Origin of the sequence: Streptomyces sp. NPDC052773 (assembly GCF_044547145.1) — a bacterium.
Classification (GTDB): Bacteria; Actinomycetota; Actinomycetes; order Streptomycetales; family Streptomycetaceae; genus Streptomyces.
Genome location: NZ_JBITZX010000009.1, coordinates 115344 through 230686 on the forward strand (window position 1 = coordinate 115344; position 115343 = coordinate 230686).

Genomic DNA, 115343 nt, shown 5'->3' on the forward strand with positions numbered 1-115343 from the left:
AAGCTCTGATCTTCCGCACGGATGATCAACCGGCCCCGGTGCCGCCCGTTCGAGTGAGAAACGGGCGCCCGGGGCCGCGTGCTGTCCGGCCTCCCGCGGCGAGCTGCCTAGCGTGCCAGTGACCGATCGGCCCCGCCTTCGTTCACCCGCACGGGGGAACAGGCACGGGAACCACAGATCTGAACCGAGGTGTACGCCCATGGAGGCCCCGCCGGACAACGACGTGCTCTGGGCACGGTCACTGCACTTCACGCACAAGGACGGCTCACCCGCGCTGAGCGGCGTCTCGCTCGGCGTGCGCGAGGGCGAGATCCTGGCCGTCACCGGCCCGCGCGGCAGCGGCAAGTCCACCCTGCTCGGTTGTCTGGCCGGCCTGGTGCCCGCCCAGCGCGGCGAGGTCTGGTTCAACAGCGTCCCCGTGCACACCATGGGCCCCATCGCCCGCGAACGGCTGCGCCGCGACCGGTTCGGCTGGATCGACCCGGCGCCCGCCCTCGTGCCGGAGCTGAACGTCTGGGAGAACGCCGCCCTGCCGCTGATGCTGCGCGGCACCACCCGGCGCCGCGCCAAGGTCGCCGCGCAGGAGTGGCTGGAACGCCTCGACGTCGGCGACAAGGCCCGCAAACGCCCCGCCGACCTCGTCCAGTCCGAGCGGCAGCGCGTCTGCATCGCCCGCGCGCTCGCCCCCGCCCCGACGGTCCTCTTCGCCGACGAGCCGACCGCGCCGCTGCACCGCGCGGACCGCGGCCACGTCCTGCGCACCCTGACCACGGCCGCCCGCTCGCACGGCATCACGGTGGTCCTCGCCACCCACGACCCGGACACCGCGGCCCTCGCGGACCGCACGGTCTCCCTCCTGGACGGACGCCGCGTGAACACCGTCCACCTCCCCCCGGCCCCCGAGACGGAAGGCCGGGCCGCGTGCTCGCTCTCCGCCTGACCCGCAGCGCCCATCCGGCCGTCCAGCTGCGCCGCCTGCTGGTCGCGGCGGCCTCGGCCGGAACGGGCTTCCTCCTGCTGTCCGCCCTCGGGTACGCGCTGGGCCACCCGGGCGACCCGGCCGGGTCCCTCCTGCTCCGCCTGGCCTGGTGCGCGGTGCCGCTGGCCACGACGGTCCAGCTCGCCGTCGCCGTCGCCCGCACCGACCCGGCCACCACCCCGCGCCCCGGCCTGTCCGCGGTCGGCCTGGGCCCGGCCCGCCTCATGGCCGTCTCGGCGACCACCACGGCGCTGGCCACCACCCTGGGCTCCCTCCTCGCCCTGTTCTTCTTCCTCCACCTGCGCGGTGACCTGACCGGCATGCCCTTCGACGGCGCCGCCGCGGACTTCCTCGCCGCCGGCCGGCCCCTCCCGCTGCCGGGGGCCCTGACCCTGCTGGCCTCGGTCCCGGCCATCGCGTCCCTCTGCGTGGCCCTGGTCCTGCGCCCCCGCGACCCCGCGCCCGCTCAACAGGGCCGCCGCCGCTTCGGCCGCTTCGGGGCCTTCGGGGAAGGGCCCAAGGAGCGGGACACCTTCGGGGCGTACGGCCGCTTCGGCGCGCAACGCCGACGGGGCACCGGCCGCGCCCCGGGCGCCGCCCAGGCCCGCCCCGCGGACAGCCGCCCCCGCCCCACCGCCACGGCACCCGTCGCCCAGTGGGACGGCACCGCGCGAACGCCGGAAGGGGCCGTGCGAACGCCGGACAGCTCCGCTCGAACGCCCGACGGTGCCGTGCGGACACCGGCCGGCACCACTACGGCCGACCCGCGAAGCCCCGCGCCCCACACACCGGTCGCCTCCGCCGACCTCCACACCGCCGCCCCGGCGACCCTCCCATGGGGTGTCGCCATCCTCGCCGCGGGCCTCGCCGTCGAGGCCTACGCCGCCGGAGCCACCACCGCCGCCGACCTCGCCGTGCCCAGCGGCCTCACCATCGGCCCCCTGGGCGTCCTCGCGGGCTGGGCCCTGACCGCCGTGGGTCTCGCGTTGGCCGGGCCGGGCCTCACCCACCTGTGCGGCCGTCTCCTCCAGTGCGCCCGGCCCGGCGCCCTGCGCCTCCTCGCGGGCCGCGCCCTGATGGCGGAGGCCGCGCGCATCGGACGCCCGCTCGGTGTCGTCTGCGCGGTCGTCTCCGCGGCGTACGCCCTGGCCACCCTCGGGGACCCGGTGACCCTCGGCCCCCTCACCACCCTCGGCGCGCTCCTGGTGGCGGGCTGCACCACGGCGACGCTCCTCATGGCGGCCGTCGAGGCGCGGCAGTCCCGCGCCGACACCACCGCCGCGCTCGTCAGGCTCGGCGCGCCCAGTACGGTCCTGCGCGGCGCCGCGGCCCTGCGCGCGGGCGCGCTGCTGGCGATGTTCGGGCCGCTGACCCTGATCGTCGCGGCGCTGGCGGCCCAGCCGCTGGCGGGCTGAGGGCCGTACGAAAGGCCGTACAAAAAACTGTGCGAAAAAATCTCCGGGCACCGATGAGTTCGCGGCGGCGCCCCGGTCTATCCCACCGAGAACGACGAAAACCGAGGGAGAGACCCGATGTACCAGCAGATGATTTTCGTGAACCTGCCCGTCGCCGACCTGGACGCCTCGAAGAAGTTCTTCACCGAGCTGGGCTACTCGATCAACCCCCAGTTCAGCGACGAGACCGCGGCCAGCGTCGTCATCAGCGACACGATCGTCACCATGCTGCTCACCAAGGAGAAGTACGCCCAGTTCACCAAGAAGGAGATCGCCGACGCCACCCGCACCAGCGAGGTGCTGATCGCGCTGAGCGCGGAGAGCCGGGAGAAGGTCGACGAGCTGGTGGACAAGGCGATCGCGGTGGGCGGCACGGCCTCCGGCGAGACGCAGGACCTCGGCTTCATGTACGGCCGCTCCTTCGACGACCTCGACGGCCACACCTGGGAGGTCGTCTGGATGGACCCGGCGGCCATCGAGGGCTGACCGTCCCGTACGACGAGGCTGCCTAGCATGGGCGGGTGCATCCGGCACCCGCCCAGCCAGAGAGCCACCACACCTCCCACGACCGGGAGATCGAGTCCCTCGCCGAGTTCGACGAGGTCGTCTCCCGGCAGCGCACGCTCGCTCACTTCCGCGTCCAGTCCGTCGATCTGACGGACCGTACGGACGCCCTCCTCGCCGCGGATGTCACCGGCGCCGTCTTCCTCGGCTGCCCCATGACCCGCGAGGCCGCCGCCCGCGTCGGCGCCGCCGGAGCCCTGGTCTTCCCGCCGATACCGGGCCTCCCCTTCGATCCGTACCGCGGATTCGTCTACACCCCCGACGAGTTGTTCGACGGACTCGACGAGGGGTACGAGGCCACCCCCGACGCCCGCTCCTACGCCTGGTTCCGACAGACCAGGTCCGACGGCGACGTCTTCGCCTCCATGCTGCGCGCGGTCCACGACGACTCGGTCTCCGACGCGCTCGACGAACTCCTCGTGGGCGCGCGGGTGGTGGGCGTCATGGGCGGACACGCGATGGCGCGCGGAACGGAGGCGTACGCCGGTGCCGCGCGTCTCGGTCGCGCGCTGGCGCGCGCGGGGTTCACCGTCGCGACCGGAGGCGGGCCCGGCGCAATGGAGGCCGCCAACCTGGGCGCGTACGCGGCACCGTTCGAGGACACCATGCTCACCGACGCCCTCCGCGTCCTCGCCAAGGTGCCGTCGTTCGTCCCGTCGGTCACCGAGTGGGCGCGGGCCGCCTTCGAGGTGCGCGGGCGGTGGCCCGGTGGCGGGCCCTCGGTCGCCGTGCCGACCTGGTTCTACGGCCACGAGCCGCCGAACGCCTTCGCCGCGCACATCGCCAAGTACTTCTCCAACGCCACCCTCCCCCACTCTCGGCTTCGCTCGAGCGGGGCACCCCCATGGCCGGCCTGCTGGCCCGCTGCACCGCCGGGGTGGTCTTCCTGCCGGGCGCCGCCGGCACCGTACAGGAGATCTTCGACAACGCGACGCCGAACTACTACGAGTCGCGCGGCGAGCCGACCCCGATGGTGCTGGTGGACCGGGCGCACTGGACGGAGCACCTGCCGGCCTGGCCGCTGCTGCGGGCGCTCGCGCGGGAGCGGCCGATGGCGGCGCGGGTGGCGCTGGTCGACCGGATCGAGGAGGCTCCGGTGGCGTTGAAACGTCTCGGCGGTTAATAAGCGGGCAAAGCCAACCCCCGTGGCGGGCATGTGCATTGACACTCCTTATGGAGCGCTTATAAACCTGTGAGCCTCCTGGGGGTTCCGGGACGGACGCCGTGAGCCGGTGTCACCCCGTCGCCCCTGTCAACCCCCCGCATGTGCGTATCCCGTAAAGGACAAACGTGTCCATAACTCGCCGTAACGTTGCACGTTCCGTGCGCATGATCGGTGTCGCCTCCGCTTCGGCCGCCCTGGCGCTCGGCGTCGCGGGCACCGCCCTCGCCTGTGACATCAGTGAGTTCTCCGCCGCCGCCGAGTGCGACGGCGCGAAGGGCGTCATCAGGGTCACCGACAAGGACCCCACGGGTGTCCCGGCGACCGTCTCGGTCTACCTGGAGAACAACGGCGCCGACGAGCGTCTGGTCGGCACCCAGGAGGTCCGGGGCTCCCACGAAGGCGTCACGATCACCTTCGAGGAGGACTGGAAGCCGAACGCCACGTACCGGATCCACGTCAAGGCCGGGAACCAGGTCGACGAGGACATCAAGCCGAACCTGACCACCCCGTCCACCCCGTGCAAGCCGGGCGACACCCCGACTCCCACCCCGACGCCGACCCCGACCCCGTCGGAGACCCCCTCCGACACCCCGTCGGACACCCCGTCGGCCTCCGAGACCCCGTCGGCCCCGGAGGACTCCGCCACGCCCACCCCGTCCGCCTCCGAGGGCGGCAGCAGCGCGCCCGCGGACACCGCGAGCAACGCCCCGTCCCCCGCGGCCGGTGAGTCCAACCTCGCCGAGACCGGCGCCAACTCGAACACCGGCCTGATCGTCGGCATCGCGGCCGCCCTGGTCGTCATCGGCGGCGGCGCGGTCTTCTTCGGCCTCCGCCGCCGCGGCGCGAACAGCAACGACTGACCCACCGCCCTACGATGGCCCGCCCCGGGAGGACTGACGGGGCGGGCCATCCGCGTATCCGGGCCGACCGAGCCGGGCCGGGCCGAGGGCGGGCCAGGATGACGGTCAGCCGAACGTCGCTCGTTCCAGCCAGAAGTCCAGCACCTCCCGCTCCCCCAGCACCTCCAGGCCGGGCGCGTCCAGGGGGAGGCGGCGGTAGAAGGCGAGCATCACCGAGGTGAGCGGGCCGCGCAGGGCGACGGTCGCCTTCTCGTGGCCGCGGTGCCAGGCGACCCCGTCCTCGGTCAGCTCGATCACCCACTCTGCGTTCAGCCCGGGCTCGGTGTCGGTGGCATGGAGGTGGAGGCTGCGGCCCGTGCCGCGCAGCTCGCTCGCCGGGCCGTCCGGCAGGGCCCGCTGCACGAACCGCACGATCTCCAGCCACTCGTCCACGGCGTCCGCCGCGACCTCGGGCGCCACCTCGTAGGGCAGCCCGGCGGCGAGCGTGGCGTCGGCGCGGTGCACGGTGACCTCGTGGGTCATCCGGCGCGCCCAGAACCCGGCGGTGTTGATCCCGGACCAGGCCCACACCGCGGCGTCCGGACCGGCCTCCCGCAGTGCCGCGACGACCGCCTCGGCGCCCTCCGCCAGCCAGGTGTCGAGCGCCGCCGCGTCCCCCGTCGCCTCGGGTCCGGCGCCGCCCGGCACCTCGCTCAGCGGGATCTCCTTCTCCGCCCTGGTGCGCACCAGCAGCTCCACCCAGCGCAGGGCCCCGCCGGTGTGCCGCACCAGCTCTTCCAGCGACCAGTCGGGGCAGGTCGGGACGGTCGCGGAGAGATCGGCGCCGGACGTCACCACCGCCCTCAACCGGTGTACCTGATCGGCTATTTCGTCGCAGTAGCGGTCATGTGCGAGTCGGCTCATGGCTCGCACCCTATGATCCGCTCGCTCAGTCGAGCACCACGATTTCGGCCGCGTCGAACTCCACGCCGACCACGTCCCCGACCTCCGGCGCGGAGCGCAGCGCGCACGCCGCCTCCAGACGCGGGGCGCCCTCCGGCTGGAGGTGCACGGCGACATGGGTGCCCTTGAAGGTGCGGGCGGCGACCGTGCAGCGCAGCCCGGCGTCGGGGGCGACCAGGCGCACCCCGGCGGGCCGTACCAGCAGGGTGCGCGCCCCCTGGGCGGCGCCCTCGGGGACCGGCAGCTTGCCCCAGGGCGTGGCGGCGGCCTGTCCGGTGACGGTGGCGTCGACCACGTTGTCGAAGCCGAGGAAGCGGGCCACGAACGCGTCCGCCGGCCGCTGCCACACCGCGAGCGGTGTCCCGGACTGGGCGATCCGCCCGTCCCGCATCACCACGACCCGGTCGGCGAGCGCGAACGCCTCCCCCTGGTCGTGGGTCACCGCGAGCACGGTGGTGCCCAACCGGCCGAACAGCTCCCGGAGTTCGACGACCAGCCGCTCCCGCAGCGACCGGTCGAGCTGGCCCAGCGGCTCGTCCAGCATCAGCAGCCGCGGCGAGGGCGCGAGCGCGCGGGCCAGCGCGACCCGCTGCTGCTCGCCGCCGGAGAGCGCGGCCACGGCCCGGCGGGCGGCCCCCGGCAGTCCGACCAGGTCCAGCAGCTCCCGTACCCGCTCGTCCTGCCGGCGCCGGGAGACGCCGTGCATGCGCAGTCCGAAGGCCACGTTGCCGCCCACGTCCCGCTGCGGGAACAGCTGGTGGTCCTGGAACATCAGTCCGAGTTCCCGCCGGTGCGCGGGCACCCCCGTCTGGTCGCGCCCGTCCAGCACGACCCGCCCCGCGTCGAGGCCCTGCAGCCCGGCCACCGCCCGCAGCAGCGTGGACTTGCCGCTGCCGCTGGGCCCGAGCACACACACCACCTCGTGCTCGGCGACGGCGAGATCGACCGCGTCGAGCACGGCCCGCCCGCCGAACCGCACCGTCGCGCCCTCGACCCGCAGCAGCATCACAACTCCCCCGTCCGGTCGGTCCGCAGCAGCATCAGAACTCCCCCGTCCGGTCGGTCCGCAGCCGCTCCAGCACCAGCAGCGCCACCGCGCACACCACCATCAGAATCGTCGACAGGGCCATCGCCTGCCCGTAGTTGAGGTCGCCGGGCCGCCCGAGCAGCCGGGCCACGGCGACCGGCAGGGTGGGGTTGTCGGGCCGCGCGATGAACACGGTCGCCCCGAACTCCCCGAGGGACACGGCGAACGCGAACCCGGCCGCGACCAGCAGCGCCCGCCGCACCATCGGCAGATCGACCTCCCGCCACACCCGCCACGGCGACGCCCCGAGCACCGCCGCCGCCTCCCGCAGCCGCACGTCCACGGCCCGCAGCACCGGCAGCATCGTCCGCACCACGAAGGGCACCCCGACCAGCGCCTGCGCGAGCGGCACCAGGATCCACGAGGCCCGCAGGTCCAGCGGCGGCTCGTCGAGCGCGATCAGGAAGCCGAAGCCGACGGTCACCGCGGACACGCCCAGCGGCAGCATCAGCAGCGCGTCGAATCCGCGCACGAACCGCCCGGCGTCCCGCCGGGTGAGCGCCGCCGCCGCGAGCCCGCCGATCACGACGGCGATGGCGGTCGCGGCGAGGGCGTACCGAAGGGAGTTGCCGATGGCCTCGATCGGCGGGACGAGGAAGGTGCCGCCGTCCGCCCGGGTCAGCGCCTCGTAGTACCGCAGCCCGGGCGCGTCGAGGGAGCGCTGCACCAGCACCGCCAGCGGCAGCACCAGCAGCAGGGCGATCGTGACGAGGACCCCGGCCACCAGCGCCCACTGCCCGGCCCCGCGCGGCCGGCGCGCGGTCACCGCCGCGTCGACCAGCCGCAGCGCGGTCTCCCGGCGCCGTACCGTCCAGGCGTGCACGGCGAGGATCGCGCCGACCGCCGCGAACTGGACGAGGGTGAGCACCGCGGCCGTGGACAGGTCGAAGATCTCGGACGTCTGCCGGTAGATCTCCACTTCGAGGGTGGAGAACTCGGGCCCGCCGAGGATCTGCACCACGCCGAAGGAGGTGAAGGTGAACAGGAACACCATCAGCGCGGCGGCGGCCACGGCGGGCGCGAGCGCCGGGAGCGTGACCGTCCGCCAGGCGGTGAACGGGGACGCGCCGAGCATCCGCGCGGCCTCCTCCTGCCGCGGGTCGAGCTGCGCCCACAGCCCGCCGACCGTGCGGACGACGACCGCGTAGTTGAAGAAGACGTGCGCGAGCAGGATCGCCCACACGGTGGTGTCCAGCCGTACGCCCCATAGCTCGTCCAGCAGTCCGCCGCGCCCGAGCAGCGCCAGGAACGCCGTACCGGCCACGACCGTGGGCAGCACGAACGGCACGGTCACCACCGCGCGCAGCAACTGCTTGCCGGGGAAGTCGAGGCGGGCGAAGACATACGCGGCGGGCAGCGCGAGCAGCAGGGTGAGCGCGGTGGAGGCGAGCGCCTGCCAGGTGGTGAACCACAGGACGTGCCGGACGGCGGGGTCGGCGGGCACCTCCGCGAGCCGCCCGAGCTGCCAGGACCCGTCGACGACGAGGCCGCGGGCGACGATCGCGGCGACGGGCCAGGCGAAGAATGCGGCGAAGAACGCGACGGGCAGGGCCATGAGCCCGAGCCGCGCCGCCGCGCTCTTCGCGCCGCCCTCGCGGGGGGTTACTTCAGTACGAGCGAGGTCCACGACTTGACCCAGTCGTCACGGTTGTCGGCGATCTTCGCCGGGTCCATGGTCTCGGGGTCCTCGGCCTGCGGGCCGTACTTCACGAACTCCTCGGGCACCTGGGCGCCCTCCCGCACCGGGTAGACGAACATGTTCAGCGGCATGTCGTCCTGGAACTCCTTGCCGATCAGGAAGTCCAGGAGCGCCTTGCCGCCCTCGGGGTTCCCGGCGTTGCTCAGCAGCCCCGCGTACTCGACCTGCCGGAAGCAGGTGCCCTCGGCGACCCCGGTCGGGGCGGTCTTCGGCTTCGGGTCGGCGTAGATGACCTCGGCGGGCGGCGAGGAGGCGTACGACACGACGAGCGGCCGGTCGGCCTTGGCCTTCTTCCCGCCGGCGGAGCCGGAGAACTCCTCGTTGTACGCCTGCTCCCAGCCGTCGACGACCTTCACGCCGTTGGCCTTCAGCTTCTTCCAGTAGTCCTGCCAGCCTCCCCCACTCTCGGCTTCGCTCGAGCGGGAGGTGCCCCCATCGCCGTACTTCGCGGCGGTGCCGAGCAGGAAGCCGAGGCCCGGCGAGGAGGTGGCGGGGTTCTCGGTGACCAGCAGGTTCTTGTACTGCGGCTTGACCAGGTCGTCGAAGGAGTCCGGCGGGGTCAGCTTCTTCTCGGCGAAGTACGCCTTGTCGTAGTTGACGCAGATGTCGCCGGTGTCGACGGGCGTGACCCGGTGCTTCGCCTCGTCGGCGCGGTACTCGGGCAGGATCCGGTCGGAGCCCTTCGGCTCGTACGGCTGGAAGAGGCCGTTGTCGAGGGCGCGGGAGAGCAGGGTGTTGTCGACGCCGAAGAAGACGTCGCCCTGCGGGTTGTCCTTGGTCAGGATCGCCTTGTTGACGGCCTGCCCGGCGTCGCCGTCCTCCAGCACCTTGACCTTGTAGCCGGACTTCTTCTCGAAGGCGGCGAGGACGTCCTTCGAGACGGCCCACGAGTTGTGGCTGACCAGCGTGACGGTCTTGGATCCGGAACCGCCGCCGGACGCCTGGTCGCCGTCGGACGACCCGCACGCGGACAGCGTGACCAGGCCGAGCCCGACGGCCATGATCGTGGCCTTCTTGGTGATGCTCACTGGATTCCTCCTGGAGTGACCAGGAAGAGACGCGGCCCTGCCCGGGACCTCCGGGGAAAATCCGGGGGCTCCCGGGCAGGGCGCAACAGCTCGAGTGATGACCGATCTCCCTACCCAGAATGACCTGGGCCAGGTTCGGAGGGTCTGCGGCCGGGTGCCGCACTCTCAGCGCTGTGGCGCTCCCCTGTCGGAATATGCAGATGTACTTACGCCCGTCAGACTACCGTTCGGTGGCGGCGAGCTGACCACACGCCCCGTCGATCTCCTGACCACGGGTGTCCCGGATCGTCACCGGCACACCATGCGCGGCGATGGCCTCCACGAACGCCTTCTCGTCCTCGGGCCGAGAGGCGGTCCACTTCGACCCGGGCGTCGGGTTCAGCGGGATGAGGTTGACGTGCACGGGCCTGCCCTTGAGCAGCCGGCCCAGCCGGTCGCCCCGCCAGGCCTGGTCGTTGATGTCCCGGATCAGCGCGTACTCGATGGACAGCCGGCGCCCCGACTTCTCCGCGTACTCGAACCCGGCGTCCAGCACCTCGCGCACCTTCCACCGGGTGTTCACCGGGACCAGGGTGTCGCGCAGCTCGTCGTCGGGCGCGTGCAGCGAGATCGCGAGGCGGCACTTGAAGCCCTCGTCGGCGAACCGGTGGATGGCGGGGACGAGGCCCACCGTCGACACGGTGATGCCGCGCTGCGACAGCCCCAGCCCGTCGGGGGCGGGGTCGGTGAGGGCGCGGATGGCGCCGACGACCCGCTTGTAGTTGGCGAGCGGCTCGCCCATCCCCATGAAGACGATGTTCGACAGCCGCGCGGGCCCGCCGGGCACCTCGCCGTCGCGCAGCGCGCGCATGCCGTCCACGATCTGGTGCACGATCTCGGCGGTCGACAGGTTCCGGTCGAGCCCCGCCTGCCCGGTGGCGCAGAAGGGGCAGTTCATCCCGCACCCGGCCTGCGAGCTGATGCACATGGTCACCCGGTCCGGGTAACGCATCAGCACCGACTCCACCAGCGTGCCGTCGAACAGCCGCCACAGTGTCTTGCGCGTCGCGCCCTCGTCCGTCGACAGATGCCGTACGACGGTCATCAGCTCCGGGAACAGCGACTCGCGCAGCTTCTCGCGCGAACCGGCCGGGATGTCGGTCCACTGCTCCGGGTCGTGCGCGTACCGCGCGAAGTAGTGCTGCGAGAGCTGCTTGGCACGGAACGGCTTCTCACCGATCTCCGCGACGGCGGCCTTGCGCTCCGCGGGCGAGAGATCGGCAAGATGCCGCGGCGGCGTCTTGGCTCCGCGCGGGGCGACGAAAGTGAGTTCTCCGGGCTTGGGCATGGTGGTACCAGTGTCGCAGATCCACATGGGTGACCCGGGCCGCCCGTCTCGGCCGCCACCTTTCACCGAGCGGACCCAGGGGTGTGGGAAAGCCCCCGCCCGAGGGCGGGGGCTTCGCGCTGCCGGAGGGTGGTCGGTCAGCCGCTGCCAACGAAGACCACGAGGAGCAGCCACACCACCGGGGCGGTGGGCAGCAGGGAGTCGAGGCGGTCCATGATGCCGCCGTGTCCGGGCAGCAGCGTGCCCATGTCCTTGATGCCCAGGTCCCGCTTGATCATGGACTCGCCGAGGTCGCCCAGGGTAGCGCTCGCCGCGACCGCGAGGCCGAGCAGCAGGCCCTGCCACCAACTGCCGCCGTCCACCAGGAACTGCATGCACAGCGCGCCCACGGCCATCGCGAACGTGACCGCGCCGAGCAGGCCCTCGCGGGTCTTGCCGGGGCTGATCCGCGGGGCCAGCTTGTGCTTGCCGAACCGCCAGCCGACGGCGTACGCCCCGGTGTCGCTGACCACGGTCAGCAGCAGGAACGTCAGCACCCGCCAGGGCCCGTCCTCGGCCGTGAGCATCATCGCGACGAACGTGGCCAGGAACGGGACGTAGAACGCGGCGAAGACGCCGGCCGTGACGTCCTTGAGGTAGCCCTCCGGTGGTTCCGTCATCCGCCAGACCAGCACCGCGAGCGCGGTGAGCGCCATCGCCACCCAGGCGCCCTCGGCGCCGCGGACGTATCCGGCGACGACCATGGCCGCGCCGCCGATGGCGAGCGGCACCAGCGGCACGCGGATGCCCTTGCGCTCGTCCAGCCGCTTGGTCAGCTCCCACAGCCCGACCACCACGGCGACCGCAATCACCCCGACGAACACGGCCTTGTAGACGAACAGCGACGCGACGATCACCGCGCCCAGTCCGACGCCGACCCCTATCGCGGCACCGAGGTCCCGGCCCGCGCTCTTCTTCTGCGGGGCGGGGGCCGGCTGCGGGGCGTCGTGCATGGGCTCCGGATTCCGCGGCGCTCCGGTGGAGGTCGCCGACGTGCTCTCGTCTCGGAACAGAGGGCCGCTCAGCCGAGCGGCCCTCCGGTCGTCATCCTGGTTTCCGCCGTGTGCGGATACGTCGGGCACGATGGGCATGGGCCGAGTCTGCTGCGCGTCACGCGCATCGTACGCGGGAGCTGCCGGGGCGGCTCCCTGGACGGGTCCCCGGACATGCCCCTGGGCAGGCCCTTGGTCGGGCGGGCCCCAGTACCCGGTCTGCGGCGCCCCCCAGGAAGAGTCGTTCATCAGACCTCGAGCAGTTCGGCTTCCTTGTGCTTCAGGAGCTCGTCCACCTGGGCGACGTACTTCGCGGTGGTGTCGTCGAGCTCCTTCTCCGCGCGGCGGCCCTCGTCCTCGCCGATCTCGCCGTCCTTGATCAGCTTGTCGATGGCGTCCTTGGCCTTGCGGCGCACGGAGCGGATCGAGATCTTCGCGTCCTCGCCCTTGCCCTTGGCGACCTTGATGTACTCGCGGCGGCGCTCCTCGGTCAGCTCCGGGAACACCACTCGGATGATGTTGCCGTCGTTGCTCGGGTTGACGCCCAGGTCGGAGTCGCGGATCGCCTGCTCGATGTTGCGCAGCGCGCTCTTGTCGAACGGGGTCACGACGGCCATGCGCGGCTCCGGAACGGAGAACGAGGCCAGCTGGTTGATCGGCGTCGGTGCGCCGTAGTAGTCGGCCACGATCTTGTTGAACATCGCCGGGTGCGCACGGCCGGTGCGGATCGCGGCGAAGTCCTCCTTGGCGACCACGACGGCCTTCTCCATCTTCTCCTCGGCCTCGAGGAGGGTCTCTTCGATCACCACTTGCTCCTGCGTGTCTTGAGTAGGCCCGGCTGCGATTGACGTGTTGTGGTCGGCGGCCGGCTGCGTCGCGTCTTCTTCCTGCACGGTTCCCGACCGGCAGGACATTGTCCATCCCCCGGCCGGGGTCCGTGGCTCAACCGGTCAGTTCCGGCTGCCCTGGTCACCCACCAGCGTGCCGATCTTCTCACCCTTGACGGCCCGGGCGATATTGCCCTCGGCCAGAAGCTCGAAGACGAGGATCGGCAGCTTGTTGTCACGGCACAGCGTGATGGCCGTGGCGTCGGCGACCTTCAGATCGCGCGTGATGACCTCGCCGTAGCCGAGCGCGTCGAACTTCACGGCGTCCGGGTTGGTCTTCGGGTCGGAGTCGTAGACCCCGTCGACTCCGTTCTTGCCCATGAGCAGCGCCTCGGCGTCGATCTCCAGGGCGCGCTGGGCGGCGGTGGTGTCGGTGGAGAAGTACGGCATGCCCATACCGGCGCCGAAGATGACCACGCGCCCCTTCTCCAGGTGGCGCACGGCGCGCAGCGGGATGTACGGCTCGGCGACCTGGCCCATGGTGATGGCGGTCTGGACCCGGCTGTCGATGCCCTCCTTCTCCAGGAAGTCCTGGAGGGCGAGGCAGTTCATCACGGTACCGAGCATGCCCATGTAGTCCGAGCGGGCGCGGTCCATGCCGCGCTGCTGGAGTTCGGCGCCGCGGAAGAAGTTGCCGCCGCCGATGACGACCGCGATCTGCGCGCCGTCGCGCACGACGGCCGCGATCTCGCGGGCGATCTTGTGCACCACGTCGGGGTCGACGCCCAGGCCCCCGCCACCGGAGAAGGCCTCTCCGGACAGCTTCAGCAGAAACCGGCCGCGTACTTTGCCGTCGTCGCTCTTCTGGGCCTTGGTGGTCATGGGGGATCCCGCCTCTTTCACGTGTTGCACATACGAAGAAGGCCACTGCCGGTGGGGTGTCATTCGCAACCCATGCGCGGCAATGGCCTCCTCGTCAGATCTGCTGTCGCCCGCCACGCGCGTGTGCGTGGCGGCGTACGCAAACGACCGCACCCGACCCTATCGGGACCGAGTACCCGTCGCGGTACGGACTCAGATGCCGACCTTGATGCGCGTGAAGCGCTTCAGGGTGACACCGGCCTCGTCCAGAACCTTCTGGACGGACTTCTTGTTGTCGAGCGCGTAGGGCTGGCCGAGCAGCGTGGCGTCCTTGAAGAAGCCGTTCAGACGACCCTCGACGATCTTGGCGATCGCGGCCTCGGGCTTGCCCTCGGCGCGGGTGGTCTCCTCGGCGATACGGCGCTCGGACTCGACGACCTCGGCCGGGATCTCGTCCTTGGAGAGGTACTTCGGCGCGAAGGCGGCGATGTGCTGGGCGACGCCCTTGGCGACCTCGGCGTTCGGCTTGTCGAGCTCGACGAGGACACCGATCTGCGGGGGCAGGTCGGGCATCGTGCGGTGCATGTAGGCGAGCACGAAGCCGTCGGAGTACTGCGCGAAGCGGTCCAGGACGATCTTCTCGCCCAGGTTGGCGTTGGCCTCGTCCACGAACGCCTGGACGGTCTTGCCGGGCTCGATCTCGGAGGCGAGCAGGGCGTCCAGGTCGGCCGGGGAGGTCGCGGCGACGTGCTCGGCGATCTTGTTGGCGACGGCCTGGAACTTCTCGCCCTTGGCGACGAAGTCCGTCTCGCACTTCAGCTCGACGAGGACGCCGGAGGAGTTGTCGTCGGCGATGATCGAGACCACGGCGCCGTTCTCGGCGGAGCGGCCCTCGCGCTTGGCGACGCCCTTCTGGCCCTTGATGCGCAGCGCCTCGACGGCCTTCTCGACGTTGCCCTCGGCCTCGTCCAGCGCCTTCTTGCAGTCCATCATGCCGGCGCCGGTGAGCTCACGGAGCTTCTTGACGTCGGCGGCGGTGTAGTTCGCCATGATTCTGTGAATCTCTCTCGAAGTCTGGAAGATCGGAGGTCTGCACGGTCCGCGACGCGGGGTGCGGATCGGGGACGCCGCGCTGACCTACGGGTGAACGGCGGGAGCGGTCTTGATGCCACCGCTCCCGCCGTCAACGGCTGACGCCGGCGGTCAGGCCTGCTCGCCCTCGGCGGCCGGAGCCTCGGTGGCCTCCGCGGCCGGAGCCTCGGCGGCCGGAGCCTCGGCGGCGGGCGCCTCGGCGGCGGCCGGGGCCTCCTCGGCCTTCTTCTCGCCCTCGAGCAGGTCGCGCTCCCACTCGGCCAGCGGCTCGCCGGCGGCCTTGTCGCCCTTGCCGGCCTCGGCCACGCCGGAGCGGGCCATCAGGCCCTCGGCGACGGCGTCGGCGATGACGCGGGTGAGCAGGGTGACGGAGCGGATCGCGTCGTCGTTGCCCGGGATCTTGTAGTCGACCTCGTCGGGGTCGCAGTTGGTGTCGAGGATCGCGACGACCGGAATGTTCAGCTTCCGGGCCTCACCAACGGCGATGTGCTCCTTCTTGGTGTCCACAATCCAGACGGCGCTCGGCACCTTCTGCATCTCGCGGATACCGCCGAGGGTCTTCTCCAGCTTGGCCTTCTCGCGGGAGAGGACCAGCAGCTCCTTCTTGGTCAGACCGGAGGACGCGACGTCCTCGAAGTCGATCTGCTCCAGCTCCTTCAGGCGCTGCAGACGCTTGTAGACGGTCGAGAAGTTGGTGAGCATGCCGCCCAGCCAGCGCTGGTTGACGTAGGGCATGCCGACGCGGGTGGCCTGCTCGGCGATGGCCTCCTGCGCCTGCTTCTTCGTGCCGACGAACATGACCGTGCCGCCGTGGGCGACGGTCTCCTTGACGAACTCGTAGGCGCGGTCGATGTACGACAGCGACTGGAGCAGGTCGATGATGTAGATGCCGTTGCGCTCCGTGAAGATGAAGCGCTTCATCTTCGGGTTCCAACGACGGGTCTGGTGACCGAAGTGGACGCCGCTCTCCAGCAGCTCCCGCATCGTGACGACGGCCATGGCCGTGTTCTCCTTGGTTCTCGGTTGTGCCGCGGATGCCGGACGGCTCCCGCGCCTGACGCCCGCAGCGCGCCGTTGCCGCAAGGACCGAGGGGCGCTGACTCCGAGATTCCGGACGGTGCCGGCTCCCGGTGTCGGGGCGTGCGAAGTCGACCCGGTGACCCGGATCGCCATCAGAAGTGTACGGGACCGGCGGAGCGCCGGGTGACGCCGCTGTCCACAACCGGGGAGTAGTCCACAGGCTCCGGCGGTGACCGGCGCGGTCGCGGCACGGTGAGGCCATGCGAGCGAAGCGATGCGTGTACGCGCTGCCGGTAGTGCTGCTGCTGTCCCTGCTGGGCCCGGCGGGCGGGGCCCCTGCGGGCGCCGGGCCACCGCCGACGGACACGGCCCCCGCGAAGACCGGGCCATCCCCGGCGGACGCGGCCCGCACGGAGGCCGGGGTCTCCCCGGCAGCCATGGCCCTGGCGAAGACCGGGCCATGGCTGCCGGACACGGCCCTCACGGAGGCCGAGCCACCGCCGGCGGAAACAGCCCCCACGAAGGCCGAGCCACCATCGGCGAACGCGGCACCCGCGAAGGGCGAGCCAGCCCCGGGCGACGCGGCCCCTTCGGAGGCCGAGCCTCTCCCGGAGGCCGAGCCACTCCCGGAGGCCGCGGCACCCCCGAACACCGAGCCAGCCCCGGGGGACGCGGCACCCGCGGAGGCCGGGCCTCCCCCAGCGGGCGCGGCACCCGCGAAGACCGAGGCACCCACAGCGGGTGCGGCACCCGCGAAGGCCGGGCCACCCCCGGCGGGCGCGGCACCCGCGGAGGCCGGGCCTCCCCCGGCAGACGCAGCTCCTGGGGAGGCCGGGCCACCCCCGGGCCCCTCCCCCGTGGGCCGCACCTGGCCCCTGCCGGGCGGACGCCCGACCGTCCTGCGCGCCTGGGATCCGCCGCCGACGCCGTACGCCCGCGGTCACCGCGGCGTCGACCTGGCGGCCCCACCGCACAGCCCCGTCCTGGCCGTGGCCTCCGGCCGCGTGTCCTTCGCGGGCCGCGTGGCGGGCCGGGGCGTGGTCTCCGTGGACCTGACGGGCACGGGCGACCCACGCCTGCGGACCACCTACGAGCCGGTCCGCGCCTCGGTCCGCAAGGGCGACGAGGTCACCGCGGGACAGCCCCTGGGCACCCTGGAGCCGACCCCCTCCCACTGCCCGGCCACCTGCCTGCACTGGGGCCTACGCCGCGGAAAGACCTACCTGGACCCCCTGTCCCTGCTGCCGCCCTGGCTGCTCCGCTCCGGCCCGCCGGTGCTGCTCCCGGTACTGGGCGTCCCACTCCCAGCGAGGCCATAACCGCGGCCGGGACAACCCGCGGGCATGCGTGCCGCCTGGGGCGCTGGGGGTTCCCCCTGCTCGAGCGAAGCCGAGAGCTTGGGGGAGGGTGGGCGCGGGCGGCACCCCGCTCCGCCGGGCAGCGGTCCCTCCGCCGAGGCACAACGCCGGGCAGGAGGGCCGCCACACCCGCCGAAACTCCCGCACCCCCGTCAGCGAAAAGCGCGGGCACCGCGCGAGCAGGTCCCCGCTCAGCCCATGACCCCCCGCAGAGCCATCCGCACGGCCGCGTCCGCGACGACCGCCGGCTCCTCGAAGCCCAGCTCGATCCGCCGCACGGCCGAGTCGACGACCCCCTGGAGCATCATCGCGGTGAGCCGGGGCTCGGCGTGGCCCATCTCCCCCAGCACGTCCACGATCATCCCGACCAGCGCCCCGTGCGCCGCCCGGATCTTCTCCCGGGCCCCCGCGTCCAGCTCGCTCGCCGAGATGGCGACGACGGCGCGGTGCCGCTGGTCCCCGACCAGCTCGAGCTGCCGCCGCACGTACGCCTCGACCTTGGCCTGCGGATCCTGAGCCGCGGCCATCGCCGCCTCGACCTCCGCCGCCCACACGGGGAAGTCGGCCTCGCACAGCTCCTCGACCACAGCGGCCCGCGACCGGAAATACTCGTACACGGACGACCGCGCCAGCCCCGTCCGCTCGGCGAGGGCCGGGAAGGTCAGCGCCTCCGTCCCGCCCTCGGACAACAGGGACCGAGCCGCGTCCAGCAGGGCGGCTCGCTGCATCGACCGGTGCTCGGCCACGGAGGCCGCTCGAATCCTTGGCACGTCCATCACTTTACGGACCGGCCACTCCCGGCGGGAGGGACCCGGCACACCGCCGTCTCAGCGCCCGAAGGCCGCCAGCTTCGCCCGCAGCTGGAGCACGGACTTGGTGTGGATCTGGCTGACCCGGCTCTCGGTCACCCCGAGCACGTTCCCGATCTCGGCCAGGGTCAGGCCCTCGTAGTAGTAGAGCGTGACGACGGTCTTCTCGCGCTCCGGCAGCGTGTTGATCGCGCGCGCGAGGAACCGCCGCAGTTCCCGGTCCTCGGCCACCTCGACGGGATTGTCCGCGGCGGTGTCCTCCAGCGTGTCCATGACGCTGAGCCCGTCCCCGCCCTCGCTGCCGACGTGCAGCAGCTCCTCCAGGGCCACCACGTTCGCCAGCGACAACTGGCTGAACACGGCGTGCAGTTCGTCCACGGCGATGCCCAGCTCGGCGGCCACCTCACCCTCGCTGGGCGTGCGCCGCAGCCGCGCCTCCAACGTGGCGTAGGCCCGCTCCACGTTGCGCGCCTTCTGCCGCACCGAGCGCGGGATCCAGTCCAGCGCCCGCAGCTCGTCGATCATCGCACCGCGGATCCGGGTGATCGCGTACGTCTCGAACTTGATCTCCCGGTCGATGTCGAACTTCTCGATCGCGTCGATCAGCCCGAAGACCCCGGAGGACACGAAGTCGGCCTGCTCCACGTTGGGCGGCAGCCCCACGCTGACCCGTCCCGCCACGTACTTGACCAGCGGCGAGTAGTGCAGAATCAGCTGCTCGCGCAGCCGGTCGTCACCCGTCGCCTTGTACGACCGCCAGAGCTCGTCGAGCGTCGAGGGAGCCGGCGGCCGCACGCTGCCACCGTCACGGGCGGCTGGGGAGATCGCCGCCCGGTCGGACCCGGAGGTGTGCTGGGGCATTCGTCGCCTTGTGCCGTTCTGCCGTGAAGGGTGGTACCTGGGGGAGCTGTCGCTCTGGGGTGGAGTTGCCGGACTGTGTCGGGATCCTCGTGAGCGTAGCGTGACTGACGTGTCGCGGTGCGCGAACTTCGGAGCACAAAGGGGGCGCAGATACGTTCCGCTGCGCGCCCTACCGGGTCACACCCGTCGCTCTGAGTGATCGCAATAATCCACCAACTCGGTGATTTCCCAAGGCTGTAGGGCTTCCCCCGGACGGCCGAACACGCAGCGTCAACCCGGGTCGTGAGCGCGCCGAACGGAGATCATCGCCTGGCGTGTCAACTTCCAGCCGTCGCCGTGTCGTTCGACGTAACCAAGTGCTCGAAGCTCGTACAGCCTCGCGATCGCGTCGTCCTCCGTCGTCTGCGCGCCCCGCGCGATCCGGTCCGGCGAGGCCGCGCCCCGCCCGGGCAGCGCGGCCAGCACCCGCCGGGCGCCCGGCGCCAGCAGATCCCTCGGCAGCACCGGGCCGCGGCGCTCCGGAGCCAGCTCGCCCATGTCGCCGACCAGCTCCACGACCTCCGCCGCGTCGGTGACCAGCACCGCTTCCCCGCGCAGCAGCTCGTGCACCCCCGCCGACCGGCCGCTGGTCGCCGGACCGGGCACGCCCATGGTGTGCCGGCCCAGCCGCTGGGCGGCCCGCGCGGTGGCGAGCGAGCCGCTGCGGTGGGCGGCCTCGACGACCACCGTGCCGCGGGTGAGGGCGGCGATGACCCGGTTGCGTAGCACGAATCTGCTCGGGGTCGGATGGTCCCCGGGCGGCAACTCGCCCACCACGAGCCCCTGTTCGGCGATCCTGCCGATCAGACCGGCGTGTCCCGGCGGATAGGGCCGGTCGACCCCGCAGGCGAGGACCGCGATGGTGGCGCCGCCCGCGCCGAGGGCGCCCCGGTGGGCGGCGCCGTCGATGCCGTAGGCGCCGCCGGAGACCACCACCCAGCCACGCTCCGCGAGCCCGGCGGCGAGCCCGACGGCCATGTGGGCGCCGTACTCGGTGCAGGCCCGGGCGCCCACGACGGCCACGGACCGCAGCGCCCACATCCGCAGACTGGCCCGTCCGCGCACCCACAGACCCAGCGGCCGGGCGTCCCCGAGGTCGTCGAGCTGCCGGGGCCACTCCCCGTCGCCCGGTCCGAGGAACCGGACCCCGGCGGCCCGCGCGAGGTCGAGGTCCCGCTCGGGTTCGGCCCGCCGCGCCCGCGCCCGCAGGCCGTCCCAGCGCCGCCCGCTCACCCCCGGCAGCGGCCCGTCGGCGCCCTTCAGCCGCCGTGCGACCTCCGCCGCGCCGAGCTCCCGCACCCAGCGCCCGGTGGTCTCGTCGCCGGGCTCGATGACGCGGGTGAGGAAGACCCGGGCGAGGAGGTCGGGGTCGTCGCCGCTCATGTCAGCGCCCCGATGGCCATCGGCACCCCGCGCGGGACGCCCGTGCGCAGTTGGAGGGCGAGGGCCACGTCGGTGGCGTCGGGCCGGTCGTGGCCGACCAGGTCCGCGACGGTCCAGGCGACCCGCAGCACCCGGTCGAGGCCGCGGGCCGTCAGCACCCCGCGTTCCAGGTTCCGCTCGGCCTCGTCCAGGGCCCCGCTTACCGCGTGCCAGCGGCTGCGCAGCTCCCGCCCGGGCACCTCGCTGTTGGTCCGCCAGGGGGTGCCGGCCAGACGGGCCGCCGCCCGTTCCCGCGCTGCGCGCACCCGGTCGGCGACCGTCGCGGTGGACTCGCCCCGGGCGGCGAGGCCGGTCAGCTCGGCCCGCGAGACCCGGTCCACCTCCACCCGCAGGTCGACCCTGTCGAGCAGCGGCCCGGAGAGCCGGGCCTGGTAGCGGCGGATCGCCGACGGCGGACACTCGCACAGATCGCCCGTCGCCGAGAAACGCCCGCACGGGCACGGATTGGCCGCGAGCACCATGAGGAACTTCGCCGGGAAGCGCACCACGCCCGCGCTGCGCGCGATCACCACGTGCCCGGACTCCAGGGGCTGTCGCAGCGCGTCGAGGGCCTGGCCGCTGAACTCGGGCGCCTCGTCCAGAAAGAGCACCCCCCGGTGGGAGAGCGAGACCGCGCCGGGTCGCGCGATGTTGGGGCCGCCGCCGACCAGCGCCTGCATGGTGGCCGAGTGGTGCGGGGCGCAGTAGGGCGGGATGTCGACCAGGGGATTGTTCGGCGGCAGCAGGCCCGCGACCGAGTGCACGGCCGTCACTTCCAGCGACTCCTCGCGGGTGAGCGGGGGCAGGATGCCCGGCAGCCGCTCCGCGAGCATGGTCTTCCCGGCGCCGGGCGGTCCCTCCAGGAACAGGTGGTGTCCGCCCGCGGCGGCGACCTCCACCGCCGTGCGGGCCGAGATCTGGCCGACGACGTCGACGAGGTCGTAGCCGTGGTCCTGCTGGGCGGCGCCCAGGCTGTGCATGCCGGTCGCGGCGCCGGTGCCGGGGACGCGCAGTCCGGCGAGCAGCGGGTCCGGGCGGCCCAGGTCGTCCTTCTCCTCCTCCGGCACCGGCTCGTCCGCCAGGACGGCGATCAGCTGGCGCAGACTGCGCACGCCGAGCACCGACACACCGGGGACCAGGGCGGCCTCGGCGGCCGCGCACTCCGGGACGACCACCTGTTCGTATCCGGCGTCGGCCGCGGCGAGGACGGCGGGCAGGATGCCGCGCACGGGGCGCACCCGGCCGTCCAGTCCGAGCTCGCCGATCATCACGATGTCCGCGAGGACCCGCGGGTCGATCCGCTCGCCGGCGCCGAGCACCGCGCAGGCGACGGCGAGATCGAACCCCGAACCCGCCTTGGGCACGGAGGCCGGGCTCAGCCCGACCGTGAGCTTCTTCTGGGGCCATTCGGCCCCGGAGTTCACCACCGCCGCCCGGACCCGGTCCCGGCTCTCGGTCAGGCTCTTGTCCGGCAGCCCCACCAGGGTGAACGCCGCGACGCCCGGTTCCAGGTCGGCCTGGACCTCGACGACGACGCCCTCGACTCCGACGAGGGCCACGGAACAGGTGCGTGCGAAGCCCATTCAGGCCACCCCCCGCACATGCTCGACGACGGGCGCGCCCCGGTCGGGCAGGACGACGCCGACCAGGTCGATGCGGACTCCGCCGGGCGGTGCTCCGCCGTGTTCCTGCATCCAGCGTTCGGCGAGCCGCCGCAGCCGGCCCGCCTTGGCCGGGGTGATCGCGGCCATCGGGTGCTGGAACCGGCCCGCCCTGCGGGTCTTGACCTCGCAGACGACCAGGACGTCGCCGTCCCGCGCCACGATGTCGATCTCACCGGTCCGGCCCGCGCGCCAGTTGCGTCCCAGGACCGTCATCCCGGCCTCGGCCAGCCGCCGCGCGGCCAGCTCCTCGCCGTACCTGCCGAGTGCGCTGTGTGCCAGCTGTGTGTTCATGTCGGCACCACCTCCGGCGCCAACCGTCACGCATCCGCCGGCCCGGAGTGGATCTTGGTGCACAACTCAGCGGTTGTGGAGAAACCCCTCACCCACACAGGTGATGTTCATGCCCGCTCACCCGCACGCACCCGCACAGGCACATGCTCACTCACCCGCCGGGCAGCTCCAGATCACTCTTGTTCAGCTCCTCGATGTTCACGTCCTTGAACGTCAACACCCGGACCTGCTTCACGAACCGAGCCGGCCGGTACATGTCCCAGACCCAGGCGTCCGCCATGGACACCTCGAAGAACACCTCACCCTGGACTGAGTGCACCTGCATCTCGTAGTCGTTGGTCAGGTAGAAGCGCCGCTCGGTCTCGATCACGTACTTGAACAGACCGACGACATCGCGGTACTCCCGATAGAGCTTGAGCTCCATCTCGGTCTCGTACTTCTCGAGGTCCTCGGCGCTCATGGCATGTTCCCCTTCAGCCGTGCGATCCCACCATTGTGCGCCAGTCCCGCGAGCCCCTAGACGATTTCGGTGTCGAGGATCTCCGGACGGGCGGGGGGACCTTCGTCGAGCAGCCGGCGCAGCAGCCCGGCGAGTCTGGTCGGATACACCGTCTCATGTGCCCGGCTCAGTTCCCGACACGTCCACCAGCGAGCTCCGACGACACTGCGCCGTTCCAGCTCGGTCAGCCCCACGGCCTCGGTCACCGTCTGGGTCGTACGGGCCAGGTAGTACCACTCGTCCTGATTCCAGCGGCGCCCGGCGAACGGGAAGGAGCACATCCGCCGCCACAGGACCGGGCCCAGCTCCACATCCGTGATGCCCGTCTCCTCCGCGAGTTCCCGCAGCGCGGCCTCCTCACGGGTCTCGTCGCCCTCGACCCCGCCGCCCGGGGTGAACCACCAGTCGTCGGCCGGGTCGCCCGGCTCGTGGCCGTGCAGCAGCAGGATGCGGTCCCGCGGGTCCAGCAGGACCACGCGCGCCACCTTGCGCACCTCGCCCTCCAGGCCCGGGTGCGCCTGCGCGTCCCTCGCCTCAGCGGGCACCGGCGGTCTCCGTCCCGGCCCGGGCGCGGGCCGCGCGCTGGGCGAGCGGCCCGTACGCGGCGCCGCCGAGCACCAGGACGGCGCCCGCCACGACCAGCGCCACGATCGTCCGCAGAGGCCCCGGCTCGGACGGTGAGCCGCCGAGCACCTCGAAGCCGGCCGGGCGCGGCAGCATGCCGTCCATGGGCCATACGACGGCGTCGACCCGCGCGGAGACCGCGTCGCGGGCCACGGAGCCGCTCGCGGCGTCCGTGAGGTGGGCAGTGGAGTCCAGGGAGCCGTGCCGCTCGTCACCGAGCAGGAACAGCCGTCCCTCGGGCACGGTGACCGTGGGGAAATCGGCGGATCCGGCCTGCCCGTCGGACAGGTACGGCTCGTCGATCCGCTTGCCGTTGACCGTCAGCTTGCCGTCCTGGCAGCAGGCGACGGTGTCCCCGCCGACGGCCACGACACGCTTGATCATCGGCGCGTTTCCCCAGGTGGCGTCCTTGAAGACGACCACGTCGCCACGGCGTACGTCCGCGCCGTCGACCCGCTGGGCGAGCACCCGGTCGCCCGCGCCGATCGTCGGGGCCATCGAGGTGGTCGGCACGGTGTACGGCCGGTAGACCACCGCTCCCCAGCCGAAGGCGGCCAGGAACAGCACGAGGCCCAGCGCGACAGCCAGCCCGGACAGTCGCTGTCCGGTCCGGCCGCCCGCCGGGCCGTTGCCTGTGCTCCCGCCACGCGGGGCCGTACGTGTCGTGCTCTCGCCAGCCATGGGCCGCACCCTACCCGGCGGTACCGGACCCGGTCAGCCCTCACGCCACCGGGACCGCCGGCCGGGCCACGGCCGATACCGGGACCGCCGGGGCCGCAGCGAAGAGCGGGACCACCGGGACTGCCGGGACCGCCTCAGCGGTGGGCGCCCCCGAGGGAGAACCGCTTCCGCCGCCACAGCGCCACCGGCACCACGCCGGCCAGCGCGAGCACGTGCGGCGCGGCCGGGAGGGCCGCCGCGGCCGACGCCTTGTCGTTCAGACCGGGCTGGTCGAAGGTGTCCGGAACCGGCAGGGTGCCCCAGCGGGTGATCGGCCAGGCCTTCACGATGGCCCGCCCCACGACCTCGTCCACCGGGACCATGCCCTGGTACTTGTCCGCCTTGTTGTAGCGGGAGTCGCGCGAGTTCTGCCGGTTGTCGCCCATGACCCAGATGTAGCCGTCGGGGACCGTCACCTTGAACTGGCCGCCCGTGCTGTCGACGGTGCACGGCGTGCTGCCGGGGTAGATGTACGGCTCGTTCAGCGCCTTGCCGTTGACCTTCACGGGGCCGCTGCCCTTGCACTCGACCGTGTCGCCGCCCACGCCGATGACCCGCTTGATCAGGTCCTTCTCCTCGGAGGACGGCATCAGGCCGATCCAGGAGAGGAAGGTCTGCAGGGCGTTGGGCTCCGGCGGGATCTCGCCCGCGAGCCAGTTGCCGGGGTCGTGGAAGACGACCACCTCGCCGCGCTCCGGCTCGGAGCCGAACCACGGGGTCAGCTTGTCGACCAGCACCCGGTCGCCCCGCTGCAGGGTGTCCTGCATGGAGTCGGAGGGGATCGAGAACGCCTGCACCAGGAACGTCTTGATCAGCAGGGCGAGCACGAGGGCGATGCCGATCAGGATCGGCAGCTCCTTCCAGAAGGAGCGCTGTTTCCTCGCGGGCGGGGAACCGGAGCCCTCCGCGCCCTGCTCGCCCGTCCGCTGCTGTTCGTCGCTCACCCTGCCGTCCTCGGCCGTCGTCGTGTCACTCCCGGAGGTCACGGCGCTGTCCGCGGCCGGGCCGGCCGGTTCCACGGGGTGTCCGCGGTGCTCCTCGCCGTCGTGTCCGGACCGTGCGCCAACCGCCACATCCCCCACGCCAACTCCTTACTCTGTGCCGCTGCCTGCCCCATGTACGGCGCAGGCCCACCACTCCCATAACGAGCGGGAGTTCCGCAGGGCTCGGGAGCTGGGTCATTGCGTTCGGATCCGACGCGCCCGGAGCCAGAGGTCTGGGGTCCGGCACGCTCGGAGCATCGGGGGCAACCCTATGCGACACGTGGGCGGCTGTGGTCGACCCGGACGCCGGGTCGGCCACGGATGCGAAGGTTTCCGGTTCGTCGAGTGTGGTCCAGTGGTTGAACGGCCAGGCGATGACGATGGCCCGCCCCACCACCTGGTCCTCGGCGACCGTGCCGCCGTAGTCCGTGTCCTGGTGGGAGCGGGAGTCCGCGGAGTCCGCGCGGTGGTCGCCCATCACCCACAGGCGGCCCTCGGGCACGGTGACGTCGAACTCGGTGGTGGAGGGGGCGTTGCCGGGATACAGGTAGTCCCCCTCGTTCAGGGGAACGCCGTTGACGGTGACCCGACCTTGCGCGTCACAGCACTTGACGCGGTCGCCGCCGACTCCGATGACCCGCTTGATCAGGTCCTTCTCGTTGTCGGAGGGCAGCAGGCCGATGAAGGTGAGCCCTTCCTTGACCTGTTTGACGACGACGGGGTCCTCCTTCTTCTGGGTGGGCTGCTCGTCGTTGAGCCAGCCCCCCGGGTCCTTGAACACGACGACGTCCCCGCGCTCCGGCTTGGCGCCGAACCACGGGGTGAGCTTGTCGACCAGCACCCGGTCGCCGATCTGGATCGTCTGCTCCATGGAGCCCGACGGGATGACGAACGCCTGGACCAGGAAGGTCTTCAGGACCAGCGCTATGAGGACGGCGACCCCGATGAGGAGCGGTATCTCCTTGATGGCCGACCGGCGCCGCCGCCGCTTGACCTTGCGTTGCAGCTTGCGCCGCTCCGCGCGGGTACGTCCGCCACCGGTCGGCGCGGAGGCGCGCCGCGTGCCGGTGGGCAGGAGGTCTTCGGCGGGGCTGCTGGGCGCACCGCGTGGTTTGCCGCGGTTACCCATGGCCACCGCCCGCGCCCGCCGAGCCGCCGAGCGCGCCCACGGGTGCGCCCGCCGCAGGACCGGACGCCTCCGCGCCGTCCGATGCGCCGGGCACCCGCTCGTACGCCTCGGGCCGCTCCAGCCGCCTGAAGTGGCCCGCCGGCCAGACGATCCAGTCCGCGCGGCCGATCACGTCCTCGACGGGGATCATGCCGCCGCCGGGTGAGCCCAGGTGGTCGCGGGAGTCGCTGGAGGCACTGCGGTGGTCGCCGAGGACGAAGAGCCTGCCGTCGGGCACGACGAGGTCGAAGGGCACGGAGGACGCGCGGTCGCCGGCATGCAGGAACGCCGTCTCGTCGACGGACCGGCCGTTCACCCGGAGCCTCCCCTCCTTGTCACAGCAGACCACGTGGTCTCCCCCCACGCCCACGACGCGTTTGATGTAGTCGGCGTCCCCGAAGTACCCGGTGCCGTCGAACACGACGACGTCGCCCCGCCGCGGCTCGGCTCCGAAACGGTACGCCACCTTGTTTACGAGAACGCGGTCGCCGATCCTCAATCCCGGCTCCATGGATCCGCTGGGGATCTGGAACGGCTGCGCCACGAACGTGTTGAGGAGCAGCAGGAAGAGCAGGCAGACCAGAGCGGTGAGGGTGATCCGCCCGCCCGGGAGCCAGTCGGCGATCCGCGACACCAACGCGAAACGCGACCGGCCCTCCGCGCCCCGCTGAGCGGGTTCGGAGGAGCGGTCGCGCTCCGTCGGCTGTGCTTCGGTGTCCATCGGGGCCAGATGCTATCCGGCGCCGCTGTGCACCCTGGGATCGTGATCCCGGGAAGCGCTCAGCTCTCGCGCTTCTCCTTGATCTTCGCCGCCTTGCCGCGCAGCTCGCGCAGGTAGTACAGCTTGGCGCGGCGGACGTCACCCTTGGTGACCAGCTCGATCTTCTCCACGATCGGGGTGTGCACCGGGAAGGTGCGCTCGACGCCGACGGAGAAGGAGACCTTGCGGACCGTGAAGGTCTCGCGCACGCCGGAGCCCTGGCGACGGATCACCACGCCCTTGAACTGCTGCACACGAGAGCGGTTGCCCTCGATGACGCGGACGTGGACGTTCACGGTGTCACCCGGGCGGAAGGCCGGGATGTCGCTGCGCAGCGACGCGGCGTCGACGGAGTCGAGCAGGTGAGACATTTCGTCTGCTTTCTTCGCTGATGCCACAGGTCATCAACGGGAACTAGGGGTTCTGGATGAGCGCTGTGCGGGTCGGGGCGGGCGTCGTGTCCCCCTGTGGCAGGGGCGCACGCCGGACGGCGCACAACAGCGGTCTATTCTTCCACGCCGTCGGTCCTGCGCCAAAATCGGCCGTACGGCTCGCCCTCGGGGTCGGGCGACCAGCCCAGGATGGAGAGCATCTCGCGGTCCTTCTTGTCGAAGGCCTTGGGGTCGCAGCGCTCGATCAGGTCGGGCCGGTTGAGCGTCGTACGCCGCAGTGCCTCGTCGCGGCGCCAGCGGGCGATCTTGCCGTGGTGCCCGCTGAGCAGCACCTCCGGGATCTCCCGGCCACGCCAGTGCGGCGGCTTGGTGTAGACGGGGCCCTCCAGGAGGTTGGCCATGGCGCCGGGCGCGAAGGAGTCGTCGCGGTGGGACTCGGCGTTGCCGAGGACGCCGGGCAGCAGCCGGGCCACGGCCTCCGTGATGACGAGTACGGCCGCTTCGCCGCCGGCGAGGACGTAGTCGCCGATGGAGACCTCGTAGACCGGTATCCGGGTGGCGTACTCGTCCATGACCCGCCGGTCGATGCCCTCGTAGCGGGCAGGGGTGAAGATCAGCCAGGGCCGTTCGGACAGCTCCACGGCCAGCTCCTGCGTGAAGGGCCGGCCGCTGGGGGTGGGCACGATGATCGCGGGGCCGTGGGCGCCGGTCTCGTAGCCGTCGGCGAGGACGGTGTCCAGGGCGTCGCCCCACGGCTCGGTCTTCATGACCATGCCCGGGCCGCCGCCGTACGGTGTGTCGTCCACGGTGTTGTGCCGGTCGTACGTCCAGGTCCGCAGGTCGTGGACGTGTACGTTCAGCTGCCCGCGCGCGCGGGCCTTGCCGACGAGGGAGACGTTCAGCGGTTCCAGGTACTCGGGGAAGATCGTGACGACGTCGAGCCGCATCACGCCTCGCCCCCGCCGGACTGACGGGACTCACCGGACTCGCTCGGCTCGCCGGACTCACTCAGCTCAGGGGACTCGTCCCGGCCGGAGGCGATCACCGCGCGGTCGTCGATCAGCCCGGGCGGCGGGTCGATGACGGCCCGCTGCCGCTCCAGGTCGATGTCGGTGACGATCTCCTCGACGAACGGGATCATCACCTCGGTGCCGTCGGGCCGCTCGACGATGAACAGGTCCTGGGTGGGCAGGTGCGAGATCTCGGTGATCCGGCCGACCTCCACCCCGTCCTCGGTGACCACGTCGAGGTCGATCAGCTGGTGGTCGTAGTACTCGTCCTCGCCCTCGGGCAGTTCTTCGGGGTCGACGTCGGCGATCAGGAGCGTGTTGCGCAGCGCCTCGGCGGCGTTGCGGTCGGTGACGCCCTCGAAACGCAGGAGGAGACGGCCGCTGTGGACGCGGCCGGTCGCGATGGTCAGGGGCCCCGCGGAGGCGGGGTCGGTGGCGAGTACGACGCCGGGGGCGAGCCGCAGTTCCGGCTCGTCGGTGCGGACCTCGACGGTGACCTCGCCCTTGATGCCGTGGGCGCGGCCGATCCGTGCGACTACCAGCTGCACTGTGCTTGCTCTCCTGTCGGAAACGCGAGCCGCGGTGGCGGCTCATACGACTGCGGGCCGGGGACGGCCCAGTGGCCCTCCCCGGCCCGAGCCGGTGCTGTGCTGCGTCAGCGGACGTTGTCCACGTCGACGAGGTCGACCCGGACGCCACGGCCGCCGATGGCGCCCACGACGGTGCGCAGGGCGCGTGCGGTGCGGCCGTTGCGGCCGATCACCTTGCCGAGGTCGTCCGGGTGGACCCGGACCTCGAGCACCCGCCCGCGGCGCAGGTTGCGCGAGGCGACCTGCACATCGTCAGGGTTGTCGACGATGCCCTTCACGAGGTGCTCGAGAGCCTCCTCGAGCATGCTCAGGCCTCGGTCGACTCGGAGGACTCGGCCGCGGCCTCGTCCTTCTTCTCAGCCTTCTTCTTCTGGGTGATGGCCTCACCCTTGCCCTCGTCGTCGCCGGCCAGGGCCTCGAACGACGGGCGCTCCTTCTTCGGCTCGGCGACGAGCAGCGGAGCCGGGGCGGGCTCGCCCTTGAACTTCTGCCAGTCACCGGTCTTCTTCAGGATGGCGAGGACCGGCTCGGTCGGCTGGGCGCCGACGGAGAGCCAGTACGCCACGCGCTCGGCGTCGACCTCGATCACCGACGGGTTGTACGTCGGGTGGTACTTGCCGATCTCCTCGATCGCACGGCCGTCACGACGCGTACGCGAGTCGGCGACGACGATGCGGTAGTGAGGCGAACGGATCTTGCCGAGACGCTTGAGCTTGATCTTGACTGCCACGGGAGTGGGTTCTCCTGGATTTGACGTGGTTGGGCACGGCGAGAATGCCGCGTGGGGTTGCGGTACCCGAGTGCCCGATGGACGCGTCAGCCGGAGGAGAGAGGGGTCCTATGCGGCTGTCGAGTACAGCTAGCCATTGTGCCATACCCCCAGGGACCCTTCCGACCGAGGGTCGTGCGGGCACGACGGCGCCGCACCCGGCGCAGAGGTGAACGACGTCGGGTGCGGGCCGGGGCGGCACGGTGCCACCGGCACGCGGCGGCCGGCGGCACCCGCGCGGCACGAGTCTCCCGCCTCCGGCACCCACGAGATGCCGGAGCGCTCAGCTCGCCGCGCCCGCGCCCACCACCTCGGGGATCCGGAACGGCTTGCCGCAGCCGCCGCACACGATCGGGGCCTGCGCCAGGACCGAGGGGACGACGCGGACGTTGCGCCCGCAGTCGCAGACGGCCTTGACGCGCACCCCGCCGCCGGACGAGCCGTGCCGGGCGGCCGGGCCGCGGAACGTGCGGGTGGTGTCGGCGGAGGTCGCCGCCGAGTGGGCCTTCAGGGCCCGCTGCAGGCGCTCGATGGTCGGGCGGTAACGCCGCTTCGCCTCGGGGTTGAGCGTGACCAGCGAGAAGCCGCTGCTCGGGTGCGGCTCCTCGGGGTGGTCCAGGCCCAGCTCCTCGGCGATCGCGAGGAATCTGCGGTTGTGGTAGCGGCCGGCGCGGGAGGTGTCTCGGATTCCGCGCGCGGCGGCGATGCCGTGGACTGCCTCGTGGAGCAGTCGTTCGAAGGAGAGTTCGTGTCCGCAGGCGGACGACGACTCCCCGATCAGGGACTCGGGCGCGGCAAGATCCGGCAGCTCGGGGTGGTACCGCTGAATGTCGGCCCACGCCTGCGCCAGCTCTGCGGCGAGAACAGGTGGTGTCGTGCTCACGTAATGACAACGAGCCGGGGTCCCGCTGTGTTCCTATTCCGGGGCATCCCAAATAATTTGCACGTACCCGTCAGTTGCCGCTGATGCGTCCTGACGAGGGCGGGTGCGCTGATCTGCGGAGAAGGCGCACAGCTCGACACAAGGTGGTACGTAGCCTGACGTACGCCCCGGCGCGTACGCCCCGTTGCGCGCGCCGGGGCGTGTGGGGTCCTCCGGTGCGCAAGAGGCGTTTTCGGCCGACTCCGCCCCACTCGGGACAGCGACGCCGGCTCCCGTGACGTTACCGGGTGCGGTTCCGCCGCCCGGCACCGGCCCGTCCCACGCCTGTGAACGCCGTACGGCCCAGGTTGCCGGAACGTGAAATCTCGCCGCCGCGCGCGCGTGGAACCAAGCCGCGGCCCCGTACCACTGGACGCCGTCGCGAGCCCGGAGTTTCCTGGCATACGGGGGGCGGGCGCACGTCACGGGGGCTTCAGGAGAACGGGGACAGAGGCAACTCTCGGCGGAATGGGGCGCTTACATATGACACCTACGCTCGTGCGTCAGCACCCGCACACGGGGGGCGCACCCCGCGTGGACCTGAGTGCACGCGCGCGTGACTGGTCCGAGATCCAGGAGCGGATGCTCGTACCGCTCTACGAGGCCGTCTACGAGCGACTGGACGTGGGGCCCGGCACGCGGCTGCTCGGCCTCGGCTGCGGCAGCGGACTCGCCCTGCTGATGGCCGCCTCCAGAGGCGCCGCGGTCACCGGTGTCGAGCCCGCCTCACCGGAACGGCTCGCCCTCGCGCGGGAACGGCTCCGCGCGCAGCCGCCGGGCACGCACGCGAGGGCCACCGCTCCCGCCGCGCCGGCCGTGGGCGCCTCGCTCGACGGAGCGGACCGGCCCGCGGACCCGGCGGGCGCGTCGGGACCGCCGTACGACCTGGTGACCGCCTTCGAGCCCATCGGGTGCCGCGCGGGCGACTCGGACGGACTGGCCGGGCTCCTCGGCGCGGCGACCCCGCGCGCGGCGCGCGGGGCGGCGGTGGTGCTGGCCGGCTGGGGGCCGCCCGAGCGGTGCGCCACGACCGCCGTGCTGCGGGTGGCCGACAAGCTCGCCGACCCGTCACGCGGCGCGGGCCGCTGGCGCCCGGCCCTGCGCGACGACCTGGAGGAGGTCGCCGAACGCGCCGGCCTGCGCCCCGACGGCTCGGGGCGGGTGGCCTGCCCCTTCGGGTACGCCGACGTGGACAGCGCGGTGCGCGGGCTGCTCTCCACCGGGCTGTTCGACGCGGCGATCACCGCCACCGACCAGGCCCAGGTCGACAAGGAGCTGAAGGAGGCCCTGCATCCGTACCGCCGCCAGGACCGCACGGTGTGGATGCCGAACGTCTTCCGCTACCTGATCGCGCGGGTCCCCTAGGGGGTCAGTCCTCGGCGTCCTTGGTCAGCCGGGTGATGCCCGCGATGCGGTAGGCGTCCGCCTCCTCCAGGGTCTCCCGTTCCAGCAGGGCCGCCGCGAGCGCGTCCAGCCGGGGGCGGTGGTCGCGCAGCTTGCGGCAGGCCTCCTCGTAGCAGTCGTCCACTATGCGGTGCATCTCGCCGTCGATCACGTCCAGGGTCCGGGGCGCGGCGGCGAGGCCGTACGTCTGCCGGTCGTCGTCGGGCAGCGCGGACAGGCGGCCGACCCGCTCGCTCATGCCCCAGCGGGCCACCATGCCGCGCGCGATCCTGGTGACCTGCTCCAGGTCGCTCTCCGAGCCGGTGGTGATGACGCCGTAGACGACGTGCTCGGCGGCCATCCCGCCGAGCGCGCCGATGATCCGGCCGCGCAGGTACTCCTCGGTGTACGCGTACTTGTCGGCGTCCGGCGTCGACAGCGTCACGCCGAGCGCGCGTCCGCGCGGCACGATGGTGATCTTGCGGACCGGGTCGGCGCCCGGCTGGAGCATGCCCAGCAGCGCGTGCCCGCTCTCGTGGTACGCGGTGCGCCGCCGCTCCTCCAGGGGCATGACCAGGGCCCGCTCGGCGCCGAGCTGGACCTTCTCCAGGGCGTCCGAGAGGTCGGACCGCGTCACCCGGTCCTGCCGCCGCTTCACCGCGAGCAGGGCCGCCTCGTTGGCGAGGTTGGCCAGCTCGGCGCCGGTCATGCCGGGGGTGGTCCGGGCGACCTGGGCGAGGTCCACGTCGTCGGCCAGCGGGATCTCCCGGGTGTGGATCCGCAGGATCGCCTCCCGGCCGCCCCGGTCCGGCGGCGAGACGTTGACGACCCGGTCGAACCGGCCGGGCCGGGTCAGCGCGGGATCGAGGATGTCCGCGCGGTTGGTCGCCGCGATCACGATCACACCCTCCGAGCCGGAGAAGCCGTCCATCTCGGTGAGGATCTGGTTCAGCGTCTGCTCGCGCTCGTCGTGCCCGCCCATCGCCGCGCCGCCGCCCCGCGCGCGGCCGATGGTGTCGATCTCGTCGATGAAGATGATCGACGGCGCCACCTTCCGCGCCTCGGCGAACAGCTCCCGCACCCGGGAGGCGCCCACGCCCACGATCATCTCGATGAACTCGGAGGCCGACGCAGAGAAGAACGGCACCCCCGCCTCCCCGGCCACCGCCCGCGCGAGCAGGGTCTTGCCGGTGCCGGGCGGACCCGCGAGCAGCACACCGCGCGGCATCTTGGCGCCCATCCGCCGATAGGCGTCGGGGTTCCTCAGGAAGTCCACGACGTCGTTCAGCTCGCCCTCGACCTCGTCGATCCCCGCCACGTCCGCGAACGTCGTCCGCTTCTCCCCGGGCACCAGCTCCACCGGTTTCGGCGGCTCCTTGCGCCCGAACATGGCACCGGCGCCGCCCATGCCCGCCCGCATCCGCCGCGCGATGACGATCCACAGCACGACCAGTAGCAGCATCGGCGCCAGCGAGATCAGCAGGTTGGCGAGCAGGCTGCGCTGCTGGACCACCGGTTCCGCCGTGACAGTGACGTTGTTGCGGGTCAGGTCCTCCCACAGCCGGTCGTCGGCGAAGGCGGGCCGCTGGGTCTTGAACTTGGTGTAGGTGCCGCCGCCCCCGGGCCGGTCCCGGGCCTGCTTCAGCTCCCCCTGGATCGCGTCGCCCTTGGAGTAGATCTTGCTGACGTTGCCGTCGTCGACCTGCCTGCTGAACTCGGTGTAGGAGATCGTCGGCTCGTCGCCGTCGCCGAAGAAGGACAGCGCCAGGTTGGCGATCACGAACACGATCACCGCGGCGGCGACCAGGTTCCACCAGCCGCCGCGCCACCGCCGCCCGCCGGACGGTGGCTTCGCCGGCTCCTCGGGCGTGCCCTCGGTACGCCAGGGCTGGTCGGGAGACTTGCGCGGCGGCGCGGGGTTGGTCATATCGGGACGTTACGACAGGAAAGCCGCACGGGCATGCGTACGTACGACGCCGGGGGCGCCCCTCCGACGAGAGGCGCCCCCGGGCGACGTACGGCCGACGCGAGTGGCCGGCGTGGGTGGCGGGTGACCGACGCGGGTCAGCCCATGAACTTCTTGAACTCGTCCGGCAGCTCGAAGTCCTGCCCGGCCTGCTGGCCCGGCAGCCCGAACGCGCCGCCGTTCTGCGCGGCGGCCGCGCGGCGGGCGGCCTCCTCCTGCTCCTGCTGCTTGCGCTTCATCGGGTTGCCGGAGCGCTGCTTGCCCTTGGCCTTCTTCGGCTGCTTCTTGGAGCGGCCGGGGCCGCCGCCCATGCCCGGGATCCCCGGCATGCCCGGCATACCGCCGCCCTGGGCCATGCGGGACATCATCTTGCGGGCCTCGAAGAACCGCTCGACCAGGTTCTTCACCGCGCTGACCTCGACACCGGAACCCTTGGCGATACGGGCGCGGCGCGAGCCGTTGATGATCGTCGGGTCCTGGCGCTCGGCCGGGGTCATCGACTTGATGATGGCGGCGGTGCGGTCGACGTCCCGCTCGTCCAGGTTGTTGATCTGGTCCTTGATCTGGCCCATGCCCGGCAGCATGCCGAGCAGCTTGGAGATGGAGCCCATCTTGCGGACCTGCTCCATCTGGGACAGGAAGTCGTCGAGGGTGAACTCCTGGCCCTTCTTGGACGCCAGCTTGGAGGCCATCTTGGCGGCCTCTTCCTGGCTGAAGGTCTTCTCCGCCTGCTCGATCAGGGTGAGCAGGTCACCCATGTCGAGGATGCGGGAGGCCATCCGGTCCGGGTGGAACGCGTCGAAGTCCTCGAGCTTCTCGCCGTTCGACGCGAACATGATCGGCTTGCCGGTGATCTGCCGGATCGACAGCGCGGCACCACCGCGCGCGTCGCCGTCGAGCTTGGACAGCACCACGCCGTCGAAGCCGACGCCGTCGCGGAAGGCCTCGGCGGTGTTGACGGCGTCCTGACCGATCATCGCGTCGACGACGAAAAGGATCTCGTCGGGCGAGACGGCGTCCCGGATGTCGGCCGCCTGCTGCATCATCTCCTGGTCGATGCCGAGGCGGCCGGCGGTGTCGACGATGACGATGTCGTGGACCTTCGACTTCGCGAAGTCGATCGAGTCCTTGGCGACCTTGACCGGGTCACCGACGCCGTTGCCCGGCTCGGGCGCGTAGACGGCGACCCCGGCGCGCTCGGCGACGACGCTGAGCTGGTTCACGGCGTTGGGGCGCTGGAGGTCGGCGGCGACCAGCAGCGGGGAGTGGCCCTGCTCCTTGAGCCACTTGCCGAGCTTGCCCGCGAGGGTGGTCTTACCGGCACCCTGGAGACCGGCCAGCATGATCACGGTCGGGGGCTGCTTGGCGAAGCGCAGCCGGCGGGTCTCGCCACCGAGGATGGTGACCAGCTCGTCGTTGACGATCTTCAGGACCTGCTGGGCGGGGTTCAGCGCCTTGGAGACCTCGGCGCCGAGCGCGCGCTCCTTGAGGTTCTTGATGAACGTCCGGACGACCGGCAGGGCCACGTCCGCTTCGAGGAGCGCGATGCGGATCTCGCGCGCGGTGGCGTCGATGTCCGCCTCGCTCAGACGCCCCTTGCCGCGCAGATTCTTGAAGGTCGCTGAAAGGCGATCGGAGAGAGTATCGAACACGGCGGCGTCGGTCCTCGGGGTCGGGGGCAGTCTGAGCGTCTTCAAGGGTATCCCGGCCAGGCAGGTGGCCGGGATCCCCGGCCGCGGGTGGCTGGTGTCCCCGGCCGTGCGTGGCCGGGTCCCCGGCCGTGCGTGGCTGGTGTCCCCGGCTGCGGGTGGCCCGGGGCCCCCGGCTGCGGGCGGCCAGGGGCCCCGGTTCAGCCGCGCAGTGTCTCCTCCAGCCCGCGCGCCACGGACGCCGCCTCCTCGCCGGGCAGCGGTGCGCCCCCGGGACCCGTGACGTAGAAGGCGTCCACCGCGTTCGCGCCCAGGGTGCTGACGTGCGCACTGCGCACCCGTACGTTCGCGTCCTCCAGGGCGCGGCCGATCCGGAACAGCAGGCCGGGTGCGTCCTGGGCGCGTACCTCGATCACCGTGGCCAGCCGGGACGCGGCCGGGTGGACGGACACCCTCGGCGGCGGCGCCACCAGACCCCGGCGGCGCGGGTACGCGGCGTCCCGCTCGGCGAGGCGGCCCGCGATGTCCAGGGATCCGTCCAGGGCCCGGACCAGGTCGGCGCGCAGGCGGGTGGCCTGCGGCAGGGAGCCGTACTCGGCGGCGACCCGCCAGTTCAGCAGCAGGGCGGAGCCCTCGACGCCGTCCGGCAGCTCCAGCGCGCGCAGTTCCGCGGTGCGGACGGTCAGGCGGTGCATCGCGAGGACGCCGGCCACCGCGGGCAGCACGCCCGGCTGGTCCGGTACGGCGATGAGGAGCTCCACGCCGAGCGGTTCCGGATCGCCGGACGGCTCCTCCTCCGCCTGCGGCCGGGTCTGGGCGCGCAGCGCCAGTACGGGGCTGCCCGTGGCGACGGCCTCGAGGGCGAGCCGTTCCTGCTCGGCGGTGGGCGCGGCGGCCTCCGGCTCGTCCGGCTCGGCTCCGGCGAGCACGGCGGCGACCCGTTTCACCAGGTCGGCGACGAGGGAGCCGCGCCAGGACGACCAGGCGGCCGGGCCGGTGGCCAGGGCGTCGGCCTCGGTCAGGGCGTGCAGCAGCTCCAGCGTGCCGGGTGAGCCGACCGCCGCGGCGACCGCCCGGACGGTGGCCGGGTCGTCGAGGTCGCGGCGGGTCGCGGTCTCGACGAGGAGGAGGTGGTGGCGTACGAGGGTGCCGAGCACGGCCACGTCGTCGCGGTCGAAGCCGATCCGCGCGGCCACGTCCCTGGCGATGATCTCGCCGGCCACCGAGTGGTCGCCCGGCCAGCCCTTCCCTATGTCGTGCAGCAGCGCGGCGACGAGGAGGAGGTCGGGGCGGCTGACGCGGCGGGTGAAGGCGGAGGCGCGGACGGCGGTCTCGATGAGGTGCCGGTCGACGGTCCAGATGTGCACGGCGTTGCGCTGCGGGCGGCAGCGGACCCGTTCCCAGTCCGGCAGCAGGCGGGTGATGAGTCCTTCGGCCTCCAGTGCCTCCCAGACCTCGACGGTCGGGCGGCCGGATCCGAGCAGGGTCACGAGTTGTTCGCGGGCCTCGGCGGGCCAGGGCGTGGGCAGGGGGCGCACGGTGGCGGCGAGGCGCCGTACGGCGTGCAGGGAGAGCGGGAGTCCGGCCTGCGCGGCGGCGGCCGCGGCGCGCAGGGGGAGCACGGGGTCGCGTTCGGGGCGCGCGGCGCGGGCGAGCACCACCTCGCCGTCCTGTTCCACCACCCCTTCGGCCAGCGGGGAGCGTTCGGCGACGGGCTTTCCGCCGCCCAGCATGGCGCGCAGCCGGGGCCGCACGGCGCGCGAACGCAGCACGCGCCCCACTTCGCGCCAGGTGACATCGCTGGCGTACGAGATGACGCGCGCCGCCTCGTAGACCTGCCGCAGCAGGGTGTCGGCGTCGAGGAGGCCCAGTTCGGCGGCGACTTGGTCCTGCTCCTGGAGGGAGAGGCGGTCGGTGGCGCGGCCGGTGGTCAGGTGCAGGGCGTCGCGGACGTCGAGGAGGCGGCGGCGGGCGTCGTCGAGGCCTTCGCGCGGGGCGTCGGCCAGCCAGGAGGCGGCGACGGCGCGCAGCGCGGTGGCGTCCCGGAGGCCGCCGCGGGCCTCCTTGAGGTCGGGTTCCAGCAGGTACTGGAGTTCGCCCTGGCGTGCGGCGCGTTCGGCGCACAGCTCCTGGAGTTCGGGGAGGCGTTTGGGCGCCTGGTTGCGCCAGTCGGCGAGGACGGCGGTGCGCAGCGCGGCGGTGAGGCCGAGGTCGCCGGCGAGGTGCCGGGCGTCGAGGAGGCCGAGCTGGACCTTCAGGTCCTCGGCGGCGGTCTTGCGGGCCTCGGCCGGGGTGCGCACGGAGTGGTCGAGGGCGAGACCGAGGTCCCATACGGGGTACCAGAGGCGGTCGGCGAGGACGGCGATCGCGTCGGGGTCGGCTCCGTCGTGGAGCAGCAGCAGGTCGAGGTCGCTGCGCGGGGACAGCTCCCCGCGGCCGTAGCCGCCGACGGCGACGAGCGAGACGCCCTTCAGGCCTCCGGCTCCCGCGTCGAACAGGCCCGCGAGCCAGTCGTCGGTCAGCCCGGAGAGGGCGGTACGGCGCGGCGGCCCGGACCGCGCCCCCTCCGTCAGGAGGCGCAGCCGGGCCGCCGCGTAGCCGCTGGGTCCCGAGTCCTCTGCCTTCGCCGTTGCATCCGTGCTCGTCACCCAGCGACTCCTGTTCTCTTCGGTTCAGGGCGTCAGAGCGCGTCCGGTCCGCGCTCGCCGGTGCGGACCCGGACGGCCGTCTCGACCGGGAGGGACCAGACCTTGCCGTCACCGATCTTGCCGGTGCGGGCGGCCTTGACGATGACGTCGATCAGCTGTTCGGCGTCGTCGTCCTCGACCAGCACCTCGATACGGATCTTGGGGACCAGGTCGACGGTGTACTCGGCGCCCCGGTAGACCTCGGTGTGGCCCCGCTGACGACCGTAGCCGCTGGCCTCGGTGACCGTCAGGCCGTGCACTCCGAAGGCCTGGAGGGCTTCCTTGATCTCGTCGAGCCGGTGCGGCTTCACGACGGCGGTGATGAGCTTCATGCGTCCACCTTCTCGGACTCGGCCTGGGCGGCGACCGGGGCGGCGGGCACGGAGGCGGAGCGGGAGGTTCCGCCGCCGGCGCCGCTGAAGTCGTATGCGGTCTCGGCGTGCTCGGCCTGGTCGATGCCGGCCACCTCGTCGTCCTCGGGGACCCGCATGCCGATGGTCTTGTCGAGGACGAAGGCGAGGATCGCGGAGACGACCAGGGAGTAGGCCAGGACCGCGAAGACACCGGCGGCCTGCTTGCCGAGCTGGCTCGCGTCACCGCCGTAGAAGAGGCCCTTGACGTCGGACTGGCCCTCGCCGGAGGCGAAGAAACCGACGAGGAGGGAGCCGACGATGCCGCCGACGAGGTGGACACCGACCACGTCGAGGGAGTCGTCGTAACCGAACTTGTACTTCAGGCCGACGGCCATGGCGCACAGCAGACCGGCGACGGCGCCGACGGCGATCGCGCCGAGCGGGTCGACCGCACCGCCGGCCGGGGTGATGGCGACGAGGCCCGCGACGGCACCGGAGGCGGCGCCCAGCGTGGTGAAGGCGCCGTGGCGCAGCTTCTCGTAGATCAGCCAGGCGAGCATGGCGGCGGCGGTGGCGACCTGGGTGTTGACGAACATCAGGGAGCCGACGCCGTCGTCGTTTCCGAGCCAGGAGCCCGCGTTGAAGCCGAACCAGCCGAACCACAGCAGACCGGCGCCGAGCATGACCAGCGGCAGGCTGTGCGGGCGCATCGGGTCCTTCTTGAAGCCGATCCGCTTGCCGATGACCAGGATGACGCCGAGGGCGGCGGCACCGGCGTTGATGTGGACGGCCGTACCGCCGGCGAAGTCGATCACGCCGAGTTCGAAGGCCCAGCCGCCGGTGCCCCAGACCCAGTGGGCGACGGGGAAGTAGACGACGGTGGCCCACAGGGCGATGAACAGCGCCCAGGCGGTGAACTTGACCCGGTCGGCGAGAGCGCCGCTGATCAGGGCGGGGGTGATGATCGCGAACATCAGCTGGAAGACGGCGAAGACGAGGACGGGGATGGTGTAGCCGTCCCAGATGGCGTCCTTGTCGATGCCGGTGAATCCGACGTAGTCGGAGTTCCAGGCGAAGATGCCGCCGGAGTCGTTGCCGAAGGCCATGGAGAAGCCGTACAGCACCCACAGGATGGTGACGATTCCCAGGCTGATGAAGCTCATCATCAGCATGTTCAGGGTGCTCTTGACCCGGACCATGCCTCCGTAGAAGAAGGCCAGGGCCGGCGTCATCAGCATCACCAGGGCGGAACAGATGAGCATGAAGCCTGTGTTGGCGGCAGAGATCTGCGTCTCTGCGGCAAGCGTGATGGCTGGTGCCATCGGCGTCTCCTCGTCGTTGGATACGGCCCCGTGCGGGCGAAGCCTTGAGCGGATTGAGGGGTGGGCCGGTTATGCGCCACGAGATTGGCGCAGCGCGGTTTCGGTGGAAGCCCCTCGTTGTTTCGCGGCCGTGACGAAGGCGCCGGGCGTGTTACGCGTCGATGAATTGCCGGATCTCGGCGCGCACGATCGTTATCGTGGCGCAACCTTCCGAGAAGGGTGTCCGGGAGCGCGTGAAGGATCTCCCGTGGGCGCCGGGGGAATCTCCGGGAGGAAAGGAAACCGGCCGCGGGCGGTCCTCCGATGACCTGGCGTGGGGGGAGCCGAGTCGGGCAGTTCGGGAGGGCCGGCCGCGGCCGGGGCCGGGGGCAGCGGGGGTCAGACCGCCTCGGCGGTCTCGGGCAGCTCCGCCGCGAGCTTGTCGGTGAGGTCGACGACCTCGGCGAGGTCGCCGAAGTCGCGGGCGGCGGTGTCGACGGTCTTGCGGATCCGGGTGTTCACCCGCTCGGAGCGGATCTTCTTGGCGACGTGCATGGCCTGCCCGGCGAAGACGGCGCTCTGCTCGGGCTCGCGCTGGAGCAGGTGGACCGAGGCCATGCCGATCAGGTTGAGTGCGTACGACCGCTGGTGCTCGCTGTCCTGGGCGAACAGCTCGACGGCCCGCCGCATCATCGGCTCGGCGAGGGAGGCGTAGGTGGGGCTGCGGCCGGCGACGTAGGCGAGGTCGCGGAAGGAGTGGCTGTTCTCGGCGTACAGCTCGGCCTCGGAGAAGAAGCGGATCCAGTCGGGGTCCGGCTCGTCCCAGTCGTCGGCCTCCGCGAAGACGTCCTCGGCCATCCGCACGGCCCGTTTGGTCTTGCCGGGCTGGCCCATGTTGGCGTAGGCCCGGGCCTCCATCGCATACAGCATCGACTGGGTGCGCGGGCTCGCGCAGTCCCGGCTGCCGTACTGCGCGAGGTGGATCAGTTCGAGCGCGTCGTCGGGCCGGCCGAGGTGGATCATCTGGCGGCTCATGCTGGAGAGGATGTACGAGCCGAGGGGGCGGTCGCCGGCTTCCTTCGCGGCGTGCAGCGCGAGGACGAAGTACTTCTGCGCGGTGGGCTGGAGGCCCACGTCGTAGCTCATCCAGCCCGCCAGTTCGGCGAGTTCGGCGGCGACCTTGAAGAGCTTGCGGGTGGTGGCCTCCGGCTGGGGTTCCTGGAGCAGGTCGGTGACCTCGTGCAGCTGGCCGACGACGGCCTTGCGGCGCAGTCCGCCGCCGCACTGGGCGTCCCACTGGCGGAACATCACCGTGGTGGACTCCAGCAGGTCCAGCTCGGCCTTGGACAGCCGCCCGCGCGCGCGGCTGGTGGGCACGGCCTCCTGCGGGGCGAATCCGGCCTGGTCGGGCCGGGGCGAGGACGGGGCCGGCACGAGCCAGCGCTGCATGGGCTCGATGAGGGCCGGGCCCGCGGACAGGGCCAGCGAAGTTCCGAGGAAGCCGCGCCGCGCCAGCATCAGGTCGCTGCGCGAGAACTCGCTGAGCAGTGCCACCGCCTGCGGGCCCGTCCAGGGCATGTCGACTCCGGTCGCGGACGGGGACTGGCGGGCGGCGCGCAGGCCCAGGTCCTCGACGGAGACGACACAGCCGAACCGCTCGGAGAACAGCTCCGAGAGGATCCTGGGGATCGGCTCGCGCGGGTTCTCGCCGTCGAGCCAGCGCCGGACCCGCGAGGTGTCCGTCGAGATGTGGTTGGCGCCCAGCTGGCGTGCCCGGCGGTTGACCTGACGGGCCAGCTCGCCCTTGGACCAGCCGCTGCGCACGAACCACGAGCCCAACAGCTCATTCGGGCGCTTCTCAGCGTTCGTCCCGCTTCCGCCGTTGCCGCCCACTGGAACGCCCCCATCCCTACAGACTGCTTGCCATCGAGTGCGCCAAGCCCTATCAGAATGCCGGTCGAGCGGGCCGCCCGTCCCGGGCTTGCCACCCTTCGAACAGGAAACCGACTTGCCTCCGGCATAACCACCGGTGCATGTGCCCCACCTGCTGTGCACACACGGTAATCCTACGATCACGGGTGCAGCCACGGTGCTTACGGAATCGCCACCATTCGCCACCCCTTCGGATGAACTCACGGGCGCCTCTTCACGATTCACTTGACACATGACAGCCGGGGACGGGCGGACTGGCGCACTCGAGGGCGCGTACTGCCGGACGCACCACCCGACGTGCTTCCGGGCGCGGAGTGGATCGCGGCGCGGCGGGGCAGCCGGGTAGGCGAGGTCACGTTCCGCATCCGTGTCGATCCGTCACGTAACCACCGATGCGCCGGACCCGTTGGAGGGGGCATGGGCTTCACGATCGGCAGCAGTCGGGCCACCCGCGACTCCCGGTCCGGCTCGCGCCGCCGCGGCCGCTCGTCGGAGTGCACCGCCGTGGCCGAGTACACCGGGCTGTGGGGATGGGACGTCGTACCGGGCGCGCGTGCCGCCGCCGGACTGTGTTCCTGCGGCCGCGCCGGCTGCCCGGCGCCGGGCGCGCATCCGCTGGACTTCGCCCCCGAGGTCCCGGCCGGGGCCACGCTGGACGAGGTGTCCGACGCCTGGGCGGAGTTCCCGGGCGCGGCGGTGATGCTGCCGGTGGGGCGGACGTTCGACGTCATCGAGGTGGCCGAGCCGGCCGGGCGCCACGCGGTGGTCCGGCTGGAACGGATGGGCGTCCCGCTCGGCCCGGTGACCGCCACCCCGGACGGCCGCGCCCAGTTCTTCGTCGCCCCCGGCGCCGCCGCCGAGCTGCCCGCGCTGCTGTACCGCATGGGCTGGGACGACCCGGCGCTCGACCTGCGCGGCCTCGGCCGGGGTACGTACCTCACGGCGCCGCCGTCCGACCGGGGCGGCCTCGGTCCGGTGCGCTGGCTGCGCTCCCCCGCCCTGGACTCGGCGAGCCACCCGCCGGAGGCCCGGCTGCTGCTGGGCACGCTGGCGTACGTGGCGCACCGGTCGCGGGCGTGACGCGGGCGACGCGGGTCAGCCGGTAACGCGGGTCCGCCGGTGACGCGGGCGACACGGGTTCGCCGGCGCCGCGGCCGAACGTACGACGAAGCGCCCGTCCCCCTCTCCACGGGGGCGGGCGCTTCGGTATGCGGTGGTCCGGGGTGAGCGGTCACTCACCGATGAGCGCGTCGACGAACGCCTCCGGCTCGAACGGCGCCAGGTCGTCCGCGCCCTCGCCGAGGCCGACCAGCTTCACCGGGACGCCCAGTTCGCGCTGGACGGCGACGACGATGCCGCCCTTGGCGGTGCCGTCGAGCTTGGTGAGCACGATGCCGGTGATGTCGACGACCTCGGCGAACACCCGGGCCTGGACGAGGCCGTTCTGACCGGTGGTGGCGTCGAGGACGAGCAGCACCTCGTCGAGCGGGGCGTGCTTCTCGACGACCCGCTTGACCTTGCCCAGCTCGTCCATGAGGCCGGTCTTCGTGTGCAGGCGGCCGGCGGTGTCGATGAGGACGACGTCCGCGCCGATCTCCTTGCCCTCCTTGACCGCGTCGAAGGCGACGGAGGCCGGGTCGCCGCCCTCGGGGCCGCGCACCGTGTGGGCGCCGACGCGCTCGCCCCAGGTCTGGAGCTGGTCGGCGGCGGCGGCGCGGAAGGTGTCGGCGGCGCCGAGGACGACGCTGTTGCCGTCGGCGACCAGGACGCGGGCGAGCTTGCCGGTGGTGGTGGTCTTGCCGGTGCCGTTGACGCCGACGACCATCACGATGCCGGGCTTGCGGCCCTCGGGCTCGGTCTTCACGGTGCGGTCGAAGTCGGTGCCGACCAGGGTGAGCAGCTCCTCGCGGAGCAGGCCGCGCAGCTCCTCGGGGGTGCGGGTGCCGAGGACCTTCACGCGCTCGCGCAGCCGTTCGACCAGCTCCTGGGTGGGCTGGACGCCGACGTCGGCGGTGAGCAGGGTGTCCTCGATCTCCTCCCAGGTGTCCTCGTCCAGGTGCTCGCGCGAGAGCAGCGAGAGCAGGCCCTTGCCGAGGGCGTTCTGGGAGCGGGAGAGCCGGGCGCGCAGACGCACCAGGCGTCCGGCGGTGGGCTCCGGGATCTCGATCGGGGGAGCCTCGGTGACGGGCTCCTCGACGACGGGAGGCTCCTCGACGGCGGTCGGGGCCGAGCCGCCCGGGAGGTCCACCTCCTCGATCGTGCGGCGCGGTTCCTCCTTAGGCGTCTCGGCCTCGTCGCCGACGTGCGGCTCGGCCGGAGGGGCGGTGAGGTCGGGCGTCGTGGGGGGCGGCGGGGGCAGCTGCTTCTTGCGGCGGCTGCCGACCACGAGCCCGCCGAGCGCGCCGAGCACGACCACGGCGATGACTACAGCAAGGATGACGATGTCCATAACCCGTCCAGTATCAGCCATGGGGGTCCCCCGGACCCTGCTTGTGGCTTCCTATGAGAGACAAAGGCCACCGGTGGGTGCGAGTCGGGCCAAAGTACGATGGCCCGGGCTACGTCAACGCGCGTAGAGTCCCGATGTCCCCCGTCCCCCACCGCTAGGCATGTTCTTCATGAGCAAGACCGCCGAGACCGAAGGCGCTCTCGAAACCCGCGGCATCGAGCAGGTACCGGACCACGAGCGCACGGCGAGAACCCGTGAGCTGTTCCCGACCTGGGTCGGTGCCAACATCAGCGTGCTGCTGCTCACCATGGGCGCGAGCCTGGTGGTGGCGTACCGGCTCAACATCTGGCAGGCCCTGGTCGTCGCCGTCGTCGCGCCCGTCGTGTCGTACGGCCTCGTCGGGCTGATCGGGATCGCGGGCAAGCGGGGCGGGGCGCCGGGCATGGCGCTCTCCCGCGCGGTGTTCGGGCAGCGCGGCAATCTGCTGCCCGGCTCGCTGATCTGGGTGGCGCGCTGGGGCTGGGAGACGATCAACGCGGTGACCGGCGCGTACGCCATGCTCACCATCCTGGACATCGTCTTCGGCATCGGCGCGAACGGCGTGCTGGACATGGTGACCCTGCTGGCGTTCGTGGTCGCGACGTTCGCGATCTCCGGGCTCGGCATCGGCGCCGTGCAGAAGTGCAACAAGTCGACCTATCTCTTCGGCGCGTTCTCGGTGCTGGTGCTGGTCTATCTGGCGGTGAACACGGACTGGTCGAAGGTGCTGGACCACTCCGCGGGTTCCACGGCCGCGGTGATCACCGGTATCGGCATGATCGCGGCGGGCGGCGTCAGCTGGATCCCGTCGGCGCCGGACTTCACCCGCTATCTGCCGCGTACGGCGTCCTCGAAGGCGATCGTGGGCACGGCGCTCGGCGGCGCCGGTGTCGTGGTGCTGCCGATGGTGCTGATGGGCGCGGTGATGGCGGTGTCCACGCCGGACCTGGCCTCGGCGTCCGACCCGGTCTCCTTCCTCGGGGAGATCCTGCCGACGTGGATCGCGGTGCCGTATCTGCTGATCGCGCTGATCGGCATGCTGCTGATCAACGCGATGTCGATGTACTCGGCGGGCTTCACCGCGCAGACCCTCGGCATCAAGGTGCCCCGGCACTGGGCGGTGTCCGTCAACGCGCTGATCTCGCTGGTGTTCGGCGGCGTGCTGATGCTGGTGGCGACGAGCTTCATGGGCTCCTTCATCGCCTTCCTGTCCCTGCTGGCGGTGGCGTTCTCCGCGTGGGTCGGCGTGTTCGGCGCGGACATGCTGCGGCGTACGTCGTACGACGGCGAGGCCATGGCCGACACGACCCGCACCAGCGCCTACTGGTACCGCGGCGGCTTCTCCCCCGCCGCCGTGACCGCCTGGGCGGTCGGCCTGGTCGCGGGCCTGCTGTTCACCACGTCGGACTGGTTCACCGGCCCGCTCGCCGCGAACAACGTCATCGGGGAGTACGGCCTCGGCTGGGTCGCCACGATCGCGATCTCGGGCCTGCTGTACCTGGCCCTGCCGAAGCCGGCGGTCACCGCACCGGCGCCCGCCCCCACCGAGGAGCCCGAGCTGACGGGCGTCTGAGCCCGCACGGCCACGGGCCCCGAGGGCCCCGAGGGGCCCCACCGGCCACCGTCCCCCTCCGCCGCGTCCCCGCACCGGAGGGGGACTTTGCCTTGCGCGGCGCCGGCCGCCGGACGGCGGAGCACGGTGACGGCCCCGACGGCCGTCGGCCCGCTCCGCGCCTCACGCGCCTCCTCGCCTCCCGCGCCTCACGCGCCTCCTCGCCTCCCGCGCCTCCCGCGCCTCCCGCGCCTCCTCGCCTCCCGCGCCTCCCGCGCCTCCTCGCCTCCTCGCCTCCTCGCCTCCTCGCCTCAACGAGGACATCGCCGGGCCGGACCTGCCGGAAGACGGCCGACCGGCCGCCGTCGCCGGAATCGGCCATCGGTCGAGCGGTTGCGTCCCGAGGCCGGACGGTAGGGGGCACCCGCGCCCTTTCGTCGAGCCGCACCGCCGCCCTGACGGGTGGCTCCTCTCGGGCCGCCGCGGGACCCCGCCGCCGCGCCTCGCGGAGCGGCGTTCGTCTCCTGGCAGCACCCTGCGGGACGCGGAAAAACGTGCTGCCCCGGCTCGGTCACCGAGCCGGGGCAGCACGTTTCACGGGTGTCGAGGAGCGGGCAGCGGGGACTTGGCCCGGCTCCTCGAGTCCAGGGGGCCTCGGGGGAGGCTCAGCCCATCTCCTCCAGGCTCTTGCCCTTGGTCTCGGGCACGAACTTGAGGATGAAGGGGATGGAGAGGAAGGCGAACACCGCGTACATGACGTAGGTGAGCGACAGGTTCCACTCGGACAGGTCCGGGAAGGTGATCGTGATCACCCAGTTGGCGATCCACTGGGCCGAGGCGGCCACACCGAGCGCGGCGGCGCGGATCTTGTTCGGGAAGACCTCACCGAGCATGACCCAGACGACGACACCCCAGGACAGGGCGAAGAACAGCACGAACGCGTTGGCGGCGATCAGCGCGACGTAGCCCTGAGTGGTGGGCAGCGGGTCGTTGCCGTTCTGGTACGAGAAGGACCAGGCGGCGAGCGCCAGGGAGATGCCCATGCCGACCGAGCCGATGAGCGCGAGCGGCTTGCGCCCGAGGCGGTCGACGAAGATCATCGCGATCACGGTACCGATGATGTTGATGATCGAGGTCTCGAACGAGTAGAAGAACGAGCTCGACGGGTCGACGCCGACGGACTGCCACAGCAGGTTCGAGTAGTAGAAGATGACGTTGATGCCGACCAGCTGCTGGAAGACGGACAGGCCGATACCGATCCAGACGATCGGCAGCAGGCCGAAGCGGCCGCCGAGCAGGTCCCTGAACGTCGACTTGTGGTCGCTGCGCATCGCCTGGTCGATCTCGGCGACGCGGGCGTCCAGGTCGATGTCGCCCTCGACGTCGGCGAGCACCTTCTTGGCGTCGTCGGTGCGGCCCACGCTGATCAGGTAGCGCGGCGACTCGGGGATCGCGAAGGAGAGCAGACCGTAGATCACGGCCGGCACCAGCATCACGCCGAGCATCCACTGCCAGGCCTCCAGCCCGGCTATCTCGCCGCGCTCCTCGCCGTCGGCCATGTTGAGGATGGCCCAGTTGACGAGCTGGGAGACGGCGATGCCGATGACGATGGCGGCCTGCTGGAACGAGGCGAGCCTGCCCCGGTAGGCCGGCGGGGCGACCTCGGCGATGTAGGCCGGGCCGATCACCGAGGCCATGCCGATGGCGATACCGCCGAGGACACGCCAGGCGGCGAGGTCCCAGGCGGCGAACGGCAGACCGGAGCCCACCGCGCTCACGGCGAACAGCAGCGCCGCGATCTGCATGACGCGGATACGGCCGATGCGGTCGGCGATCCGGCCGGCGACGGCCGCGCCCACGGCGCTGCCCAGCAGGGCGCAGGCGGCGACGGTTCCGGTGGCACCGGAGCTGAGGTCGAACCGAGCCTGGATGCCGCCGTTCGCACCGTTGATGACAGAGCTGTCGTAGCCGAACAGGAAACCGCCCAGGGCGGCGGCGGCAGTGATGAAGACGACGTGCCCGAGATGTTCGGGGTGCGCCGTCTTGGCACCGGACTGGGGTGCCTGCGCTGTGCTGGTCACGTGGGTAACTCCTCGGGCCGCCGGCAACGCTGCCGGCTGGGGGCGAGCCCTTCCAGGGAGTGCGGCGTCCGGGCCGCTCACACCTGAAGGTAAAAGCAACGTTGCAGAGACTATGCCTTCAGGTTTCGAAGTCAATAGGCCAAGACCTGTGAATTTTCAGCCACGGCGTATCAGCCTTGCGTTCACTACTTGAAGAGATCTAGGGGACGGCCTGGTCACTACTGGTGTAGACCGGTGCCCCGCAGCGGGCGGTCAACGCAGCCGCTGGCTGATGACCTTCGACACACCGTCGCCCTGCATCGAGACGCCGTACAGCGCGTCGGCGACCTCCATGGTCCGCTTCTGGTGCGTGATCACGATGAGCTGCGAGGTCTCCTGCAGCTCCTGCATGATCCGGATGAGTCGCTGCAGGTTGGTGTCGTCCAGCGCGGCCTCGACCTCGTCCATGACGTAGAACGGGCTGGGCCGGGCCTTGAAGATCGACACCAGCAGGGCGACGGCCGTCAGCGACCGCTCGCCACCGGACAGCAGGGACAGCCGCTTGACCTTCTTGCCCGGCGGCCGGGCCTCGACGTCCACACCGGTGGTGAGCATGTTGTCGGGGTCGGTCAGCACGAGCCGGCCCTCACCGCCGGGGAAGAGCCTGCCGAACACGCCCTCGAACTCGCGTGCGGTGTCCCGGAAGGCCTCCGTGAAGACCTGCTCGACCCGCTCGTCGACCTCCTTCACCACCTGGAGCAGGTCCGCGCGGGTCTTCTTCAGGTCCTCCAGCTGCTCGCTGAGGAACTGGTGGCGCTCCTCCAGCGCGGCGAACTCCTCCAGCGCGAGCGGATTCACCTTCCCGAGCTGCTGGTACGCCCGTTCGGCCGCCTTCAGCCGCTTCTCCTGCTCCGCGCGGACGAACGGCCTCGGCTGGTTGCGCGGGTGCTCCGGGTCCTCCGGCAGCTCCTCGCCCTCGGCGGGCGGCGACGGCGGTACGAGCTGATGGGGGCCGTACTCGTCGACCAGTACGGCCGGCTCCACGCCCAGCTCCTCCAGCGCCTTCGTCTCCAGCTGCTCGATCCGCAGCCGCTTCTCGGCGCCCAGCACCTCGCCCCGGTGCACGGAGTCGGTGAGCTTGTCCAGCTCGGCCTTGAGGTCCCGGCCCCGGGTGCGGGCGGCGGCCAGCTCCTGCTCGCGGCGCGCCTTCGCCGCCTCCGCGGCGGAACGTTCCCGCTCCGCGCGGGCCAGGGAGACCTCGATGTGCGCCAGCAGCTGCCGGGCGCCCGAGGCGACGGCCTCGGCGACGGCCGCCTCGTGGCGCAGCCGGGCGCGGCGCTGCTCGGCCCGCGCGCGTGCCTCGCGCTCCGTCCGGGCCGCCCGGTCCAGCGCGTCGGCCCGGCCGGCCAGGCCCTTCACCCGTTCCTCGTGCGTACGGACCTGGAGACGGGCCTCCATCTCGGTCTGGCGCGCGTTGGCGCCGTCGGCGGCGAGGCGGTCGCGGACCGAGGTGTCCGGTTCCTCCTCGATCGGCATCTCCTCGGCCACGGCGAGGCGTTCGGCCAGCTCCTCGACCTCCTGGAGCGCCTTGTCCAGGGCTTCCTGCGCCCGCGTGGCGGCGGCTTCGCTGCGCTCCGCCTCTCCCGCGGCTCCCCTGGCCTGGCCGGCGAGCCGGCCCAGCTGCTGCGCCACCGCCGACTTCTCCCGGTCCGCGGTACGGCGGCGCTCTCCGAGTTCCTCGACGAGGGCGGCGGCGTCGGCGCGGTGCTGGGCTGCTTCCCGCTGGGCCTGGGTCAGCTGCTCGCAGCGGGTCTCCAGCTCCTTCAACTCGGTCGCGGCCTCGTCGACGGAGGCCTGCACCTCCAGGAGGCTGGGCGCGCCCGCGGAGCCTCCGTGCGCGAAGTGCGACCCCAGCAGGTCGCCGTCGGTGGTCACGGCGGTCAGGTGGGGGTGCGCGTAGACCACTTGCTCGGCGTCCTCGAGCGTCGGGACGACGACGATTCCGCGCAGGAGGCGGCGTACGGCGGGCATGAGGTCGGCGGGGCCGCGGACGTAGTGCTCCGCGGGGAGGGGGGTGCGCGGTGGGGTGTGGGGGGTGGGGGGTTGTTGGGCGGGTGCGGGTTCGGTGTGGCTGGTCGCGCAGTTCCCCGCGCCCCTTTCGGGGGCATGGGCGCCGTTGTCGGGTGCCGGATCGTCGTGGCTGGGCGCGCCGTTCCCCGCGCCCCTTCGGGGGGCCGGGCCGCCGTGGTGCGGTGCGGGATCGTCGTGGTTGCTCGCGCGGTTCCCCGCGCCCCCTTCGGGGGTCTTCTCCGCGGCCCCGGTGAGGAGGAGGGCGGCTCGGCCTGCCTCCTGTTTGCGGAGGAGGCGGATGGCTTCGGCTGCCGCGGAGGGGGTGGTGACGGCGATCGCGTCGGCTGCGGCGCCGAAGGCCGTGGCGAGGGCGACCTCGTGGCCGGGCGTCACCGTCAGCAGCTCCGCCGCCGGGCCGAGGACTCCGGTGAGCCTGTCCCGGGCGGCCAGCAGTGCTCCGGTGCCGTCCTTGCGCCTGAGGCCCAGGGCCAGGGTCTCGTGGCGGGCCCGGGTGGCGGCACGCTCGCGTTCGGCCGCGGTGACCGCCTCACGGGCGGCGGTCAGGGCCGTCTCCGCCTCGACCAGCGCGCGCTTGGCCGCCTCGTGCCGTTCCGCCAGCTCGGCGTCGCCCGCGTCGAGCCCGTCGACCTCGGCCTTCAGCGCCTCGTACTCCTCCTGCGCGGCGACGGCCCGCTCCTGGGCCTCGTCGCGGGCGGCGGCCAGGCGGTCGATCTCGGCCTGGGCGGCGGCGGCGCGGGAGCGGGCCGCGTTGACCTGGCCGTTCAGGCGGGCCAGGCCCTCGCGGCGGTCGGCGATGGCGCGGGCGGCGTCCTTCAAGCGACGTTCCTCGGCGGCCAGCTCGCGCTCCAGTTCCGCGCGGTGGGCGACGGTGTCCTCCAGGGCCCGCTGTGCCGCTTCGAGGGCCGCTTCCAGCTCGGCCTCCTGTTCGCGGACGCGGGCGGCCTCGCGCTCCAGGTCCTCGGGGTCCCGGCCGCGCCGTTCGTCGACCGGTGCGGAGGTGGCGCTCTTGACCCGTGCCTCGGCCAGCGAGATCGTGCCTCGCACCCGCTCGGCGAGCTGGGACAGCTCGTACCAGGTCTGCTGGGCACGCTGGAGGCGCGGGGTGAGCCGGCGGACCTCGTCCTCCAGCAGCGCCTCCTGCCGGAGCGCCCTGCGCAGCTCCTCCTCGGCGGCCTCCTTTCGCTCCTTCAGCGCGGCCTCGTCGGCGATCTCGGCCTGGAGGGCTTCCCGGAGCCGTACGAGGTCGTCGGCGAGCAGGCGCAGGCGGGCGTCGCGCAGGTCGGCCTGGATGACGGCGGCCCTGCGCGCCACCGCGGCCTGGCGGCCGAGCGGCTTGAGCTGGCGGCGCAGCTCGTCGGTGAGGTCCTGCACGCGCGCGAGGTTGGCCTGCATCGCGTCCAGTTTCCTGAGGGCCTTCTCCTTGCGCTTGCGGTGCTTGAGGACGCCGGCCGCCTCCTCGATGAAGGCGCGGCGGCCCATGGGGTCGGCGTGCAGCACGGAGTCGAGCTGGCCCTGGCCGACGATGACGTGCATCTCGCGGCCGATGCCGGAGTCGGAGAGGAGTTCCTGGATGTCGAGGAGGCGGCAGGTGTCGCCGTTGATCTGGTACTCGCTGCCGCCGTTGCGGAACATGATCCGCGTGATGGTGACCTCGGCGTACTCGATGGGCAGGGCCCCGTCGGAGTTGTCGATGGTCAGGGACACCTCGGCGCGGCCCAGCGGCGGGCGGCCGGTGGTGCCGGCGAAGATGACGTCCTCCATCTTGCCGCCGCGCAGCGACTTGGCGCCCTGCTCGCCCATGACCCAGCTGAGCGCGTCCACGACGTTGGACTTGCCCGAGCCGTTCGGGCCGACGACGCACGTGATGCCCGGCTCGAAGCGGAGCGTGGTCGCCGAGGCGAACGACTTGAAGCCACGGAGGGTCAGGGCCTTGAGGTGCACGCCGCTGGACTTTACCCGCCGGGGTTTGTCTCACTCCATGAACGCGCGGTTTCGCCGATGAACGCGCAGGGCAGACCAAACGTTAAAGACACTGAAAGGGTGTGCGGGGGCAAGAAAGAAGGGACGCCGAAGCGTCCCTTGCAACTTCTGACACTGCGCGGTTGATAAGAGCAGCCCAACCACTGCGTGCCGTTGTGCGATGCAGTGATCAGGTGAGCGCAGGCTCCGCCTGGTGTGCGTCGACGCGCTCGATGACCCTGTCGTGGTGAGAAGCGGCAGCCGTCAGCGCCTCGTTCTCGGCCTGGATCCGTACGAGCTCGGATTCCAGGTCCTGGACGCGCTGCTGGAGCCGTCGCATCTCGGCGAGGAGTCGAGGGTCGGAGCCGCCGACGTAACCGAGAAGCGCCTTTGCCATGATGGATGGTCCTCCACACTGAGTGACCGACCGATGCGGTGTGGGTCGTGAGGGATTCGCACCCGCGGTGCTTGGCAATGGAGTTCTTGCTGCCGTTCATCCATGCCAAACAGCTAGGTGCGCGGGGTGCTTTCAGCGTCTCACCAAAAAGTTTGACGGTCAACACGATCACGCCCCGTATTGACGGGCTACCCGGGTGCGCGCGGCCGTGAAACGGCGGCGCCGCGACTTCTTCGGGGCCTCGGGGCGTGGCGATCATCCTTGCGTGCGGAGCCTGCCATCGCAAGCCCCTCTCGGCAATCACCAGCACCTTTTCCCTCCGGGCAGCTGCCACGGGCATGTCCCGGCGCCCGGCGCGGGCCGCCCGACGGTGTCCCGGCGGTGCGGGATCAGCGGATGGCGAAGCCGTCGTAGCCGCCGCGAGGTGTGTCCCAGATCTCGGTGACGCCGTCCACGCGCCCGGGCGTGTCGTCACCCTGGAGCCAGTCCAGCAGGCCCTGGCAGCCCTCGCGCGGCCCCTCCGCGACCACCTGGACCCGGCCGTCGGCCAAATTGAGAGCAAAACCACTCAGGCCGCCGATCTCCAGCGCCTTGGCCCGCGTGAACCAGCGGAAACCCACTCCCTGGACATGTCCTCGGACCCAGGCGACCAGTCGTACATCCTCGCTCATGGGTGCAACCTAACCGGGCAATGTCACGCGGGACACTTCTCCCCCTCGCGCCATGCGGTACCGTCCAGCCCCAAACGCATCTCATATGAAAGTCACCCGATCAGGTGACTTTTGGTTGACCGCCGGGACGAGTCGACCACCAGGACGAGCACCAGGGACGAGGAAGGCCAGGACATGGGACGCCACCGACGCTCCGCCGCCGGCCGCGCCGCCACGGGCCGCGCCACGGGGGTCACGCCGGCACAGGGCTCCGACGCGGCGGGCCGGGACCCGCGGCACGCGCAGCCGGACCGGCCGCCGGAGCCGGGCATCGCGCCCTATCTGAACCCCGAGGCCTACGCCCACGTGCAGGCCCGCAGCGACGCGTACCTCTTCGGGGCGGACGAGGAGCGGGACGCCGCGGCCGACACCGCGGTCCTCCCCACCGCCGACGCCTCCGCCGGTGCCGCCGCCTCCGGCTCCGGCTCCGGTGACGGAACCCGGAGCGGGCGCTCGCACCGCCGCCGGAAGAAGGCCGTGACCCCGGTACGCACCGGACTGCTCGGGGTTTCCGCCGCGGTGGCCATCGGCGCGGTCGCGGTCGCCACCGGCGTCCTGCCCGGCGGGGACACCTACCGGCTCGGCGGCGGCAGCGGCGACCGGGTGGAGGCCACCGAGGGCGGCGCCGCCAACACCGAGGGCCCGCTGGGCGGCACCTCCCGCAGGGTCGAGAGCCCGGCCGGCGACGGCGCCGCGACGAGCCCCGGCAGCGGGCGCTCCGCCTCCCCCTCGGCGTCCTCCGCCTCCCCGTCGGCGTCACCGACCACCGAGAAGCCGTCCGCGAAACCGTCCGAGAAGCCCTCGGCCACGCCGTCGAAGAAGCCGAAGCCCACCCCGACGCCGTCGCGTACGCCGACCAGGACGCCGCCGAGGACGACCGCCCCGGTGACGGTCTCCGCGGAGGCCGCCGCCGAGGCGGAGGTGCTGAAGCTGGTCAACGAGGAGCGGGCGAAGGCGGGTTGCAGCCCGGTCGCCGCGAACAGCGCGCTCGCCGAGCTGGCCCGGGACTTCAGCGAGGACATGGCCGCGCGGGACTTCTTCGACCACACCGACCCCAGCGGGGCGACCCCCTGGGACCGGGCGGAGAAGGCCGGCATCACCGACCTGGGCGGCGAGAACATAGCCCGCGGCCAGGCCGACGCCGCCGCCGTCATGGAGGCCTGGATGAACAGCCCCGGCCACCGCGCCAACATACTGAACTGCGAGTTCACGACCCTGGGCGTCGGCGTCCACTTCGGTCCGGGCGGGCCGTGGTGGACCCAGGACTTCGGCTACTGAGACGCCCGCGGAGCCCCGGCGGCGGGCCCCGCCGGCCGGTCAGGCCGCCGCGAGGCCCCTCAGGAAGACGCGGGCGGTCTCGGTGACACGGCGGCCCAGGTGCTCGGCGGTCGCCACGTCGGCCTTGTGGACGCCGTCCGGGCCCTCGTCGATGTTGGTCTGGGAGGCCGCGCCCGAGAAGAAGCCGAGGCGGTTGAGGTCGTTCTCGGAACCGGCGGTGTTGTTCCAGCCCGGGTGCAGGCCGAGGTTGACCCAGTGCATGCCGTGCTGCGCGGCGAGGGTCTGGAAGAACTGCAGGGTGTGCAGCTTGTCGCCGCTCTTGGAGCCGGAGTTGGTGAAGCCGGCGGCAAGCTTGTCCTTCCAGTCCTGACCGAACCAGCGCTTGGAGCTGGCCTCGGCGAAGACGTGGAAGGCGCCCGAGGCGGTGCCCATGTAGGTCGGGGAACCGAAGACGATCACGTCCGAGCGGTCGAGGACGGTCCACTGCTCCTCGGTGATCTCGTCCACCTTGATCAGATGCACCTCGGCACCGGCCTCGGTGGCCCCGGCACGGACGGCCTCGGCGAGGACGGTGGTATGGCCGTAGCCCGAGTGGTAGGCGACGGAGACGACGGGGGTGGTCACGGGGGCACTCCTTAAGGGAAGCAGGCAGAGGCCGCCGGGCAGCGCGGGCTGACGGCGACGCCAACGAGAAAAGCACTAACTTTTCGAAAGCGCAACCCCTAGGTTTGCGCTGCAATCCCCTAAGCTTGAGGTATGACGACCACCCGGGAAACCCAGGAGCGCCTGCCGGAGCAGGACCTCCCGTACAACGTGTTCTCCAAGGCCTGCCCCTCGCGCGGCACGCTGGAGCACGTCACGGGCCGCTGGGGCGCACTCACCCTCGGGGCCCTGTACGAGGGGTCGTTCCGGTTCAACGAGCTGCGCCGCCGGGTCGACGGCGTCAGCGAGAAGATGCTGTCCCAGACGCTGCACGCGCTGGAGCGCGACGGCCTGGTGCACCGCGAGGCCCAGCCGACCAACCCCCCGCGGGTGGACTACGAACTGACCCCCCTTGGCCGCGGCGTCGCCGAACGCCTGATCGGCCTCATCCACTTCGTGGAGGGCCGCATGGACGACGTCCTCGCCGCCCGGGAGCGCTACGACGCGACCCGCGCGCCCCGCTGAACCGCGCTGCCGCCGCGCCGACCGCTACGCCGAGATCCGCGGCGGGCGCTGGCAGCGCGGGCAGTAGTAGCTGGAGCGGTTCATCCACGGCCGGCGGCGCATCGGCGTGCCGCACCGCTTGCAGGGCAGCCCCTCACGGCCGTACGCGTCGAGCGAGCGGTCGAAGTAGCCGGACTCGCCGTTGACGTTGACGTAGAGGCTGTCGAAGCTGGTGCCGCCGACCGCCAGCGCCGCGTTCATCACGTCCCGGACGTGGCCGAGCAGCTCCCGGGTGCGGGGGCGGGTGAAGGTCGAGGTCGGGCGGTCGTAGTGCAGGCGGGAGCGCCACAGCGCCTCGTCCGCGTAGATGTTGCCGACGCCGCTGATCAGCGACTGGTCGAGCAGGGCCCGCTTGATGGTGGTCCGCTTGCGGCGCAGCGCCTGGTGGAAGGCCTCGTCGTCGAAGAGCGGGTCGAGGGGGTCGCGGGCGATGTGCGCGATGACGTCGGGCAGGCCCTCGGGGGTGGTGTCGTGCAGCGAAAGGCCGCCGAAGGTGCGCTGGTCGACGAAGCGCAGCTCGGTGCCCAGCTCGTCGGCGAACCGCACCCGGATGCGCAGGTGCTTCTCGTCGGGCGCCTCGTGCGGCTGGACCAGCAGCTGACCGCTCATCCCGAGGTGGGCGAGGACCGCCTGCTCGGTGTCCTCCAGCGGCAGCCACAGATACTTCCCGCGGCGGCTGGGCGTCCCGATCCGGTGCCCCTTCAGCCGCTGCGCGAAGTCCTCGCCGCCCGCCCCGTGCCGGCGTACGGCACGCGGGTGGAGCACCTCGGCACCGGCGACGGTCCGGTGGGCGACCCACCGCTCCAGCCCACGCCGGACGACCTCGACCTCGGGCAACTCGGGCATCGGGACTCCCGTGGGAAAACCGGTGGATGAACAGAGCGCCCGCCCCGGGGCCACCGGGGCAGGCGCTCGATCGCGTGCTGTCAGGCGGTCGCCGACGAGGTGTCGGCGCTGCCCTCCTCGGCCGGAGCGGCATCGACGGCGGTCGCCGCCGCGGCTGCCGCCGCCTTGGCGCGCTCGTCCGCGGCGGCGCGGATGGCCCGCCAGGCGGATTCCGCGGCCTGCTGCTCGGCCTCCTTCTTGCTGCGGCCGGTGCCGGTGCCGTACGAGACGCCTCCGACGCGGGCGGCAGCAGTGAAGGTCTTCTCGTGGTCGGGGCCGGTCTCCGTGACCAGGTACTCGGGCACGCCGAGGCCTTCGGTCGCGGTCAGCTCCTGGAGGGACGTCTTCCAGTCCAGGCCGGCGCCCAGGTTGGAGGACTTCTCGATCAGCGGGTCGAACAGACGGTGCACCAGCTCCGCCGCCGAGTCCAGGCCCTGGTCGAGATAGACCGCGCCGATCACCGCTTCGAGGGTGTCGGCGAGGATGGACGCCTTGTCCCGGCCGCCCGTGCCCTCTTCACCCCGGCCGAGCCGGATGAAGGAGCCGAGGTCCAGCGTCCGCCCCACCTCCGCCAGCGCGCGCGAGTTGACCACCGCGGCCCGCAGCTTGGCCAGCTGGCCTTCGGGCAGGTCGGGGTGGGTGCGGTACAGCGTGTCCGTGACGACGAGGCCGAGGACGGAGTCCCCCAGGAACTCCAGCCGCTCGTTCGTCGGCAGACCGCCGTTCTCGTACGCGTAGGAACGGTGGGTCAGCGCTCGCACCAGAAGGGCGGACTCGACCTTGTAGCCGAGCCGCCCTTCCAGAAGCGTGTGGGACGAGGCCTGGTTGTCCGCAGAGTTTTTCTTCGGCGTGGACACAGTGCCTCTCACCAGCCGCTCAGACCTCGAGGACCTGGCGCTTGTTGTAGGTGCCGCACGACGGGCACGCGATGTGCTGCTGCTTGGGCTCGTGGCAGCGCTCGCACGCAACCAGGGTGGGGACCGCAGCCTTCCACTGCGACCGGCGGTGGCGCGTGTTGCTGCGCGACATCTTCCGCTTCGGAACAGCCACGGCTACTTCTCCTGCTTCTCGTCGACGCCCGCTTCGGCGCCGCTCATCTCGTCCTTATCGCCGGATTCGAGCGAACCGGCGATTCCCTGCAATGCCGCCCAACGGATGTCGACGGCGTCATGGTGGTGGTCCGGGTCGTCCGCAAGGCGCGCTCCGCACTCGGAGCACAGGCCCGGGCAGTCTTCCTGGCACACCGGCTGCATCGGCAGTGCGAGCACCACCGCATCGCGCAGCACAGGTTCGAGGTCGAAGAGTCCGTCCTCGAGGAAGAGCCTGTCCTCGTCGTCCTCGGCGTCGTCGGCCGGCTCCGCTTTGACGCGGCCCCGGTCGTCGGCGTCAGGGTACGAGAACATCTCCTGGAAGTCCGCTTCGAGCTCCTGCTCGAGCGGCTCCAGACACCTTACGCACTCCCCCTCGGCCGTTGCACGGGCGGTGCCTGTGACAAGCACCCCTTCCATGACCGACTCGAGTCGGAGCTCCAGCTCGACCGGGTTGCCTTCCGGCACCCCGATGACTCCCTGGATACCGAGATCCTGGGGAGCGTCGATCGTGCGGGTCAGGCGCTGCAGCGCGCCAGGACGCCGACCCAGCTCGTGCGTGTCGAACACGAGGGGGTTGCGGTGGTCGAGGCGGGCGTGAGAGGCCATTCCTGCTTTCGATCTTCCGAGCTAGGGGGACGCCGCCCTTCGGTGTTCCCGGGCAGCGCTGATCGCATGGGTACGCGCGACCGAAGAGCCAGGATACTTGACCTTTCGCTCTCGGCCCAATCCGCGGGTCAGCCGTTGCCGCGGCCCTGTTCGTAGGCCCGCAGCTGCTCCGCGCTGATCATGCTGGTGTCGAAGAGGCTGGTCTCGTCCAGGGCGTACCCCTGCGGGGCCTGGGGAGCCTGCGGGGCCTGGGGCGGCTGGGCGGGCTGGGGCGGGATCGGCTGGGCGGCCTGCTGGGCGTACGCCGCCTGCTGGGGGTCGTAGCCCTGGTACGCCGCGTAGGGGTCGGCCTGCTGGTAGCCGTAGGGGTCCTGCTGGGCGTAGCCCTGCTGGTAGCCGGCGTAGGGGTCGGGCTGCTGCGGGTAGCCGTACGCCGGTTCCGGCTGCTGGGGGCGCTGCTCGGCCTGGGCGTCCTGTTCCGCCAGGGCGGCGAGGTCGGCCAGGTAGTCGGCGTCGCTGGAGTGCTGGACGGTGCTGGTGTCGTCGGCGAGCGCGCCGAGGTCGTCGCTGGCGATACGGCCGTGCAGCTTCTGCCGGCCGCGGCCGACGGCCTCCAGGGTCTTGGCGAGGACCGCCTCGAAGGCGCCCAGCTTGGCGTCCACGTACTGGTCGGCGGTACGGCGCAGGGTCTCCGGGTCCTGGCTGCGCTCGGGGGCGTCCTCGTCCTCGTAGCCCTGCTCGTCGAGGCCGGGGCCGGTGCCGAGCAGCTTCTCGCGGCCGCGGCCGACCGAGCCGAGGGTCTTGGTGAGGACGACCTCGAAGTTGGCGAGCTTGGAGTCGACGTAGTCGTCGGCCTCGGCGCGGATCTCCTCGGCCTCCTTGCGGGCCTCGGCGAGGATCCGGTCGGCCTCGGCCTGGGAGCGGCGGGCGACCTCGGTGTCGGAGATCAGCGAGCCGCGCTCGGCGTGCGCGCTCGCGATGATCCGCTCGGCCTCCTGGCGGGCCTGCTCGACCATCTGCTCCCGGTCGCCGATCAGCTCCTGGGCCCGGGCGAGCGAGTCGGGCAGCGCCGCGCGCACCTCTTCCAGCATCGAGAGCAGTTCGGCGCGGTTGACCACGCACGAGGCCGACATCGGCATCGACCGGGCACTGGAGACCGCCGCGACGATCTCGTCGAGCTTCTTCTGCACGTCCACCGTGTGCTCGCCACTCTCTACAGCTGTGTTGGAGACGGACGGGACGACTGTACGGCCCCGGGGCGTCCGGCGGACACCGGGTGACGGGCCGTCAGCGTCTCAGTCCTGCCGCAGCCGCTTGGTGAGGGCGTCCAGGACCTCCGGCGGCACCAGGTGGGAGACGTCGCCGCCCCAGGCCGCGACCTCCTTGACCAGGGAGGACGACAGGAAGCTGTAGGTGGGGTTGGTGGGCACGAACAGCGTCTCGACGCCGGTGAGGCCGTTGTTCATCTGGGCCATCTGCAGCTCGTAGTCGAAGTCGCTGACCGCGCGGAGGCCCTTCACGATGGCGGGGATGTCGCGCTGCTTGCAGAAGTCGACGAGGAGGCCGTGGAAGGCCTCGACGCGGACGTTGGCGTACTCCGAGGTGACCTGGCGGATCAGATCGATCCGCTCGTCGATCTCGAACAGGCCCTTCTTGGACTTGTTGATCATCACCGCGACGTAGACCTCGTCGTAGAGGCGGGAGGCGCGGGCAATGATGTCGAGGTGTCCGTTGGTGATCGGGTCGAACGACCCGGGACAGACGGCGCGGCGCACTTGAGATCCCTCGCTCTCCGGTCCGGTCATGGCGCGTCTTCGCACGTAGAGGCGGCGCGACCGTACCAAAACGTTCCCTCTCCGTAGCGACGGGCCCTCAGCGGCTCGAAGCCGTCCGGCCATACGAATTCTCCGCCTCTGGTGCTGCGCTCCACGGTGACGAGGGCGTCCGCCGCGAGCCACCCTTCCGAGCGGAGTGTGAGCAGAATCTCGCGAAGATCGTGATCTGTGACTCGGTACGGCGGGTCCAGGAAGACGAGGTCGTACGGCTGCTCGGGTGAGGCGCCGCGGATGATCTGCTCCGCTTTGCCCGCCCTGACCTCGGCGCCGGGCAGGCCCAGGTTTCTCACGTTCTCCCGGACGACGCGGACGGCTCGGGCGTCGGCCTCGACGAGCAGGGTGTGGCCCGCGCCGCGCGACAGGGCCTCCAGGCCGACGGCGCCGGAGCCGGCGTACAGGTCGAGGACCCGTTCGCCGTCCAGGGGGCCGCCGAGGAGGGACTGCCAGGTGGAGAAGAGGCCCTCGCGCGCTCGGTCGGAGGTGGGGCGGGTTCCTGTCCCTGGCGGGACGGCCAGGCGGCGTCCGCCGGCCGCGCCGGCGATCACGCGGGTCATCTCGGGTCCTTGTTCGTGGGGTTCTTACTGGTTCAGTTTGGCAGGCGGGGGTCAGGGGTGGTTCATCGTCGTGGGCGGCTGCAGGTCCGTCGTGGTCGATGGCCACGCGGCGGAGCCGCATATCGATACAGCCCCGCGCCCCTTGCCTGGGTCTCCCTCACCCCTTTTCCAGGTACTGCTCCCTCTCCTCGTCCAAAAGAGCGTCCAAGGCCGTACGGAGCCCTGGGAGGGTCGTGAGGTCGGGGTCCGCGGCGACGATCTTCGTGGCCTCCTCCCTGGCCTCCGCGATGATCTCCTCGTCCTCGATGACGGCGAGGACCTTGAGGCTGGTGCGGGCGCCGGACTGGGCCTGGCCGAGGACGTCGCCCTCGCGGCGCTGCTCTAGGTCGATGCGGGAGAGTTCGAAGCCGTCGAGGGTGGAGGCGACCGCGTTCAGACGCTGGCGGGCGGGACTGGCCTCGGGCATCTCGGTGACCAGGAGGCACAGGCCGGGGGCCGAGCCGCGGCCGACCCGGCCGCGCAGCTGGTGCAGCTGGGAGACGCCGAAGCGGTCGGCGTCCATGATCACCATCACGGTGGCGTTGGGGACGTTGACGCCGACCTCGATGACGGTGGTGGCGACCAGGACATCCGTCTCGCCGGCGGCGAAGCGGCGCATGACGGCGTCCTTGTCGTCGGGGTGCATACGGCCGTGCAGGACCTCCACCCGAAGACCCTGGAGGGGGCCCTTGGCGAGCTGGTCGGCGACCTCCAGGACGGCGAGAGGGGGCCGCTTCTCCGCCTCGTCCTCGGGGGACGGCTTCTTGGTCGCGCTCTTCGGGTCGGACTCCTCGTCGCCGATGCGGGGGCACACGACGTACGCCTGATGGCCGTTCGCCACCTCCTCGCGGACGCGTTCCCAGGCCCGGGCGAGGAAGTGGGGCTTGTCGGCGGCGGGGACGACATGGCTGGCGATCGGGGAGCGGCCGGCCGGGAGCTGGTCGAGGACGGAGGTCTCCAGGTCGCCGAAGACGGTCATCGCGACGGTGCGCGGGATGGGGGTGGCCGTCATGACGAGGAGGTGCGGGGGCTGCTTGCCCTTGCCGCGCAGGGCGTCGCGCTGTTCGACGCCGAACCGGTGCTGTTCGTCGACCACGACCAGGCCGAGGTCGTGGAACTGCACCTTGTCCTCGATCAGCGCGTGCGTGCCGATGACGATCCCGGCCTCGCCCGTCACCAGGTCGAGCAGGGCCTGCCGGCGGGCCGCGGCGCCCATGGAACCGGTGAGCAGCACGACTTTCGTGCCCTGCTCGGCACCACCGAGCATCCCGCCCTCGGCCAGCTCCCCCATCATCTCCACGACCGACCGGTGGTGCTGCTGGGCGAGCACTTCGGTGGGCGCGAGCATCGCGGCCTGCCCACCGGCGTCGACGACGGCGAGCATGGCGCGCAGCGCCACCATCGTCTTCCCGCTGCCCACCTCGCCCTGGAGCAGCCGGTGCATCGGGTGTTCCGTGGCGAGGTCGTCGAAGATCTCCTTGGAGACCTTGCGCTGGCCCTCGGTGAGGGTGAAGGGGAGGCGGGCGTCGAAGGCGGCGAGGAGGCCGTCGGGGCGGGGTTTGCGGGGGATGGCGGGGAGCTGGGCGTCGGCGTGGCGGCGGCGGGCCAGGGCGACCTGGAGGACGAAGGCCTCGTCCCACTTGAGGCGGTCGCGGGCGGCGGTGATGTCCGCCTTGGTGTGCGGGCGGTGGATCTTCAGGAGGGCTTCGGGGAGGGGGAGCAGGCCGCGGCCCTCGCGCAGGGCCGGCGGGAGCGGGTCCACGGCCTCCTGGACGCTGGGCAGGACGGTCTGGACCGCCTTGCCGATCTTCCAGGACTCCAGCTTGGCGGTGGCGGGGTAGATGGGGATCAGGGAGCCCGCCCAGGACTCCACCGCCTCCTCGCTGTCGCCGCGCAGCAACTCGTACGCCGGGTGGGCCAGTTGGAGGCGGCGGTTGAAGACGGAGACCTTGCCCGAGAACATCGCGTGGGTGCCGGGCAGCAGCTCCTTGAGGGGCTTGTGCACGCCGTTGCCGAAGAAGACCAGCTGGAGCCGGCCGCTGCCGTCGGTGATGGTCACCTCCAGGCGCTGGCCCTTGCCGCGGGGCGCCCGGCTGGAGGCGAACGTGTGCAGGCGGGCGTCGGCGACCTGGGCGACGACCGTGACGTGTTCGTCCATGGGGAGGTCGGCGAGGTGGGTGAGCTGGCCCCGTTCCTCGTATCTGCGCGGGTAGTGGTGCAGGAGGTCGCCGACGGTGTGCAGGCCGAGATGCTCGGCCATCACCTTCGCGGTGGCGGGGCCGAGCACCTTCTTCAGGGGTTCGTCCAGTGCGGGCACGAGATCCATTGCACACCACGCCACTGACAACGCGCTGGCGACGTCCGGGGAGCGTTGCCGTATCGGTCTGGGAAACCCCTGGTCAGGCGCGTCGCTCGGGCTCTAGGATGACGCGCTCCGGCCATCCCTCTCCGCGGTCACCGCCTCACCGGGACCGCCCGACCCCGCGCCGTAGCCCCTCCCCCCACCGGCGTTGTGACGATGGACTCCCAGACCTCACAGTCATCACAGGCATCCCAGGCACCCTCTTCGCCTCATACGTTCCAGGTCGACCTGCGTGGTCTGGTGGACCTGCTCTCCCATCACCTCTACTCCAGTCCCAAGGTCTACCTGCGGGAACTGCTGCAGAACGCGGTCGACGCGATCACCGCGCGGCGGGTCGAACAGCCCGACGCCCCGGCCCGGGTGCGGCTGTACGCGCACGACGGCACGCTGCGGGTGGAGGACTCCGGTGTCGGGCTCACCGAGTCCGATGTGCACAGCCTGCTGGCGACGATCGGCCGCAGCTCCAAGCGGGCCGACGGGCTCCGGGAGGCGCGCGCGGACTTCCTCGGGCAGTTCGGCATCGGTCTGCTGGCGTGTTTCGTGGTCGCCGAGCGGATCCGGGTCGTCAGTCGCAGCGCCCGTACGCCGGACGCCCGTCCCGTGGAGTGGACGGCGTCGGACGACGGCTCCTACACCGTGCGGACCCTGCCGGACGAGGCCCGGCCCGAGCCCGGCACCACCGTGCACCTGACCGCGCGTGCGGGTGCCGCGGAGTGGCTGTCCGAGGAGCGGGTGCTGGAGCTGGCCCGGGACTTCGGCTCGCTGCTGCCGTACGACGTACGGGTCGGCGAGGAGGCGGTCACCGACCTGCCCGCGCCGTGGGACCGGCCGTACCCCTCCCCCGCCGCCCGCCGGGTGGCGCTCGCGCGCCACTGTCACGAGCAGTTCGGGTTCACCCCGCTGGACACGATCGACCTCGACGTGCCGCTGGCGGGCATACGCGGGGTGGCGTACGTCCTGCCCTCCGCGGTGAGCCCCGCCCAGCGCGCCCGGCACCGGGTGCATCTGAAGGGCATCCTGCTGACCGAGCGGGCCGAGCAGTTGCTGCCCGACTGGGCGTTCTTCGTGCGCTGCGTCCTCGACACCGACAGCCTGCGGCCCACCGCGTCGCGGGAGGCGCTGTACGAGGACGAGACCCTGGCCGCCGTACGGGAGGCGCTGGGCGAGCGGATCCGGTCCTGGCTGACCGGGCTCGCGGCCGGCGATCCGCAGCGGCTGACGGCGTTCCTGTCCGTGCACCACCTGGGGGTGAAGTCGCTCGCGCGGCACGACCGGGAGATGCTGCGGACGATGCTGCCGTGGCTGCCGTTCGAGACGACCGACGGGCAGCTGTCCCTGGAGGAGTTCGCGCAGCGGCACCCGGTGGTGCACTACACGCGGACCGTCGAGGAGTTCCGGCAGGTCGCCCCGATCGCCTCCGCGCAGGGCATCGGCGTCGTCAACGGTGGCTACACCTACGACGGCGACCTGGTCGAGGCGCTGCCCGCGGTCCGTCCGGGGACGGTCGTCGCCGAGCTGGACGCGGACACGGTGACCGCGCATCTGGACTGCGTCGACCCCGGCGAGGAGCTGGCCCTGGCCGACTTCCTGGCCGCCGCGCGGGCCACGCTCGACCCGCTGGGCTGCGATGTCGTCCTGCGCGCCTTCCACCCGCTGTCCGTGCCCGCGCTGCACCTGGACGACCGCGCGGCGCGGCACGAGCAGGCCCGCGCGGACGCCGAGGAGCAGGCCGACGAGCTGTGGGCGGGCATCCTCGGGTCGCTGCGCGGCGGCGCCCCCCGCGCGCGGCTGGTGCTGAACCATCTCAACCCGCTGATCCGGCGGATCGGTTCGCTGCCGGACCGGGAGCTGATCGCCACGGCCACGGAGTCCCTGTACGGCCAGGCCCTGCTGATGGCGCAGCGCCCGCTGCGGCCGGCCGACTCGGCGTTGCTGAACCGGGCCTTCATCGGCCTGCTGGAGTGGGCCACTCACCGCGAGGACGAGCACTGATGAGCGAGATCACGGACATCGACGCCCTCCGCCGGGCGCTGGCGGAGAACGCGGCCCGCCCGGAGGGTCCGGCCCGCAACGCGCGCGCTGAGCAGCTGCTGGCCGCGGCGGAGCGGCTGGACGAACCGCTCGCCGTGATCGAGGCCCTGGGGCACCAGCTGACGGTCTACAACTACAGCTCCGAGAAGGCCAAGATGTTCGTCCCGTTCGCGCGGCTGCTGCGCATGTGGGACGAGCGCCCCGAGGACTTCGACGCGCAGGAGACCCACTCGCTGCACTGGGTCTTCAAGTGGATGACGACCGGCATGCTGGTCCAGCCGCACATCCCGCTGGCCTCGATCGAGAAGTGGCTCGCCGAGATGGAGCGGCGCTACCGGCTGGCCGGACACTCGGAGCGGGCGGTGCGCAGCGCCGAGTTCCATGTCGCCGCGCACGTCGGGGACGTGCCCCGCGCGGAGCGCGCCTACGCGGCGTGGCTGGCCGCCGACCGGGACTCCATGGCCGACTGCCACGCCTGCGAGCTGGACGGGCAGGGCTGGTGGCAGGCCGAGCGGGGCCGGGACGAGGAGGCGCTGCGGCTGTGGCGGCCCGTCCTGGAGGACGAGTTCTCCTGCGCCCACGAGCCGCACGCGGTGCTGGCCTCCTCGCTGCTGCCGCTGGTACGGCTGGGACGCCTGGACGAGGCGCGCGCCCACCATCTGCGGGGTTTCCGGCTGGTGCGGACCATGGAGAGCATGCGCGGCGCCTACGCCGAGCACGTGGAGTTCTGCGCGCTGACCGGCAACGAGGCGCGTGGTCTGGAGCTGCTGGCGGAGCGGCCGGCGTACTTCACGGACGACGGGCAGCCGCGCAGCCGGATGGATTTCCTGAGCGTGGTCGCACTGCTGATGGACCGGCTGACCGCGCTGGGCCTCGGGGACCGGCAGGTGCCGGGGCCCGCCGGGCGGGCGTGGACGGCGCGCGAACTCGCCGTCCACGCGCGCGCGGAGGCGCTGGCGCTGGCCGCGCGGTTCGACGAGCGCAACGGCACGTCGTACGTCAGTGAGCACGTCCGCGCGCGCATGGATCAGCCGGCGCTGGTGGACCGGCTGCCGCTGGGGGTACGTACTTCGCGCTCGGCGCACACGGCGCACTCACCCGCGCCCGCCGTTCCGGCGGCACAGCCTTCCGTGCTCTCGGGCGCGGACGGAAGCCCCGCTTCAGGCGGTGCGGACTCCGGACCCGGCGGTGCGGACTCCGGACCCGGCGGTGCGGACGGCGCGGAAGCCGGCATCGACGCCCTGCTGGCCGAGGCCCGCCGCCTGTCGGACACCCTCCAGCCGAACGCCGTCGAGGCGTGGGCGGCGGTCGCGCGGGCCGCCGAGGCCGTGCCGGGCCTCGCGCTGGACGCGCGCGACCGCGCGGAGATCGCCGACCACGAGGCGATGGCCCTCGGCCCGGAGGGCGCCGCCCTCTTCGAGCGGGCCGCGGAGCTGTACGCCGAGGCGGGCGACCCCGGCGAGGCCCTGGCCGCCCACGCGCGTGCCGCCTACGTCCGCGCGCTCGCCGGTGACGTGGACACGGCCGTGACCGCCGTCGCCGCCCTCTACGACCGGGTCCTCGCGCTCTACGCCGAGGACGCGACCGGCATACGCCAGACCGCGTCGGTCCTGATGGGCCGCGCGCGGATCCTGATGCGGCGGGTGTACGAGGCGGAGGAGCCCACCGGGAACGACCCGACGCCCCGCGCGGACGACCCGGTCCTGGTGGAGGCCGAGGCCGCCGTCCGGGAGGTGCTGGCGCTGGTGGACGGGCACACGGGCGGTGACGTACGGCTGGCCTCGCGGGCGGCGGAGGCGCGGGCGATGCTCGCGGAGCTGGCGCTGCGCTCCGGTGGCCCGCACACGGCGGCGGCGCTGTTCACGCGGGCCGCCGGGGAGTACGTGACCGCGGGGCTGCCGTGGTTCGCGGTGGAGTACGAGGCCCGGCTCGCCGGGATCGCCCACCAGCTCGGTGACGCGGCCGAGGCGGAGCGGGCGCTGCGCGCGGCCCTGGAGCACGGCGGAGCCCAGCTGGAGCCCGTGGGGCGGGCGCAGCTGCACCTTCAGCTCGCCGAGGTGGTCGGCGGCCGGGGGCAGGCCGAGGAGGCCGCCGAGCACGCCCTGGAGGCGGCGCACTGGGCCGACGAGGCGGGCGAGTACCGCACCCTCGGCGCCTGGGCGCGCCATCTGCTCGGCGGGTTCCTGCTGCGGCAGGGGCGGTGGGCCGAGGCCGCGGAGGTGCTGGAGTCGGCGCTGCCCGATCTGACGGCCGAGACGCACGGCGACGGCGCGGTGGTGCAGACCCAGTGGTGGCTCGGCGACTGCCTGAGCGAGCTGGGCGAGCACCAGGCCGCCGCCGAACGCCGTCTCCAGGCCGCGGAGATCGCCCGGCACTGGCCCGAGCAGCACGATCACGCGACCCTCGCCCACCTGGCCGCGGAGTCCCTGGGCCAGGCGGGCATGCCGGCCGAGGCGGACCGGGCGTACGCGCGCGCGGGCGAGCTGTGGCGTGCCCTGGGCAACGTGCACGGCCTGGTCCGCTCGCTGCGGGCCCGCGCGTGGCTGGCCCTGCGCGCCGAGGACGGCTCGGACGGCTCGGACGGTGAGGACCGCGCGGACAGTGCGCACGGCTCGGACAGTGCGCGGCGGCTGATGACGGACGCCCTCCGGGAGTGCGCCGCGGCCCTGGCGGCGGCGCCCGACGAGGAGGCGCGGCAGCGGCTCGCCGCGGAACTCGGTCACACCCACCGCCAGTTCGGCGATCTGCTGGCCCGCTCGTGCGCCGAGGACGCCGAGGACGGTTCGATCCAGGCCGCGTTCGAGGCGGCCCTGGCCCAGATGACGGAGGCCGTCGCGGTGTTCGCCGCCCTCGGTGACGACGCCCTGCACAGCCGTACCGGCGCAGAGCTCGCGGCCGGGTGGCTGGAGGCCGACCTGGGCCGCGCCGCCGAGGCGGCGGCACGCGCGCGTGCGGTGCTGTCGGCGTACGCCGGCGAGGACGACGAGGCGGCCCGGGCGCGGCGGGCCGAGGCGGAGCAGATGCTGCGGGTGGTGGGCGAGCAGCAGGACCGCTGACCGGGTCCGCGCGCTCACTCCGCCCGGCTCACCGGCGGCCCCGCGCGCCCGCGCCGCCCCGCCAACCGGCCCCGGGTGCCGCCGGGGTTGCTCACTCCACCCCGATCAGCACCAGCGATCCCTGCCGCCCGCCCCGGTACACCACCGTGTCGACGGCCAGGTACGCCTCGCGCACCCGGGCCTCCAGCCGGTCCGCGACCGACTGCGGGGCCTCGTCGCCGAGGACGATGGTGACCAGCTCACCGCCGGCCGCGAGCATGCGGTCGAGGACGGTCCGGGCGGTGGCGGTGACGTCGGCGCCGATGACGGCCACGTCCCCGTCGATGAGCCCGAGGACGTCACCGGCCTGGCAGATGCCCGCGGTGGTCCAGGACTGCTCCAGGGCGACGGTGACCTCGGCGTAGCGGGTGGCGCCCGCCGCCGAGGTCATCGCGACGACGTCCTCGTCGAAGCGGCGCTCGGGCTCGTGCACCGCGAGCGCCGCGATGCCCTGGACGGCGGAACGGGTGGGGATGAGGGCCACCCGGATGCCCTCCGCGCGGGCCTGCTCGGCCGCCGCGGCGGCGGTGTGGCGCAGGTCCGCGTCGTTGGGCAGCAGCACGACCTCGCGCGCGTGGGCACGGCGTACGGCGTGCAGCAGCTCTCCGCTGGCGGGCGGCTCCCCGGGGCGGGCGAGCACGGTGGTCGCGCCCGCGTCGGCGTAGAGCCCGGCCAGCCCTTCGCCGGGCACGACGGCCACCACCGCGCGCTGGGTCCGCTCCGCGGGCGGACGCTCCCCCCGCGCGGTGTGCACGTCGCCCACGCCGAAGTGGGTGATCCGGATCCGGTACGGCCGTCCGGCCTCGACGCCCGCCTCCACGGCGGCGCCCGCGTCGTCCACGTGCACATGGACGTTCCACAGCCCGTCGCCGCCGACCACGACGAGGGAGTCCCCGAGCGCGTCCAGCCGCTGCCGCAGCCGGTCCACGGCGTCGTCGTCGGCCTCCAGGAGGTAGATCACCTCGAAGGCGGGTCCGCCGTCCTCCGGCGCCGCCGCACCCTCGGTGCAGACCTGCGCCTCCCCCTCCGCGCCGCACTCCGCGCCCTCCACGGGTGCCTCAGCGACCCCCACGCGCGCGTGGACCCCGGACAGCGAGGTCGGCACCCCGCTCGGCGCCTCGCCCGTGAACGTCTCCACCAGCGCCCCGAGGACCGCGACCAGCCCCCGCCCGCCGGCGTCGACCACCCCGGCGCGCTCCAGCACGGCCAGCTGCCGCGGGGTCGCGGCGAGCGCGGTGCGCGCCCCGTCGTAGGCGGCCCGCGCGACGGCCCCGCAGTCGCCCTCGGCCGCCCCGGCCGCGTCGGCGGCGGCCGAGGCGACGGTCAGCACGGTGCCCTCCACGGGACGGGCGACGGCCTGGCGCGCGGAGTCGGCGGCGCGGCGCAGCGCGAGCCGCAGGCCGGGGCCGTCGGTGTGCGGGGTGTCGTCGGCGGCGGCGAGCACCTGGGCCATGCCGCGCAGGAGCTGGGCGAGGATGGTGCCGGAGTTGCCGCGGGCCCCGATGAGCGCCCCGTGCGCCATCGCGCCGACGGCCTCCGCGAGCGAGGGCCGCTCCGGCCGCCCGGACCCGGCCTCGTGCCCGGCGAACACCGCCTCGACCGCGGCGGCGGCCGACTCCACGGTCAGATACAGGTTCGTGCCCGTGTCACCGTCCGCCACCGGGTACACGTTGATCGCGTCGATCTCCTCGCGCGCCCGCCCGAGGGCGGTCAACGCGAGTCCGCACCAGGTGCGCACCGCGAGAGCATCGAAGAATGTCTGCGGCACCTGCGCCACCTGCGCCTCCCTGAGCTGCTGGACTGGACGCAGCGTAGACCCAGGGCCGGTGGGCGCCGGAAGAGGGCCGGGGCGGGCCCCGGAGCAGCCATGGTAGTTTCGTTCCACGGGTGCAGCCGTTGTATGCTGCTCCGGTTGCCCGATCCTGATCGGGCCATTCCCCCTGGCAGCGCCACTCAGATCGACTGCTCGAAGTGAGCCCAAGATCTCGATCCCGGCATGCCGGGATTAACCGTAAGTGCATCTGAAGTCTTTGGAGTGACCCGTGGCTGCCAACTGCGACGTCTGCGGCAAGGGGCCGGGCTTCGGCAACAACATCTCGCACTCGCACCGCCGTACGTCCCGCCGCTGGAACCCGAACATCCAGCGTGTGCGTACCGTGGTCGGCGGGACGCCGAAGCGCGTGAACGCTTGCACCTCGTGCATCAAGGCCGGCAAGGTCTCGCGCTGACGCTCAGCTGAGCGCGCGGCCACTGCCGGTTCGCTGTAAGGAGCCGGTCCACCTCGGTGGACCGGCTTTTTGCTGTACCCACGCGGGGCGCACCGCGGTGGCCTGCGGTGCGCCCTGTGACCTACGGCGCACGCGGTGACCTACGCCTCCGGCGTCGCGTCCCCCTGCGCCCGCGAGAGGGCCCACCCGTGATCCACCGGCCCGATCCCCCCGCCGAGGGCGAACCCGGCCGCGATGGCGCCGGTGACGTACTCCTTGGCCGCCGCCACCGCCTCCGGTACGGCGAGGCCCCGCGCCAGGTGGGAGGCGATCGCCGAGGCCAGGGTGCAGCCGGTGCCGTGGGTGTGCCGGTTGTCGTGCCGGGGGGCGCGCAGCCAGTGCTCCTCGGAGCCGTCGGTGAGCAAGTCGACGGCCTCACCGGACAGATGGCCGCCCTTGATCACCACCCAGCGCGGGCCGTACGCCAGGACGGCCTCCGCGGCCTGCCGCATCTGCCGCTCGCTCTCGACGCGGACGCCGGTGAGCTGGGCCACTTCGTCGAGGTTCGGGGTGGCGACGGTCGCGACCGGCAGCAGCTCGGTGCGGACGGACTCCAGCGCGGAGGCCGCCAGCAGCGCGTCCCCGTGCTTGGAGACCCCCACGGGATCGACGACGGCCGGCGCGTCCGTCCCGGCGATCAATTCGGCGACCGTCTCGACGAGTTCCGCCGAGGCGAGCATCCCGGTCTTCACCGCCTGGACGCCGATGTCGTCGACGACGCTGCGGTACTGCGCCCGCACCGCCTCCACCGGCAGCTCCCAAGCGCCCTGCACGCCGAGCGAGTTCTGCGCGGTCACCGCGGTGATCACGCTCATGCCGTGCACGCCGAGCGCGAGCATCGTCTTCAGGTCGGCCTGGATGCCGGCGCCGCCGCCGGAGTCGGAGCCGGCCACGGTCAGCACTCTCGGTGGCGCGGTCACGACTCTATGTCCCCGAAGTGGTCCCAGCCGCCCTTGCTGGTCCAGGGCGCCCCGTCCACCGTCACCTGCGGCAGCGCGGAGGGGTTCTGCACCTCGCCGATGACCTTCCAGCGGGCGGGCAGCTTCACGTCCGGCGGGAAGGTCGCCACGATCGCGTGGTCCTCTCCCCCGGTCAGCACCCACTGGAGCGGGTCCACGCCGACCGCCTGCCCGATGTCGTTCATCTGGGAGGGGATGTCGATCGCGCCGGAGCGGATGTCGATGCGGACCTTGCTGGCCTCCGCGATGTGCCCCAGGTCGGCGATCAGCCCGTCGCTGACGTCGCACATCGCGGTCGCGCCGAGCGCGGCGGCGGCCGGGCCCGCGTGGTACGGCGGCTCGGGGCGCCGGTGGGCCTCGACGAAGGCGCGCGGCGAGCGGAAGCCGCGGGAGAGCACCGCGTACCCGGCGGCGGACCAGCCCAGCCAGCCGGTCACCGCCACCAGGTCGCCGGGCTGGGCGCCGCCGCGGGTCACCGGCTCCTGATTGCGCAGATCGCCGAGCGCGGTGATCGACACGGTGATGGTGTCGCCGCGTACGACGTCCCCGCCGACGACCGCGGCGCCCGCGACCTGGCATTCGTCCCGCAGGCCGTCCATCAGCTCGCTCGGCCAGGTCACCGGCAGTTCGGCGGGCACGACCAGTCCGAGCAGCAGCGCGGTCGGCACGGCGCCCATGGCGGCGATGTCCGCGAGGTTCTGCGCGGCGGCCTTGCGGCCCACGTCGTACGCCGTGGACCAGTCGCGGCGGAAGTGCCGGCCCTCCACGAGGATGTCGGTGCTGGCCACGACCCGCCGGTCGGGTGCGGCGACCACCGCGGCGTCGTCGCCGGGGCCGACCCGCACCGCCGGGGTGGTGGTGAGACGGGAGGTGAGCTCCCTGATGAGCCCGAACTCCCCGAGCTCACCAACAGTGCCCTTCATTGCCCTTACGCCCCTTCTGTCCTCGTGCATGCCCGGTCGCGCGTCAACAGTGTCCTCGATACCGTCGAAGTGACCGTCGGCGCGGTCCCCCTGAGCGTCAACTTCCGTCATCCCGGCACCCCGGCGCGCGGGGCCCGGTTTCCGCAGGTCTCCCCGCGGCGAGCGGCGACGCGATACCGTGGCGTTCCTTTTCCCCACATGATCCTCGTGGCCGCCCTGGAGGTTCCGTGGTACAGGCGTACATCCTGATCCAGACGGAGGTCGGCAAGGCGTCGACCGTCGCCGATTCGATCAGCAAGATCCCTGGAGTCGTCCAGGCCGAGGACGTCACCGGACCGTACGACGTGATCGTGCGGGCCCAGGCCGACACGGTCGACGACCTCGGTCGTATGGTGGTCGCCAAGATCCAGCAGGTGGAAGGCATCACGCGCACCCTGACCTGCCCGGTGGTCCATCTGTAGCCCCCGTCTACCCTTGGCCGGTGAACTTCTTCCGTCACCGGCCCGTCGGCCTGTCCGCGCTCGCCCTGCTGATCACCACCGCGGGCTGCTCCTCAGCAGACGACAGCGCGTCGGCGACGGTTCCCAGTCCGGACGCAGCGGTGACCGAGCTGTGCCGGAAGCTGGACGATGCGCTGCCGCGGAAGGTGGCCGGTCTGAGCCGCGAGGACCCGAAGCCGCGGTCCACGCTGACCGCGGGATGGGGAAGCCCGGTGATCATACTGCGCTGCGGGGTGCCGCGACCGCCGAAGATGCTCGACCCGAAGGTCGCCGACGGGCGGGACCCGGATGCCGTCCCCGGCGGGGTGAACGGGGTCGACTGGCTGCAGGAGAGGACGGACGGGGGGTTCCGGTTCACGACGGCGAACCGGAAGGCGTACGTCGAGGTGAGCGTGCCCGGGGACGTGGACAGCTCGGGGGTGCTGATCGATCTGGCACCGGCCGTGAAGTCGGCGATTCCGAAGGGGATCGCCGACTAGGGGCCGTACGTCTCTCGGCTCGTCGTGTGGGGCGGGTCGTCCCCGGCCCGGGTCACCGCAGGCCGGTCGACCTGCGCAGTGCCGCCTGGATCAGCCGGTCCACCAGCTCCGGGTAGCCGATGCCGCTCGCCTGCCACATCTGCGGGTACATCGAGATGGGCGTGAAGCCGGGCATGGTGTTGATCTCGTTGATCACGAACTCGCCGTCCTCGGTGAGGAAGAAGTCCGCGCGGACCAGGCCCTCGCAGGAGGCCGCGTCGAAGGCCCGCACGGCGAGCCGCTGGACCTCGGCGGTCTGCTCCTCGGTGAGCGGGGCGGGGACGATGCCGGGCGTGGAGTCGATGTACTTCGCCTCGAAGTCGTAGTACGCGTGCGCGTCCGGCGGCGGGATCTCGGCGGGCACGGAGGCGCGCGGGCCGTCCTCGAACTCCAGGACGCCGCACTCGATCTCCCGGCCGCGCACCGCGGCCTCGATCAGGATCTTCGGGTCGTGCCGCTGGGCCTCCTCGATCGCCTCGTCGAGGCCGGAGAGGTCGTCGACCTTGGTGATGCCGATCGACGAGCCCGCCCGCGCGGGCTTCACGAACAGCGGCCAGCCGTGCTCGCCGGCGAAGTCGACGATCCGCTTGCGGGCGGCGGAGGCGTCCCGCTGCCACTCCCGCGGCCGGATGACGAGGTACGGGCCCACCTTGAGCCCGAACGACTCGAACACCCGCTTCATGTACTCCTTGTCCTGGCCGACGGCCGAGGAGAGCACACCCGAACCCACGTACGGCACGCCGGACAGCTCCAGCAGGCCCTGGAGGGTGCCGTCCTCGCCGTACGGGCCGTGCAGGACCGGGAAGACCACGTCGACCTCGCCCAGCGCCTTGGGCACGGAACCCGGCTCGGTGTAGACGACTTCGCGGTTGCCCGGGTCGACCGGGAGCACCACACCGCCCTCGCCGGACTCGGCGAGGTCCTCGACGGTGGGCGTACGGCGGTCGGTGATCGCCATCCGCTCCGGCTCGTCGGCGGTGAGCGCCCAGCGCCCGTCGCGGGTGATGCCGATCGGCAGGACCTCGTACTTCGTCCGGTCGATGGCCTTGAGGACGGCGCCGGCCGTGACCACGGAGATCCCGTGTTCGGAGCTGCGCCCGCCGCACACCACGGCCACCCGCGGCTTCCGGGTCGGCTGCTGCTCGGGGCTCTGGGGGAGGTTCTCGGTGCTCATATCGCGATGAGAGTACCCGTTGGTAGAGCCCGGAGTCAGCGTGCACCCGCCAATGCGGCGCGGCGGTGTCGAGCGGGAAGCGCGGCGTGCGCTCAGTGTCGCTCGGGCTTCGCGCTGCGCGACATCAGCTCCTTGAGGGCGACCACCGGAGGCTTGCCCTCGTGCACGATGCCGACGACCGTCTCGGTGATGGGCATGTCGACGCCGTGCCGGCGGGCGAGATCCAGCACCGACTGGCAGGACTTGACGCCCTCGGCGGTCTGCTTGGTGACCGCGATGGTCTCCTCCAGGGTCATGCCCTTGCCGAGGTTGGTGCCGAAGGTGTGGTTGCGCGACAGCGGCGAGGAGCAGGTCGCCACCAGGTCGCCGAGGCCGGCGAGTCCGGAGAAGGTGAGCGGGTCGGCGCCCATGGCGAGCCCGAGGCGGGTGGTCTCGGCGAGGCCGCGGGTGATGAGCGAGCCCTTGGCGTTGTCGCCGAGGCCCATACCGTCCGCGATGCCGACGGCGAGCCCGATGACGTTCTTCACCGCGCCGCCGAGTTCGCAGCCGACGACGTCGGTGTTGGTGTACGGGCGGAAGTACGGCGTGTGGCAGACGGCCTGGAGCCGCTGGGCGACGGCCTCGTCGGTGCAGGCGACCACGGAGGCGGCCGGCATCCGGGCGGCGATCTCACGGGCCAGGTTGGGCCCGGTGACCACGGCGATCCGGTCCTGGCCGACCTTGGCGACGTCGTCGATGACCTCGCTCATCCGCATGGCGGTGCCGAGTTCGATGCCCTTCATCAGGGAGACCAGCACGGTGTCCGGGGCCAGCAGCGGCGCCCACGCGGAGAGGTTGCCGCGCAGCGTCTGGGACGGCACGGACAGGACCGTGAAGTCGGCGCCGGCCGCGGCCTCGGCGGGGTCGGTGGTGGCCCGCAGGTTCTCCGGCAGCTCGACGCCGGGGAAGTACCCGGGGTTGGTCCGGGTCGAGTTGATCGCCTCGGCGACCTCCTCGCGGCGCGCCCACAGCACGACCTCGCAGCCCGCGTCGGCGAGCACCATGCCGAAGGCCGTGCCCCACGAACCGGCGCTGAAGACCGCCGCCTTGACCGGCTTGCTCACTTGCTCTGCCCTTCTGCCTGCTTGCCCTGCGTCTGCGCCCGGGTGCGGCGCCGCTGCTCGATCCGCTCGCGCTTCGGGTCGTACGGCGTCTCGGGCGCCTTCTCGCCGCGGATCTCCTCGAGCTGGCGGGTGATCGCGGCCATGATGACCTCGGTCGCCTCCCGCAGCACGTCCGCGGTCATGTCCTTGTCGTAGAACCGGGAGAGGTCCACGGGCGGGCCGGCGATCACACGGCTGGTCTTGCGCGGGAACAGGTTCGGCTTCTTGGCGTACGGCGGGAGCAGTTCGTTGCAGCCCCACTGGGCGACCGGGATGACCGGGCACTTGGTGCGCAGGGCGACCCGGGCGGCGCCGGTCTTGCCGGTCATGGGCCAGCCGTCGGGGTCGCGGGTGAGGGTGCCCTCGGGGTAGAAGGCGACGCACTCGCCGCGCTCCACGGCGTCGATGGCGGCCCGGAAGGCGCTGAGCGCGTCGGTGGACTCCCGGTAGACGGGGATCTGGCCGGTGCCGCGCATCGCGGCGCCCACGAATCCCTTCTTGAAAAGGCCGCTCTTCGCCAGGAATCGCGGCACGCGCCCGGTGTTGTACTGGAAGTGCGCGTAGGCGAAGGGATCCAGGTGGGAATTGTGGTTCACCACGGTGATAAATCCGCCCTCGGCCGGAATGTTCTCCATTCCTCGCCAGTCCCGCTTGAGCAGAGCCACCAGCGGCGGTTTGCAGATCACCGCGGCGAAGCGGTACCAGAAGCCGATTCTGCGGCGGGGCACGCGGACACCTTCCTCTAGGGCTGCCACCGGGCCCGGGGGCCGCACAAGTGTCGCCCCAGGCCGTCGGTCTGTCGAGAACACCGTACGCCCCGAGGACCGGGCCGCCAGATGCGCCGGGGGACAATGTCCGCGACAAGGAAGGGGCGCAGCGCGCGTGCAGTGGACCTTGGTGATACCCCTGAAGCCCTTGGCGCGGGCGAAGAGCAGGCTCGCGGACACGGCCGCCGACGGGCTGCGCCCGGGTCTGGCCCTGGCGTTCGCGCAGGACACGGTGGCCGCGGCGGCGGCCTGCCCGGCGGTGCGCGATGTGGCCGTCGTCACGGACGACGCCCTGGCCGGGCGGGAGCTGGCCGCGCTCGGTGCCCGGATCGTCCGCGACGAGCCGGGGGGCGGTCTGAACGCCGCGCTGGAGCACGCGGCGGCGGCCGTGCGCTCCTCGCGCCCCGACGGTGCCGTGGCCGCGCTGAACGCCGATCTCCCGGCGCTGCGTCCGGAGGAATTGGCCCGGGTCCTGGACGCGGCGGCGGAATTCCCGCGGGCTTTTCTCCCGGACGCCGCGGAAATCGGTACGACGTTGTTGGCCGCCGGTCCCGGCCGGGAATTGCGGCCGGCGTTCGGGGTGGATTCCCGGGCCCGTCACCGCGCGTCCGGCGCGGTGGAGCTGGGGCTCACGGGCGTGGATTCGGTACGGCAGGACGTGGACACCGGCGCCGATCTGCGCACCGCTCTCGCGCTGGGCGTGGGTCCCCGTACGGCGGCGATGGCCGCGCGCCTGCTGATCCCCGGGCAGTAGGCTGCCGTCATGCAGGCGACCGCATACACGTACGACGCCGAGACGCGCAGCGGCCAGGTGCTGCTCGACGACGGCACACCCGTCCCCTTCGACGCCGCCGCGTTCGACGCGGGCGGGCTGCGGCTGCTGCGGCCCGGCCAGCGGGTGCGGATCGAGACGGAGGGCGAGGGTGACGCCCGGACGATCACACTGGTGACGTTGCAAACGTTCTGACCAGCATTTCGGGCTCCGAACACGCCGCGGGCCGGGCTCCCGAGGGAGTCCGGCCCGGCGCGTGAGTGCCCCTTGTGGCTGCCCTTACTTGTTGCGGGCGGTGGTCTTCTTGGCGGTGCTGCGCGCCGTCGACTTCTTGGCGGGGGCCTTCTTGGCCGTCGCCTTCTTCGCCGGGGCCTTCTTGGCCGTCGTCTTCTTGGCGGTGGTCTTCTTCGCGGCGGTGGTCTTGGCGGCCGTCGTGGTCTTCTTGGCGGGCGCCTTCTTCGCCGTGGTCTTCTTGGCGGTGGCCGTGGTCTTCTTCGCGGCCGCCGTCGTCTTCTTGGCGGTGGTCTTCTTCGCCGCCGTGGTCTTGGCCGCACCCGCCGTCTTCTTGGCGGCAGCCTTCTTGCCCGCCGACTTGGCGATGGTGGGCGGCGGGCCGGACAGGCTGCCCTTCGGCGCCTTCTTGACCGCGATGTCGCCCTTCGGCAGCTTCTTCGAGCCGCTGACCAGGTCCTTGAAGCCCTGACCAGCACGGAAACGGGGAACCGAGGTCTTCTTGACCCGAACCCGCTCGCCCGTCTGAGGGTTACGGGCGTAACGCGCCGGACGCTCGACCTTCTCGAACGAACCGAAGCCGGTGACCGAGACCCGCTCACCCGCGACGACCGCGCGGACGATGGCGTCCAGTACGTGGTCGACGGCATCGGCGGCCTGCTGGCGGCCGCCCATCTTGTCGGCAATCGCTTCTACGAGCTGCGCCTTGTTCACGTCTTCCCCTTCGGAGACATCGCCAGAACGAAAGTGTTCAAGCTTTTTCGCACGTTAGGCAGATATATACCGCAAATCAAACACGAAACGGGCTAATCACCCTTGTGCCGCAACGGACTCGACGGTCCCGGATGTACTCAGCCGTCCTCTTCGGGAAATCGCCCCTGGTCGAGGTCGGCCGTGAACCGTTCCAGACGCCTTGTCGCATCGGCGAGATCGTGCTTGGCCGCGGCCGTGATGACCAGCAGCTTCCGGGTCAGCGCCACCCGTACGCCCTCCGGGACTTGCAGTGCGCGCACCTTTGCGTGCGCTTCCTTGAGTCGGTCCGCGACTGCCGCATAGAGCTCGAGTTGGCCGTCGTGTTCCATGCACAGATTGTGCCATCTGGGGCGAGTTGTCGCCTGCTCGGGGTGCAACTGCCGCCTCAAACGGCCCTCGGGGCGGTCGGCGCCGCCGCGCCGCCATCGCTCGCGTACCCCGCCAATCACCGCTCTAACGTGGGAAGTTGAGGAGCCCGGCGACGGCGGTCCGGGTCGTGCGGACGCGAAAACGGCTGTACCCCCGATCGGGGCGATCGGGGGTACAGCCGGGGTGTTGGGGTGGCCGAAACTCGACCTTGCGGAGGGCCGGTGCGGCCTTCCGGGATCAGATCTTCAGCGTCTGCGGCTTGTAGGACGGCCGCTTCGCCTCGTACGCCGCGATGTCTTCCTCGTTGCTCAGGGTGATGGAGATGTCGTCCAGCCCGTTCAGCAGCCGCCAGCGGGAGTTCTCGTCCAGCTCGAAGGCGGCGGTGATGCCCTCGGCGCGCACCTCGCGCGCCACCAGGTCGACGGTGATCTCCGCCGTGGGGTCCGCCTCGGTCAGCTCCCAGAGCGCGTCCACGATCTTCTGCTCCAGAACCACTGTGAGCAGGCCGTTCTTGAGCGAGTTGCCGCGGAAGATGTCGGCGAAGCGCGAGGAGATGACGGCCTTGAAGCCGTAGTTCTGCAGCGCCCAGACCGCGTGCTCACGCGAGGAGCCGGTGCCGAAGTCGGGGCCGGCGACCAGCACCGTGGCGCCCTGCCGCTCGGGCCGGTTGAGCACGAACTCCGGGTCCTTGCGCCAGGCCTCGAACAGCCCGTCCTCGAAGCCGTCGCGCGTGACCTTCTTGAGCCAGTGGGCGGGGATGATCTGGTCGGTGTCGACGTTGCTGCGGCGCAGCGGGACGGCCCGGCCGGTGTGCGTGGTGAATGCTTCCATGACTGATCAGACTCCAGCGGGCGTACGGGTCTCGACGTCGGACAGGTCGGCCGGGGAGGCCAGGTGTCCCAGGACCGCGGTCGCGGCCGCGACCTGCGGCGACACCAGATGGGTACGGCCGCCCTTGCCCTGCCTGCCCTCGAAGTTGCGGTTGGAGGTGGAGGCGGAGCGCTCGCCCGGGGCCAGCTGGTCCGGGTTCATGCCGAGGCACATCGAGCAGCCCGCGTGCCGCCATTCGGCGCCGGCCTCCTTGAAGACCACGTCGAGGCCCTCGGAGACGGCCTGCAGACCCACCCGCGCGGAGCCCGGGACGACCAGCATCCGTACGCCGTCGGCGATTTTGCGGCCGCGCAGGATGTCCGCGGCGGCGCGCAGGTCCTCGATGCGGCCGTTGGTGCAGGAACCTACGAAGACGGTGTCCACCTTGATGGAGCGCAGCGGCTGACCGGCCTCCAACCCCATGTACTCCAGGGCCTTTTCGGCGGCCAGGCGCTCCGAAGCGTCCTCGTACGAAGCGGGGTCGGGGACGGAGGCGGAAAGCGGCGCGCCCTGGCCCGGGTTGGTGCCCCAGGTGACGAACGGCGACAGCTCGGCGGCGTCGATGACGACCTCGGCGTCGAACTCGGCGTCGTCGTCGGTCCTCAGCGTCTTCCAGTACGCGACGGCGGCGTCCCAGTCGGCGCCCTCGGGGGCGTGCGGACGGCCCTTGAGGTACGCGAAGGTGGTCTCGTCGGGGGCGATCATGCCCGCGCGGGCGCCGGCCTCGATCGACATGTTGCAGATGGTCATCCGGGCCTCCATCGAGAGCTTCTCGATGGCGGAGCCGCGGTACTCCAGGACGTAGCCCTGGCCTCCGCCGGTGCCGATCTTGGCGATGATCGCCAGGATCAGGTCCTTGGCGGTGACGCCGTCGGGCAGCTCGCCGTCGACCGTGATCGCCATGGTCTTCGGGCGGGCCATGGGCAGCGTCTGGGTGGCCAGCACGTGCTCGACCTGCGAGGTGCCGATACCGAACGCCAGCGCGCCGAAGGCGCCGTGCGTGGAGGTGTGGGAGTCGCCGCAGACCACGGTCATGCCGGGCTGGGTCAGGCCCAGCTGCGGGCCGACGACGTGCACGACGCCCTGCTCGACGTCGCCCAGCGGGTGCAGGCGCACACCGAACTCGGCCGCGTTCTTGCGCAGGGTCTCCAGCTGGGCCCGGGAGACCGGGTCGGCGACGGGCTTGTCGATGTCGAGGGTCGGGGTGTTGTGATCCTCGGTCGCGATGGTCAGGTCGAGACGGCGGACCTTCCGGCCGCTCTTGCGCAGCCCGTCGAAGGCCTGCGGGCTGGTCACCTCGTGCAGCAGGTGCAGATCGATGTAGAGGAGGTCGGGCTCCCCCTCGGCGCGCCGGACGACATGGTCGTCCCAGACCTTCTCCGCGAGTGTCCTACCCATCGCTTTCCCTCCGGTCGGCAAAGGTGCGCCGACCCAACTAGAGACTGTGAGGAGACGGCGCCCGCGCCCCTGGTTACGGGCGTCCGCCGCCAGGCCCGTCATTTGTGCGGGCCGCTGTGCCTTCGTGACATCCAGGGTGGCGTGTTCCACGGAAAATTGAACTTGCGTTTCACAGAGTGAGACGCAAGTATCGTTGCATGGACAACAGTAGCGGCGTCGGCGTTCTGGACAAGGCGGCCCTCGTCCTGAGCGCTCTGGAGTCCGGTCCGGCCACCCTCGCGGGTCTGGTCGCGGCGACCGGACTGGCACGACCCACGGCCCACCGCCTGGCCGTGGCCCTTGAACACCACCGCATGGTGGCGCGTGACATGCAGGGCCGGTTCATCCTCGGCCCGCGCCTGGCGGAGCTGGCCGCGGCGGCCGGCGAGGACCGCCTGCTCGCGACGGCCGGCCCGGTGCTCACGCACCTGCGGGACGTCACGGGCGAGAGCGCGCAGCTCTATCGCCGCCAGGGCGACATGCGCATCTGTGTCGCCGCGGCGGAGCGCCTGTCCGGCCTGCGGGACACGGTCCCGGTCGGCTCGACGCTCACGATGAAGGCCGGCTCCTCGGCGCAGATCCTCATGGCCTGGGAGGAGCCGGAGCGCCTGCACCGGGGCCTTCAGGGCGCCCGCTTCACGGCGACGGCCCTGTCGGGCGTACGGCGCCGCGGCTGGGCCCAGTCGATCGGCGAGCGGGAGCCGGGCGTCGCGTCCGTCTCCGCGCCCGTACGCGGCCCGTCGAACCGCGTGGTGGCGGCGGTGTCCGTCTCCGGCCCCATCGAGCGCCTGACCCGCCACCCGGGCCGTATGCACGCCCAGGCGGTCATCGACGCCGCGGCCCGCCTGTCGGAGGCGCTGCGCCGCTCGGGGTGACGCTCTGCACGACGAACGGGAACCCGGTCGGCCTCAACGCCGCGGCAGACCGGCCCCCGTCGCGCGGGCGAAGTGCGGACGTGGTCCGCGCAGTTGATGTACGAGCCGGCCCGGCGGGATTACGACGACCGCGCGGGCCGGGGAACGCCGAAGGGGCCTCCGCCGAAGCGAAGGCCCCTTGGGACTGGTACCCCCGACCGGATTCGAACCGGCGCTACCGCCTTGAGAGGGCGGCGTGCTAGGCCGCTACACAACGGGGGCGTGGACTCTGCGTTTCCGCAGGTCCGAGCTGGTCTACCTGGACTCGAACCAAGACTAACTGAACCAGAATCAGTCGTGCTGCCAATTACACCATAGACCAATGTGGTTTAGACCAGTCAGTACCCCCGACCGGATTCGAACCGGCGCTACCGCCTTGAGAGGGCGGCGTGCTAGGCCGCTACACAACGGGGGCCCTAGCGATCATCTCGGAAGAGATCACCGTACCCCCGACCGGATTCGAACCGGCGCTACTGCCTTGAGAGGGCAGCGTGCTAGGCCGCTACACAACGGGGGCTTTGTGGATCAGATCCACGGTTGCGGATGAAGCTCCGCGAGCTGGCCTACCTGGACTCGAACCAAGACTAACTGAACCAGAATCAGTCGTGCTGCCAATTACACCATAGGCCACTGGAACGCAAGCCCCGTGCGGGGATTTTGTTCTCGCTTGCTCCTCCGGGGCCCGGCCTTTCGGCCCGCTCCCCGGCGGCGCAGAAAGAACATTACCCGAAGGTGGACGGGGCTCCAAAACGGGTATCCGCGCGGAGCAGCGCCGGGAGTTCGGAGAGGGACGCGATCCGGTACGGACCGGGCGGAACCACCACGGTCGCGGAGCCGCCGGCGCGGTCGATCCAGACCGACAGCAGCCCGGCCTCGGCGGCGCCCCGCCCGTCGATCTCCGGGTGGTCGCCGACGTACGCGACCTCGTGCGGGGGCAGCGACAGGGCCTCGCAGGCGGCGAGGAACGCCCGGGCCTGGGGCTTGGAGACACCCAGCTCCGCGGCGCACAGGATCGTCTCGAAGCGGTGGTGGACGCCGAGCGCGCGCAGCTTGCGGTCCTGGACGGTGAGGCTGGAGTTGGACAGCACCGCGTGACGGTGGCTGGCGGCGAGGGCGTCGAGCACCGGCAGGACGTCCGGGAAGAGGGCCCAGGCGGTCTCGTAGTGAGCGAGATAACGCTCGAACCAGGCGTCGGCCTCGGCGTCCGTGAGGGACTGCCCCAGGAACGTCCGCACCCGGTCCCGCCGCTGGTCCTCGTACGAGGTCTCCCCCGCCGCGAACCGGGCCCAGTGCAGCTCCGTGACGTCCTTCCAGTACGCGAGGGCCTGCTCGGCGCCGTCGAAGCGGTCCAGCAGGCTCTCGGCCGCCAGATGGGCCCGGATGCCCTCGCGGTCCGCGGTCGAGTAGTCGAAGAGGGTGTCGTCCACGTCCCAGACCACGGCACGGATGCTCATGAGCCGACGGTAACGCGGCGGGCTGTTTCTCGGGGCGGATCCGGGAAAGGGAGCGGGCTCGCATGGCACTCTCTGCGCATGAGCGAGTACCGCATGCGGTTTCACCGCCGAGGCCGGTGCGGCGTACGACGCCCTGTCCGAGGAGCGGCGGACCCGGCAGTGCACTTGATCGACGCAGCTGACGTGCGGTGACCGATATGCCGAGGGGCGGCACCCCGTGAGGATGCCGCCCCTCAGGAGGAGGCGTCGGTCAGGCGGTCAGGCGGTCAGCTTCGCCAGGGCCGCGTCGATGCGGGCCAGGGTCTTCTCCTTGCCCAGGATCTCCAGGGACTCGAAGAGCGGGAGGCCCACCGTGCGGCCGGTGACGGCGACGCGGACCGGGGCCTGGGCCTTGCCGAGCTTGAGACCGTGGGCCTCGCCGGCGGCCAGGACGGCCTCCTTCAGGGACTCGGCGGAGGTCCAGTCGGCGGCCTCCAGCTTCTCGCGGGCCGTGCGCAGGAGGGCGTCGGAGCCCTCCTTCATGGCCTTGGTCCAGCTCGGCTCGTCGAAGACGGGCTCGGGCAGGAAGAGGAAGTCGACGTTGTCGGTGATCTCCGACAGGACCTTCAGGCGGGTCTGGGCGTGCGGGGCGATCGCCTGCCACTGGTCCTCGTCGAAGTCCTCCGGCGCCCACGGGGCGAAGGGGGCCTTCAGCCAGGGGCGGCAGCGCTCCGTGAAGTCCTTCACATCCAGCATCCGGATGTGGTCGCCGTTGATCGCCTCGCACTTCTTGAGGTCGAAGCGGGCCGGGTTGGGGTTCACGTCCTTCACGTCGAAGGCGGCGACCATCTCGTCCATCGTGAAGATGTCCTGGTCGGCCGAGAGCGACCAGCCCAGCAAGGAGAGGTAGTTGAGCAGGCCCTCGGGGAGGAAGCCGCGCTCGCGGTAGAGGTTGAGGCTCGACTGCGGGTCGCGCTTGGAGAGCTTCTTGTTGCCCTCGCCCATGACGTACGGCAGGTGGCCGAACTCGGGGATGCCCTTGGCGATGCCCAGCTCGATCAGCGCCTTGTAGAGGGCGATCTGGCGGGGGGTCGAGGAGAGCAGGTCCTCGCCGCGCAGGACGTGGGTGATCTCCATCAGGGCGTCGTCGACCGGGTTGACCAGCGTGTACAGCGGGGCGCCGTTGGCGCGCACGATGCCGTAGTCCGGGACGTTCTCCGGAGTGAAGGTCAGCTCGCCGCGGACCAGGTCGGTGAAGGTGATGGTCTCGTCCGGCATCCGGAAGCGGACGATCGGCTCGCGGCCCTGGGCCTTGTACTCCTCGACCTGCGCCTCGGTCAGCTCGCGGCAGTGGCCGTCGTAGCCGGAGGGCTTGCCGGCGGCGCGGGCGGCCTCGCGGCGGGTGTCCAGCTCCTCCTGGGAGCAGTAGCAGTGGTAGGCGTAGCCGCCGTCCAGGAGCTTGCGCGCGACGTCCTGGTAGATGTCCATGCGCTGCGACTGCCGGTAGGGCGCGTGCGGGCCGCCGACCTCGGGGCCCTCGTCCCAGTCGAAGCCGAGCCAGCGCATCGCCTCGAGGAGCTGCTGGTACGACTCCTCGGAGTCGCGGGCCGCGTCGGTGTCCTCGATGCGGAAGACCAGGGTGCCGCCGTGGTGCCGCGCGAACGCCCAGTTGAACAGGGCGGTGCGGACCAGGCCCACATGCGGGTTACCGGTCGGCGAGGGACAGAAACGGACGCGTACGGGGGACGGGGGCGCCCCCTGCTCGAGCGAAGCCGAGAGCTTGGGGGAGGATGCGCTAGCCACGCTTGACAACCTTGTTGGTGAGAGTGCCGATGCCTTCGATGGTGACGGCGACCTCGTCGCCGACGTTCAGGGGGCCGACCCCTGCCGGGGTGCCGGTGAGGATCACGTCGCCGGGGAGCAGCGTCATGGCCTCGGAGATGTTGACGATCAGGTCCTCGATGGAGTGGATCATCTCGCTCGTGCGGCCGAGCTGGCGCTGTTCGCCGTTGACGGTCAGCTGGACGGTCAGGTCGGAGGCCTTCGCCAGGTCCAGGCCGGTCTCCACCCACGGGCCCAGCGGGCAGGAGGTGTCGAAGCCCTTCGCCCTCGCCCACTGCTTCTCGCGCTTCTGCACGTCCCGCGCGGTGATGTCGTTGGCGCAGGTGTAGCCGAAGATCACGTCCTTGACGCGCTCCCGCGGCACCTCGCGGCACATCCGGCCGATCACGACGGCCAGCTCGGCCTCGTGGTGGAGCTCCTCCGAGAAGGAGGGAAAGTGGATGTCGTCGCCGGGGCCGATGACGGCGGTGGACGGCTTGAAGAAGGCGAAGGGCGCCTGGGGGACCTCGTTGCCCAGCTCGCGCGCGTGCTCCGCGTAGTTGCGGCCGAAGGCCACGACCTTGTTGGGGAGCACCGGCGGCAGCAGCCGGACCTTGCTCAGCGGCACCTTCGTACCGGAGAGCTCGAAGTCCGCGAACGGGATGCCCTTGATGATGTCGAGGACGAGCTCGTCCGGCTTGTCGCCCTCGACCGCGCCGAAGGCGACGTTCCCGTCGATGGAGAACCTGGCGATGCGCACGGGATGCTTTGCCCCTTGACTTAGGCGGCGGGAGTCTGACGCTCCAGGCTAACGCGGCAAAGGCAGGGCGCCTCGCGCATTCCGCGCGAGGCGCCCTGGTCGACCCGTGGAGCGGGGGTTCTACTCGGCGGCGCCGACGCCGGCCGGGACCTCCATCAGGACCGTACGCTTGGGGTTGGCCGTCTGGGACGGCAGCTCGACGGGGTGCTCCGGCTGCACCGGGGTCTGCAGTTCGTCGGCGTCCTTCAGGTGCGCCAGCGTCGTGCGCCGCGGGTTGGCGATCTTGTGGAACATCGTCGTCGTCTTCACGGGTGTCCTTGGGTCGTTGTCAGAACGGTGACTCCTGTAAAGCGTCAGGCTAAACATGCGGATTCCCGTCAAAGGGCGGAAGTGCTCATGATCTGCGTGTGAGTTTGCTCACGAACTCACACCCAAACCGGTCAATTCAGGCCCGCAACCCATGCCCACGAAACGGACATTCGCAATCTGAAGCGACCATTCCGCTCCTGATCATGGCGACTGGGACACCGCACCCGCCTCGGCGACTCGTCACCGAATGTCTGTTATAAGGGGGACTCAGGTCTACGTCTCGTGACGCGCCCCTCACGTGCTGTCACGGAGGTCACAGCCTGACCAACGGACCTTGTTGGAGATCCTGCACTGTGCTGGAATTCCACGGACCGCCGCAGGAACGAGCCGGCGCGCAAGGGCGCGAGAACAGCGCCGAGTGGCGGCGAGAAGGGGGAAGCCAGCGCCGGTCACTCACGACCACCCGGGGACGTATTCAGGGCGTCCCCGACGACGCCGACACCGTCCTTCCGTTCACGCGGAGGGACGCCTGGTCCAGAGGTTGCGACGCTAGTGCAGGGACGTTTCAAGAGGGATGGCAGCGGTTCGGCGGAGCCGGAGCCGCACGGCGGGACTGGCCCCATGGCCGGCAGCTCCTCGCCCCAGCACGCCCAGGGCCAGGGCCCGTCCGGTGACGGCGGCACGCGCTCCGGGCGTCCCGGCACGTCCGCGCCCGCCGGCCCGGCGAGCCCCGCGCCGGCCGTGAAGCCCCCGCAGGGCCCGACCGGCCCCGGACCCCGAATAGCCCTGCGCAACTGGCGGATCTCGACCCGTCTGGTCGCGCTGCTCACCCTCCCCGTGGTCGCGGCCACCTCGCTGGGCGCGCTGCGCATCAGCCAGTCCATGGAGGACATGCAGCAGCTCGACAACATGAAGCTGCTGACGGACATGACCGAGCAGGCCACCGTGCTGGCCGCGGCGCTCCAGGAGGAGCGCGACAAGTCCGCCGGTCCGCTGGCCCACGGCTCGACCTCCAGCGCCATCACCGTCAAGGGCTACCGGGACAAGACCGACCGCGCGCTGAAGAACTTCCTCGACTCCTCCGAGGAGATCGACAGCGCCAGCCGGGACGGCAACCTCCAGGGCGTGCGCGACAGCGTCGTCGGTCTGGCGCGCGACCTGATGACCCTGAACAAGGTCCGCAGCACGGCCTACGAGGCCAAGAACAACAACATGCAGACCGTCGAGGCCTACCACCGGCTGATCGAGAACCTGCTCGATCTGTCGCAGGACATGGCCGAGGCGACCAGCAACCCCGAGATGATCCAGCGCACGCGCGCCCTGGCGGCCTTCTCGTCCGCCAAGGAGTACGCGTCCATCCAGCGCGCGATCCTCGCCGCGGCCCTGCCCGCGAACAAGACCACCTACGGCAACCTCTCCGCGAACGACCGCCTGTACGCCGAGTCGGCGCTGCAGAGCCAGAAGTCGGACATCAGCAGCTTCCGGAGCATCTACGGCGACGAGAACGCCGCCGAACTGCTGGAGCCCATCGAAGAGGGCAACGCCACCATCGAGGCCACCGACCTCTACGCCTCGCGCGCGTTCGGCCGGCCCGAGGGCCTGGAGGGCCTGGAGAAGCGCTCGTACCAGGACTGGCTGGACGACAGCTCGTCCAAGATCGAGCAGATGAAGAAGATCGAGCGCACGCTGCTCGAGGAGATGGAGCAGAAGGCCCGCGAGCTGCGCAGCGAGTCGGAGCAGGAAGCGATCATCTCCGGTGCGCTGATCCTGATCGTGCTCGGTGTGTCGCTGGTCGGCGCGTTCGTGGTGGCCCGCTCCATGATCCGCTCGCTGCGCCGCCTGGAGGACACCGCGACGAAGGTCGCCTCCGAGCGCCTGCCCGAGCTGGTCAAGCAGCTGTCCGAGGCCGACCCGCAGGACGTCGACACGTCCGTGGAGTCGGTCGGCGTGCACTCCCGCGACGAGATCGGCCGGGTGGCCGCGGCCTTCGACGACGTGCACCGCGAGGCGGTCCGCCTCGCCGCCGAGCAGGCCCTGCTGCGGGGCAACGTCAACGCGATGTTCACCAACCTCTCGCGCCGCTCCCAGGGTCTGATCCAGCGCCAGCTGTCGCTGATCTCCGAACTGGAGTCCCGCGAGGCCGACCCGGACCAGCTGGCCTCGCTGTTCAAGCTGGACCACCTCGCCACGCGTATGCGCCGTAACGGTGAGAACCTCCTCGTCCTCGCGGGGGAGGAGCCCGGCCGGCGCTGGACCCGCCCGGTCCCGCTGGTCGACGTGCTCCGCGCCGCCGCGTCCGAGGTGGAGCAGTACGAGCGCATCGAGCTGGCCGCCGTACCGACCACGCAGGTCGCCGGCCGGGTCGTCAACGACCTCGTGCACCTGCTCGCCGAGCTGCTGGAGAACGCCACCTCGTTCTCCTCGCCGCAGACCAAGGTCAAGGTCACCGGTCACGCCCTGCCCGACGGCCGGGTGCTGATCGAGATCCACGACACCGGTATCGGCCTGTCCCCCGAGGACCTGGCCGCGATCAACGAGCGGCTCGCCTCGCCGCCCACCGTGGACGTGTCGGTCTCCCGCCGCATGGGTCTGTTCGTGGTCGGCCGGCTGTCCCAGCGCCACGGCATCCGCATCCAGCTGCGCCCGTCGGACTCCGGCGGTACGACCGCGCTGGTCATGCTGCCCGTCGACGTCGCCCAGGGCGGCAAGAAGCCGCAGCCCAAGCAGGGGCAGGGCCCCGGTGTCTCCGGCGGTCCCGCCGCCGCGCAGGCCGCCGCGGGCGCTGCCGCGGCCCGACGCCAGAGCGGCGCTGCCCTCGGTGGCGGCGCGAGCGGCGGAGCCCTCGGCGGCGGTCCCAGTGGCGGGCTGCTCGGAGCCGGCCAGGGGCCGCGCGCCGCGCTGCCCGGCCGGGACGCGGGCGGCCGTCCGGGCGCCCCGGGCGCTCCCGGTACCCCGCGCGGACCGCAGCCTCCCGCCCCGCAGCAGGGCCGTCCGGCGCCCGCCGGTACCGGTGCCCCGCAGGGTCTCCAGGCCGCCGGCCCCGCCGGCGGGCCGCAGGGCCAGGACGGCCGTGGCCAGGCGGCGCCGCAGCGCGGCAACGCCCAGCAGAACGACCAGAACGGCCGGCAGAGCGGGACCGGCGAGCGCGGCCGGCGCGGCCGGCAGCCGCAGCAGCCGCAGCTCCCGCCGCGCGGCGGCCCGCGCGCCGAGCTGCCGGGCGGCAACCCGCAGCCGCGCGTGCCCAGCTGGAGCGACGAGAACGCCCAGCCGCCGGTGGGGCGTGCCGCGCTGGACACCCCGCGCGGTCACGAGGAGCCGGACGTCTCGCAGACCTCGCGGATGCCGCGGGTCGACGACCACCAGGGTCCCGGCGCCACCGCCGAGATGCCGGTGATCGCGCGCGGCGACGAGCGCCAGGTGCCGCCCGCCGGTGCCGGCTACGGCCACCCGGGCGCGAACGACCAGCAGCAGTCGGGCCAGTTCGTCCGCCCGGACGTGTTCGGCGCGCCCGCCGCGGGCGACCCGTCGGGCACGGGCCAGTTCCCTGCGCCGCAGGGCTACGCCAACGGCTCGACGGGCCAGTTCGCGACGCCGCAGGCGTACGACGGCTCCACCACGGGCCAGACCCAGGCCCCGCAGGCCTACGACAACGGCTCGACCGGTCAGTTCCCGGCCGCCCAGCCGCAGGCCTACGACAACGGCTCCACCGGCCAGTTCCCGGCGCCCGCCCAGGACGCCTCGGCCACCGGCCGGCACGCCCTGCCCGGCGGACGGCACCACGGCCAGAGCGGTCAGGACGGCCAGCTCGGCCAGGGCGACTTCGGTGCCCAGCGCGGTCCGCAGCGTGCGCAGGCCCGGCCCGGGCGTCCCGAGCCGGAGGCACTGCCGCCGGCGTCCGGGCCCGGCGACGGGCGTACGCCGCTGTACGACACGCTGGAGACCAACTGGTTCCACGGGCAGCAGGGCCAGCAGGCCCCGCAGGGGCAGGCGGGCCGGCCGGCCCCGCAGGCCCGGCCCGAGCGCTCGCAGGGCAACGGCTCCGTGGCCGACCGCGCCCAGCAGCCGCAGGCTCCCACCGGACCGCAGCGGGCGGCCTCGGCCGCCTGGCGCAGCTCGCCGAACGACGACCTCGTGAAGCAGGCCGAGCGCGTCCGCCAGCCCGCCGCAGGCGGGGTCACCACGTCCGGCCTGCCGCGCCGGGTGCCCCGGGCGAACCTCGTCCCGGGCACCGCGCAGCAGCAGCCGAACCAGAGCGGTCCGCAGGTCTCGCGTGCTCCCCAGGACGTACGCGGCCGGCTGACCAACCTCCGTCGGGGTATCGCACAGGGCCGTCAGGCCGGTTCGGGCCAGACGGGCAGTTTCCCGAGCCCCACTCACCCGCAGGAGCGCTAGTTGAGTCAGATGAGCCAGGCGGCACAGAATCTGAACTGGTTGATCACCAACTTCGTGGACAACACCCCCGGGGTGTCCCACACCGTCGTCGTGTCCGCCGACGGCCTTCTGCTGGCGCTGTCCGAGGGTTTCCCGCGCGACCGGGCCGACCAGCTGGCGGCCGTCGCGTCCGGGCTGACCTCGCTCACGGCCGGGGCGTCCCGGATCTTCGAGGGCGGCACCGTGGCACAGACCGTCGTCGAGATGGAACGGGGATTCCTCTTCCTCATGTCCATCTCGGACGGCTCGTCCCTGGCCGTCCTGGCGCACCCCGAGGCGGACATCGGCCTCGTCGGCTACGAGATGGCCCTGCTCGTGGACCGTGCGGGCGCGGTGCTCACGCCGGACCTGCGCGCCGAACTGCAAGGCAGTCTGCTTCACTGACCGACCCAAGATCCACCCGTCTCACCAAATCACCGTCCGGCCGCCACAATCCCCCCACCGGCCCCGCTCAGACGGCTTGACTGACCGACTTGCTGTCCCGCCCGGAGGATTCATGACCCCGCCCACCGCCTCTCATGATCCGTACTCAGATCCGTACGGGGACGAGGGCGACCAGCCGCTGGTGCGTCCCTACGCGATGACCGGCGGCCGGACCCGGCCGCGTTACCAGCTCGCCCTTGAGGCGCTGATCAGCACGACGGCCGACCCGGCAGCGCTCATGGGGCTGCTTCCCGAGCACCAGCGCATCTGCCATCTGTGCCGCGAGGTGAAGTCGGTCGCCGAGGTGTCGGCGCTGCTGAACATGCCGCTGGGTGTGGCCCGGATCCTGGTCGCGGACCTCGCCGAGGCCGGACTGGTCGCCGTCCACCAGCCGGGCGGCGACGAGAACAACGGCGGTGCGCCGGATGTGACACTGCTCGAAAGGGTGCTCAGTGGACTTCGCAAGCTCTAGCGGGGCCGTCGCTCCGGGACGGTCCACCACGTCCGCAAAGATCGTGGTGGCGGGCGGCTTCGGCGTGGGCAAGACCACGTTCGTCGGCGCCGTCTCGGAGATCAACCCGCTGCGCACGGAGGCCGTCATGACGTCCGCCTCTGCGGGCATCGACGACCTCACCCACACCGGGGACAAGACGACCACGACGGTCGCCATGGACTTCGGCCGTATCACGCTCGACCAGGACCTGATCCTGTACCTGTTCGGTACGCCGGGTCAGGACCGCTTCTGGTTCATGTGGGACGACCTGGTGCGCGGCGCCATCGGCGCGGTGGTGCTCGTGGACACCCGGCGCCTGGCGGACTGCTTCCCGGCGGTCGACTACTTCGAGAACAGCGGCCTGCCCTTCGTGGTGGCCCTCAACGGCTTCGACGGGCATCAGCCGTACACGCCCGACGAGGTGCGGGAGGCCCTGCAGATCGGGCCGGACACCCCGATCATCACGACCGACGCGCGGCACCGGGCGGATGCCAAGTCCGCCCTGATCACGCTGGTCGAGCACGCGCTGATGGCCCGGCTGAAGTAGGACTCAAGTGCGCCGCGCGTCACGGCAGTTGCCGTAAGCGATTTTCGCGGCCGCGACGCGGCAGACGGAGCCGACTGTGGACTTGGACACGGTCGGCTTCGCTGTTCATAACGTTTCGGCAGAGGAATCGGGTGGTACCGCCACGCGTCGCGGTCGGGTGGTGTCGCTGCGCGCACAAAAGCCCCGTCTTTTGGCGGGGCTCGTTCTTTATGACCGTTTTATCTGCGGCCTTCCTCACGGGGTTCCGGCGGTTCTCCATGTTTGGAAGAGCGCTGGTCCACGTGCTGGAATGCCTGAACTGCCCAATAGTCAAAGACGTACTCAGTGGTCGATGGCGATCCGGGCTCTGAGACACTGCGGCACGACGTAGGTGCCGACCGCCGAGAGGTTGTTGGTCGAGTGAGGCGAAGCAAGAACGGTCCCGAGCCGCCCGCCCGGGGCAACTTCACCCCGCCGCCGCGCGGAGCGGCGTCCGCCCCTGGTGTGCCCGGTTCGGAGCCCACGGCCGCCCCCGCTCCGAGCGGCGGCCGTTTCTCCCCGCGCAACTGGCGGGTGACGACCCGACTGAACGCGATCCTGCTCATACCCGTGCTGGTCGGCCTGGTCATGGGCGGCTTCCAGGTGAAGAGCTCCATCGACACCTGGCAGGAGGCCGAGGACGCGGAGAACACCGCGCGCCTGGTTCGGGCCTCCCTCACCTACGCCGACGCCCTCTACAACGAGCGCGACACCACCGCCGCCCCGCTGCTGCAGGGCAAGGGCCAGGACGACCAGACCGTCGCCGCCGCCCGCAAGAAGACCGACGAGGCCGCCGACGCCTTCGACGAGGCCGCCGAGAGCATGCCCTCGAAGGCCGGCCTCGAACGCCGGCTGGACCTGTTCCGCAAGGTCGAACCCCAGCTGCAGGCGCTGCGCCAGGCCGCGTACACCTCCCGTCTCAAGGGCGTGCAGACCCAGGAGGGGTACGTCAGGATCGCCCACCCGCTGATGGAGTTCGCCAACGAGCTCGGTCTGGGCACCGGCAACATCACCAGCTACGGCCGTACCGTCTACGCCATCTCGCTGACCAAGGCCGCGCTGTCGCTGGAGCGGTCCATCGGTATGCAGCTGCTGGTGAAGCCGGGCCCCGGCGTCGGCGACTTCGCCTCCCAGCGCACCTCCCTCGCCTCCTACGCCTACCTCGAGCGCATCGCCATCGAGGAGTACATCGGCGGTGGCACCGAGGCCGACGCGGACAAGCTGGATGAGGCCAGGAAGCAGATCCAGGCCGACGCCGCGGCGGCGGCCAAGGAAGCCCTGGCGCAGGACCCGAACTACAAGGCGCCGCCGTCCGACCCGGCCAAGATGGTCGCCCTGGTCGCCGGTCTCCAGGACACCTCCCGCGCCGAGCGCGCGCGCATCGCCGCGCTGGGCGTCACGCCGGCCAACTGGTGGGCGGTCAACACCCTCAAGTACGACGCGTACCGCCAGATCGAGGCGGACCTCGCGGACACGGCCGTGAACGAGGCCTCCGACATCGCCGACGACGCGAAGACGGACGCCTTCATCACCGGTGCCGCCGTCGTGATCGCGCTGCTCGCCGCGTTCATCCTGGCCGGCATGGTGGCCCGCCAGATGAGCCGCTCGATGCACCAGCTGCGCAACGCCGCCTTCGGCATCGCCGAGCAGCGGCTGCCGATGCTGGTCGACCAGCTCTCGCGCACCGACCCCGGCCGGGTCGACACCCGCGTCGCGCCCATCCCGATCAACTCCACGGACGAGATCGGCGAGGTCGCCCGCGCCTTCGACCAGGTCCACCGCGAGGCCGTGCGGCTCGCCGCCGAGCAGGCGCTGCTGCGGGGCAACATCAACGCGATCTTCACGAACCTGTCGCGCCGCAACCAGTCGCTGATCGAGGGCCAGCTGACCCTGATCACCGAGCTGGAGAACAACGAGGCGGACCCGGACCAGCTGGAGAACCTCTTCAAGCTGGACCACCTGGCCACCCGTATGCGCCGCAACGGCGAGAACCTGCTGGTCCTCGCCGGCGAGGAGCCCGGCCGCCGCTGGGACCAGCCGGTCCCACTGGTCGACGTGCTGCGCGCCGCCTCGTCCGAGGTGGAGCAGTACGAGCGCATCGAGATATCCGGCGTGCCCGAGGCCGACATCCACGGCCGCGCCGTGACCGACCTCGTGCACCTGCTGGCCGAGCTGCTGGAGAACGCCACCACGTTCTCCTCGCCGCAGACCAAGGTGCGGGTCACCGCGACGCGTCTGCCCGACGGCCGTGTGATGATCGAGATCCACGACAAGGGCATCGGCCTGACCGCCGAGGACTTCGCGGACATCAACCACAAGCTGGCCAACCCGCCGACCGTGGACGCCGCGATCTCCCAGCGCATGGGCCTGTTCGTGGTCGGCCGGCTGTCCGACCGGCACGGCATCCGCGTCCAGCTGCGCCCCTCCGGCGAACAGGCCGGCACCACCTCGCTGGTCATGCTCCCCGACGCGATCACCCACGGTGGCGGTGGCGACGGCTCCCTGGAGCGCGAGGAGTTCACGGTCTCGCAGATCATCCCGGAGCAGCAGTTCCAGGGTGAGGACTTCAGCGAGCCGATGCGCACCGCGGCGGAGCTGGGCTTCGACGACAGCCGCTACGAGGTCCCCGACGACATCCGCGAGCTGGACCCGGTCGGCCGCTCCCTGATGCGTGAGGAGCGCCGCGCGGCCCTGGAGGCGCAGGCCCACGGCCAGCAGTCCCCCCAGGAGAGCACCGGCGAGACGGCCTATCCGGCCGACGGCTTCGACCAGCAGACCGGACAGCACGCCTACGACGGCGGCCAGGGCGGTTACGCCGAGCAGACCGGCTACGGTCAGCAGCAGGCGTACGAGGAGCAGCAGCAGCCGTCGTACGACGACTCCTACTTCGCGCAGGACGGCGGGCTGCCGCGAAACGACGGATTCCAGGCGCCCGGCGGCTACCCGGACCCCGCGTATGCGGAGTCCGGCCAGGGCGAGCACGCCGCGACGCCGAACGCTGCCTCGGAGACCTACTCGGGCTTCGAAGAGCAGTCCTACCAGGCTGACTGGCAGCAGCAGGACGGTTACCAGGGCGGTTACCCGGACCAGTACGCTCCCGAAGCGGAATCTGTGCAGGCCGCTGACGCGAGTGAGCGGGACCGCGTAGGCTTCGACCGTCCGGGACCGGCTTCCTCCGCCGGGCACGAGCTGACCGACGCCGGGCTTCCGCGCCGCGGGTCCACCGCGAGCGGTACCACGGGCGGCGCCGCGCAGCGCGTGAACCAGGAAACGCCGGCCCCCTCCCCGGAGAGCAACGGCGACACCGGCTGGCGCTCGGCGAACGACGAGCGGTGGCAGCAGGCCGCGCAGCTCCGGAAGCCGAAGGCGGGCGGAGTGACCTCCTCCGGCCTGCCGCGGCGGGTGCCCAAGGCCAATCTGGTCGAGGGCTCCGCGGAGTCGACCCCGCAGGGAGGCCCACAGGTCTCCCGCGCCCCCGAGGACGTCCGGGGCAGGCTGAGCAACCTGCGCCGGGGAGTGCAGCGGGGACGCACCGCAGGAAGTGAAACGAACGGCCAGGGCTTCGGTCCTGACAGCACCTACAACCAGGAGCGTTAGTGTGAGCCCGATGAGCCAGGCGGCACAGAACCTGAACTGGTTGATCACCAACTTCGTGGACAACACCCCCGGGGTGTCCCACACCGTGGTGGTCTCCGCCGACGGACTCCTTCTGGCGATGTCCGAAGGCTTCCCCCGCGACCGCGCCGACCAGCTCGCGGCCGTCGCCTCCGGTCTGACCTCGCTGACCGCCGGTGCCTCGCGCATCTTCGAGGGCGGGAGCGTGAACCAGACGGTTGTGGAGATGGAGCGGGGATTCCTCTTCATCATGTCCATCTCGGACGGGTCGTCGCTCGCGGTTCTGGCCCACCCGGAAGCGGACATCGGCCTCATTGGGTACGAGATGGCGCTTCTCGTGGACCGCGCGGGCACGGTCCTGACCCCGGATCTCCGTGCGGAGCTCCAGGGGAGCCTTCTCAACTAACAGACAGACGGTGCGTTTTCGCGTCCCGGGGCCGTAAGGTTTCGGGACGCGGCTCCACAGGGATGGGTGCCCGGCACAGTCGGAGGAGGAGAAAGTGGCAACACCCCCAGGCGGTTCGTCTTCGGGCAACTGGTCGTACGGCCCTGCCCAGGGCCAGAACGACGGTTCCCAGAACCGGTACAACTTCCCCTCCACCCCGAGCCACCGGCAGCCGTACACGCCGCAGGGTCCCGGCCCCGCGCCCTACGACCAGCCGCAGGCTCCGCGTATCCAGCCCGTGCAGCCGCAGCGCCGCACCCCTGAGCCGGCGCCCGCCGGGGCGTCGAACAACCCCCTGGTGCGTCCGTACGCCATGACGGGCGGTCGCACCAGGCCGCGGTACCAGCTCGCCATCGAGGCGCTGGTGCACACCACCGCGGCTCCGCACCAGATGCAGGGCCAGCTGCCCGAGCATCAGCGGATCTGCAACCTCTGCCGGGAGATCAAGTCGGTGGCCGAGATCTCGGCCCTGCTGACGATCCCCCTCGGCGTGGCCAGGATCCTCGTCGCCGACTTGGCGGAGGCGGGACTGGTCGCCATCCATCAGCCCGGCGGCGACGAGAACGCCGGTGGCCAGCCAGACGTGACACTGCTCGAAAGGGTGCTCAGTGGACTTCGCAAGCTCTAGCGGCGGTCCTTCCCGCTCCACCACCTCCGCGAAGATCGTGGTGGCGGGCGGCTTCGGCGTGGGCAAGACCACGTTCGTCGGCGCCGTCTCGGAGATCAACCCGCTGCGCACGGAGGCCGTCATGACGTCTGCTTCGGCGGGCATCGACGACCTCACCCACACCGGAGACAAGACCACGACGACCGTGGCCATGGACTTCGGCCGTATCACCCTGGACCAGGACCTCATCCTGTACCTGTTCGGCACGCCCGGCCAGGACCGCTTCTGGTTCATGTGGGACGACCTGGTGCGCGGCGCCATCGGCGCGGTGGTGCTGGTCGACACGAGGAGGCTCGCCGACTGCTTCCCCGCCGTCGACTACTTCGAGAACAGCGGCCTGCCCTTCGTCATCGCGCTGAACGGCTTCGACGGCAACCAGCCGTACACGCCCGACGAGGTGCGCGAGGCGCTGCAGATCGGGCCGGACACCCCGATCATCACGACCGACGCCCGCCACCGCGCGGACGCCAAGTCGACGCTGATCACGCTCGTGGAGCACGCGCTGATGGCGCGCCTGCGGTAGCCGGCGATCGGCTCGAATCGCTTGCGGTCCCCGTTCCTCCTGTGGGAGGGATGGGGACCGCAGTTGTTTTCCGGGGAGGGACGCGAGGATGAGCGCGGAGGCGGCGGCCTTACGGCTGGGGACGACCGTGGCGACCACGGCGGCACAGCTGTGGCTGGGCGGGAGGCGGCGGGAGCAGGAGCGCCGGATGCCGATGGCCGAGCTGGTCCGGCTGCGGGTGCCCGGGCTGCGGTTCCAGCGGAGCGTGGAGCGGCAGTTCGAGGAGATCGCGGACGCGGTGTTCGACCGGCTGGCGCCGTTCCTGGAACGGGAGTTCCGGGGGCTGGACGAGAACGGCCGGCAGGCGGTCCTGAACGGCGTCTGCGACACCTTCGCACGGGCCGATCTGTCGGACGAGGCGGTGCTGGCGGCGGACGCCAATCCGGCCGAGGTGGTGCGGCGGATCACCTCGTCCGTGGCGGCTCCGGTGGGGCTGAGCGAGGCGGAAGAGCGGCTGTACGAGGCGCTGTTCGCGGAGTGCTGCGAGTACTACGTACGGATCGTGCGGAACCTGCCCGTCTTCGAGGAGCGGGCACTGACGGAGCTGCTGGCGCGGACCACGTCGCTGGGCGCGGAGATCGCCCGCATCCTGGAGCGGCTGCCGGACCGGTCGCTGTTCGCGCCCGAGGGCACGGACCGGGACGCGGAGTTCCGGCGCCGCTATCTGGAGCTGGTCAGCACGACACTGGACGAGGTGGAGCTGTTCCGGCGCACGTCGGAGCGGGCGGCGGCACAGGCGCGGCTGTCGGTGGCGTACGTCAGCCTGCGGGCGACCGGCGACGACGGGAGCCGGCGGCGCGCCGGGGGCAGGGCCGTTCCCCTGCTGCGGCCCGACATGAGCGACTGGGAGCAGGGCGGCGGCGAGAGCTCCGGGATGCGGGTCGAGGCGGCGCTGGGCGGTGCCTCGCGGGTGCTGCTGCGGGGTGAGGCCGGCTCCGGGAAGACCACGCTGCTGCGCTGGCTGGCGGTGACGGCGGCGCGCGGCGCGTTCACCGGGGAGCTGGCCGGGTGGAACGGGCTGACCCCGGTGTTCGTGAAGCTGCGCGAGTACAGCGGGCGGGCGCTGCCGGGGCCGGAGGCGATGCTGGACTCGGTGGCCGGGCATCTGACGGGCGTCATGCCGAAGGCGTGGGTGGAACGGCAACTGGAGTCCGGCAAGGCACTGCTGCTCATCGACGGGGTCGACGAGTTGCTGGACGGCGAGCGGCGGGGCGTACGGGAGTGGCTGCGCAAGCTGCTCGCGGCGTACGGGGACGTCCGGGTGGTGGTGACCTCCCGTCCGGCCGCCGCGGGCGCGGACTGGCTGCGGCGGGAGGAGTTCACCGCGCTGCACCTGGACCGGATGACTCCGCCCGACCTCGCGGCGTTCGTCCGGCAGTGGCACCAGGCGGTGCGGGAGCTGGGCGAGGAGCTGCCGTGCGAGGTGGAGGAGCTGCCGGGGTACGAGCAGTCGCTGCTGAACGCGCTGAAGGACCGGCCGCATCTGCAGTCCCTCGCGGGGACGCCGCTGCTCGCGTCCATGCTGTGCGCGATGCACCTCAACCGGGGCAGTCAGCTCCCCCGGGACCGGATGGAGCTGTACCGCAGCGCCCTGCACACCCTGGTCCACGAGCGGGACGCGCACCGGAACGTGCCGAGCGCGCTGGACAACGGGCTCGGCCTGAAGGACAAGCTCGTGCTGCTGCGGGACCTCGCCTGGCGGCTGTCCGACAACAACCGCAGTGAGATCTCGCTGGAGCAGGCCGGGGTGTTCGTCGGCCGGAAACTGGCGGGGATGCGGCATCTGGACGAGCAGGACGGGGCGCGGGTCCTGGAGCAGCTGCGGCACCGCTCCGGGGTGCTGCGCTCCCCCGCCGTGGGGCGGGTGGACTTCGTCCACCGCACCTTCCAGGAGTACCTGGCGGCCGAGGAGGCGGCGGAGGAGGACCGCATCGGCAACCTGGTGGAACGGGCGCACCTGGACCTCTGGCGCGAGACCATCATCATGGCCGCGGGGCATGCCAACCGGCCGCAGCGGGAGGAGTTGCTGGGCGGCATCCTGGACCGCGCGGAGGTGGAGCCCCGGCAAACACGAAAGCTGCGGTTGTTGGCGGCGGCCTGTCAGGAGACGGTGCCAGAGGTCTCCGACGAGTTGGCGGGGCGGTTGGATGCGGCAGTGGAGGCGTTGCTGCCGCCTCGACGGAAGACGGATCCGCCGGCGCTGGCGGCCATTGGCCCGAGTCTGCTAAGGCAACTGCCTCGGTCGTTGAGTGGGCTCACGGAGAAGGCGGCAGAGGAGACCGTACGGACGGTTGCGCTCATCGGCGGTGAAGAGGCGTTAAGCACGCTGGAGCGGTATGCGATGGGGGCTCGCGGTGCCGTGGTCAGCGCACTCATCGACGGCTGGGGCTACTTCGACGCAGAGGCTTACACGGACCGAATTCTTGCGCGGCTGTCCCTGAAGGGCCATTTTGTTCACCTGACCCATTCCGGCCAGTTGCGTGCCGCTTCCCGGCTGTCCCCCGGCGCCGGCCTTGGGATCCGCTATCCCCTCCAGGATTTCGCAGCGGTGAAGGAACTCCCCCGGGTACCAGCCCTGATCCTTGGCGCGCTCCGCGGCAAGGTGGACCTGTCGGCGCTGGAAGCCCATCCTGACCTGAGGACCCTCGCCCTGTTGGGCGACGTATCGATGTCGTTGGTCAACCCGGGGGCACTGGAGGGACTGCCGCAGTTGAGACAACTGTTCCTCAGTGTCTGCGGCACGTCCGAATTGGCCGATCTGCCTCTCGGGCCGAAGATCAAGCTGGTCTCACTGTGGTCATCGACCAACGAACCGTGCCTGCCCAGGGGGCTGAACGCGGTGTCCACGATCCCTGGGCTGGTCTTGGAACTCCACGGGGTGGACGTGGCCGCCTGGCTGAGCGCCCCGGACTTCGTCCTCCCCAAGGTCAGGCGCCTGTCGCTGCACGACTGCGTCCTGCCCGACTCCCCCGACGCCCTCGACTTCCCCGGCGTGGAGGTCGTCGTCCACTGAACACACCACGGCCCCGCACTCCAAAGGAGAGCGGGGCCGTAGGCGCCGTCAAAAGGCTCAGCGCCAGCTGTGCGGCGCCCGGAAGCCCGGCTCGCGCTCCAGGCGGCGCCAGCCCGCGCGGACGCGGCCGCCGTGGGACGGGGCGATCTCGGTGGGGCGGGCGGCGGCGCGGGCCATGAGGAGGGCCGTGATGGCGGCGACTTCCTCGGGCTCGGCGTGGCCCTTCTCGACGCGGATGTCAGGCATGGACATACGACAGGCTCCTCAGGGTCACTGCGGGGGGTTGCCGTGCTTGCGGGAGGGCAGGTCGGCGTGCTTGGTGTGGAGCATCGCCAGGGACTTGATGAGCACCTCGCGGGTCTCGGACGGGTCGATGACGTCGTCGACCAGGCCGCGCTCCGCCGCGTAGTACGGGTGCATCAGCTCGGACTTGTACTCCTTGACCATGCGGGCCCGCATGGCGTCGGGGTCGTCGGCCTCCGCGATCTGCCGGCGGAAGATGACGTTGGCCGCGCCCTCCGCGCCCATGACGGCGATCTCGTTGGTCGGCCAGGCGTAGGTGAGGTCGGCGCCGATGGACTGGCTGTCCATGACGATGTAGGCACCGCCGTACGCCTTGCGCAGGATCAGCGAGATCCGCGGCACGGTGGCGTTGCAGTAGGCGTACAGGAGCTTCGCGCCGTGCCGGATGATGCCGCCGTGTTCCTGGTCGACGCCCGGGAGGAACCCGGGGACGTCGAGGAACGTGATGATCGGGATGTTGAAGGCGTCGCACATCTGGACGAAGCGCGCGGCCTTCTCGGATGCCTCGATGTCCAGGACGCCGGCCAGCACCTGCGGCTGGTTCGCGATGATGCCGACCACCTGGCCGTCCAGGCGGGCCAGGGCGCAGATGATGTTGCGCGCCCAGCGCTCGTGGACCTCGAGGTACTCGCCGTCGTCGACGATCTCCTCGATGACCTTGGCCATGTCGTACGGCCGGTTGCCGTCCGCCGGGACCAGGTCCAGCAGGACCTCCGAGCGGCGGTCCGCCGGGTCGGAGCTCTCCACCCGGGGCGGGTTCTCGCGGTTGTTCTGCGGGAGGAGCGACAGGAGGTAGCGGACCTCCGCGATGCACGTCTCCTCGTCGTCGTACGCGAAGTGGGCCACGCCGCTGGTCTCGGCGTGCACGTCCGCGCCGCCGAGGCCGTTCTGGGTGATCTCCTCGCCCGTCACCGCCTTGACCACGTCGGGGCCGGTGATGAACATCTGCGAGGTGTCGCGGACCATGAAGACGAAGTCCGTCAGGGCCGGCGAGTAGGCCGCGCCGCCCGCGCACGGGCCGAGCATCACGCTGATCTGCGGGATGACACCGGACGCCTTGGTGTTGCGCTGGAAGATGCCGCCGTAGCCGGCGAGGGCGGAGACGCCCTCCTGGATACGGGCGCCGGCACCGTCGTTGAGGGAGACCAGCGGCGCGCCCGCCGCGATGGCCATGTCCATGATCTTGTGGATCTTGGTGGCGTGGGCCTCGCCCAGCGCGCCGCCGAAGATCCGGAAGTCGTGGGCGTAGACGAAGACCGTGCGGCCCTCGACCGTGCCCCAGCCGGTGATGACACCGTCGGTGTACGGCTTCTTCGCCTCCAGGCCGAATCCGGTCGCCCGGTGCCTGCGCAGCTGCTCGACCTCACGGAAGGACCCCGGGTCGAGGAGCAGGTCGATACGCTCCCGGGCGGTCAGCTTGCCCTTGGCGTGCTGCGCCTCGGTCGCCTTCTCGCTCGGGCCCGCCAGTGCCTGCGCACGGATCTCGTGCAGCTCGGCCACCCGGCCGCGCGCGTCCGTCGGCTCACCCGTCGCCTCATCCAAAACGGTCATGTAGCGACCTTACGAAGGAGAGCGAGGAAAGCGAGCCGTCGACTCCGTACAGTCTCCGGCTCGTTTTCCTGGTGCTCCCTGACAGAACCCAGGCGCTGTGCAGGCTTTCCGACTGCTCAGGGGGTCTGTGTGTTGTGGGGGTTCCACAAAGTCGTCAGCCGAGCGCCACCTCACATTCGTGGGTCGCGCACTCCATCCCCGGAGTGACGCGCACCCGCAGCCGGGGTCCCGTGGCGAGGACGTCCACCGTCTCATCCGCCCGGATCACCCGGCGCACGGGGTGGTCCCAGACGATCTCCAGGGGCGCTCCGGTGCGGGGTGGTTCGCTCACGTGGAGGCGGGCGGTGCGGCCGTGGCGGCGCAGCAGGACGCTCGCGCCGGCCGACGCGGTGAGGGGGCCGGCCGTGCCCGGCCGCCAGAAGGTGGCGGCGGTGAGGCCGAGGGAGGGCACCCGGACCGCCTGGCGGGCGGCGTCGTTCGCGAGCACCGTCAGCCAGCGGTGGTCGGCGGCGCGGGCCGCGACCGTACGGCGGGAGGCGCCCGGCATGAGGACGTACAGGTAGTCGGCGTCGGCCGGGTCCGTGCCGTGGTCGAGCCAGAGGGTCTGCCAGCGCCGGGTGCGCCGCTCGGACGTGCTGGATGTGTTGATGTCGGACCAGGCGCCGGTGCGGTCCTCGCGCAGGGTGCGCAGCCGGCCGTGGGGGACGATCCAGCCGCCGTGGCCCTCCAGGTGGGCCCAGCCGGGGCCGCGGACGAAGGTCTGGGTGCCGTTCTCGCCCAGGTTGCGGTTGTCGACGATCGTCTCGACGGGGACGCCGTCCGCGCAGCGGATGCCGGCGCCGAGGCAGACGACCGCGTCGGCGAGGAAGAACCAGGACTTGCGGGCCTCCAGGGTGGACTCCAGGCCCTTGAGGTGCTGGCCGACGGCCGTTAACTCGCCGTCGGTGGTGCCGCCGACCCAGCGGACGTCCGGCCGGGGCGCGCCCCACTCGCCGCCCGCGCGGTCGGGCAGGCGCTTGGTGGAGACGGTGGTGCCGGGCAGTCGGTACCAGTCGACGGTGGGCCAGTACCAGTCGGTGTACTGGTCGCCGAGGCCGGGCGCCCACCAGGAGAGCATGCCGGCGCCGGTGTGCCAGCCGCGCGGGTTCTCGCCGTTGCCGCACTCGTAGTGGGCGATGCGGTCGCTGGCCATGGCGAGGGCGGCGGTGAAGGCGGGGCGGCGGTGGACCGCGCGGTCCATGGCGGGAAAGAGGCGGTGGCCGACGGGTTCGGGGGCGGCCGGGACGGGGGCTGCGGCGATGGTGTGCAGCCGGGAGAGGTCGGCCACGTCGAACTGACGGGCCGTCAGGGCCGGGCTGACGCGGTCTCGTTCGATCCAGCCCTTCACCGCGGCGTGCCAGCGGTCCCGCTCGGCGGGGCTCGCGCCGAGGGCGAGGACGGCGATCGCCGCGATGATCCCCTGGCCGTGGAAGTGGTCGCTGCGCATCACCCGCCGTTCGTCGGCGGCGAGGTAGCCCCGGCTGATGGCCCGGCCGTTGACCATGTCCATCACCAGTCCGTCGTGGATCAGCGGGGCGTAGGCGCGTTCGACGCTGTCGAGGACGATCTGCCGGTTGGGGTCGGTGACCTCCCAGGCGGATCCGGCGAGCAGGGCGAAGAGGCGGCCGAGTCCGTCGAGCATCACCTGGCCGTAGGTGCCGGTGTAGGCGACCCGGGTGTGCTGGACGAACGACCCGTCGACGTAGAGGCCGTCGCCCTGGGTGACGTACGGGAAGACCGGTGAGAGGGCGTCGCGGGCGAGGGCGATGCGGTCCGGGGCGCGGCCCAGGATGCCGCGCAGGGCGACGGAGCGGCACAGGTCGACGCGGTTGGCGCCGGTGGAGGTGCCGGAGTAGCCGGCGAACATCGTGTCGGGGATGAAGTGGTCCACGGCGGCGCAGGCGGCGGCGATCCGGTCGGCGCCGAGGTGGTCGTACAGGGCGGCCGTGATGTCCATGAGGAGCCGGGGGCTGCCGATCTGCCATTCCCACCAGTTGCCCCAGCGGGTGGTGCCGGGGTGGTAGACGGTCGCGGCGAGGTGGTCGAGGCCGTGCAGGACGGCCGCGAGGAGGTCCGGGTCGCCGGTGGAGCCGGTGGCGGGCTGGACGTAGGCCTGGGCCATGGTCCACAGGCGGCCGTAGGCGCGGGTGATGCCGGCGGGCGGGTCGTAGGGGGTGTCCGGCCACAGGGCGGTCGGCGGCGGGGCCTCGGGCAGGGTGGCGCGGAAGCGGCGGGCGAGGTCGCCGGTCTCGGCGAGGCGGGCGGCGTAGGGGGCGGCGGCCGGGTCATAGCCGGTGCCGAGGGCGAGGTCGAGCCAGCGGCGGCGCAGGGTGTCGTACGGGTCGGCGGGGGCGGCCCGGGCCGGGGACGGGGCGTTCGCGGTGGCGGTCATGGCGAGGGCGGTGGCGAGGAGGACGGCTCTGCGGCTGAGTGAGGCGCGTTCGGACGTCATGCTCATGCCCTCTAGCAGGAGAGCGGGCCCGGGGGAACCGGCCGGACGCCGCGTCCGTACGCAACACCCCGGTCGGCCGAACCGGTGCAGCAGCCGCCGGTACGGCCCGGGAGCGATCCCCCGCACCCGTCCCGGCAGCGTCAGCCGGCCGGGGACGTAAGCCTGACTCGGTGGCGCGACCGAGACCACGACCCCTGGGTGCCACCCCGGGCCGGAGATCCAACCGCGCCACTTCACCCATGCTGTTGAAAGTTGAACGGAATAGGTCTACGGTGGGTTACGTTCACCTAGTTGAACATTCAACGTTCCGTCCCCGAGGAGAACACCATGAGCCCGGACCTGGCCACCCTGACCGGTGACTACACCATCGACGCCGCCCACACGACCATCGGCTTCACCGCCCGCCACGCCATGGTCACCAACGTCAAGGGCAAGTTCCTCGACTTCAGCGGCTCCCTCCACCTCGACGGCACCGACCCGTCGAAGTCCTCCGCGTCCATCGACGTCAAGATGGACAGCATCGACACCGGCAACGCCGACCGCGACGGTCACCTCAAGAGCGCGGACTTCTTCAAGACGGACGAGTTCCCGACCATGACCTTCCGCTCCACCAAGGCGGAGTCCCTGGGCGGCGACGACTACCGCATCACCGGCGACCTGTCGATCCTCGGCGTCACCAAGCCGATCACCATCGACCTGGAGTTCAACGGCGCCGCGAAGGACCCGTTCGGCAACGAGCGCGTCGGCTTCGAGGGCAAGGCGACGATCCTGCGCTCCGAGTGGGGTCTGACCTGGAACGCGGCGCTGGAGACCGGCGGCTTCCTGGTGTCCGACAAGATCAAGCTGAACTTCGACATCTCGGCGATCAAGAACGCCTGAGTCCGCGCCGGCTCCGCCACGGCCGTACCGCGAACGCGCCCGCCCGCCGCTCCCCCCGGGGAGGGCGGGCGTTCGCCGTCGCGCAGCCGTCCGACGGCCGTCCTACGACTCCCCCGGCCCGCGCTCCCGGCCCGGCCCCCGCCGCAGCTTCCCGACAGCCGCCGCCAGCCGGGCCGCCCGCCGCTCCGGCGTACGGGCGCGCAGCAGGTCCAGGACCACCAGATACCGGTCCGTCCGGCCGAGCCCTTCGAAGGCCGCCTTCGCCAGGGGGTCGCGCTCCAGCGCCGCCGCGAGGTCGTCCGGGACGGCCGCGTGGCGCTGCGACTCGTACGCCGCCGCCCACCGCCCGTCCGCCCGCGCGGCCTCGACCTCCGCGAGCCCGGCGGGGCGCATCCGCCCGGCGGCGGTCAGCTCCGCCACCCGCCGCACGTTGACCATGGACCAGAGGCTGCCGGGGCGGCGCGGAGTGATCCGCTGGAGGTAGTGGGTGGCGTCGAGGGCCTTGCGCTGCCCGGTGATCCAGCCGTGGCAGAGCGCCGCGTCGTTCACCTCGGCGGCCGTGACAGAGGGCAGCCCCGAGCCCTTCTTCGCGACCTTCACCCACAGCCCCGGATGCGGGGCGGGATGGCGGGAGAGCCAGGCGTCGAGGTCGGCGACGGTCTCGAAGGGGAGCGACGCGGGTGTGGACTCCTGAGGGGTCATGGGACCACCGTAGGCGGGATACAGGACGGCAATCGGCCTGGATGGCGGGGCGGTCGCGGCCCCATCATGGGGGCATGACCGCTGACTCCCGCCCGGACGACGACGACACCGCCTGGGTCGTCCTCGGCACGTACGAGAAAGACCACGGCCACCGCCACCCCCTGGCAGCCGTCCACGCTTGACTGCGCGAGCGCGGCATCGACTGGATGCCGTTCCCGCCCAGCGACGTCCGCCTGGATCTGATGTGCGCGCCCGGAGCCGACGGGCACTGGCGGGGCTGGATCACCGTGGCCGTGGCAGCGTCGGCGCTGCGGCGGCTCGGGCTGCACCCCGCGCAGCGGACGGCCGCGGTGGGCGGGGCGTCCCCGCCCCCGTGGTGGCACGCGGCGGGTGAGCGGTACGCCCGGGGCCCGGGGCGCTGGGCCGGTGAGCGGAGGGGCGGCGGCGCGTAAACCCGGTGCGCGGTGCGATGCCGGCGTGGTTGGCTCGCCCCCATGACCTGGCTGCCGCACGACTTCGTCCATCCCGTCCACGTCGAGGTGCCCGGCGGCGCGGGCCACCGGCTGCGCCCCATCAGCGGCGCCGACGCACCGCTCGACTACCCCGCCGTGATGGGGTCGCGGGAGCGGCTGTGGTCGATCTTCGGCCCCGCCTGGGGGTGGCCGCCCGCCACCATGTCGTACGAGGCGAACCTCGCCGATCTGGAGCGGCACGCCGCCGAGATCGAGGCCCACCAGTCCTTCAACTACACCCTGGAGAGCCCGGACCGCGCCGCCCTGCGCGGCTGCGTCTACATCGACCCGCCCGAGAAGCGGGGTGCCGACGCGGAGATCTCCTGGTGGGTGGTGGACGAGGAGGCCGGCGGGCCGCTGGAGCGGGCCCTGGACGCGTTCGTGCCCCGCTGGATCGCCGAGGACTGGCCGTTCCGGCAGCCCCGTTTCATCGGCCGGGACCTGACCTGGGAGGAGTGGCTGCGCCTGCCGGACCGCGCGTGAGCGGACCGGTGGGTGGGGCCCCGACGACCTGTGGGCGGGCCCTCGGAGCCGCGGGGCGGTGAACCGGCGGCCCTGCGGGGCGACCGGCGATCCTCGCACCCCGACAGCCGCACAGCCCGGCAGCCGCACAGCCCGGTACACGCACAGCCGGACGCGCACAGCCGGGCCGGCGGACCTCACGCCATGCACACGCACAGCCGGGCCGCCGGCTCGCCGGCCGGCCGGCGAGCCCGAGCCCGCCCGGGCTCGGAACCCGCCCGAGCCCGCCCAGGCTCAGAACCCGCCCCCGAAGTCCCCGCCTCCCCCGAAGTCGCCCCCGCCGCCTCCGAAGTCGCCGCCGCCCCAGCCGCCGCCGAAGTCGCCGGTGTCGAAGTCGGCGCCGGAGACGTCGCCGCCCTCGTAGCCGCCGAAGTCGCCGTAGCCGGCGCCGTAGTCGGCCGCGTAGGACGGGGTGGCCATCATGCTGCCGAGCATGGTGCCGACGAGCAGGCCGGGCAGCAGGCCGCCGCCGAAGTAGCCGCCCGCCCAGGGGCCGTAGGCCGGGCCCGCGTCCCAGTAGGGACGGCGGCCGTAACCGGTGTCGACCTCGCGGATCATGGGGTCGAGCCCTTCGGCGAGCCGCGTCTGGTCGGCCGCGCAGACCGGGACCTCGCGGGTGGCACCGCCCTCCGGCGTCCAGGTGACGTCGGCGACGGACGGGCCGTGGCGGGGGTCGAAGAAGCACGGCGGCCGGCGTTCCGGCAGCGGCCGGCCCTCGCGCCGGGCGGCGAGCCGGGCGAGCGCGAACCGGCCGTCCTCCAGGGTCTCCGTGACCGGGCGCACGTCCTCGGGTTTTCGCGCCGCCGCCATCCGGGTCTTGGCCACTTCGTAGGCGTCCAGGCCGCGGGCGTAGTCGGCGCGCATCGCGTCGTCGGCCGCCGGGTCCCCGGGCCTGAAGTCGAGGCGGTCGAGTTCCTCGCCGAACGCGGTGATGTCCTCGTCGACCACCACGCGCAGCTTCTCCAGCGCCGCCCGCTGCTCCTCCTCGTGGCGCCGCCGGTTGCGGCGGACGAGGGCGTACGCGCCCGCGCCGCCCGCCGCGAGCACCGCGCCGGTGGTGACGAGCGCGGTGGTGGAGACACCGGTGTCGGCGGACCCCCAGGAGGAGGGGGCCGAGCCGCCGACGCCGCCGCGCAGGGCGCCGTCGACGAAGTCGTTCAGCTGGGCCTTGGGGTCGCCCGCGTCCTGCACGGCCGCGACCAGGTTGGACACACCCTGGCGGCTCAGCACGCTGCTGTCGGCGCGCGCGTCGAAGCGGTCGCCGACGGTGACGCCGTACAGACCGGTGATGCCGGTCTCGGTGCGGAGGTTGCGGAACAGGTTCTCCGTCGGCTGGTCAGCGGGCAGCACGGCCACGAAGACGGGCTTGTCCGCGTCCTCGATCTTGTCGGCGAGGGCTTCGGCGTCCGCCTCGGACAGTACGTCGGCGGCGGCTGGATCGACGTAGACGGGACTCTCCCGCAGGGCCTGGGCGACCACGGAGAGATCGGTGGCCGCGTGCGCTCCCGGCGCACCGGCCGACAGCACCGCCAGTGCGGCGGTGACCGGCACGATCAGCAGGCGTACGAAGGTACGCGACAGTGCGGCCTTCATATGTTCGAAACTACCCGAATCAGGCACATATTGACATCGATCCCGGAAGGCGGCCGCTTCATTGGCATGGACCTGCCGACTCACCTCTGCTTCACTCAGGACTTAGCTCACACCATGAGCTAACCCTGTCGACCCGCTGTCCTCCGGAAGGACGACACCCCATGAGGAGATCCCCCACCCGCACCCTGCGGCTCCTGCTGGCCGCGCTGCTCTCCACGACCGGACTCGCCACCGCGGGCCTCACCGCCGCCGCCCCCGCCGCGCACGCGGCCGGCGAGCAGGTGAACGTCTGGCTGACCACGACCGACGACGCCGGCGGGCGCCACGTCGTACGCGGGCTCCAGGCCCAGACTCCGTTCGCCTTCCAGGCCGGGACCGGCGGCAGCGGCGAGAACATCACCGTCGACGAGAAAACCCGCTACCAGACCTTCACCGGCGGCGGCGCCTCCTTCACCGACACCGCGGCCTGGCTGATGCACGGCAGCGGCGCGCTGTCGCAGGCGACGCGGGACGCGACCATGCGCAAGCTGTTCTCCCCGACGGAGGGCATCGGGCTGTCGTTCCTGCGCAACCCGATGGGCGCCTCCGACCTGGCGCGGTACGGATACACCTACGACGACCTGCCCGCCGGGCAGACCGACCCCGACCTGTCCGAGTTCTCCATCGCGCACGACCTCCAGGACGTGGTGCCGCTGACCCGCCAGGCCCGGCAGCTCAACCCGGCGCTCACGGTGATGGCCTCGCCGTGGACCGCGCCCGCCTGGATGAAGGACAGCGGGCAGCTCAACGGGGGCTGGCTGAAGGCGGAGTACTACGGCACGTACGCCGACTACTTCGTGAAGTACGTGCAGGCCTACCGCGAACAGGGCATCCCGGTGGCGTACGTGACCGCGCAGAACGAGCCGACCTGCTGCGCGGGCTACCCGTCGATGAGCTGGAACGCCTCCGGCCTCGCCTACTTCACCAAGAACGAGCTGCTGCCGAAGCTGGCCGCGGCCGGGCTGACCACGAAGGTCCTCGCGCACGACTGGAACTGGGACACCTACGACGCGTACGCCGCCCCGACCGTCGACGACCCGGCGATCCGCTCGCACCCCAACTTCGGCGGCATCGCCTGGCACGGCTACGGCGGCGACGTGACCAAGCAGACCGCGGTGCACGACCGGTACCCGCAGCTGGACGCCTTCGGCACCGAGCACTCCGGCGGCACCTGGATCGCCCACCAGCAGCGCGAGGACATGATGAACATCATCGACTACACCCGGAACTGGGCGAAGTCGGTGACGAAGTGGTCCCTCGCGGTGGACCAGAACCGGGGCCCGCACAACGGCGGCTGCGGGGTCTGCGACGGGCTGATCACCGTGCACAACGGGGACGCCCGCCACGGCCAGGTCGACTTCACGATCGAGTACTACACGATGGGCCACCTGACGAAGTTCGTCCGCCCCGGCGCCCACCGCATCGCCTCCACCGCGTCCGCCACCGTGCCGAACGTCGCCTGGCGCAACCCGGACGGCTCCAAGGCGCTCATCGCCTACAACGACTCGACCTCATCGCGCACGCTGACCGTCAACTGGGGCTCCCAGCACGCCACTTACACCCTGCCCGGCCGGACCTCCGCGACCTTCACCTGGTCCGGCACGCCGTCCGGCGGCGGCGACCCCTCCGGGGCGTTCACCGGCCTCGCCGGCAAGTGCCTCGACGTGGCGGGCGGTTCGAGCGCCGACGGCACCCCCGTGCAGCTCCACGACTGCAACGGCACCGCCGCCCAGCGCTGGACCGTCCGCTCCGACGGCTCGGTGCAGGCGCTCGGCAAGTGCCTGGACGTGACCGCGGGTTCGACGGCGGACGGCGCGAAGGTGCAGCTGTACACGTGCAACGGGACCGGTGCGCAACGGTGGTCGTACAACGCGGCGACGGGTGACGTCGTCAACACGGCGGCCGGCAAGTGCCTCGACGTGACGGACCACTCGACGGCGAACGGCGCCCGCGCGCAGATCTGGAGCTGCACGGGCGCCGCCAACCAGAAGTGGACGCTGCGGTGAGGCCGGTCTACTCGGCCGGCTGTACCCCGGCCCGCAGCAGCCCGTAGGTGTAGGCGTCCTCCAGGGCCTGCCAGGACGCGGCGATGACGTTCTCCGCGACGCCGACCGTCGACCACTCGCCCGCTCCGTCGGAGGTGGAGATCAGGACGCGGGTCGTGGACTGCGTGCCGTGCTTGCCCTCCAGGATGCGGACCTTGTAGTCGACCAGCTCCAGCTTGGCGAGCTGGGGGTAGATCTTCTCCAGGGCGACGCGCAGGGCCCGGTCGAGGGCGTTGACCGGGCCGTTGCCCTCCGCGGTGGCCACGATCCGCTCGCCCTTGGCCCACAGCTTGACGGTGGCCTCGTTGGCGTGGGTGCCGTCGGGGCGGTCCTCGACGATGGCCCGCCAGGACTCGACCTCGAAGTAGCGCAGGGGCCTGCCCTGGACCTCGGTGCGCAGCAGGAGTTCGAAGGAGGCGTCGGCCGCCTCGTAGGTGTAGCCCTGGAGCTCGCGCTCCTTGACCCGCTCGACGACCCGGCCGACCAGCTCGCGGTCGCCGCCGAGGTCGATGCCCAGCTCCTTGCCCTTCAGCTCCACCGAGGCCCGGCCCGCCATGTCGGAGACCAGCATCCGCATGGTGTTGCCGACCTGCTCGGGGTCGATGTGCTGGTAGAGGTCCGGGTCGACCTTGATGGCGGAGGCGTGCAGGCCGGCCTTGTGCGCGAAGGCGGAGAGGCCGACGTACGGCTGGTGGGTGGAGGGGGTGAGGTTCACGACCTCGGCGATGGCGTGCGAGATCCTCGTCATCTCGCGCAGCCGGCCCTCGGGCAGCACCTTCTTGCCGTACTTCAGCTCCAGCGCGGCCACCACCGGGAACAGGTTGGCGTTGCCGACGCGCTCGCCGTAGCCGTTGGCGGTGCACTGGACGTGGGTGGCGCCCGCGTCGACGGCGGCGAGGGTGTTGGCGACCGCGCAGCCGGTGTCGTCCTGGGCGTGGATGCCGAGCCGGGCGCCGGTGTCGGCGAGGACGGTGGCGACGACGGCGTGGATCTGCGCCGGGAGCATGCCGCCGTTGGTGTCGCACAGGACGACCACGTCGGCGCCGGCCTCCGACGCCGTACGGACGACGGACTTGGCGTACTCGGGGTTGGCGCGGTAGCCGTCGAAGAAGTGCTCGCAGTCGACGAAGACGCGGCGGCCCTGGGCCTTGAGGTGGGCGACGGTGTCGCGGACCATCTCCAGGTTCTCGTCGAGCGTGGTGCGCAGGGCCAGCTCGACGTGGCGGTCGTGGGACTTGGCGACCAGGGTGATCACCGGGGCGCCGGACTCCAGCAGCGCCCTGACCTGCGGGTCCTCGGCGGCGGTGGTGCCGGCCCGGCGGGTGGAGCCGAAGGCGACGAGCTGGGCGTGTTTGAAGTCGATCTCCGTCTGGGCGCGGGCGAAGAACTCGGTGTCCCGCGGGTTCGCGCCGGGCCAGCCCCCCTCGATGAAGCCCACGCCGAAGTCGTCCAGGTGCCGTGCGATGGCGAGCTTGTCCGCGACCGTGAGGTTGATGCCCTCGCGCTGCGCGCCGTCGCGCAGGGTGGTGTCGAAGACGTGGAACGAATCGTCGAGCTCGCTGGATGCGGTCATGGTCTGAAGGCTCCTGTGTTGGATCTCGGTCTACCGGAATGACCGGCTCCACCGTCCTTCTATGATCCCTCGCGCTCTCCTCCCGGCTGGGGGTGGGCCAGGAAAACGAAAAACCTCTCGCGGGTGCGAGAGGTCTGCGCGCGGGTCGAGGACGACGGTGTCCGCCCGTACCGGGTCGTACGAGGCGGTCACTGCGGACCGGCGCGCCTGCTGCCAATAATCATGGCGAACGAGAGCACGGTGGCAGTCTGGCACAGACCGACCCTCCGTGACTGGCGTGTCTCAGTATGCGAGCCCCCGATCACTCGTCGCACCCGTCGGACCGCGCCGTCTCACGCCTCCGCGAGGAGGGTCTGGTCCAGGAACTCCCGTACGTGGCCGAGGATCTGCTGCCGGTCGGTGCCGCGCAGGCCGATGGCGACGTGGATGGCGAAGCCGTCGAGCAGCGCCCGCAGCCGGGCGGCGTACCGGTCGGGGTCGACGGGGCGGAACTCGCCGCGCGAGACGCCCTCGGCGAGCAGCGCGACCAGGTCGCGGTGCCAGGCGCCCTCGATGGCGACCTGCCGGTCGCGGGCGTCGTCGTCGGCGTTCTGCGAGCGGTTCCAGACCTCCAGCCACAGCGTCCAGTGCGGGTCGCGGTGGCCGTCCGGGACGTACAGGTCGACGTAGGCGTCGAGGCGTGCGCGGGCCGGTGCGGGGCGGGCGAGCAACCGCCCGCGCTCGGCGCCGAGGCGGCCCTCGCTCCACTCCAGGGTCTGCAGCAGCAACTCGTCCTTGGTGCGGAAGTAGTAGAGGAGGTGGCCGCTGCTCATGCCGACCTCACGGCCGAGCGCGGCCATGGTCAGCTTCTCCAGACCGCGCTCGGCGATCATCTCCATGGCCGCGGCGAGAACGTCCTCGCGGGGCGGCGCGGGGGTACGGCGACGGGTGCTCACGGGGCGGCCTCCACCCGGACGGCGTCGGGCAGCGGCCGCCCGTCGCGCTCGGGGCGTTCGGAGGGCTCGGGCAGCAGCCGTACCGGCTCGGTGAGGGGGCGGCCGCACGCCGCGCGGAGCAGGACGTTCACCCGTATGTTCTACCCGACTGTGCTACCCGGCGCGGACCGTCACCGGGTCTTCGGCTGCTGCTGGGTGATGCAGTGGATGCCGCCGCCGCCCGCGAAGATCTGCCGGGCGTCGACGAGGGTCACCGTCCGGTCGGGGAACAGGCGGCGGAAGATGCCGGCCGCGATCTCGTCGTTCGGGTCGTCGAAGGCGCACAGGACGACGCCGCCGTTGCAGAGGTAGTGGTTGATGTAGGAGTAGTCGACCCAGTCGCCCTCCTCGTCCTTCAGGACGGTCGGCGCGGGGATCTCCACGACCTCCAGGGGACGGCCCTTGGCGTCGGTCTGGTTGCGCAGTATGTCCAGGTACAGCTGGGAGCGGGCGTGGTCGGGGTGGGCCGGGTTGCGCTGGCTGTGCACGAGGACGGTGCCGGGCCGCGCGAAGGCGGCGACGATGTCGACGTGGCCCTGGGTGCCGTACATGCCGTAGTCGCCGGCCAGGCCGTGCGGGAGCCAGATCGCCTTGGTGGTGCCGAGCTTGGCGTGGATCTCCGCCTCGACCTGCTCGCGGGTCCAGCCGGGGTTGCGGCCGGAGCCGAGCTGGACGGTGTCGGTCAGCAGGACCGTGCCCTCGCCGTCGACGTGGATGGCGCCGCCCTCGTTGACGAGGGTGCTGCTCAGCACCGGGACCCCGGCGAGGTCCGCGACATGGCGGGCGATCTTGGAGTCGTGCTCCCAGCGGGCCCAGTCCTGGCCGCCCCAGCCGTTGAACACCCAGTCCACGGCGGCGAGCCGGCCCTCCTCGTCGGTCACGAAGGTCGGGCCGATGTCGCGCATCCACGCGTCGTCCAGCTCGCGCTCCACCAGGTCGACGTCCGGGCCGAGCAGTTCCCGCGCGGACTCGGCCTGGCCGGGGCCGTGCACCATCGTCACCGGTTCGAAGCGGCGCACCGCGCGGGCCACGGACGCCCAGGCGGCGCGGGCCTCGGCCAGCTCCTCGTCCGTGGTGAACGTCGGGTTGGGGCCGGGCCAGGCCATCCAGGTGCGCTCGTGCGGGGCCCACTCGGGGGGCATGCGGAAGGTCATGGAATGTCCCAGGGAGTCGGGGTGAGAGTCAGGGTCAGAGGAAGTAGAGGCGGTTGAGGGAGACGGAGTCGGCCGGTTCGGAGCGCAGCGGTTCGCCGTCCAGCGTCACGAGGCCCGTGCGCTGGTCGACGTCGACCGCTCCGATACGGGAGTTCAGCCGCAGGTCGGCCGGTCCGATGCCGCGGGTGCCGCGCACGGCGACCCGGCGGCGGCGGGTGGGCATGGTGTCGCGGCCCTGGTCGAGGGCGGCCTGCGCGACGAAGGCGACGGAGATGTCGGCCGGGGTGGCCCCGTGCGCGCCGAACTGCGGGCCCAGCACGAGGGGTTCGCAGGTGTCGGTGGCCGCGTTGGGGTCGCCCACCACGCCGTACGCCGGGAAGCCCGCCTTGAGCACGAGCTGCGGCTTGGCGCCGAAGTACTCGGGGCGCCACAGCACGATGTCGGCGAGCTTGCCGACCTCGATGGAGCCGACCTCGTGGGCGAGGCCGTGCGCGATGGCCGGGTTGATGGTCAGCTTGGCCATGTAGCGCAGGACGCGCTCGTTG

The 115343-nt window shown here is 71.9% G+C and carries 103 protein-coding genes, 5 tRNA genes, 1 pseudogene and 1 riboswitch (2 of these 110 cut by a window edge); of the genes and pseudogenes, 33 read left to right on the top strand and 76 right to left on the bottom strand.

All coding sequences use genetic code 11. The annotated features are described in order from the left end of the window. From ACIG0D_RS21095 to ACIG0D_RS21120, 6 genes and pseudogenes are all read left to right on the top strand, one after another. Positions 1–9, top strand: the 3' portion of a protein-coding gene (locus ACIG0D_RS21095; RefSeq protein ID WP_399802947.1) for an aspartate aminotransferase family protein. 1356 nt of this gene lie to the left of the window's left edge; 9 of the gene's 1365 nt are visible here — the last part of the coding sequence; its start codon lies beyond the left edge, outside the window; the stop codon is at positions 7–9. 190 nt (positions 10–199) lie between these two features. Continuing rightward, entirely contained in the window at positions 200–940 is a 741-nt protein-coding gene (locus ACIG0D_RS21100; protein ID WP_365758503.1) for an ATP-binding cassette domain-containing protein, read from the top strand. Continuing rightward, positions 922–2394, top strand: coding sequence for a hypothetical protein (locus tag ACIG0D_RS21105; protein WP_399802950.1), 1473 nt, complete (start codon positions 922–924; stop codon positions 2392–2394). Before ACIG0D_RS21100 ends, ACIG0D_RS21105 begins: the two co-directional genes overlap by 19 nt. 117 nt (positions 2395–2511) lie before the next feature. Next, a complete protein-coding gene (locus tag ACIG0D_RS21110; protein ID WP_399802952.1) occupies positions 2512–2919 on the top strand; it encodes a VOC family protein in 408 nt (135 codons plus the stop codon). Between the two features lie 35 nt (positions 2920–2954). Beyond that, positions 2955–4120, top strand: a pseudogene (locus ACIG0D_RS21115) (LOG family protein). A 206-nt stretch (positions 4121–4326) separates the two neighbouring features. Continuing rightward, positions 4327–5022, top strand: a complete 696-nt coding sequence (locus tag ACIG0D_RS21120) for an LAETG motif-containing sortase-dependent surface protein (RefSeq protein WP_399803353.1) — start codon at positions 4327–4329, stop codon at positions 5020–5022. Positions 5023–5127: 105 nt separating this feature from the next. On the opposite strand, the gene ACIG0D_RS21125 is transcribed toward ACIG0D_RS21120, so the two are convergent. The 10 genes from ACIG0D_RS21125 to rpsB form a co-directional block, all read right to left on the bottom strand. Continuing rightward, on the bottom strand, positions 5128–5925 hold the full coding sequence (locus ACIG0D_RS21125; RefSeq protein ID WP_399802954.1) for a maleylpyruvate isomerase family mycothiol-dependent enzyme: 798 nt from the start codon (positions 5923–5925) through the stop codon (positions 5128–5130). Positions 5926–5950: 25 nt separating this feature from the next. Further along, on the bottom strand, positions 5951–6970 hold the full coding sequence (locus ACIG0D_RS21130) for an ABC transporter ATP-binding protein (RefSeq protein WP_399802956.1): 1020 nt from the start codon (positions 6968–6970) through the stop codon (positions 5951–5953). Positions 6971–7004: 34 nt separating this feature from the next. Continuing rightward, on the bottom strand, positions 7005–8606 hold the full coding sequence (locus ACIG0D_RS21135; RefSeq protein ID WP_399803356.1) for an ABC transporter permease: 1602 nt from the start codon (positions 8604–8606) through the stop codon (positions 7005–7007). A gap of 47 nt (positions 8607–8653) precedes the next feature. Further along, positions 8654–9778, bottom strand: coding sequence for a thiamine ABC transporter substrate binding subunit (locus ACIG0D_RS21140; RefSeq protein ID WP_399802958.1), 1125 nt, complete (start codon positions 9776–9778; stop codon positions 8654–8656). A gap of 89 nt (positions 9779–9867) precedes the next feature. Further along, a riboswitch (TPP riboswitch) is annotated at positions 9868–9974 on the bottom strand. 24 nt (positions 9975–9998) lie between these two features. Beyond that, positions 9999–11105: a 23S rRNA (adenine(2503)-C(2))-methyltransferase RlmN gene (rlmN, locus tag ACIG0D_RS21145; protein WP_399802961.1), complete on the bottom strand. Its 1107-nt coding sequence runs from the start codon at positions 11103–11105 to the stop codon at positions 9999–10001. Positions 11106–11242: 137 nt separating this feature from the next. Continuing rightward, a complete protein-coding gene (locus tag ACIG0D_RS21150) occupies positions 11243–12385 on the bottom strand; it encodes a phosphatidate cytidylyltransferase (RefSeq protein WP_399802964.1) in 1143 nt (380 codons plus the stop codon). Beyond that, entirely contained in the window at positions 12385–12942 is a 558-nt protein-coding gene (gene frr / locus ACIG0D_RS21155; protein WP_043506945.1) for a ribosome recycling factor, read from the bottom strand. Before frr ends, ACIG0D_RS21150 begins: the two co-directional genes overlap by 1 nt. 144 nt (positions 12943–13086) lie before the next feature. Further along, the gene (gene pyrH / locus ACIG0D_RS21160; protein WP_166002526.1) at positions 13087–13845 is read right to left on the bottom strand and encodes a UMP kinase; all 759 of its coding nucleotides are present in this window, start codon (positions 13843–13845) and stop codon (positions 13087–13089) included. Positions 13846–14037: 192 nt separating this feature from the next. Continuing rightward, positions 14038–14874, bottom strand: coding sequence for a translation elongation factor Ts (tsf, locus tag ACIG0D_RS21165; protein WP_399802967.1), 837 nt, complete (start codon positions 14872–14874; stop codon positions 14038–14040). A 153-nt stretch (positions 14875–15027) separates the two neighbouring features. Then, the gene (rpsB, locus tag ACIG0D_RS21170; RefSeq protein WP_399802972.1) at positions 15028–15915 is read right to left on the bottom strand and encodes a 30S ribosomal protein S2; all 888 of its coding nucleotides are present in this window, start codon (positions 15913–15915) and stop codon (positions 15028–15030) included. Positions 15916–16793: 878 nt separating this feature from the next. On the opposite strand from rpsB, the gene ACIG0D_RS21175 reads away from it, so the two are divergent. Beyond that, positions 16794–17255 carry a murein hydrolase activator EnvC family protein gene (locus tag ACIG0D_RS21175; RefSeq protein ID WP_399802975.1) on the top strand — a complete coding sequence of 154 codons (462 nt, stop codon included), beginning with the start codon at positions 16794–16796 and terminating at the stop codon, positions 17253–17255. Positions 17256–17485: 230 nt separating this feature from the next. Here ACIG0D_RS21175 and ACIG0D_RS21180 read toward each other — a convergent pair whose 3' ends face one another. The 17 genes from ACIG0D_RS21180 to ACIG0D_RS21260 form a co-directional block, all read right to left on the bottom strand. After that, a complete protein-coding gene (locus ACIG0D_RS21180) occupies positions 17486–18040 on the bottom strand; it encodes a TetR/AcrR family transcriptional regulator (RefSeq protein WP_399803360.1) in 555 nt (184 codons plus the stop codon). A gap of 81 nt (positions 18041–18121) precedes the next feature. Beyond that, positions 18122–18964 (bottom strand): RNA polymerase sigma factor WhiG, encoded by an 843-nt coding sequence (gene whiG / locus ACIG0D_RS21185; protein WP_365758481.1) that lies wholly within the window; start codon positions 18962–18964, stop codon positions 18122–18124. A 270-nt stretch (positions 18965–19234) separates the two neighbouring features. Continuing rightward, entirely contained in the window at positions 19235–20386 is a 1152-nt protein-coding gene (gene dprA, locus ACIG0D_RS21190; protein WP_399802978.1) for a DNA-processing protein DprA, read from the bottom strand. Beyond that, on the bottom strand, positions 20383–22008 hold the full coding sequence (locus tag ACIG0D_RS21195) for a YifB family Mg chelatase-like AAA ATPase (protein WP_399802981.1): 1626 nt from the start codon (positions 22006–22008) through the stop codon (positions 20383–20385). The genes dprA and ACIG0D_RS21195 overlap by 4 nt, the downstream gene beginning before the upstream one ends. Further along, the gene (locus ACIG0D_RS21200) at positions 22009–22410 is read right to left on the bottom strand and encodes a YraN family protein (protein ID WP_399802984.1); all 402 of its coding nucleotides are present in this window, start codon (positions 22408–22410) and stop codon (positions 22009–22011) included. A gap of 121 nt (positions 22411–22531) precedes the next feature. After that, on the bottom strand, positions 22532–22840 hold the full coding sequence (locus ACIG0D_RS21205; RefSeq protein ID WP_003965949.1) for a DUF2469 domain-containing protein: 309 nt from the start codon (positions 22838–22840) through the stop codon (positions 22532–22534). A gap of 56 nt (positions 22841–22896) precedes the next feature. Then, positions 22897–23424 carry an NUDIX hydrolase gene (locus tag ACIG0D_RS21210; RefSeq protein WP_399802987.1) on the bottom strand — a complete coding sequence of 176 codons (528 nt, stop codon included), beginning with the start codon at positions 23422–23424 and terminating at the stop codon, positions 22897–22899. Beyond that, positions 23414–24184 (bottom strand): signal peptidase I, encoded by a 771-nt coding sequence (lepB, locus tag ACIG0D_RS21215; protein ID WP_399802989.1) that lies wholly within the window; start codon positions 24182–24184, stop codon positions 23414–23416. Before lepB (ACIG0D_RS21215) ends, ACIG0D_RS21210 begins: the two co-directional genes overlap by 11 nt. 134 nt (positions 24185–24318) lie before the next feature. Then, a complete protein-coding gene (gene lepB, locus ACIG0D_RS21220) occupies positions 24319–25305 on the bottom strand; it encodes a signal peptidase I (RefSeq protein WP_399802991.1) in 987 nt (328 codons plus the stop codon). Continuing rightward, entirely contained in the window at positions 25193–26335 is a 1143-nt protein-coding gene (gene lepB, locus ACIG0D_RS21225) for a signal peptidase I (RefSeq protein ID WP_399802993.1), read from the bottom strand. Before lepB (ACIG0D_RS21225) ends, lepB (ACIG0D_RS21220) begins: the two co-directional genes overlap by 113 nt. Then, positions 26328–27095 carry a signal peptidase I gene (lepB, locus tag ACIG0D_RS21230; protein WP_399802996.1) on the bottom strand — a complete coding sequence of 256 codons (768 nt, stop codon included), beginning with the start codon at positions 27093–27095 and terminating at the stop codon, positions 26328–26330. The genes lepB (ACIG0D_RS21225) and lepB (ACIG0D_RS21230) overlap by 8 nt, the downstream gene beginning before the upstream one ends. 59 nt (positions 27096–27154) lie before the next feature. Then, positions 27155–27505 (bottom strand): 50S ribosomal protein L19, encoded by a 351-nt coding sequence (gene rplS / locus ACIG0D_RS21235; RefSeq protein WP_103811168.1) that lies wholly within the window; start codon positions 27503–27505, stop codon positions 27155–27157. A gap of 134 nt (positions 27506–27639) precedes the next feature. After that, the gene (gene trmD, locus ACIG0D_RS21240) at positions 27640–28473 is read right to left on the bottom strand and encodes a tRNA (guanosine(37)-N1)-methyltransferase TrmD (protein ID WP_399802998.1); all 834 of its coding nucleotides are present in this window, start codon (positions 28471–28473) and stop codon (positions 27640–27642) included. Further along, a complete protein-coding gene (rimM, locus tag ACIG0D_RS21245) occupies positions 28473–29084 on the bottom strand; it encodes a ribosome maturation factor RimM (RefSeq protein WP_399803001.1) in 612 nt (203 codons plus the stop codon). The genes trmD and rimM overlap by 1 nt, the downstream gene beginning before the upstream one ends. 107 nt (positions 29085–29191) lie before the next feature. Further along, positions 29192–29431, bottom strand: a complete 240-nt coding sequence (locus ACIG0D_RS21250; RefSeq protein WP_029385578.1) for an RNA-binding protein — start codon at positions 29429–29431, stop codon at positions 29192–29194. A 2-nt stretch (positions 29432–29433) separates the two neighbouring features. Continuing rightward, positions 29434–29856 carry a 30S ribosomal protein S16 gene (rpsP, locus tag ACIG0D_RS21255; protein WP_365758457.1) on the bottom strand — a complete coding sequence of 141 codons (423 nt, stop codon included), beginning with the start codon at positions 29854–29856 and terminating at the stop codon, positions 29434–29436. A gap of 322 nt (positions 29857–30178) precedes the next feature. Next, complete coding sequence (locus ACIG0D_RS21260; RefSeq protein ID WP_166002509.1) at positions 30179–30778, bottom strand: hypothetical protein; 600 nt, start codon at positions 30776–30778, stop codon at positions 30179–30181. 522 nt (positions 30779–31300) lie between these two features. Here ACIG0D_RS21260 and ACIG0D_RS21265 point away from each other — a divergent pair. Continuing rightward, complete coding sequence (locus ACIG0D_RS21265) at positions 31301–32182, top strand: SAM-dependent methyltransferase (RefSeq protein WP_399803003.1); 882 nt, start codon at positions 31301–31303, stop codon at positions 32180–32182. Between the two features lie 4 nt (positions 32183–32186). Here ACIG0D_RS21265 and ftsH read toward each other — a convergent pair whose 3' ends face one another. From ftsH to ACIG0D_RS21295, 6 genes are all read right to left on the bottom strand, one after another. Further along, on the bottom strand, positions 32187–34127 hold the full coding sequence (gene ftsH, locus ACIG0D_RS21270) for an ATP-dependent zinc metalloprotease FtsH (protein ID WP_399803005.1): 1941 nt from the start codon (positions 34125–34127) through the stop codon (positions 32187–32189). A gap of 137 nt (positions 34128–34264) precedes the next feature. Further along, entirely contained in the window at positions 34265–35818 is a 1554-nt protein-coding gene (ffh, locus tag ACIG0D_RS21275; RefSeq protein WP_399803008.1) for a signal recognition particle protein, read from the bottom strand. 197 nt (positions 35819–36015) lie between these two features. Further along, positions 36016–38463: a [protein-PII] uridylyltransferase gene (locus tag ACIG0D_RS21280; RefSeq protein ID WP_399803010.1), complete on the bottom strand. Its 2448-nt coding sequence runs from the start codon at positions 38461–38463 to the stop codon at positions 36016–36018. Positions 38464–38495: 32 nt separating this feature from the next. Next, positions 38496–38834, bottom strand: coding sequence for a P-II family nitrogen regulator (locus tag ACIG0D_RS21285; protein ID WP_289940149.1), 339 nt, complete (start codon positions 38832–38834; stop codon positions 38496–38498). Then, on the bottom strand, positions 38831–40177 hold the full coding sequence (locus ACIG0D_RS21290) for an ammonium transporter (RefSeq protein ID WP_399803013.1): 1347 nt from the start codon (positions 40175–40177) through the stop codon (positions 38831–38833). Before ACIG0D_RS21290 ends, ACIG0D_RS21285 begins: the two co-directional genes overlap by 4 nt. A 378-nt stretch (positions 40178–40555) precedes the next feature. Continuing rightward, positions 40556–42049 carry a hypothetical protein gene (locus tag ACIG0D_RS21295; RefSeq protein ID WP_399803015.1) on the bottom strand — a complete coding sequence of 498 codons (1494 nt, stop codon included), beginning with the start codon at positions 42047–42049 and terminating at the stop codon, positions 40556–40558. Positions 42050–42505: 456 nt separating this feature from the next. On the opposite strand from ACIG0D_RS21295, the gene ACIG0D_RS21300 reads away from it, so the two are divergent. Then, entirely contained in the window at positions 42506–43168 is a 663-nt protein-coding gene (locus tag ACIG0D_RS21300) for a bifunctional DNA primase/polymerase (protein WP_399803018.1), read from the top strand. A gap of 151 nt (positions 43169–43319) precedes the next feature. Here the strand turns inward: ACIG0D_RS21300 and ftsY are convergent, their stop codons facing one another. Beyond that, a complete protein-coding gene (gene ftsY, locus ACIG0D_RS21305) occupies positions 43320–44537 on the bottom strand; it encodes a signal recognition particle-docking protein FtsY (RefSeq protein WP_399803021.1) in 1218 nt (405 codons plus the stop codon). Positions 44538–44706: 169 nt separating this feature from the next. Here ftsY and ACIG0D_RS21310 point away from each other — a divergent pair, with 169 nt between their 5' ends. Continuing rightward, positions 44707–46149 carry a cytosine permease gene (locus ACIG0D_RS21310; RefSeq protein ID WP_399803024.1) on the top strand — a complete coding sequence of 481 codons (1443 nt, stop codon included), beginning with the start codon at positions 44707–44709 and terminating at the stop codon, positions 46147–46149. 644 nt (positions 46150–46793) lie between these two features. Here ACIG0D_RS21310 and ACIG0D_RS21315 read toward each other — a convergent pair. The 4 genes from ACIG0D_RS21315 to ACIG0D_RS21330 form a co-directional block, all read right to left on the bottom strand. Then, on the bottom strand, positions 46794–48209 hold the full coding sequence (locus ACIG0D_RS21315; protein ID WP_399803027.1) for a sugar porter family MFS transporter: 1416 nt from the start codon (positions 48207–48209) through the stop codon (positions 46794–46796). Between the two features lie 252 nt (positions 48210–48461). Further along, on the bottom strand, positions 48462–52220 hold the full coding sequence (locus ACIG0D_RS21320) for an AAA family ATPase (RefSeq protein WP_399803029.1): 3759 nt from the start codon (positions 52218–52220) through the stop codon (positions 48462–48464). Between the two features lie 208 nt (positions 52221–52428). After that, a complete protein-coding gene (locus ACIG0D_RS21325; RefSeq protein WP_399803032.1) occupies positions 52429–52635 on the bottom strand; it encodes a hypothetical protein in 207 nt (68 codons plus the stop codon). 389 nt (positions 52636–53024) lie between these two features. Further along, on the bottom strand, positions 53025–53306 hold the full coding sequence (locus ACIG0D_RS21330) for an acylphosphatase (protein WP_365758431.1): 282 nt from the start codon (positions 53304–53306) through the stop codon (positions 53025–53027). 174 nt (positions 53307–53480) lie between these two features. Here ACIG0D_RS21330 and ACIG0D_RS21335 point away from each other — a divergent pair, with 174 nt between their 5' ends. Next, positions 53481–54623 carry a CAP domain-containing protein gene (locus tag ACIG0D_RS21335; RefSeq protein WP_399803035.1) on the top strand — a complete coding sequence of 381 codons (1143 nt, stop codon included), beginning with the start codon at positions 53481–53483 and terminating at the stop codon, positions 54621–54623. 39 nt (positions 54624–54662) lie between these two features. Here ACIG0D_RS21335 and ACIG0D_RS21340 read toward each other — a convergent pair whose 3' ends face one another. Next, positions 54663–55247, bottom strand: a complete 585-nt coding sequence (locus tag ACIG0D_RS21340) for a flavodoxin family protein (RefSeq protein ID WP_399803038.1) — start codon at positions 55245–55247, stop codon at positions 54663–54665. A gap of 132 nt (positions 55248–55379) precedes the next feature. On the opposite strand from ACIG0D_RS21340, the gene ACIG0D_RS21345 reads away from it, so the two are divergent. Then, on the top strand, positions 55380–55790 hold the full coding sequence (locus tag ACIG0D_RS21345) for a winged helix-turn-helix transcriptional regulator (protein WP_399803040.1): 411 nt from the start codon (positions 55380–55382) through the stop codon (positions 55788–55790). Between the two features lie 24 nt (positions 55791–55814). Here ACIG0D_RS21345 and mutM read toward each other — a convergent pair whose 3' ends face one another. The 8 genes from mutM to recG form a co-directional block, all read right to left on the bottom strand. Further along, positions 55815–56675: a bifunctional DNA-formamidopyrimidine glycosylase/DNA-(apurinic or apyrimidinic site) lyase gene (gene mutM, locus ACIG0D_RS21350; RefSeq protein ID WP_399803042.1), complete on the bottom strand. Its 861-nt coding sequence runs from the start codon at positions 56673–56675 to the stop codon at positions 55815–55817. 80 nt (positions 56676–56755) lie between these two features. Continuing rightward, the gene (rnc, locus tag ACIG0D_RS21355) at positions 56756–57571 is read right to left on the bottom strand and encodes a ribonuclease III (protein WP_365758605.1); all 816 of its coding nucleotides are present in this window, start codon (positions 57569–57571) and stop codon (positions 56756–56758) included. 19 nt (positions 57572–57590) lie between these two features. Continuing rightward, entirely contained in the window at positions 57591–57764 is a 174-nt protein-coding gene (gene rpmF, locus ACIG0D_RS21360) for a 50S ribosomal protein L32 (protein ID WP_003951102.1), read from the bottom strand. A gap of 2 nt (positions 57765–57766) precedes the next feature. After that, positions 57767–58411, bottom strand: coding sequence for a YceD family protein (locus ACIG0D_RS21365; RefSeq protein WP_399803044.1), 645 nt, complete (start codon positions 58409–58411; stop codon positions 57767–57769). 128 nt (positions 58412–58539) lie between these two features. Next, entirely contained in the window at positions 58540–59607 is a 1068-nt protein-coding gene (locus ACIG0D_RS21370) for an ATP synthase F0 subunit B (protein ID WP_399803047.1), read from the bottom strand. A 99-nt stretch (positions 59608–59706) separates the two neighbouring features. Continuing rightward, complete coding sequence (coaD, locus tag ACIG0D_RS21375; RefSeq protein ID WP_399803363.1) at positions 59707–60186, bottom strand: pantetheine-phosphate adenylyltransferase; 480 nt, start codon at positions 60184–60186, stop codon at positions 59707–59709. A gap of 26 nt (positions 60187–60212) precedes the next feature. Next, positions 60213–60800, bottom strand: a complete 588-nt coding sequence (gene rsmD, locus ACIG0D_RS21380; RefSeq protein WP_399803049.1) for a 16S rRNA (guanine(966)-N(2))-methyltransferase RsmD — start codon at positions 60798–60800, stop codon at positions 60213–60215. A gap of 157 nt (positions 60801–60957) precedes the next feature. After that, complete coding sequence (gene recG / locus ACIG0D_RS21385) at positions 60958–63165, bottom strand: ATP-dependent DNA helicase RecG (RefSeq protein WP_399803051.1); 2208 nt, start codon at positions 63163–63165, stop codon at positions 60958–60960. 192 nt (positions 63166–63357) lie between these two features. On the opposite strand from recG, the gene ACIG0D_RS21390 reads away from it, so the two are divergent. Beyond that, the gene (locus ACIG0D_RS21390; RefSeq protein WP_399803054.1) at positions 63358–65193 is read left to right on the top strand and encodes an HSP90 family protein; all 1836 of its coding nucleotides are present in this window, start codon (positions 63358–63360) and stop codon (positions 65191–65193) included. Next, positions 65193–68288 carry a tetratricopeptide repeat protein gene (locus ACIG0D_RS21395; RefSeq protein WP_399803057.1) on the top strand — a complete coding sequence of 1032 codons (3096 nt, stop codon included), beginning with the start codon at positions 65193–65195 and terminating at the stop codon, positions 68286–68288. Before ACIG0D_RS21390 ends, ACIG0D_RS21395 begins: the two co-directional genes overlap by 1 nt. Positions 68289–68379: 91 nt before the next feature. Here the strand turns inward: ACIG0D_RS21395 and ACIG0D_RS21400 are convergent, their stop codons facing one another. Next, positions 68380–70104: a DAK2 domain-containing protein gene (locus tag ACIG0D_RS21400; protein ID WP_399803060.1), complete on the bottom strand. Its 1725-nt coding sequence runs from the start codon at positions 70102–70104 to the stop codon at positions 68380–68382. Positions 70105–70369: 265 nt separating this feature from the next. On the opposite strand from ACIG0D_RS21400, the gene rpmB reads away from it, so the two are divergent. Further along, positions 70370–70555 (top strand): 50S ribosomal protein L28, encoded by a 186-nt coding sequence (rpmB, locus tag ACIG0D_RS21405; RefSeq protein ID WP_003993230.1) that lies wholly within the window; start codon positions 70370–70372, stop codon positions 70553–70555. A 140-nt stretch (positions 70556–70695) separates the two neighbouring features. On the opposite strand, the gene thiD is transcribed toward rpmB, so the two are convergent. Continuing rightward, complete coding sequence (thiD, locus tag ACIG0D_RS21410; protein WP_399803062.1) at positions 70696–71514, bottom strand: bifunctional hydroxymethylpyrimidine kinase/phosphomethylpyrimidine kinase; 819 nt, start codon at positions 71512–71514, stop codon at positions 70696–70698. Continuing rightward, the gene (locus ACIG0D_RS21415; protein WP_365765957.1) at positions 71511–72476 is read right to left on the bottom strand and encodes a thiamine-phosphate kinase; all 966 of its coding nucleotides are present in this window, start codon (positions 72474–72476) and stop codon (positions 71511–71513) included. Before ACIG0D_RS21415 ends, thiD begins: the two co-directional genes overlap by 4 nt. 227 nt (positions 72477–72703) lie before the next feature. Between ACIG0D_RS21415 and ACIG0D_RS21420 the strand changes: the two genes are divergently transcribed. Together ACIG0D_RS21420 and ACIG0D_RS21425 are read left to right on the top strand one after the other, a co-directional pair. Then, positions 72704–72937, top strand: coding sequence for an Lrp/AsnC family transcriptional regulator (locus tag ACIG0D_RS21420; protein ID WP_399803065.1), 234 nt, complete (start codon positions 72704–72706; stop codon positions 72935–72937). A 20-nt stretch (positions 72938–72957) separates the two neighbouring features. Further along, positions 72958–73455 (top strand): DUF3515 domain-containing protein, encoded by a 498-nt coding sequence (locus ACIG0D_RS21425; protein ID WP_399803067.1) that lies wholly within the window; start codon positions 72958–72960, stop codon positions 73453–73455. Between the two features lie 52 nt (positions 73456–73507). Here the strand turns inward: ACIG0D_RS21425 and ACIG0D_RS21430 are convergent, their stop codons facing one another. From ACIG0D_RS21430 to ACIG0D_RS21440, 3 genes are all read right to left on the bottom strand, one after another. Beyond that, a complete protein-coding gene (locus tag ACIG0D_RS21430; protein ID WP_399803069.1) occupies positions 73508–74668 on the bottom strand; it encodes a D-alanine--D-alanine ligase family protein in 1161 nt (386 codons plus the stop codon). Between the two features lie 92 nt (positions 74669–74760). Then, positions 74761–75771, bottom strand: a complete 1011-nt coding sequence (locus ACIG0D_RS21435) for an NAD(P)H-dependent glycerol-3-phosphate dehydrogenase (protein ID WP_399803072.1) — start codon at positions 75769–75771, stop codon at positions 74761–74763. Beyond that, a complete protein-coding gene (locus tag ACIG0D_RS21440) occupies positions 75768–76538 on the bottom strand; it encodes a lysophospholipid acyltransferase family protein (RefSeq protein ID WP_399803075.1) in 771 nt (256 codons plus the stop codon). The genes ACIG0D_RS21435 and ACIG0D_RS21440 overlap by 4 nt, the downstream gene beginning before the upstream one ends. Positions 76539–76692: 154 nt before the next feature. On the opposite strand from ACIG0D_RS21440, the gene cofC reads away from it, so the two are divergent. Both cofC and ACIG0D_RS21450 read left to right on the top strand, forming a co-directional pair. Next, on the top strand, positions 76693–77331 hold the full coding sequence (cofC, locus tag ACIG0D_RS21445; RefSeq protein WP_399803078.1) for a 2-phospho-L-lactate guanylyltransferase: 639 nt from the start codon (positions 76693–76695) through the stop codon (positions 77329–77331). Positions 77332–77340: 9 nt separating this feature from the next. Beyond that, on the top strand, positions 77341–77544 hold the full coding sequence (locus tag ACIG0D_RS21450; protein WP_399803081.1) for a hypothetical protein: 204 nt from the start codon (positions 77341–77343) through the stop codon (positions 77542–77544). Between the two features lie 84 nt (positions 77545–77628). Here ACIG0D_RS21450 and ACIG0D_RS21455 read toward each other — a convergent pair whose 3' ends face one another. The 4 genes from ACIG0D_RS21455 to leuC form a co-directional block, all read right to left on the bottom strand. After that, positions 77629–78294 (bottom strand): HU family DNA-binding protein, encoded by a 666-nt coding sequence (locus tag ACIG0D_RS21455; RefSeq protein WP_399803083.1) that lies wholly within the window; start codon positions 78292–78294, stop codon positions 77629–77631. 137 nt (positions 78295–78431) lie between these two features. Beyond that, on the bottom strand, positions 78432–78662 hold the full coding sequence (locus ACIG0D_RS21460; RefSeq protein ID WP_365765949.1) for a hypothetical protein: 231 nt from the start codon (positions 78660–78662) through the stop codon (positions 78432–78434). A gap of 277 nt (positions 78663–78939) precedes the next feature. After that, on the bottom strand, positions 78940–79533 hold the full coding sequence (gene leuD, locus ACIG0D_RS21465) for a 3-isopropylmalate dehydratase small subunit (protein ID WP_399803086.1): 594 nt from the start codon (positions 79531–79533) through the stop codon (positions 78940–78942). A 6-nt stretch (positions 79534–79539) separates the two neighbouring features. Next, positions 79540–80970 carry a 3-isopropylmalate dehydratase large subunit gene (gene leuC / locus ACIG0D_RS21470; protein WP_399803089.1) on the bottom strand — a complete coding sequence of 477 codons (1431 nt, stop codon included), beginning with the start codon at positions 80968–80970 and terminating at the stop codon, positions 79540–79542. A 197-nt stretch (positions 80971–81167) separates the two neighbouring features. On the opposite strand from leuC, the gene ndgR reads away from it, so the two are divergent. After that, positions 81168–81884 carry an IclR family transcriptional regulator NdgR gene (ndgR, locus tag ACIG0D_RS21475; protein WP_026278050.1) on the top strand — a complete coding sequence of 239 codons (717 nt, stop codon included), beginning with the start codon at positions 81168–81170 and terminating at the stop codon, positions 81882–81884. A 185-nt stretch (positions 81885–82069) separates the two neighbouring features. On the opposite strand, the gene ACIG0D_RS21480 is transcribed toward ndgR, so the two are convergent. The 9 genes from ACIG0D_RS21480 to ACIG0D_RS21520 form a co-directional block, all read right to left on the bottom strand. Beyond that, positions 82070–82145 (bottom strand) — tRNA-Glu (locus tag ACIG0D_RS21480). Between the two features lie 28 nt (positions 82146–82173). Next, a tRNA-Gln gene (locus ACIG0D_RS21485) sits at positions 82174–82245 on the bottom strand. A gap of 20 nt (positions 82246–82265) precedes the next feature. Next, positions 82266–82338, bottom strand: a tRNA-Glu gene (locus ACIG0D_RS21490). 29 nt (positions 82339–82367) lie between these two features. Further along, a tRNA-Glu gene (locus ACIG0D_RS21495) sits at positions 82368–82440 on the bottom strand. A gap of 41 nt (positions 82441–82481) precedes the next feature. Next, positions 82482–82553 (bottom strand) — tRNA-Gln (locus tag ACIG0D_RS21500). Between the two features lie 92 nt (positions 82554–82645). Beyond that, entirely contained in the window at positions 82646–83377 is a 732-nt protein-coding gene (locus ACIG0D_RS21505) for an HAD family hydrolase (protein WP_399803092.1), read from the bottom strand. Positions 83378–83635: 258 nt separating this feature from the next. Beyond that, a complete protein-coding gene (gltX, locus tag ACIG0D_RS21510; protein WP_399803094.1) occupies positions 83636–85159 on the bottom strand; it encodes a glutamate--tRNA ligase in 1524 nt (507 codons plus the stop codon). Beyond that, complete coding sequence (locus ACIG0D_RS21515; protein WP_399803096.1) at positions 85152–85937, bottom strand: fumarylacetoacetate hydrolase family protein; 786 nt, start codon at positions 85935–85937, stop codon at positions 85152–85154. Before ACIG0D_RS21515 ends, gltX begins: the two co-directional genes overlap by 8 nt. Before the next feature lie 120 nt (positions 85938–86057). Beyond that, on the bottom strand, positions 86058–86246 hold the full coding sequence (locus ACIG0D_RS21520) for a hypothetical protein (RefSeq protein ID WP_365765943.1): 189 nt from the start codon (positions 86244–86246) through the stop codon (positions 86058–86060). Between the two features lie 552 nt (positions 86247–86798). Here ACIG0D_RS21520 and ACIG0D_RS21525 point away from each other — a divergent pair. From ACIG0D_RS21525 to ACIG0D_RS21565, 9 genes are all read left to right on the top strand, one after another. Beyond that, on the top strand, positions 86799–90638 hold the full coding sequence (locus tag ACIG0D_RS21525) for a nitrate- and nitrite sensing domain-containing protein (RefSeq protein ID WP_399803099.1): 3840 nt from the start codon (positions 86799–86801) through the stop codon (positions 90636–90638). Between the two features lie 9 nt (positions 90639–90647). After that, positions 90648–91061, top strand: coding sequence for a roadblock/LC7 domain-containing protein (locus ACIG0D_RS21530; RefSeq protein ID WP_043504344.1), 414 nt, complete (start codon positions 90648–90650; stop codon positions 91059–91061). A 112-nt stretch (positions 91062–91173) separates the two neighbouring features. Further along, positions 91174–91572 carry a DUF742 domain-containing protein gene (locus ACIG0D_RS21535; RefSeq protein ID WP_043504343.1) on the top strand — a complete coding sequence of 133 codons (399 nt, stop codon included), beginning with the start codon at positions 91174–91176 and terminating at the stop codon, positions 91570–91572. After that, positions 91553–92140 (top strand): ATP/GTP-binding protein, encoded by a 588-nt coding sequence (locus ACIG0D_RS21540; protein ID WP_166002466.1) that lies wholly within the window; start codon positions 91553–91555, stop codon positions 92138–92140. The genes ACIG0D_RS21535 and ACIG0D_RS21540 overlap by 20 nt, the downstream gene beginning before the upstream one ends. Before the next feature lie 399 nt (positions 92141–92539). After that, on the top strand, positions 92540–95755 hold the full coding sequence (locus ACIG0D_RS21545; protein ID WP_399803102.1) for a nitrate- and nitrite sensing domain-containing protein: 3216 nt from the start codon (positions 92540–92542) through the stop codon (positions 95753–95755). A gap of 10 nt (positions 95756–95765) precedes the next feature. After that, positions 95766–96179, top strand: coding sequence for a roadblock/LC7 domain-containing protein (locus ACIG0D_RS21550; RefSeq protein WP_004983065.1), 414 nt, complete (start codon positions 95766–95768; stop codon positions 96177–96179). Positions 96180–96273: 94 nt separating this feature from the next. Continuing rightward, positions 96274–96846: a DUF742 domain-containing protein gene (locus ACIG0D_RS21555; protein WP_365766573.1), complete on the top strand. Its 573-nt coding sequence runs from the start codon at positions 96274–96276 to the stop codon at positions 96844–96846. Next, positions 96827–97408, top strand: a complete 582-nt coding sequence (locus ACIG0D_RS21560) for an ATP/GTP-binding protein (protein ID WP_166002463.1) — start codon at positions 96827–96829, stop codon at positions 97406–97408. The genes ACIG0D_RS21555 and ACIG0D_RS21560 overlap by 20 nt, the downstream gene beginning before the upstream one ends. 88 nt (positions 97409–97496) lie before the next feature. Beyond that, positions 97497–100460: an NACHT domain-containing protein gene (locus tag ACIG0D_RS21565; protein WP_399803106.1), complete on the top strand. Its 2964-nt coding sequence runs from the start codon at positions 97497–97499 to the stop codon at positions 100458–100460. Between the two features lie 57 nt (positions 100461–100517). Here the strand turns inward: ACIG0D_RS21565 and ACIG0D_RS21570 are convergent, their stop codons facing one another. The 3 genes from ACIG0D_RS21570 to ACIG0D_RS21580 all read right to left on the bottom strand — a co-directional run bounded on the left by ACIG0D_RS21570 (position 100518) and on the right by ACIG0D_RS21580 (position 104811). Beyond that, positions 100518–100712 (bottom strand): acyl-CoA carboxylase subunit epsilon, encoded by a 195-nt coding sequence (locus tag ACIG0D_RS21570; RefSeq protein WP_365766571.1) that lies wholly within the window; start codon positions 100710–100712, stop codon positions 100518–100520. Between the two features lie 18 nt (positions 100713–100730). Next, positions 100731–102314 carry an acyl-CoA carboxylase subunit beta gene (locus tag ACIG0D_RS21575; protein ID WP_399803109.1) on the bottom strand — a complete coding sequence of 528 codons (1584 nt, stop codon included), beginning with the start codon at positions 102312–102314 and terminating at the stop codon, positions 100731–100733. A 154-nt stretch (positions 102315–102468) separates the two neighbouring features. After that, positions 102469–104811 (bottom strand): polysaccharide lyase 8 family protein, encoded by a 2343-nt coding sequence (locus ACIG0D_RS21580; protein WP_399803112.1) that lies wholly within the window; start codon positions 104809–104811, stop codon positions 102469–102471. Between the two features lie 321 nt (positions 104812–105132). Between ACIG0D_RS21580 and ACIG0D_RS21585 the strand changes: the two genes are divergently transcribed. Further along, on the top strand, positions 105133–105684 hold the full coding sequence (locus ACIG0D_RS21585) for a YceI family protein (RefSeq protein ID WP_399803366.1): 552 nt from the start codon (positions 105133–105135) through the stop codon (positions 105682–105684). A 102-nt stretch (positions 105685–105786) separates the two neighbouring features. Here the strand turns inward: ACIG0D_RS21585 and ACIG0D_RS21590 are convergent, their stop codons facing one another. Further along, positions 105787–106386 carry a YdeI family protein gene (locus ACIG0D_RS21590; RefSeq protein WP_399803114.1) on the bottom strand — a complete coding sequence of 200 codons (600 nt, stop codon included), beginning with the start codon at positions 106384–106386 and terminating at the stop codon, positions 105787–105789. 206 nt (positions 106387–106592) lie between these two features. Here ACIG0D_RS21590 and ACIG0D_RS21595 point away from each other — a divergent pair, with 206 nt between their 5' ends. Together ACIG0D_RS21595 and ACIG0D_RS21600 are read left to right on the top strand one after the other, a co-directional pair. Then, positions 106593–106838 carry a hypothetical protein gene (locus ACIG0D_RS21595; RefSeq protein ID WP_399803117.1) on the top strand — a complete coding sequence of 82 codons (246 nt, stop codon included), beginning with the start codon at positions 106593–106595 and terminating at the stop codon, positions 106836–106838. Positions 106839–106880: 42 nt separating this feature from the next. Then, positions 106881–107381 (top strand): N-acetyltransferase, encoded by a 501-nt coding sequence (locus ACIG0D_RS21600; protein WP_399803120.1) that lies wholly within the window; start codon positions 106881–106883, stop codon positions 107379–107381. 273 nt (positions 107382–107654) lie between these two features. Here the strand turns inward: ACIG0D_RS21600 and ACIG0D_RS21605 are convergent, their stop codons facing one another. Continuing rightward, the gene (locus tag ACIG0D_RS21605; RefSeq protein WP_399803123.1) at positions 107655–109013 is read right to left on the bottom strand and encodes a hypothetical protein; all 1359 of its coding nucleotides are present in this window, start codon (positions 109011–109013) and stop codon (positions 107655–107657) included. 161 nt (positions 109014–109174) lie between these two features. Between ACIG0D_RS21605 and ACIG0D_RS21610 the strand changes: the two genes are divergently transcribed. Continuing rightward, positions 109175–111058, top strand: a complete 1884-nt coding sequence (locus tag ACIG0D_RS21610; protein WP_399803125.1) for a ricin-type beta-trefoil lectin domain protein — start codon at positions 109175–109177, stop codon at positions 111056–111058. A 7-nt stretch (positions 111059–111065) separates the two neighbouring features. On the opposite strand, the gene cimA is transcribed toward ACIG0D_RS21610, so the two are convergent. From cimA to ACIG0D_RS21635, 5 genes are all read right to left on the bottom strand, one after another. Next, positions 111066–112670, bottom strand: a complete 1605-nt coding sequence (gene cimA, locus ACIG0D_RS21615; RefSeq protein ID WP_399803128.1) for a citramalate synthase — start codon at positions 112668–112670, stop codon at positions 111066–111068. A gap of 332 nt (positions 112671–113002) precedes the next feature. Next, a complete protein-coding gene (locus tag ACIG0D_RS21620) occupies positions 113003–113605 on the bottom strand; it encodes a TetR/AcrR family transcriptional regulator (RefSeq protein WP_399803131.1) in 603 nt (200 codons plus the stop codon). Next, positions 113602–113736, bottom strand: a complete 135-nt coding sequence (locus ACIG0D_RS21625; RefSeq protein ID WP_399803134.1) for a hypothetical protein — start codon at positions 113734–113736, stop codon at positions 113602–113604. Before ACIG0D_RS21625 ends, ACIG0D_RS21620 begins: the two co-directional genes overlap by 4 nt. A gap of 39 nt (positions 113737–113775) precedes the next feature. Further along, positions 113776–114798: an agmatine/peptidylarginine deiminase gene (locus tag ACIG0D_RS21630; RefSeq protein WP_399803137.1), complete on the bottom strand. Its 1023-nt coding sequence runs from the start codon at positions 114796–114798 to the stop codon at positions 113776–113778. A gap of 34 nt (positions 114799–114832) precedes the next feature. After that, positions 114833–115343: the 3' portion of an urease subunit alpha gene (locus tag ACIG0D_RS21635; RefSeq protein ID WP_399803140.1), read on the bottom strand. Its footprint extends 1202 nt past the window's final position; 511 of the gene's 1713 nt are visible here — the last part of the coding sequence; the start codon falls outside the window, past its right edge; its stop codon occupies positions 114833–114835.

Coding starts and splice junctions, on each gene's coding strand:
- ACIG0D_RS21290 (WP_399803013.1), bottom strand. CDS start 40,177: ATGGCACCAGCCATCACGCTTGCCGCAGAGACGCAGATCTCTGCCGCC.
- ACIG0D_RS21535 (WP_043504343.1), top strand. CDS start 91,174: ATGACCCCGCCCACCGCCTCTCATGATCCGTACTCAGATCCGTACGGG.
- ftsH (WP_399803005.1), bottom strand. CDS start 34,127: ATGACCAACCCCGCGCCGCCGCGCAAGTCTCCCGACCAGCCCTGGCGT.
- ACIG0D_RS21100 (WP_365758503.1), top strand. CDS start 200: ATGGAGGCCCCGCCGGACAACGACGTGCTCTGGGCACGGTCACTGCAC.
- ACIG0D_RS21390 (WP_399803054.1), top strand. CDS start 63,358: ATGGACTCCCAGACCTCACAGTCATCACAGGCATCCCAGGCACCCTCT.
- ACIG0D_RS21135 (WP_399803356.1), bottom strand. CDS start 8,606: ATGGCCCTGCCCGTCGCGTTCTTCGCCGCATTCTTCGCCTGGCCCGTC.
- ACIG0D_RS21550 (WP_004983065.1), top strand. CDS start 95,766: ATGAGCCAGGCGGCACAGAACCTGAACTGGTTGATCACCAACTTCGTG.
- ACIG0D_RS21590 (WP_399803114.1), bottom strand. CDS start 106,386: ATGACCCCTCAGGAGTCCACACCCGCGTCGCTCCCCTTCGAGACCGTC.
- ACIG0D_RS21450 (WP_399803081.1), top strand. CDS start 77,341: ATGCAGGCGACCGCATACACGTACGACGCCGAGACGCGCAGCGGCCAG.
- ACIG0D_RS21570 (WP_365766571.1), bottom strand. CDS start 100,712: ATGTCCATGCCTGACATCCGCGTCGAGAAGGGCCACGCCGAGCCCGAG.
- ACIG0D_RS21395 (WP_399803057.1), top strand. CDS start 65,193: ATGAGCGAGATCACGGACATCGACGCCCTCCGCCGGGCGCTGGCGGAG.
- ACIG0D_RS21250 (WP_029385578.1), bottom strand. CDS start 29,431: ATGCTCGAGGAGGCTCTCGAGCACCTCGTGAAGGGCATCGTCGACAAC.
- ACIG0D_RS21300 (WP_399803018.1), top strand. CDS start 42,506: ATGGGCTTCACGATCGGCAGCAGTCGGGCCACCCGCGACTCCCGGTCC.
- ACIG0D_RS21530 (WP_043504344.1), top strand. CDS start 90,648: ATGAGCCAGGCGGCACAGAATCTGAACTGGTTGATCACCAACTTCGTG.
- ACIG0D_RS21605 (WP_399803123.1), bottom strand. CDS start 109,013: ATGAAGGCCGCACTGTCGCGTACCTTCGTACGCCTGCTGATCGTGCCG.
- rpsB (WP_399802972.1), bottom strand. CDS start 15,915: ATGGCCGTCGTCACGATGCGGGAGCTGCTGGAGAGCGGCGTCCACTTC.
- rplS (WP_103811168.1), bottom strand. CDS start 27,505: ATGTCTCACCTGCTCGACTCCGTCGACGCCGCGTCGCTGCGCAGCGAC.
- recG (WP_399803051.1), bottom strand. CDS start 63,165: ATGGATCTCGTGCCCGCACTGGACGAACCCCTGAAGAAGGTGCTCGGC.
- lepB (WP_399802996.1), bottom strand. CDS start 27,095: ATGGACACCGAAGCACAGCCGACGGAGCGCGACCGCTCCTCCGAACCC.
- ACIG0D_RS21335 (WP_399803035.1), top strand. CDS start 53,481: ATGGGACGCCACCGACGCTCCGCCGCCGGCCGCGCCGCCACGGGCCGC.
- ACIG0D_RS21265 (WP_399803003.1), top strand. CDS start 31,301: ATGACACCTACGCTCGTGCGTCAGCACCCGCACACGGGGGGCGCACCC.
- ACIG0D_RS21580 (WP_399803112.1), bottom strand. CDS start 104,811: ATGAGCATGACGTCCGAACGCGCCTCACTCAGCCGCAGAGCCGTCCTC.
- lepB (WP_399802989.1), bottom strand. CDS start 24,184: ATGGCTGGCGAGAGCACGACACGTACGGCCCCGCGTGGCGGGAGCACA.
- rlmN (WP_399802961.1), bottom strand. CDS start 11,105: ATGCCCAAGCCCGGAGAACTCACTTTCGTCGCCCCGCGCGGAGCCAAG.
- ACIG0D_RS21565 (WP_399803106.1), top strand. CDS start 97,497: ATGAGCGCGGAGGCGGCGGCCTTACGGCTGGGGACGACCGTGGCGACC.
- ACIG0D_RS21505 (WP_399803092.1), bottom strand. CDS start 83,377: ATGAGCATCCGTGCCGTGGTCTGGGACGTGGACGACACCCTCTTCGAC.
- ACIG0D_RS21600 (WP_399803120.1), top strand. CDS start 106,881: ATGACCTGGCTGCCGCACGACTTCGTCCATCCCGTCCACGTCGAGGTG.
- ACIG0D_RS21330 (WP_365758431.1), bottom strand. CDS start 53,306: ATGAGCGAGGATGTACGACTGGTCGCCTGGGTCCGAGGACATGTCCAG.
- dprA (WP_399802978.1), bottom strand. CDS start 20,386: ATGAGCGGCGACGACCCCGACCTCCTCGCCCGGGTCTTCCTCACCCGC.
- ACIG0D_RS21125 (WP_399802954.1), bottom strand. CDS start 5,925: ATGAGCCGACTCGCACATGACCGCTACTGCGACGAAATAGCCGATCAG.
- ACIG0D_RS21345 (WP_399803040.1), top strand. CDS start 55,380: ATGACGACCACCCGGGAAACCCAGGAGCGCCTGCCGGAGCAGGACCTC.
- ACIG0D_RS21110 (WP_399802952.1), top strand. CDS start 2,512: ATGTACCAGCAGATGATTTTCGTGAACCTGCCCGTCGCCGACCTGGAC.
- ACIG0D_RS21120 (WP_399803353.1), top strand. CDS start 4,327: ATGATCGGTGTCGCCTCCGCTTCGGCCGCCCTGGCGCTCGGCGTCGCG.
- pyrH (WP_166002526.1), bottom strand. CDS start 13,845: ATGACCACCAAGGCCCAGAAGAGCGACGACGGCAAAGTACGCGGCCGG.
- ftsY (WP_399803021.1), bottom strand. CDS start 44,537: ATGGACATCGTCATCCTTGCTGTAGTCATCGCCGTGGTCGTGCTCGGC.
- leuD (WP_399803086.1), bottom strand. CDS start 79,533: ATGGAAGCATTCACCACGCACACCGGCCGGGCCGTCCCGCTGCGCCGC.
- ACIG0D_RS21585 (WP_399803366.1), top strand. CDS start 105,133: ATGAGCCCGGACCTGGCCACCCTGACCGGTGACTACACCATCGACGCC.
- trmD (WP_399802998.1), bottom strand. CDS start 28,473: ATGCGGCTCGACGTCGTCACGATCTTCCCCGAGTACCTGGAACCGCTG.
- whiG (WP_365758481.1), bottom strand. CDS start 18,964: ATGCCCCAGCACACCTCCGGGTCCGACCGGGCGGCGATCTCCCCAGCC.
- ACIG0D_RS21365 (WP_399803044.1), bottom strand. CDS start 58,411: ATGGCCTCTCACGCCCGCCTCGACCACCGCAACCCCCTCGTGTTCGAC.
- ACIG0D_RS21575 (WP_399803109.1), bottom strand. CDS start 102,314: ATGACCGTTTTGGATGAGGCGACGGGTGAGCCGACGGACGCGCGCGGC.
- cimA (WP_399803128.1), bottom strand. CDS start 112,670: ATGACCGCATCCAGCGAGCTCGACGATTCGTTCCACGTCTTCGACACC.
- ACIG0D_RS21415 (WP_365765957.1), bottom strand. CDS start 72,476: ATGAAGGGCACTGTTGGTGAGCTCGGGGAGTTCGGGCTCATCAGGGAG.
- ACIG0D_RS21630 (WP_399803137.1), bottom strand. CDS start 114,798: ATGACCTTCCGCATGCCCCCCGAGTGGGCCCCGCACGAGCGCACCTGG.
- ACIG0D_RS21430 (WP_399803069.1), bottom strand. CDS start 74,668: ATGAGCACCGAGAACCTCCCCCAGAGCCCCGAGCAGCAGCCGACCCGG.
- ACIG0D_RS21150 (WP_399802964.1), bottom strand. CDS start 12,385: ATGAACGACTCTTCCTGGGGGGCGCCGCAGACCGGGTACTGGGGCCCG.
- ACIG0D_RS21460 (WP_365765949.1), bottom strand. CDS start 78,662: ATGGAACACGACGGCCAACTCGAGCTCTATGCGGCAGTCGCGGACCGA.
- lepB (WP_399802993.1), bottom strand. CDS start 26,335: ATGGGTAACCGCGGCAAACCACGCGGTGCGCCCAGCAGCCCCGCCGAA.
- ACIG0D_RS21285 (WP_289940149.1), bottom strand. CDS start 38,834: ATGAAGCTCATCACCGCCGTCGTGAAGCCGCACCGGCTCGACGAGATC.
- ACIG0D_RS21130 (WP_399802956.1), bottom strand. CDS start 6,970: ATGCTGCTGCGGGTCGAGGGCGCGACGGTGCGGTTCGGCGGGCGGGCC.
- ACIG0D_RS21310 (WP_399803024.1), top strand. CDS start 44,707: ATGAGCAAGACCGCCGAGACCGAAGGCGCTCTCGAAACCCGCGGCATC.
- ndgR (WP_026278050.1), top strand. CDS start 81,168: ATGGACAACAGTAGCGGCGTCGGCGTTCTGGACAAGGCGGCCCTCGTC.
- ACIG0D_RS21610 (WP_399803125.1), top strand. CDS start 109,175: ATGAGGAGATCCCCCACCCGCACCCTGCGGCTCCTGCTGGCCGCGCTG.
- tsf (WP_399802967.1), bottom strand. CDS start 14,874: ATGGCGAACTACACCGCCGCCGACGTCAAGAAGCTCCGTGAGCTCACC.
- ACIG0D_RS21325 (WP_399803032.1), bottom strand. CDS start 52,635: ATGGCAAAGGCGCTTCTCGGTTACGTCGGCGGCTCCGACCCTCGACTC.
- ACIG0D_RS21195 (WP_399802981.1), bottom strand. CDS start 22,008: ATGGGCTTCGCACGCACCTGTTCCGTGGCCCTCGTCGGAGTCGAGGGC.
- leuC (WP_399803089.1), bottom strand. CDS start 80,970: ATGGGTAGGACACTCGCGGAGAAGGTCTGGGACGACCATGTCGTCCGG.
- rsmD (WP_399803049.1), bottom strand. CDS start 60,800: ATGACCCGCGTGATCGCCGGCGCGGCCGGCGGACGCCGCCTGGCCGTC.
- ACIG0D_RS21205 (WP_003965949.1), bottom strand. CDS start 22,840: ATGAGCGCCGAGGACCTCGAGAAGTACGAGACCGAGATGGAGCTCAAG.
- ACIG0D_RS21595 (WP_399803117.1), top strand. CDS start 106,593: ATGCCGTTCCCGCCCAGCGACGTCCGCCTGGATCTGATGTGCGCGCCC.
- mutM (WP_399803042.1), bottom strand. CDS start 56,675: ATGCCCGAGTTGCCCGAGGTCGAGGTCGTCCGGCGTGGGCTGGAGCGG.